Here is a 113,305-nt window from a genome sequence, read left to right as displayed (position 1 = left end):
TGGACGAGCAGACCGACCATCGACGCGTTGTCGTGGGTCGCGGCGATCATCAGCGGCGTCACGCCGTCACTCGTGGCGGCGTTGACGTCGGCGCCCTTGGCGATCAACTGGCGCGCGACGTCCATGGAGTTGGCGCTCTGCACCAGCCGCGCCGACGCGCTCTGCGGCGGCGGATCGCTCGCTGCGATCATCAGAGGCGTGATCTTCTTGGCGTGGACGCGCGCGTCCACCTTCGCGCCGTTCCTGATCAGCGCCGCGGCGGCGTCATATTTCCTTTCCTCGAGCGCGATGGAGAGCGGCGTGTAGCCGCCAGGAGCCGGCGTCTCGAGATTGGCGCCGCGCGCGGCGAGCAGGTCGATCGCGGGAATGTCGTTGCGCAACACCGCGTGCAGAAGCGGCGTCCATCCGTCGTGATCGGGGAGCTCGACCTTTGCGCCGCGATCGAGAAGGAAGCGGGTCATCTCGAGCGACCCCAGCCGCGCCGCGGAGGTGAGCGGCGTGTAGCCTTGCGGATCGCTGGCGTTGTCGACGTCGGCGCCCTTGCCGAGAAGATACGCGGCGCGGTCCGTGTCCGAGGCGATGACGGCGTCGTCGAACTCGCGGTTGACGTCCGCTCCGTCGGCGAGCCAGGCGTCGAGCCGCTCGCGCGTGACGCTCGGATGCTCGCGGCGGATCTTTTCGAGCTCCTCGGGCGAAATCTTCGGCCGCGTGTAGAGGCCATGCGCCTTCAGCGGGCCTGAGATCAGGCACTCGGCGCATTCGACGAGGGGAACGCCATATTCGTCGAGAATATTGCGGATTTCATCCTTGCTCGCGTTCATCGCGTTCTCGATCGCGTATTTCGTGACCGCGTCAGTCTTGCGCACGCCGACGCCGACATCGAACTCCATCGGAATTATGTCGTCCATCAGATTGGTCGGTTGCAGGACGATCGGCGCGCCTTTCGCCTTGAGCCATCCGGCGAAGGGGCCCCACACTCCGGCGACGTCGAGCTTGCCGTCGACGACGTCCTGCACCTGCCGCCACGGCTGGTGCTCCTCGACAAGGTCGCCGTCGTGGCTGGCCTCATGCACCTTGACGTTGGCGACTACGCCATGGTTCGCGAGGGATTCGCGGAGCGCCGAAAGCTCGTAGACGCCGACCTGCAGCCGCCTCAGGCGTGGATTGGAGAGGCTCTCGAAATCGTAGCCGCGGTCCTTGCGCGAGGCGAGCACATAGGTCGAGCGATAGAGCGGCGTCGTCAGGAGCGTCGGCTCATAGCCGACCGGCACGTCAATGAGGATGTCGCAATCATTGGTGTCGAACGTCTGGCGCGTCATGCCCCGCTCGATATAGGGCCGCCAGAAATAGCTGACCCGCGTCCCGAGCGCGCCGGCGATGACCTCGGCGATCTTGTTCTCGTAGCCCTCGCCTCTGATGTTCGACAGCGGCATGTTGCCGGGATCCACGCAGACCCGGAACGACGAGAAATGCGCCTTGCGCGCGGCCGCCTTCGCGGCGTCGCGCTCGATCTGCGTGTAATTCTCGAATTCCTTGTCGTTCGCGGCGCCCCTGGCGCAGAGCGGCGCGGCGGCGCATGCGACGACGGCCAGGGCGATGAGCGGCAGGCGGCGGACGCGTGTTTTCATGATGGCGCGATCCGGTTGTGCGAGCGCGGTTGCGGTGAACGCTACAGCGTTCTCCGTGCTCCGGGAAGGCGCGCTTGATGACCCATACCTCTTTGCCGGTCTTGGCGTCGAGGGCGATGAGGAAACCATCGAGCGTGTTGAAGAGAACCTTGCCGTCGGCGTAGTTGACGCCGCGGTTGACGACGTCGCAGCAGGCGCGCGGCGCCGCCGAAAGATCGCGATCCGTCCCCTTGTTGTAGGACCAGACCTGGACCGGGTTGTCAGGATCGGACAGGTCGAGCGCCTGCACGATGTTCGGCCAGGCGCTGACGAAGAACATCATCGGCTTGCCGTCGACCTCGACGACGACCGGCTGGCCCTCGTGGCCGTGCAACGCCCCGTCGACTGCGCCCAAGCGAGTTGCAGGCGGCCGACGTTCTCCTTGTTGATGTCCTTGAGGTCACTGTGACGCTGCAGGCCGAGCGTCCTGCCCATGCCCGGCCACAGATCTGGATTCTTCACGTTCTTCGCGAATTCCTCGTCCGAACCCGCCTGCGCGGCGACGACCGAAACTGACGCGACGGCCAGCGTAGCGAAAGCGGTTTGACACAAGAGACGCCAGCGCGAGTTCATGTCCGTTCTCCCTTTTGGCCGGGACATCGCGCGGAGCCCCTCGTGAGCGGCGGCTTTCCGTCGTCGCGCCTCGATCCCGTCCTTGAGGCAAGATATCGGATTGCAGCCAGCGCAGTAGGGCGGGATTTCCTGAAGAAAGCGGGAGGTTTTTCCCGATTTGCGGCCGCGCTCCGCTGTTCTCAATCCCGTCGTAAAGCCGAACTCGCCGGGCGAGGATCGTGGCCAAGATCAATCGATTTAAGCGTCTGGAATTATTCCTGATTGAATTGGGGTATTTTCTCTGCTTGCGCGCCGGCGGCTGAAGTGGAACTTTTGTCCGAAATCATCCCGTCGTTAGATCGTTTTCAATTTAATTCGGGTCGTATCCAGAAGTTTGCACATTGGGTTGGGTGAAGCGGTCGCTGATGCGGCCGATGGCGGTCCACAGGCCGTCCCGGGCCTTTCGGTCACGCCGCGCGCGGCGTCCGACTGCGCTCTCAACCGACGCGGACACGCTCGCCCGAGGACGGCTCGAGCGCTCACACCGCCATGCGCATTCTTTTTAGAACATCGCTCGCGTGGATAATCTACTCTGGATAGGTTTCAACGCCTTCCTGCGTCGCCTTGTTGAAAAGGATGAACGCCAAAGGGTCGCCAGGCTCGGCCATCGCATCGCTGCGCTGACCCGTTATCACTCCGGCCACTCCGCTTGTATACTCTGCGACCACTTCGCCGAAGCTGTTGCGCTGGACGGCCACCTTCTGTCCAGCTTCAATCTTGTCATTGAGCTTGACCAGATGCTCGACAAGGCCGCCCGCGGCGGCGAGGATCGGGAACGCGCTGTTGCCGACGAAGACGCTCACATCCTTGCCAGTGCGCCCCATTGGTCCGGCGACGACGCCATAATGTTTGAGGACGTTCATCGTGCCTTCCACGAACAGGTCGATCATCTTGACGTCTAGAACGCGCGCAGCGCCAATCTCGGGCGTAAAGGACGGGATGCCCACGTCCATGAACGCGTTATGCAAGACGCCAGGATACACATGATTGTCGAAGATCTGGCCGACCGGATAAAGCTCTGCCATCGCCTTGACCTCGGGCGCGTCCATGCCGGCGATATTGAATGCGGCGACCTCGAATCCGGTTGTCCCGGTGTGGAAGTCGATCGCGAAGTCAGCGTTCGGCCGCAGCAATCGGTTGAACAGAAGCGCGGCGTGTCGGCTGACCGCGGTGACGCCATTCTCGTTCCCGGGCCATTCCCGATTCATATCTATCAGATCAGCGCCTCTGCCCGCATTGGGCCATCTGCGTTGCATGCTTTCCATGGCTGGGCGAGACACGTCCGTCACCGCCGTCACCACGCCCGACATCTCCGCCGGATTGAGCTGGTTCATGACGGTCTGGACCGTATGAACGGAGCTCATTTCGTCGCCATGAACGCCGCTGACCAAGACGCCGCGCTTGCCGGGCTTCGCCCCCTTGACGACCGTCACGGAGACATACCAATGCTGTCCGGTAGGCGTCTCGACCCCCTGAAAATACAAAAGATGCCTCTGTCCGGGCGCGAGGTCGTCGACGTCGAGCCTGCTGACGACTTTCTTCCCGTCGACAACATCTCCAGTATAGAGCGTCCCGCGCGGCCCGCCTGACGCCGACGCATCCTGGGCTTTCGCAGGACCGGCGTTGCTGGCGAGAACGGCGGCCGCGCCGGCCGAAGCGATAGACGCCGTCATGAAACCGCGACGATCGAGACCCTCCATAGCTTTTTCCGGCATGACAGGCCCTCTGTCGTTGTGAGGCGCGGCGTTCGCGCCCCGGCGCGCGCGTCGGTCAAAAATCCCCTTCGACTTCGTCGCGGGGCATGCCGCCGAGGCTCGCAAGGCGTATGGCTGCAATAGCTATAACGACAATGGGAGAGTCGAGCCATTGCGCGTCGTTCGGCGAGTCCCGAAACGGCGCAGCCGCGACCTCCCGTCGCTGCGCCGCGCGAGGCGGCGCCTTGTGAGGTTGGCGGAGAAGCGTAAGGGGATGTGCGTATAGGCGCCCGACGAAGCGGTCACGCTGCGCGTCGTCGCCAGCGCCCTTCCCGTTCCGGCTGACGGGCGCGGCCAGGGCCTTCCGCGTCCGTCCGGCGCCGTTCGCGCCGTGTCAGACGCGAATGGTCAGGCCTGCGTCATGCGGGTCGATGAGATGGACAAGCTCGACGCCTTGCGCGCGGGCGACGACGCGGATTTTCTCCGGCTCCATGAAGCAAAAGGCGGTCGACAGCGCGTCGGCGACGGTCGCGCTGGAGGCGACGACGCTGACGCTCGCATAGCGCGCCGCGCAGGTGCCGGTCGAGGGCTGGAACAGATGGTTGAACCGGCCGGCGGGATCGAAGCGCAAGCCATAGGGGCCGGAGGTCGAAAGCGCCCGATCGACGAGCGGCAGAACCTTCGCCACGCCGCCGGAGACGATAGGGTCTTCGACCCCGGCGCGCCACGCCTCGCCGTCCGCGCGCCGTCCGATCGCGCGCACCTCGCCCATGTCGACGAGGCTGTTGACTACGCCGTGGGCGCGCAGCAGATCGACGATCTTGTCCGTGACGAAACCCTGCGCGACGCCGTTGAGCGTCACCGCCGCGCCGCGCGGCAGCGCCACGCGGTCGCGGCCGACGACGAGCTTTTCGAATCCGACGTGGGCCAGCGCTTCGCGCAGAAGAGCCGCGCTCGGCCCCTCGGGATCGGCGTCCGGTTGCGAGAAATGCGCTTCATAGAGCCGCCACAGCGGCTGAACGGTGACGTCGAAGGCGCCTTCGGTGGCCTGCGCGAAGCGCGTCGCGGCCTGCATCAGCTCGACGAATTCGGGCGGCGGCGCCTCGAGCGCGCCGCAGCGGTTGAGGCGGGTGAGCAGGGAGTTCTCGTCGTAGAGGCTGAACATGGCCTCGAGCCGGCGCGTCCGCGCGAGCGCTAGGCGGATCAGCTCCTGCGCCTGCTCAGGGTCATGGTGGTGGATCTGCAGCTCGCAGACTGCGCCGAGCGCCTGCCCGCGCCAGGAAACGAGCGAGGAGCCGTCCGGAACGCTCAAAGCCCTCCCGGGGCGCGCGAACGGCATGACTGCGAGACCGGCGGCTGCGGCGCTCACGCTCAGAAAACGACGGCGGCTCATGCTGCTCATGTCGGCGCCTCAGTTGGGTTCGCGGCTTGGGGGCTCTTCCCCCGACGCAGGCTCGGCGGCGAGCGCGGCGGACGGCGGCACCTCGTCGAACGCCATCACCGTCCCGCCCTTTTCAGCGGCGAAACGCTCCGCCGCGGCCTTTTCGCCGAAGGGCACGAGCTCCGCGACGCCCATGCCGCCGCGCGCCGAGCCGCCGACCACGAACCAGGCCTTGCGCGCCTCCACCCAATTGTCGGCGCCGGGCGCGTCCCAGCTCGGCGCGCGGCCCATGTCGGAGACGTAGATGGCGGCGATGTCCTTCGGCTCCTCCGGCAGCATGGTGAAGGCGAGCGCGTCGCGCGCCGACGAGAACCAGATGGGTTCGGGATTGCCGCGCAGGAGGATCTGACCTTTGGGGCCTGGATGCTCGAGCACGTTCATGCCGCAGTAGCGGCCGATCGCCTGCGCCGTGAGCGAGGTCGGCTTCGGCGCGTCTCCGGCGTTTCGATCGCCGCAGCCGGCGAGCGCAAGGGCGGCGAGCAGAAGCGCGGCGAACGGCTTCACAGCTCCCTCCGCATGAAGACCGCCGCGGCCGCGGCGAGCGGGAGGGCCGTCCACAGGATGAGCGCGGCGACGAGCGCGACAGGACTCAGCGTCGCGCTGGCGGTCAATCCCGCCATGCCCGAAAAGGCGCCGACGTCGGCGAAGGCGCCAAGGTTCAGCAGACGATAGGCGTCGGCGGGGTTGAGCAGCAGCAGCGCCTCGAGCGCGCGGCCCGTCACGAAGCGACCCTGATCGGCGACGAGCGTCGCGAGCAAGGCCATGTCGTAGACGAGCGCGAAGACGAGCCATACGCCGATCGCCGCGCCCGCCGCCATGCCCCGGCTCGAGGCGAGCGCGCTCGCCAGATAGCCGAGCGCCACGAAGGCCGCGCCGAGCGCGATCGAGGAGGCGATCATCGCCGCGAAGGCGAAAAGGCCCGCGCGGTCGATCGCCGCGCCAGACAGCCAGAGCGCCACGCCCGCCGCGCCGTAGCCGACGAGCGTGGCGAAGGCGAGGATCGCCACGTGGCCCGAGAATTTGCCGAGCACCACCTGCGCGCGGGAGACGGGATAGCTCAACAGCAGCAGCATCGAGCCGCGCTCGATCTCGCCGATGATCGCGTCGTGCGACAGCAGCAGCGCGATCAGCGGCGCGAGGAAGATGGTGAGGCTCGACAGGCTGACCACCACGACGTCGAGCGCGCTCGCGCCGACCGCGCCCGTCGGCGCGCTGCCGAGAAAGGTCAGCGCGAGGGCGAGCGAGGCCAGAAGCAGCGTCGAGGCCAGAACCCAGCGATTGCGCAGGCCCTCCTGCGCCTCCTTGGCGGCGATGGTCAGCACGGCGTTCATGGCGCGACCTCCCGCTGCGACAGGAAATGGGCGTAAAGCTCGTCGAGCGAGGGTGGAATCACCTCGACGTCGAGAAGGCCGCCCTGCCCGTCCAGCAGCGCGCGCAACGTCTCGATCTTGCGCGCTTCGGGGATCTTGAGCTCGAACAGGCCGGGGCCGCAGGCGCGCGGCGGGCCAAGGTCCTCGGGCAAGGCGGGCAAGGCGCCGTTCACGCGCGCCCGCACGCGCGTCGGCAGCCGCGCGAGGCCGCGCAGCGCGTCGAGCGAGCCCTCCGCCTTCTTCAAGCCGCGGTCGAGGATGATCACGCGGCCGACCTGATCCTCGAGCTCGTCGAGCGCGTGGGAGGACAAAAGCGCGACCGCGCCGCGCGCCGCGCATTCGCGCACGATCTCGTAGAAGGTCCTGCGCAGCGCCGGGTCGAGCCCGGTGGTCGGCTCGTCGAGCAGCAGGATGTCCGGCTCGCCGATCAACGCCTGGGCGAGGCCGAGACGCTGGCGCATGCCCTTCGAATAGGTCCCGACGCGAAGGTTTGCGGCGTCGGCGAGGCCGACGCGCTCGAGCAGCGGCGCGCAACGCTTGTCCGGGCAACCCTTGAGCCTCGCATAGAAGGCGAGCGTCTCGCGGCCGGTGAGCGCGCCGCTGAAGGCGATGGATTCCGGCAGGTAGCCGAGCCTGCGCCGCCCGGCGAATTCGCCGGCGGTCGGATTGTCGCCGAGCACCCGCACGGTTCCGGCGGTCGGCCGGACGAGCCCGAGCATCAGCTTCATGAGCGTCGTCTTGCCGGCGCCGTTGTGGCCGACGAGCGCGATCGCCCCGGGCTCCAGCGTAAAGCTCACGTCGCGCAGCGCGACGCGCGCGCCATAGGCCTTGGCGACGCCGCGCAGCTCGACCAGATGCGCCGCGTCGGATCTGGTCACGACGCGGGGCCTCGCGGCTTCGGTTTGGGCGGCGGCGCGATCAGCGGCTTCGAATCGATCACGCCGCCCGGAAGGAGAGCTGGAAACTGCGCCTGCGCCCATCTGATCGCCTGAATCGCCGGAGAGTTGAGGAGAATTTTGGCCGCCGGCGCCGTCCACAGCGCCTTGTCGACGATGTCGTTCGGCCGAAAGGCGGTGTCGGCGATCCCGTCGCCGTTGAGGTCGAAGCCCGGATTGTCGCTCCAGTAATTGCCGCGTCCGTCCTGCGACCAGTCGAGAAAGCGCGAGCCGACATATTTGACCTGGTTGCGGTTGCGCACGAAGGCGTTGCCGGACATGACGTTGCCTTCCGAGCCGGCCGTGAAATGGACGCCGATCTCGCAGCCCTCGAACCAGTTGTCGCGAAACCTGTTCTGGTTGGAGTTATAGATGAAGACGCATTTCTCCGGCCCGACGCGGGTCGCCGTCGACGCCTCCTCCGGGTCTGAAGCGGGGCCGACGCCGTGCTCGGAGTCGAGGCGCGCTCCGCGGGAGAGCCATCGCGCGATCGGCTGCGGACCGCCGACCGCCAGATTGCCGCTCACCTGCGAGCCGTTGGCGTAGTTGAAGACGAAACCCTGGTCGCGGTCGTGATCGGAGGCGTTGCCGCGCACGACAAGCCGGTTCGAGAACATCAACGCGTAGCCGACGGCGTTCCCCGTCGAGACGTTGTCGGAGATTTCGCTGTCGTTCGTGTACATGTAGTGCACGGCGAAGCGCAGATCATGAAAGCGGTTGCGGGCGAAGAGATTGCGGCTGCTGCTGATCGAGAAAATTCCGTCCCGGCCGAAGCTCATGTCATTGTCCGTGACCTCGGCGCCCGGCGCGTTCCACACCGAGACGCCGTTGCCGGCCTCGTTCATGCGTCCCGAGCGCAGCCCGACGATGACGTTATGCGCGACGACCGCGTTCTTCGCGCCGTGCACATAGACGCCGAACAGATTGCCTTCGAGGCGCGAGCCCTCGACGCGCGCGCCGATCGCCGTCCGTTCGATGAACACGCCGGAATCCATGGCCTCGAGGTCGGTCCCGGAGCCGCGCACGCCAAGGTTCCGCATGGAGGCGCCCGCCGCCTCGATCCGCACGACGCTGCCACGGCCAGGCCCCTCGATCCAGGCGCCGGGCTCGCCCTCCAGCGTCAGCCGTTTGCGCACCACGATCGGCCCGGCGTGCGTCCCCGGCGCGAGGACGAGCGCGTCGCCGTCCGCCGCCGCGTCCAGCGCGTCCTGCAAGGACGCCGCGCCGGATGAAACGGCGACACGCTCCGCTTCGGCTCGCGACGCGGCGAGGGCCGCGGCGCAGGCGGCGAGGGCGACGAGCGCCCGGCGCGCGCAGGGTCGTGCTTCGGCCATGGCCTCAGACGTGTTTCGGCTCGACGAACATGCGGCCTTTCATCTCCATGTGCATGGCGTGGCAGAACCATGAGCAATAGTACCAGTAGACGCCGGCCTGATCGGCCATGAAGGTGACCGACGCGGTGGCTTGCGGCGCGACCTCCATCTGCACGCCGTAGTTGGTGATGCAGAAGCCGTGGGTGAGGTCCTCGACCGCGTCGATGTTGGTGACGAAGACCGTGACCTCGTCGCCCTGCTTCACCGAGAAACTCTCGAGGCCGAACTGCGGCGCCGTCGACGTCATGTAGACGCGGACCTTGCCGCCGTCGCGGACGACCTTGCTCTCCTGCTCGAGGACGACGCCGTCGGCCTTCGCCTGCCTGACGGCGTCGGCGAAGAAGGGGTCGGCGCGGTCCCAGATCGAGACCGGGTTGATCTTGGAGCGATGCACGATCGTGGCGTCATGCGGCTCGGCGAAGCTCGGGCCGTCGTGCACCAGCACCATCTTGTCGCCCGAGATGTCGATCAGCTGGTCGTTCTCGGGCTTGAGCGGGCCGACGTTGAGGAAGCGGTCCTTGGAGAACTTGTTAAGCGAGATGAGCCACTTGCCGTCGGCCTCCTTGGTCTGGCCCATGGAGGTGTGGTTGTGGCCGGGCTGGTACTGGACGTCGATCTTCTGGATGATCGGATCGACCTTCTCGCCCTTGTAGGCGCGACGCGCCTTGTCGATGTTCCATTTCACGACCTGACTGTCGATGAAGACGGTCGTATAGGCGTTGCCGCGTCCATCGTAGGCGGTGTGCAGCGGCCCGAGGCCGAGCTCCGGCTCGGCGACGACGACGTCTCGCGGCTTGATCTTGTCGTCGAACAGATCGTCGAACAGGCGCACGTCCATCACCGTAGCCGTCGGCGACAGCTTGCCGTTGGCGACGACATGGATGCCGTCCGGCGCCGTGTTCATCCCGTGCGGGCTGTTGGAGACCGGCACGTAGCGGGTGAACGGCGAGCCGTGCCGCCCGTCGACCATCGGCACGCCGCCGACCATCTTGGCCTCGCCGCGCTTCACCGCCTCCTCGATGCGCTTGATGTTGAAGATCGTCACCCAGTCCTGCTCGTTGGCGGTCATCTCGGCGAGGGTGACGCCCTCCTCCGAGTTGTAGCAGGTGGCGAACGCGTATTTGCCCTGGTAGTCGGCGTCGACGTTGTCGAGATTGCCGTCGACCATCACCTGCCAGGCGACCTGCATGGTGTCGCCGTCGACCGCCGTGAAGACGGCGTGATATTTCTTGTTCTCGTCGAGCACCGAGCCGTCGTTGGGGATCGGAACGCGGTCCTCGCCGTTGCAGAACACATAGCCGGTGCGCGGATATTTCTGAACGCGCAAGCCGTGCACGGTGTACTGGTTGGGCAGCTGGATGATCTTGTCGCAGCGCATCACGTCGAGCCGGATGCGTCCGACGCGCGAGTTCGCCTTGTCGTTCACGAACAGGTAGCGGCCGTCATAGGTGCCGTCCGTGAACGAGAGATGGGGGTGGTGCAGGTCGCCGTTGAGATAGGAGCCGCCGCGCGTCTTGAGGAACTCCTTCGTCTGCGGCAGCAGTCCTTCGGTGAGAACCTTGCGGCTCTGGTCGGTCTGGCCCCAGCCGGTGGCGCTGCAGCGGTTGAAGACCGGAATGCGTATCAGCTCGCGCATGGACGGAAGCCCGACGATGCGAACCTCGCCTGTCTGGCCGCTGGAGAAGAAGACGTAATATTCGTCGAGTTCTCCAGGCTTCACCTCGAGCCTGTTCGGACCGCCGGCCGGGCGCGCCGTCGGTTGCGCGTCGGCCGCCGCGATCACGCCCTTCTGGCCGGCCGATCCTGCGACCGCTCCGACGGCGCCGGCGGCGGCGACCGCCGCCGTCGTCCCGAGCATGCGACGTCTGCTAAGCTTCTGGCTTTCTTCGTTCTCGGACATGTCGTGCTCCTTGGTCATGCGCGCTCCGCGGGCGAATCGGACGAGGCGGAAAGAGCGGCCTGACCTCCCATGCGGCGTCCGCCGGCGCCTGGCGACATGGACGGCGAGGAGAGGGCCTCGCGCTTCTCGCGCTTGAGCCTGATCTGAATCATATGAGGGCATCGCCTGTCGTCATGGTAGAGCTCCTGGCAATGCATGCAGTAGATGCACTCGTTGGGATTGATGTGGCCCTCGGGGTGGATCGACTGGACCGGGCATTCCTTGGCGCAGCGCTGGCAGGGCGAGCCGCACTCGGACCAGCGCTTCAGCCATTCGAAGGTGCGCATGCGTCCGGGAATGGCGAGCGCCGCGCCGAGCGGGCAGAGGTAGCGGCAGAAGAAGCGCTCCACGAACAGGCCCATCGCCAGAAGCGCGACGGCGTAGAGCGCGAAAGGCCAGCTGCGCATGAATTTCAGGATGATCGCGGTCTTGAACGGCTCGACCTCGGCCAGCGTCTCGGCCAGCGAGAGCGAATAGAGCGAGACGCCGAACAGGCCGAGGAAGATGATGTATTTCACCGGCCACAGGCGCTCGTGCAGGCCCCATGGAATCTTGAGCTGGGGAATCTTGAGCCATTGCGCGAAATTGTTGAGAAGCTCCTGCAGCGCGCCGAAGGGGCACAGCCAGCCGCAGAAGGGCCCACGGCCCCAGAACAGCAGCGCCGCCGCGACCGCCGCCCACAGGATGAATATGAGCGGCGCGGCGAGGAAGAACTCCCAGCGGAAGCCCGAGATGAGGGCGTTGGCGAAGGTGAGGACGTTGACCACTGAAAGCTGGGCGTTGGAGATCCATCCGAGCCAGACGAGCACGAAGGCGAGAAAGGCGCGGCGCGTCCAGACGTGGACGCGCGGCCGCTTCACCAGCATGTCCTGGAAGAAGAAGATCGCCGTCAGAACCAGCAACATCGCCGCGGTCACGGCGATCGAAACCGTGTTGGACTGCCAGATCTTCATCCACAGCGGTTCGGCGAGCGCGTCGGGCGGCGCGGCGCCGGGCTCGACCGCCGGGGTCGTCGCCGTCTGCGCCGGCGGCTTCGGCGCCGGGCGCAGATAGGCCTCGGGCAGGGAATAAGGAAGGTCGAAGGTCAGGAACGCCTTGTCGCGCGCGCCGATCGAGCGCTGCACGAGAAGCTGCAACGTCCAGGGCTCGGCCGGATCGAAGGCGAAATCGGCCGGAACGGAGAACAGCGCGATCTCGCGCAGCGACGGCGCCCCGGCTGCGGCGAGGTCGCCGAGGCGCGTGTGGTCGCGATCGCGAAAGCGCACGCCCGTCCCGTCCTGCAGGAGCTCGATGCGGTCGAAGATGCCGCCGCGGACGTAGCCCGAGCCCTTGAAGGAATAGAGTCCGTCGCCGGCGACGAGGATCGCCTGTCGGCCCGGCTTCAGCTGGGCCTTGAGGCGCGCGTAGCCGTCTTCTCCAAGCAGGCTGCGGCCGATGGTCGGCGCCGAGACCAGAGCGACGTAGAGATCGATGAACGTGTCGTCGTCCGCGCCGGGTTCGGGGTTCTGCGCCGCGCGGGGATCGTCCGATTTGGCGAAGGCCGCGTTGATGTCGGCCACGCTCAGGCGCAGGCGTCGGACCGAGCCGTCGCCGAGCAGGCTTTCCCAGTCCTTCGTCTCGACCTTGTCGAGGTCGACGCTTCGCAGCGCGGCGACGGCCGTCGCCGCGGTCGCGCCGGCGCCGAGGCGGCCGCTGCGGATCAGCTTGACGGCGGAGCGCACGACGCTGTCGCCGATCACGAGCGCCGTCACCGTCGCGCCGCTGACGATGTCGACCTGCGGCGGCGTCTCGGCGCCGCTCGCGACAGGACGCATGTCCTTGCCGATCAGCTTGTTCATAGCCGCGACGAGGCGCTGCTGCGGGATGCCGATGAGGACGATCGGCTCCTTGTGGTCGACGAGTTTCAGCCCGGTCACGCGCCCTTCGAGGTCGATCCCGACGAGGACGGCGATGGGCTTGCCGGAATAGCCGACGGCGGCGGCGAAATCCGTGTTGAGATAGACGTAGCCCTTGAGCGCGTCGCCGGCGAAGACGGGCGCGAGCGGCGGCTCGCCTTGCGGCGGGCCGAGGCGGTCGGCGCCCGGCGCAAGCTCGGAAAGCTCGGCCTTGGGTAGATAATCGGCGAGCGCGCCTTGAACGGCGGCGGCCGCCGCCGGCCCCGCCATGACGGCGACGACGGCCAGAAGCGCCATGAGCGCCGCGAACGGCCACGTCCTGCGCTTTCTCCCAAACGGTCCGCTTCCGCCCATCGTCCCCCGCTCCGCCCGGCGCCCGCGAAGACGGCACGAACAAGCGGCAGCGGGCGCAAGGCGTCTTTGCGCCTCCGCAAAGTGTTGGCCGATCAATGCGCCAATGGCCTCGACGGCGCCGGGGCGCGACGTCAGTATCAGCTCGAAAGGAGCGCTCCATGGGCGGCTTGACCGACGGGCCCGCGGGGGCCCTGCGCTCGGCGGAAGACGCCGTCGTGCTGGCGCGCGCCATGGCGCGGCGCGCGGCGCTGGCCTATCGGCGCTGCGCCGAAGCGACGCGCCGGCGCGGGCGCGCGGACGTCGCCGGCATCCTCGACGAGCTTGCGGAGGCCGAAAGCGCCCGCGACGACGCGCTCGCCGCCGGCGCGCCGCGCGAGAGCGGCGCGGCTTCGCGATCCCTCGCGACGCCGGAAACGCCCGCGCCGTTCTCGCCCGACGACGCCGAGGCGTTCGAGCGCTCGGGCCTGCTCACGCCGTACAAGGTCCGGGCGGCCGCCGTGCGGGCCGCCGAGCGCGCTTTCGCTTTCTGGTCCTATCAGGCGGCGCAGGCGCGCGGGGAGGCCGCCCGCGCCGCGGCCGAGGAGATGGCGCGGCGCGCTCTCCACGAGGCTGCTGCGCGGCGGCGCTCGCGCCGGGCGGCGTTCCATGCGCAACGGGGGAGCCTTGCGCGCCTCCCGGCGCAGGCGCTCGAGCGCCTGCTCGCGCAACGCCTGCGCGCGGCGTCCGGCCTCCTGCGCCCTGACGCCGCGGAGGCGCTCGCGAGGCTTTCGGACGAGCTCGCCGGGTTTTTGGGCGCGACGAAGGTCGGCCTCGACGCGCCCGCCGGAGCGTCCCCTCCGTCACTCGCCGAGGCGTTGCTCGACGGCTATCTCGCCGCGGCCGCGGCGACGCGCGACGAAGCCGCGCAGACGCTGCTGCAGGAGGCGGCGCGACGGGCGGTCGACCGCCTCGCGGCGCTACGCGAGGAGCTGGCTTCGGACCCCGCCGCTTTCGAACGTTGGACATGACTTAAGTCGTCGAGACAGGGCCGTAAGACGAAACGCGCCGCGGCGCCCGCAAGGTCTCGGACGGCGATTCCCCGTACGCCTCGCGATACCGGACCGAGAATCGACCGAGCTCCCAGAAGCCGTGAGCCAGGGCGATATTCGCGACGGTCGTTTCGCGCGCCTGCGCTTCGATCAATGAACGCCGGGCGAGAATGAGCCGGCGCAGCAGCAGATAGCGCTTCGGGCCCACGCCGAGAACTTCGTGACAGGCCCGCTCGAGGGACCGCTCCGGGATCTTCAGGGCGAGGCACAGCTCCGCCACATAGACCGGACGATGGGAGTTCGTCGCAAGATATTCGTCGACCGCTCCCACAATCGCCTTGCGGCGCTGCGAGGTCAGGGCGACCGACGGCGGACGGGCTTCTGTCACAGCTCGCACCATGGCCGAGATCATGGCGTTGTCAAATCCTCGAGCGACCTCGGGATGGTCGAGCGCGTCCGGCCTGGTCCGAGCGAGACGGATCGCGGCGTCATGCAGAAACTTCAGCCGGGCCAACGCGGCCGCGTGGGGCCGCAACGCCGAGGATCGCCTCGGCGAGGAAACGTCGCGCTCGGCGAGAAGGCTCGCCGCCGCCGCAAGATCGACGGGAGCCAGCGACATCGACGCCAGTCCGACTGCTCCGCCTGTGACCTGAGCATCGGTCGACCCCGCGCCCAGGAACAACAAAGTGTGGTCGTCGACCTCAAACCCGCCATGGCGAAGGGCGCCCCGGTCGGCGCCGGCGCGAAAGACGATGATGCTTCGCGAGGAATGGCCCGAGGTGCGGGCGAGGCGGGGAGCGGTGTCCCGGAACCGCTGCATCCAGACTTTTCCGACGTCGACGCGGGTGAGATCAGCCGCGAATTCCGCCCGCCGGACGCTCAGGATGTGAATGTCGGCGGCCCGGATCGCAGCTTCGTATGCGAACGGGTCGGAAAACGACCAGACAGCGCTGCGGCTGCTCACAATGGGAGACATCGCTCGGCCCAAGGCGCCCCGCTTTGTTTGCAGGCAGACTCGCGGGTGGCGGAAAATGCATAGACGATTTCGCCGGCCTGCGCGAGGAATACCAACGTCCCGGCGGGCAATTCGGGCATGACCGCTTCGTCTCAGTCGGCTCTCAATCGGACGAACTCTTTTCCCGGGAGGATCGCTTGGACGTCGATCGCCGCAGCTTCGTCGCCATCGTCCTCTCCGCCGCCGCATTCGCGCCCGCTCTCAATGCGGCCTCCGCGCAGACCGATCCCCTGCCCTCCTGGAGCGAGGGGCCGGCGAAGCAGGCGATCCTCGCCTTGGTCAAGGACGTCACCACCGAGGGCGGCGCCGGATTCGTCCCGCCGGCGGAGCGGATCGCGACCTTCGACCAGGACGGCACGCTCTGGGTCGAGCAGCCGATCTACAGCCAGATCGTCTATTGCTTCGACAAGGTCCCGGACGTGGCGAAGGCGAAGCCAGAGCTCGAACATGTCGAGCCGTTCAAAACCGTGCTCTCCGGCGATCGCAGGGAAATCGCGAAGCTGTCGATGGACGATCTCGTCAAGATCGTCGCCGCCACCCTGACCGGCATGGACGTCGAGGCCTTCCAGAAAGAAGTCTCGGACTGGATCGGCAAGGCGCGCGATCCGCGCTGGAGGCGGCCGTTCACCGACCTCGTCTATCAGCCGCAGATCGAACTGCTGGCCCATCTGCGCGCCAACGGCTTCCGGACCTGCATCGTCACCGGCGGAGGACAGGATTTCGTGCGCGTCTACTCGGACCGCGTCTATGGCGTGCCGGTCGAGCAGGTCGTGGGGTCGGCGGGCGAGGTCAAGTATCAGTATGACGCGCACGGCGAGCCGATCCTGATGAAGGAGCCAAAGCTCCTGCTCAACGACGATCACGCGGGAAAGCCGGAAGGCATTCATCTCGTCCTCGGCCGGCGCCCGATCTTCGCCTTCGGCAATTCCGTCGGCGACCGGGAGATGTGCGAATATGCGACGGCCGGCGACGGGGCCCGGCTCGCGATGCTGGTTCTCCATGACGACGCCGACCGCGAATACGCTTATGGCCCCGCTCAGGGGCTGCCGCCCTCGAAGGTCGGAACCTTCACCCAGGCCCTCTACGACGAGGCGAAAGCCAAGGGCTGGATCGTCGTCAGCATGAAGAAGGACTGGAGCCGCGTCTTCGCCTTCGCCAATTGAGGGACGGCGGCGGCTCAACCGCGGGGCGTCACGGCGCCAGGGTCAGCTTCGAGAGCTTCTTGCGCGCCGAGCCAAAACTGCCGAGTTGGTAGACCGACGCGCCGGCGGCCGAGAATGTGAACGCGTCGAAGGGCTCGGCCAGCATCTTGTTGAGATAGTCCTCCGTCGCGACGCCGATCGTGACGTGCGGATTGAAGCGCTCGCCCGCGGCGTCGGCGACGAAGTCGGCCACGTATTTGATCAGGGACGCCTGGATGTCGCGGCCGCCCTCCGTGCTGAAGAAGGCCGCGCGGGACCCGCTCTTCACGGTGAAGGGTTCGACGGCCTTGACGAGTTCGTCCTGCAGCCGGCGCAGATCTTTGGTCGGCCGGACGACGATCCCGGCGAGGCCGATCGGCGGGGCCGGGATATAGTAGTATTTGTACGCCGTCAGCGTCCACGTCTGTGGCTTCTCCTTGGCCAGAACCGCGTTCGCCGCCGTGAACGCCTTGCGGAGATCATCCGTGCGTACGAACTGCTGCAAGATCGAAATGTGCGGGCGATGCGTCTCGTCGAGCGTGAAGCCCTTCGGAAAGCTCTTGAGCAACCGCGCATTGGCGGCCGTCGCGCGCTGGATCATCGTCGCGTCGGGTTCGAGCGCGATGTCGATCGCCGTCACCGGATTCGGCTGGGCGGCGGCCGCGCCCTGAACAAGAGAGACGGCAAGGGCCGCCGCCACGCCAGCGGCTTTGACGGCCTCGAAACGCTTGCTCATGCGCCGCGCTCCTCCGCAATCATCGGCCTGGCCGGGCCTTCGCCGGGGCGCGGGACGCGGCGTCCAGGCGCCGACGGCCGGGGCCGCTCTCGAGTTCATCGGGCCTGGCGAGGCGTTCCTAAACCCCGCCAGGCCCTTGAACGTCTACTGCCCTTCGTGCGCCTTGATCGTTTCCTCGATCTGCCTCTTGACGGATTCGAGGTTGAACGTCGCCGGCGCCTGCATGGGCGGGAAATCGATCGCCGTCTGCGCCAGTTTCGCGACCGCCTGCTGGACCAGCACGAAGCGCCAGAATTCGCGGGCGTAGAACTCGTTCATGTAGCCGCCGCCCATATCGTTCAGCGTCTCGCCGCGGACCGATGGAGTCCGCTCGAACGGGTCCTGACGCAGGTTGACGATTCCCGGCATGTCCGTCGTGATCTTCTCTCCGGGCCAGCCATAGGGCTGCTGGATGAACTGGAACTTCATTTCGTCGTAACGCAGCGCGCCGAGCTGGGCTCCGCCGAAGTAGAAAAGCTCATGCCGCTTGGAGGGGCCGCGTCCGGTCAGCACGTCCATCTGGTCGTAGCCGTCGAGATGGTTCTTGTAGGCGCGTCCTTCGAGCGTCACGCCCTTCAGCAGCTGGTCGGCGATGTTCGGGTTGCCGGCCGCGTCAGCGAGAGTGGGCAGCCAGTCGAGACCCGAGAAGATGCCGTTCTCGATCACGCCCGGTTTGACGTGGCCCGGCCAGCGGATGATCGCCGGAACCCGGAAGCCGCCCTCGAAGGTCGTTCCCTTGGTGGCCTTGAAAGGCGTCATCCCGCCGTCCGGCCAGGTGAACACCTCGGCGCCGTTGTCGGTCGTGAAGATGACGATCGTGTTGTTCGCCTCGCCGATGTCGTCGAGATGCTTGAGCAGGTCGCCGACGCTGTCGTCCATCTGCGCCATGCCGGCTTCCTCGACGCCGTAATTGCTCGTCGGATTCATCAGCGCCTGATATTTCGGCGGGATGTAAGTGAAGACGTGCATGCGCGTCGTGTTGTGCCAGATAAAGAAGGGCTTTCCGGTCTTCTTGGCCTTGTCCATGAAGTCGTCGCTCGCTTTCACGAGCACGTCGTCGAAGGTCTCCATGTCGTATTTGGCCGGCCGCCCGGTCTGCCAGTTCTGCATGTTCTTCATGTCCGGGAACGGCGGCAGCGGACCTTCGTCGACGATGCGCTGCTTGCCGATCCTGCCCCAGCGCGGCTGTTCGGTCGGATCGTCGACGTCGGTCGCCCACGTATGGATCACGTCGCGAGGCCCGTATTTGTCGATCCAGTCCTGCGGATAGCTGTACCAGTAGGGGTCCGACATCGCGTCGAGATGGTAGAGGTAGCCGAAAAATTCATCGAAGCCGTGAACCGTCGGCAAATATTTGTTGAGATCGCCCAGATGGTTCTTTCCGAACTGCCCCGTCGCGTAGCCCTGCGCTTTAAGAACGGTCGCAAGCGTGACGGCCTGATCAGGCATGCCGACATCGGCGCCGGCCTGCCCGACCGTGGTCAGGCCGGTGCGGATCGGAAGCTCTCCGGTTATGAAATTGGCGCGGCCGGCGGTGCAGCTCGCTTCGGCGTAATAGTCCGTGAAGCGCATGCCTTCAGCGGCGAGCTTGTCGAGGTTCGGCGTTTTGCCGGACATGACGCCCTGATGATAGGCGCCGATGTTGAACCAGCCGACGTCGTCGCCCATGATGACGAGGATGTTCGGCGGCTTCTGCTGCGCCTGCGCCGGCGCGCCGGCGAACGCTGTGGAAAGCGCCGCGAGGCTGGCGGCCACACAAGTCCTGATGGCGTGTCGCATGTACAACCTCCCCCATGGCGGCGGGGTTGCGCCAATCCAGGCCGCCTGGCTTGCGGACCCCGAAATTCACAAATCTACGTCTCCACGTATGGCGCGGCCCAAAAACGCCGTCTATGCAATTTCCGCCAAACGCCGCCGGCTCGCCGGGAGGTGATTTCCCGCCTTCGGTCATTTTCCGGGCGCAAGGATGCAGCCCGCGATCGACGCTGGCGACGTCGCCGGCCTCCGGCCGAACGAACAGGGTTCCTGATCGAGACTGCGTCGGGCGGGGACCGGCCCGCCGAACTCGACCATCGTCGCCATGATGGACGCGCAGACGCGGCTCAAGGCTGGGGAAGCGGTCGCCAAGGGCTTCGCCGACGAGATCATGAGCAAGCGCGCGAAGGCGTCGCGGCCCTTACAGCGGCCTTTGAGGGCTACCTTACAGCGGCCACGCAGGCCTTGAGATCACCCCGCTGCGCCGCAGGCCGCACTAGCAGCCTCTAGCGCTGGCTTAAGGAAGCACCTGGGAAGGAGCTTTCCTTGGCACTTAAAATCCTTAGGTATTTAGCGTCTCGCAACTATCTAATTTTATTTGGAGAACGGTCTTTGGTGGAGCTGAGGGGAATCGAACCCCTGACCTCTGCAGTGCGATTGCAGCGCTCTCCCATCTGAGCTACAGCCCCGGCCGCCGCTCTTTACGCGACTGCGCGGCGGGGCGCAAGAGGAGCGGCGGCGTTATCGCCGCTTAGGCGGCGCTCCCACAGTTGCCACCGCAAGCCAAGCCGCGTAAAGCGAACGAGCCCTGAAAACACGGCCGTTCGGGCGAAAGTCGCCCGGCGCGGACGCGGAAGCGCGGCTGGCCTTCGCGTCCCGAACCGGCCACGGCGCGGCAGGGACTTTTGGCACGGCCGGGCCGCTTCGCGCGATCGGCCGAGCCGCCGGAGCCTTTGCGGAGTTCAAATGCGCGCGATACTCGACGTCGTTCTGCTTGTCCTCGACCTTTACGTCTATGTCGTCATCGCGGCGGTGATTCTGTCGTGGCTCATCGCCTTCAACGTGATCAACACGTACAATGACGTCGTGCGCGCCATCGTCAACGGCGTCAACGCGCTGACCGAGCCGGTGCTGCGGCCGATCCGTCAGGCGCTGCCCAGCTTCGGCGGCCTCGACATCTCCCCTATCGTGCTGTTCCTGATCATCTTCCTGATCCAGCGGATCATCGTCCAGTACATTTATCCCAACGTCTTTTGAGCCGGCGCCCTTCGCTCGCGCCGACCTCTCCGCCAACGTTCGGCGCCTGGGCGGCGCGTCCGGGCGCGGTGGCGATCCGTGTCCGCCTCACGCCCAAAGCCGCGCGCGACTCCCTCGAGGGCGTCGGCCTCGCGCCGGACGGGCGCCCCGCCCTTCTCGCCAGGGTGCGCGCCCCGCCGCAGGACGGCGAGGCCAATCTCGCCCTTGTCAGGACGCTGGCGAAAGCGTTGCGGCGGCCGGCTTCGTCCATCCGCGTCGAATCGGGAGCGGCGTCGCGGCTGAAGACGATCGTCGTCGACGGCGAGCCTGACGAGATCGCGGCGGCGCTCGCCGCGCTGTTCGCGCCGCCCGAGGGAAAAGCCTAGCGGGCGGCGCGGCGGAAGAAATCGAGAATCGTCTTCGAGCCGACGACGTCCGCCGCCTGCGCGCCGGCGCGCGGGGCTTCGCCCGGCTTCGGCTTGCCGGGCGCCGACTTGTCGACCTCGACGCGCGCGAGCTCGACGGGAACGGAGCAGCCGTCGAGCCTGTCGAGCCACGCGCGCAGCCCGTCGCGCGGATCGCGGTCGGGGATCGCCGTCGTCGCGCGTCCCGCGCCGCACGGCGCGGCCCGCGCGACGACGGCGACCACCGCCTCGGCCGGAGCGGTCTCAGGCGTCTCCGCGCCGGCGCCGGGCTCGGGCGGCGCGACGAGCATGAAGGGAAGCGGCCCCGGCGGCTTGCACGCCGCAGGCAGCGAGGACGGCGCAGAGCCCGCCGCCGCGACGGCGGCGAAGGGAGACGGATCGCCGCACGCGACGCGAAACGCCGGTCCGGCGCCGTCGGCGATTCCGAGCACGACGATCCTGCGCCGGTCGACCATGCCGTCGGCGACGATGCGCGCGACGAGGTCGCGGATGAAGGCCGCGTCCTGCTCCGCCTGCGCCCCGTCGGCGGCCCAGCGTCCGCCGGCCGGATCAGGATAGACGAGCGTCGCGCCGGCCCAGCGCCTCATCTCGTCGAGGCCGAACAGGCGGCGCTGGCGCGGCCCGCGCTCGCGCCCGCTCGCCCGCAGGATGACGACGAGCGGCCGCAGCGCCTGCTTGAGGCGCCGTTGCTGAATCAGGATGGCCGAGCGGCTGACGCCGCCCGAACGGACGACGACGCGGCCGGTCGCCGCCTGCGCGGAAGCGAGCGGCGCGAGGAGAAGCGCGGCGCAGGCGGCGATCGCGGTCGGCGCTTTCGACGCCCGACGCCGCAGGCGAGCCGGCCCGCCTTCCACTTCACGCGCCGTATCGCTCGCCTGCATCTCTGCCGCACCCGCCTGAAAGCGGACGCGATTCGCGCGAAAGCGCGGCGGCCGCAACGCATTCTTCGCCTTCGCAGGCGCTTTTGGCAATCGCGCCGGCGCAAGCTGGAAGACTTCTTGGAAACACGATTAAAAGCGCTCAGGACAATGCGTCGCCGCAGGCGCGTCGCCCGCCTTGGCAATTGCGAGCGGCGGCGCTTTGGGTTAAGGGGAGCAGTCAGCATCATGACGATCGGACGCTTCATTCATGACTGAAGTCGAGCTTAAATCCGGCCGTCCGGCGAGCCGGCCGCTGTCGCCGCATCTGCAGGTCTGGCGCCCGACGCTGACGATGACGATGTCGATCATGCATCGCATCACCGGCGCCGCGCTCTATTTCGGCGCGCTGCTGCTCGCCTGGTTCCTGATCGCCGCCGCCTCGGGACCCGAGTCCTTCTCCTACGCGTCCGCCTTCGCCAATTCGTTCATCGGCAAGCTGATCCTGTTCGGCTTCACCTGGGCGCTCTACCATCATCTTCTCGGCGGCGTGCGCCATCTCGTCTGGGACATGGGCTACGGGCTCGACCATCCGCAACGGGAATGGCTGGCCTGGGCTACGCTCATCGGCGGAATTGCGCTGACCCTGCTCACATGGATATGCGTCGCGCTGCGCGCCTGACGCGAACATCCGCTTCGCGCCAGCGACTTCTGGAGCCTGCCTCAAGATGGCGAACGATCCCACCTCCACCCGCCGCGCGGTCGGCCGCAGCTTCTTCGGCTCGGCGCGTTCGGGCGCCTCCGCCGCCTGGGCGACGCACCTGACCTCGGTCGCCCTGCTGATCCTGACCTTCTTCTTCGTGTCGGCCCTGCTCGCCTTCGTCGGACGCGACTACGCCGGGGTCCGGGCGACGATGAGCCATCCGCTGCCGGCGATCGCCCTGCTCCTCTTCGTCCTCGCGAGCGCCTGGCACATGAAGCTCGGGATGCAGTCGATCATCGACGACTACGTCCACGACCAGCATCTCAAGGAATGGGCGCTCGTGGGCAATTTCTGCTTCAGCGCGGCGATCGGCCTCGCGACGGCGTTCGCGATCGTCAAGCTCAGCCTGAGCTAGGCGCGGCCGTCCAGATCCAACCATCGCCAAATCCAACCATCGAAGGGCGACTATCATGGCGGCAGACGGCGTTGCGAACGGAGCGGCCGGACCGGGGCGGCTCGGCGCAGCCTATCCGATCATCGACCACACCTTCGACGTGATCGTCGTCGGCGCCGGCGGCGCCGGCCTGCGCGCCACCGTCGGCTGCTCGCAGGCGGGCCTGCGCACCGCCTGCGTCACGAAAGTCTTTCCGACCCGCTCGCACACGGTCGCGGCGCAGGGCGGCGTCGCCGCCTCGCTCGCCAACATGGGTCCCGACAACTGGAAATGGCACATGTACGACACCGTCAAGGGGTCGGACTGGCTGGGCGACCAGGACGCCATCGAATATCTCACCCGCAACGCGCCCGCCGCCGTCTATGAGCTCGAGCACTGGGGCGTGCCCTTCTCGCGCACGCAGGACGGCAAGATCTACCAGCGCCCCTTCGGCGGCATGACCACCGATTTCGGCAAGGGCCCGCCGGCGCAGCGCACCTGCGCCGCCGCCGACCGCACCGGCCACGCCATGCTGCACACGCTGTACGGACAGGCGCTGCGCTACAACACCGAATTCTTCATCGAATATTTCGCCATCGACCTCATCATGGAGGACGGCCGCTGCCGCGGCGTCGTCTGCCTGAAGCTCGACGACGGCACGATCCACCGCTTCCGCGCCCAACTGGTGATCCTGGCGACCGGAGGATACGGCCGCGCCTATTTCTCGGCGACCTCGGCGCACACCTGCACCGGCGACGGCAACGCCATGGTGCTGCGCGCCGGCCTGCCGCTGCAGGACATGGAGTTCGTGCAGTTCCACCCGACCGGCATCTACGGCGCGGGCTGCCTCATCACCGAGGGCGCGCGCGGCGAGGGCGGCTACCTCACCAACGGCGCCGGCGAGCGGTTCATGGAGCGCTACGCGCCCTCCGTGAAGGACCTCGCCCCGCGCGACATGGTCTCGCGCGCCATGACCATGGAGATCCGCGAGGGGCGCGGCGTCGGCAAGGGCAAGGACCACATTTTCCTGCACCTCGACCATCTCGACCCGAAGATCCTGCACGAGCGCCTGCCCGGCATCTCCGAGAGCGCCAAGATCTTCGCCGGCGTCGACGTCACCCGCCAGCCGATCCCGGTGCTGCCGACCGTCCATTACAATATGGGCGGCATCCCGACGAACTATCACGGCGAGGTCGTCATCAAGAAGGACGGCGACCCCGACGTCATCGTCCCCGGCCTGATGGCTCTGGGCGAAGCGGCCTGCGTCTCCGTGCACGGCGCGAACCGGCTGGGCTCGAACTCGCTGATCGACCTCGTGGTGTTCGGACGGGCCGCCGGCATCCGCGCCGCCGAGATCGTGACGGCCGGGGCGAAGCAGGCCGAGCTGCCGGCCGATTCCGCCGACCAGGCGCTGTCGCGGCTCGACGCGACGCGCAACGCCAAGGGTCCGATCCCGACCGCCGAGCTGCGCGGGCGCATGCAGCGCGTGATGCAGAACCATTGCGCCGTCTACCGCACCGGCGAGGTGCTGGATGAAGGCTCGAAGCTCATCCACGAGGTCTGGGACGTCAAGGACCAGGTCGGAATCGTCGACCGCTCGCTGATCTGGAACTCCGACCTCGTCGAGACGCTGGAGTTCGACAACCTCATCATCCAGGCGGTCGTCACCATGGACGGCGCGGTGAACCGCACCGAGTCGCGCGGCGCGCACGCCCGCGAGGACTATCCGAACCGCGACGACGTCAACTGGATGAAGCACACGCTGGCGAGCATCGACCAGGAGGCCCGCTCGGTCGCGATCGACTATCGCCCGGTGCACAGCTACACCATGACCAACGAGATGCAGTACATCGAGCCGAAGGCGCGCGTGTATTGAGGGCCGCCTCTCGCCTCTCAAGCCCCTTCGTCTGACAACGGGAACGCCCTCATGGTCGAATTCGCCCTGCCCAAGAACTCGCGCGTCACGGCCGGCAAGAGCTGGCCGAAGCCCGCCGGGGCGACCCGCCTGACGCAGTTCGACATCTACCGCTGGAACCCGGACGACGGGAAGAACCCGCGCGTCGACACCTATTACGTCGACCGCGACGACTGCGGCCCGATGATTCTCGACGCGATCATCTGGATCAAGTCCAAGATCGACTCGACGCTAACCTTCCGCCGCTCCTGCCGCGAAGGCATCTGCGGCTCCTGCGCCATGAACATCGACGGGTCCAACACGCTCGCCTGCACCAAGGCGATCGACGACGTGAAGGGCGTCGTCAAGATCTACCCGCTGCCGCACATGGAGGTGGTGAAGGACCTCGTGCCGGACCTCACCCGCTTCTACGCCCAGCACGCCTCGATCGAGCCCTGGCTGCACACGAAGTCGCCGACGCCTGAGAAGGAATGGCGCCAGTCGCCGGCCGACCGCGCCAAGCTCGACGGACTCTATGAATGCATCCTGTGCGCCTGCTGCTCGACCTCCTGCCCGAGCTACTGGTGGAACGGCGACCGCTACCTCGGCCCCGCCGCCCTCCTGCAGGCCTATCGCTGGCTGATCGATTCGCGCGACGAGGCGACCAACGAGCGCCTCGACAACGTCGAGGACCCATTCAAGCTCTACCGCTGCCATACGATCATGAACTGCGCCAAGACCTGCCCCAAGGGCCTCAATCCGGCCAAGGCGATCGCCAACATCAAGAACATGATGATCGAGCGGCAGATCTGAGGCTCCGCGCATCGCGCGCGTGTCTTCCAAAGCCGGCCCGTCGAGGCCGGCTTTTTTTTCGCCTGAGGAACAGCTTTCGCGACTCTTAACCGCGCTGCGTCCGAAGCGCATTCAGCAGCCTTGTGGCTAACTTGCCACAGCGCCCGCGGAACGACGGCGGCCCCGCGCGGCGCCACTTTCCCGCCATGTTCAGCCCCCAGCGTCCTCGCCACGAGGGGGACTTCGAATGCGTCGTATTTTTTTCGGATTGTCCGTCGCGGCCGTAGCCTGCGCGCCGTTCTGCGGCCAGGCGCTCGCCGCCGCAACTCATCCGGAAGGCTATGACGCCTTCATCGCCGAGCAGGCGAAGAAGCATGGGGTGCCGGAGCGCCTGATCCATCGGGTCGTCAAGCGCGAGAGCGGCTATAACCCCCGCGTCGTCAGCAAGGCCTGCTACGGGCTCATGCAGATCAAGCAAAATACGGCGCGCTCAATGGGCTACAAGGGCGACGCGCGCGGCCTGCTCGACCCTTACGTCAACATGACTTACGCCATTCCCTATCTCGCCAACGCCTATCGCGTCGCCGGCGGGAACGAGGACCGCGCAGTCGCTCTGTACGCCGCGGGCTTCTATTACAACGCCAAGCGCCAGGGGCTGCTCGAGGACATGCGCACCGCCGATTCGCCCGACGAGTCGCCCGCGCCGCCGCCGCCAGCTCCCGCCCCCGCTCCCGGCCTGCTCGCCTTCCTCGCCGGATCGCCGCCAAGGCCTGCGCCCGCCGCCGATTTCGCGCAACAAACCGCCCCGCAGCCGGCGGCCGTCGCCGCGCCCGCCGAACCCGCGCCGGCGCAGCAGATCGTCGTCGCCGAAACCGAGCCGGTCGAAGCCGACGTGCCGCTGCCGCCCGAGCGCCCCGCCTCTCTGCGCGCCGCGACCAAGGCCGCGCACGGCGAAGCGCGGACGCAGGTCGCCGCCAAGGCGAAGGACCGCGCCGCCGCAGCGGCCATCGCCGCCCTTCCCGAAGACCTCAGCTGGAGCGCCGCGAAAGCCCTCGAATCGAACTGAAGGCGCGTTGCGCCGCGTTGAAAACTCTATACGCTCCGGCGCAGCTTCGATTGCGTGGGAACAGGCTTTTGGGTCCAGTCTACAAGACGCGCGCAGGCGCCTCGCTCGCAGTCGCTTTCTTCGCGATCGGCGAAATCCTCGCATGCGGCGCCTTGGCGCAAGCCCCCGGCGGCCCGCCTCCGAGCGTGGGCGTGGCGCGCGTCGAGATGCAGCCGATCACTGAAACCTCGAACTTCATCGGCCGCGTCCAGGCGATCGACCGCGTCGACGCCGTCGCCCGCGTCACCGCCTTCCTCGACAAGGTCGAATTCGCCGACGGCGCCGAGGTGAAGCAGGGCGACGTGCTGTACCGGCTGGAGCGCGGCCCGTTCGAGGCCGACCTCGCCGCCAAGCAGGCGATCGTCCAGCAATATGAGGCGCAGCTCGAGAACGCCAACATCCAGCTCGAGCGCGCGCAGAAGCTCCTGCAGACCCAGTCCGGGGCGCAGGCGACGGTCGACACGGCGCAGGCGACGCAACGCAGCCTGCAGGCGCAGCTCGCGGGCGCCAAGGCGAACGTCCAGCAGTCGCAGATCAACCTCGACTATACGGTGATCTCCTCGCCGATCGCCGGCAAGCTCGGCCGCACCGCGGTGACGCCCGGCAACGTCGTGACGCCCTCGAGCGGCACGCTCGTCACGGTCGTCAGCCAGGACCCGATGTATGTGCTCTTTCCGGTCGCCGTGCGCACGTTGATCGCGTTGCGCGAGCGCTACGTGCCCCTCGGCGGCTTCAAAGCCATCGTCATCAGGCTCGGGCTTCCGGACGGGCGCATCTACGACCAGCCAGGCAAGCTCGATTTCGTCGACAATGCGGCGCAAGCCTCGACCGACACGGTGATGGTGCGGGCGGTCGTGCCCAATCCGCCGCTGAAGATCAGCGCCCCCGGCGGGCGCCCGGTGCGCGAGCTGATCGACACGCAGTTCGTCAGCGTGTTCCTCGAGGGCGCGAAGCCGGTCGAGTTCATGGCCGTGCCGCGCGCGGCGATCCTCGCCGACCAGCGCAGCGACTTCGTCTATGTCGTCGACGCGCAGAACAAGGTCGAGCGGCGCGACGTGAAGCTCGGCCAGTCGACGCCGACCATCGCCGCCGTCCAGCAGGGCCTCAAGGTCGGCGAGCTCGTCATCGTCGACGGGCTGCAGCGCGTGCGCCCTGGCGTCGTCGTGCAGGCGAGCCCGGCGACGCCGGCGCCGCCGACGCCGGAGCCCTCGCGCTAGCGCCGGCGCAGCCGACGCCGCAGCACTCACGCCGCATCCGCAAAAGCGCCGCCCGGGGCCCCGCATGATCTCCTCCGTCTTCGTCGACCGGCCGCGCCTCGCCATCGTCATCTCGATCGTCATCACGATCGCCGGCGCGCTCGCGCTGATGCGCATTCCGGTCTCGCAGTTTCCCGACATCGTGCCGCCGCAGGTGCAGGTGTCGGCGACCTATCCCGGCGCCTCGGCCTCCGTCGTCGAAGCCTCCGTCGCCCAGCCGCTCGAAGCGCAGATGGTCGGCGTCGACCGCGCGATCTACATGAAGTCGTCGAGCGGCAACGACGGCAGCTACAACCTGACGGTGAGCTTCGAGCTCGGGGTCAATCCCGACATCGCCACGGTCAACGTCAACAACCGCGTGCAGACCGCCCTCGCGCAGCTGCCCGACACGGTGACGGCGCAGGGCCTCACCGTGCAGAAGCGCTCCTCGGCGGTGCTGCAGTTCATGATGTTCTACAGCGAGACCGGCGAGCAGGATCCGCTGTACATCACCAATTTCGCGACCATCAACGTCCTCGACGAGATCGCCCGCACGCCGGGCGTCGGCCAGGCCTCGCTGTTCGGCAAGCTCAAATATTCGATGCGCATCTGGTTCGACGTCGAGCGTCTGACCAGCCTCAACCTCTCACCCTCCGACGTCATCGCCGCCGTGCAGTCGCAGAACCGGCAGGCGGCGATCGGGCGGCTCGGCGCGCGGCCGATCGAGAACGACCAGCAGTTCCAGATCAACCTTCAGACGCAGGGGCGCCTGACGACGCCCGAGGAGTTCGGCGCCATCGTGCTGCGCGCCAACCCCGACGGCTCGCTGGTGCGCATCCGCGACGTGGCGCGCGTCGAGCTCGGCGCGCAGAACATGGACAGCGAGAGCCGGCTCAACGGCAAGCCGGCGGTCGCCCTCGGCATCTATCTCTCGCCCGGCGCCAACGCGGTGGCGACCGCCGCCGCCGTGCAGAAGACGCTCGACAAGGTCGCGCCGCGTTTCCCGCACGGGCTGAAGACCAAGATCGTCTATGATTCGACGACCTTCGTCACCGACACGATCCACGAAGTGCTGAAGACGCTCGTCGAGGCCTTCGTGCTCGTCGTCGTCGTCGTCTTCTTCTTCCTCGGCTCGTTGCGCGCGACGATCATTCCGGCGATCGCCGTGCCGGTCAGCCTGATCGGCACCTTCGCCGTGCTGCTCGCGATCGGCTATTCCGCCAACACCGTCTCGCTGCTCGCGCTGGTGCTCGCCATCGGCATCGTCGTCGACGACGCCATCGTCGTCGTCGAGAACGTCGAACGCGTGATGGAGGAGGAGCCGGAGCTTTCGCCCAAGGACGCGACCAAGAAGGCGATGGGGCAGATCACCGCGCCGATCATCGCCATCACCCTCGTGCTGCTCTCCGTGTTCGTGCCGATCGCCTTCATCCCCGGCGTGTCCGGACAATTGTTCCGCCAGTTCGCCGTGACCATCAGCGTCTCGATGCTGATCTCCGCGCTCAACGCCCTGACGCTGTCGCCGGCGCTCTGCGGCGTGGTGCTGCGCCACGGGGGACACAGGCGCGGCGTGTTCGGCAAGATCATGGACAAGGTGCTCGGCGCGATCGACCGGACGCGCGACGGCTACGCCAACGTCGTCTCGCATCTCGTGCGGCGCGCGATGGTCTCGATCCTTCTCGTCCTCGCCATCGGCGCCGGCGTGTATTTCCTGTCGGGACGCACGCCCGTCGGCTTCCTGCCCGACGAGGACCAGGGCGCGTTCTTCGTCGTCGTCCAGCTTCCCGACAGCGCCTCCGTCGAGCGCACCAGCGTCGCGATGAAGGACGTCGAGGCGATGGCGCTGAAGATGCCGCAGGTCGACGCCACCTTCGCCGTCATCGGCTATTCGTTCATCGACGGCGTGGCGCAGTCGAACGCCGGCTTCATCGTCGTCAAGCTGAAGCCCTTCGAGGAGCGCCACGGCGCGGAGAATTCGGCGCAGGCGCTGATCGCCAAGCTGACGCGGGAGGCGGCGGCGGTGAAGACAGCCTCGACCATCGCCTTCAACCTGCCGCCGATCATCGGCCTTTCGACCACGGGCGGCTTCGAGTACCAGCTCGAGGCGCTCGAGGGACAGGACCCGGCGGCGATGGCGAGCGTCGCGCGCGGCCTCATCGCCGCGGCCAACGGCGATCCCGCCCTGTCGCGCGTGTTCTCGACCTTCAGCGCCACCAATCCGTCGATCTTCCTCGACATCGACCGCGAGAAGGCGCAGGCGCTCGGCGTCGAGATCGGCGACATCTTCACCGCGCTGCAGGCGACGCTCGGCGGCGCCTACATCAACGACTTCAACCTCTACGGGCGCACCTGGCAGGTCAATCTGCAGGCCGACGCCGCCGACCGGCGCGACTACTCCTCGATCTGGCGCATCTACATCCGCAACAAGCAGAACACCATGGTGCCGATGGCCGCGCTCGCCTCGCTGCGCACGGTCGTCGGGCCGCAGGTCATCACCCGCTACAACAACTATCGCGCGGTGACGATCAACGGCTCGCCGGCCCCGGGCGTCTCCTCGGGCGGGGCGCTGCAGGCGATGGCCGCGCTGTCGGCGAAGACGCTTCCGGCCGGCTATTCCTTCGAATGGACCGGCACCGCCTATCAGGAGGCGCAGGCCTCGGGCCAGACCGGGACGATCCTCGCTCTCGCCCTCCTGTTCGCGTTCCTGTTCCTCGTCGCGCTCTACGAAAGCTGGCTCATCCCGGTTCCGGTGCTGATGTCGGTGTCGGTCGCCGTGCTCGGCGCCTTCGCCGGCGTCATCGTGGCGAAGCTCTCGCTCGACCTCTACGCGCAGATCGGCCTCGTCGTGCTCATCGCGCTCGCGGCCAAGAACGGCATCCTGATCGTCGAATTCGCCAAGGAAGAGCGCGAGAAGGGCATGGACATCGAGGAGGCGGCGACGCTCGGCGCGCGCATGAGGTTCCGCGCCGTCATGATGACCTCGATCGCCTTCATCCTCGGCCTCGCGCCGCTGATCGTCGCCACCGGCGCGGCGCAGGTCAGCCGGCGCGGCGTCGGCACGCCGGTGTTCGCCGGCATGCTGGCGGCGAGCGCGATCGGCGTCTTCATGATCCCGATGCTCTATGTCGCCTTCGAGCGGATGCGCGAGGGCCAGTGGCGGCGCCGGCCGGCGCCCGCCGCGCCGCCGGACCACGCCGGATGAAGCCGCTTCCGCTGACCCGGCGCGGCTTCGTGCTGCTCGCCGCCGCCCTCGCCGGGACGGCGCGGGCGCAGGAGGCGGCAGAGACCGCCGCCTTTCTGGCCTTCCTGCGCGCGCTGCAGCCGCGCGCGCAGGCGGCCGGCGTGAGCGCCGCGACCTTCGAGGCGGCGCTCGCCGGGCTGACGCCCGATCCCGCCGCCCCGACCGCCGCCGCCGCGCAGCCGGAGTTCGACAAGCCTATCAAGGCCTATCTCGCACAGGCCGTCTCTTCCGCGCGCGTCAAGCGCGGGCAGGCCGCGCTGGCGCGCTGGCGCCCCGAGCTCGCGCAGATCGAGAAGCGTTTTGGCGTTCCGCCGTCGATCGTGCTCGCGGCTTACGGGCTGGAGACCGATTTCGGCGCGGCGGGCGGCGGGCGCGACATCGTGCGCGCGCTGGCCACCCTCGCCTTCAGGCGCCCCGACCGGCCGCTGTTCGTCGACGAATGGATCGCCGCGCTGGTCATTCTGGAGAGGGACCACGCCCCGCGCGAAAAGCTGAAGGGCTCATGGGCGGGGGCGATGGGCGGGCCGCAGTTCATCCCCTCCGCCTATCTCAAATATGCGGTCAGCTACGACGGCGCGGGCTATCCCGACATCTGGGACAAGACGCCGGACATCCTCGCCTCGATCGCCAATTTCCTGCGCCAGTCGGGCTGGACGCCGGGCCTGCCGTGGGGCATGGAGGTCGTCCTGCCGAAGGGCTATTCGCCGGCGGCGCTGCGCCAGAGTTTTTCCGCCTTCGCCGCGCAGGGACTGAAGAACGCCGACGGCGCGCCGCTGCGCGCGCAGGGCGAGGCGACGCTGTTCCTGCCCTCCGGCGCGGCGGGGCCGGCGTTCCTGCTCTCGGCCAATTACTGGGTGCTCAAGGCCTACAATAACTCCGACTCCTACGCGCTCTCGCTCGGCCTGCTCGCCGACCGGATCGACGGCGCGGGCGCGCTCAAGGGGCGCTGGCCGGAAGGCGAAGTCTTTTTGTCGCGCGCGCAAAAGGCCGACATCCAGCGCGGGCTGGAGCGGCGCGGCCTCTACAAGGGAACGATCGACGGGCGCTTCGGCCAGGCCTCGCGCGACGCGATCCACGCGTTTCAGCGCTCGAGCGGGATAGCGCCGGCCGACGGCTTCGCGACGCCCCAGATTCTTCGCGCGCTGGCGCAATGAGCGCTCAGAACGGATCGAGGTCGAGCGTCATGCGCAGCGGGGCGCGGCCGAATTTCGCCTCGAAGGCGAACAGCGAATAGCATTCGGCGATGCGCGGGCGCTGCGCGGGGCTGAGCTTGTCGATGAACGACTGCGCCGACGAGCGCCCCGGCGGGTCGTCGATCATCCCCGGCCCCTGCTCGTCGCCGACATAATGCGCCATCTCATGGATCAGCGTGTCGATCATCAGGTCTTCGGTCGCGAAGAAGAAGACCACCTGAAGGACGATCTTGTCGCTGCCGAGGGTGAAGCGCGTCCCGTTCTTCAGCGTGATGTTGTATGTCTGCCCCTTCATCCGGCTTCCACCCGAGAAGGTGAGCGCGAGCACGCCGCTGTGGGCGATGTCGGCGAGCGCATAGCTTCCCGGCGCGCCGATGAAGGTCTGCTCGGCGATGGCGGCGTTCCTCGCGAGCAGCGTCGAAATTTTCTGGAAGGTGCGCTTGATGAGGCCGAGGTCCGCGACGGCCGAAGGATTGGCGTCGAGCTGGAAATGCTTGTCGAGCAGCTTGCGCTGCGGGCTCAATGAGGGCGTCTTGCTCCTGATCCCGTCCTCAGCGGCGGCGATCGCCGCGAGCGCCGCGAAGACGCAGGAATGGGCGACGGGCACGAGGTCGAGATAGACCCGGCGCATGTTCTCATAGGTGACGGTGAAGCTCGGCCCGCCGCTCGCAGCGCCGCGGCCGGCCGGCGGCGTCGGCGCGAGCGCCTGCGCCATGTTCGGGCCGCAGCCGAGGCGGTTCAGCGCGGAGATCGTGCGCTTGCCCGGATCGACCCTCCCATCGGCGAAGCCGATCTGCCGCATCTGGAATTTCGAGATCGCCGCGTTGGTCTTGGGCCCGGCGATGGAGTCGGGCAGCAGCAGCGGGCCCGGGCCGCCGTCGGCCTCGCGCACGCGGTTCAGAGCCTGCTGGATCGCGCGCACGTCGGACGGCGCGTTGGCCCCGCCGTGCCCAACCGATTTCGCGATGGCGATCGGAAACACGAGATCGTCGGCGGCGCTCGGGACGGGAGGCGTCTCGCGGCAGCTGGAATCGAGGCACAGGCATCGGACATTCATGCCGCTCTCCGGATCATGACCTTTCGCTACCAGCGCCGACGCGCGCGGCGTGGAAGATCGCGCACAGCTGGGGCGGCGCTTCCGTCAATGCTGCTTAGACCAGCTTGCGCATTGCCCATTAGGCAAACGATAGCCCGGGCCACCTCGGGAGCCACAGCCATGTTTCGGACGGAACGTCGGGCGCTGACGCGGTGTGGTTGGTTCGCGTGAGTTCTGAACTACGGTGAACGCTGGCGGCGGTATGTCAATGGAACGCTGACGGCTTAAAAAAATTGGCCTCGTTTCTGTGGTCGGCCATCCAGGATCTTCAGCACTTGAAAACGCCGCGCCCGCCGCTGAAGATACTTCTTCTACCTTGGGCGATCGCATAACTTCATAGGACGATGAGAACAAAAATGCTGACATAAAAGCAAGTAAGAATATTCCACACACAAAAACAGTTTTGCGCGCAAAGCGACAATAAGTGTCCTTTTGAGCCCTTATGCGATCAATGCCATCTCGAATAAATACGTTTCGTCGTATCAATTCGCGAAGCATCTTAATTGCTGCGGGGAAAGCGATGATGGCAATTAGCCCGATCAGCGCGACAATTTCCGTGCCCGCGCCAGCGAACCGCACATCGCATCCTTTCGCTGGTGGCGTGACACAAGCTTAAGCAAGCTCTGGATAGCAGGGCTCCGATCGCGGTTCAATTCGACCGCGTCCGTCACAGGCGAAAGGCCGTCGCTCGCCAAAGGCCGCCGAATGCGGCTCAGCCGCCCCGCGCGAAACCCTCTTTCGTCGCCGCACGAAACTCGTCGAGCCGACCCGCCGCGATCGCCGCGCGCAGCCCTGCCGTCAATTCCTGATAATAGGCGAGGTTGATCTCGGTCAGCAGCATCATGCCCAGAATCTCGCCGGCCTTGACGAGGTGATGCAGATAGGCGCGCGAATAGGTCCGCGTCGTCTCGTTGGGAGATTCGGCGTCGACCGGCGCCGGGTCGTCGGCGTGGCGCGCGTTGCGCAGGTTGAGCTTGCCGAAGCGCCCATAAGCCAGCCCATGCCGGCCGGCGCGCGTCGGCATCACGCAGTCGAACATGTCGATCCCGCGCGAGGCGGCTTCGAGAATGTCGTCGGGCGTGCCGACGCCCATGAGATAGCGCGGCCTGTCGACGGGAAGCTCGGGAACGGTCGTCTCGATGGTCGAAAGCATCACCTCCTGCGGCTCGCCGACGGCGAGGCCGCCGAGCGCGTAGCCGGAAAAGCCCATCGCCACCAGCGCGCGCGCGCTTTCAAGGCGCAGGCCCGGCGAGGCGCCGCCCTGCACGATGCCGAACAGCGCGCGGCCGGGGACTTCGACGAAGGCGCGCTTCGAGCGCTCGGCCCAGCGCAGCGACAGCTCCATGGCGCGGCGCGCCTCGTCCTCCGGGCACGGCAGGCGCACGCATTCGTCGAACTGCATCTGGACGTCGGCGCCGAGGAGATGCTGGATCTCCATCGAGCGCTCAGGCGTCAGCATGTGGCGCGAGCCGTCTATATGCGACTGGAAGGCGACGCCCTCCTCGCTGAGCTTGCGCAGCCTGGCGAGCGACATGACCTGGAAGCCGCCCGAATCGGTCAGGATCGGCCGCGGCCAGTTCATGAAGCGATGCAGCCCGCCGAGCGCGGCGATCCGCTCGGCCCCGGGGCGCAGCATCAGATGGTAGGTGTTGGCGAGCACGACGTCGGCGCCGGTCGCGCGCACGCGTTCGGGATGCATGGCCTTCACCGTCGCCGCGGTGCCCACCGGCATGAACGCGGGCGTGCGGATTTCTCCGCGCGGCGTGGAGATTTCCCCGGTCCGCGCCGCGCCGTCCTGCGCGAGAAGCCGGAAGGAGAAATTTTGGCTCATGCGCGGTCCGGGAACAGCAGGCAGGCGTCGCCGTAAGAATAAAAGCGATAGTTGTCCGCAATCGCGTGGGCGTAGGCGGCGCGCATGGCGTCGAGACCGGAAAAGGCGCTGACCAGCATGAACAGGGTCGAGCGCGGCAGGTGGAAATTGGTCATCAGCACGTCGACCGCCCGGAAACGATAGCCCGGCGTGATGAAGATTTTCGTCTCGCCGGAGAAGGGCGCGATCGTCCCGTCTTCGCGCGCCGCGGATTCGAGGATGCGCAGCGAGGTCGTGCCGGCCGCGACGACGCGTCCGCCGGCGGCCCGGACGGCGTTGAGGCGCTGCGTCGTCGCGACGGAAATCTCGCCCCATTCGGCGTGCATCTCGTGGCCGCTGGTGTCTTCGGCCTTGACCGGCAGGAAGGTGCCCGCCCCGACATGCAGCGTGACGCGCTCGAGCGCGACGCCCCGCGCCTCCAGCGCCCCGACGAGCGCCGGCGTGAAATGAAGGCTCGCGGTCGGCGCCGCGACGGCGCCGGACCTTTGCGCGAAAATGGTCTGGTAGTCGGCGCGGTCGCGCTCGTCCTGCGCCCGGCGCGAGGCGATATAGGGCGGCAGCGGCATCTGGCCGACGTCCTCGAGCGCGCGGTCGAGCGCCGCGCCCGACGCGGAGAAGCGCAGCAGCAACTCGCCATCCTCGCCCTTTTCGACGATCTCGGCGTCGAGCCGCGCCGTTCCGCGCGAGAAGGCGATGGTCTCTCCCGCGCGCAGCCGCTTGGCCGGCCGCGCGAAGGCGCGCCAGAGGTTTTCGCCCTCGCGTCTGTGCAACGTCGCCTCGACGCGGGCGGCCGCCGCGCCGCGCCGGCGCTCGCCGATGAGGCGGGCGGGAACGACCTGCGTGTCGTTGACGACGAGAACGTCGCCGGGCCGCAGGAGGAACGGCAGGTCGCCGACGCGCCGGTCCTCGAGCGCCGGCGCGCCGGCCGGCCGCACGACGAGCAGCCGGGCGGATTCGCGCGGCTCCGCCGGCCGCAGCGCGATCAGGCGTTCGGGAAGCTCGAAATCAAAGAGGTCGACGCGCATCAGAAGCCCGCGCGCGCCGCGCGCAAAAACTCAGCTCAGGGTGGCGTGGAGGATCTTGTCGGGATCCTTGACCGGCTCGCCGCGCTTGATCTTGTCGACATTCTCCATGCCGGAGACGACCTTGCCCCACACCGTGTAGTTCTTGTCGAGGAAGCGCGCGTCGGTAAAGCAGATGAAGAACTGCGAATTGGCCGAGTTGGGGTCGGAGGCGCGCGCCATCGACACCGTGCCGCGCACATGCGGCTCGGCGTTGAACTCGGCCTTGATGTTCGGATATTTCGAGCCGCCCGTGCCGGTGCCGTGCGGGCAGCCGGTCTGCGCCATGAAGCCGTCGATCACGCGGTGGAAGACGATTCCGTCGTAGAACTTCTCCCCGACGAGCTTCTTGATGTGCGCGACATGGCCGGGGGCGAGGTCGGGCCGCATCTCGATGACGACGGGGCCTTGCGTGGTTTCGAGCGTGAGGGTGTCGCCGGGATTGGCCATGGGAGCTCCTGGTCGGGATTTTCGCCGCCGTGCGGCCGAAGAGGCGCCTCGTCAATGCCCTCGCCGAGATACGGTTCGGAAGGAGACGCGCTTTGACGCCGGCGATGGACATAGACGAAGCCGGCCGCCGCGTAAACCGCGGCCGGCGCCGGCGAAATCTACTTCTTGTCGGCGTCCGTCGCCATCTGCATCTTGACGATCTTGTCGGGATTGGCCGGCGGCTCGCCGCGCTTGATCTTGTCGACGACGTCCATCCCCGCCGTGACCTTGCCGACGATGGTGTACTTGCCGTCGAGGAAGCCGGCGTCGGCGAAGGTGATGAAGAACTGCGAATTGGCGGAATCGGGGCTCGCCGCGCGCGCCATGCCGACCGTGCCGCGGGCGAAATGCTCCTTCGAGAACTCTGCCTTGACGTCAGGAAGGTCGGAGCCGCCGCGCCCGGTGCCGGTCGGATCGCCGGTCTGGGCCATGAAGCCGTCGATCACCCGGTGGAAGACGATCCCGTTGTAAAATCCCTTTTTGATCAGGGTCTCGATCTGCGCGACATGCTTGGGCGCGATGTCGGGGCGCAGCTCTATGGTGACGCGGCCGTCCTTGGTGTCGAGATAGACGGTGTCCTTGTCGGCGGCGAGCGCCGGAAAGGCGGCGCACGCGAGCGCGAGCGCTCCGGCGAGGGTCAGGCGGGTCTTGTTCATGGCTTTTTCCTCTCCTTGCGGTCTCTTATGGCGCGCTCCGGCGCAGCTTCGCGCGCAGCGCCTCGACCACCGGCGCGGGCGCGAAGGGCGAGACGTCGCCGCCCATCGTCGCGATCTGCCGCACCAGCGTCGCCGTGACATGGCTGACGCCGGGCGAAGCGACAAAGAACAGGGTGACGATTTCAGGCGCCATCGCGGCGTTCATGCCGGCCATCGGCGCCTCGTAGTCGAGGTCGGCGCCATTGCGCAGCCCGCGGATCATCATCGAGGCGCCCGCCTCCCGCGCCGCGTCGACGGCGAGGCCCGAAAAGGGACGCACGTCGAGCGAGACGCCGCGGGCGGAAAGAAGGCCGGCGCAGCAGCGCGCGACGAGGGCGGCGCGCTCCTCGAAGCTGAACAGCGGCGTTTTCGAGGGATGGACGCCGACGCCGACGACGAGCGCATCGCACACGGACGCCGCCTTGACGACGACGTCGAGGTGGCCGTTGGTCAGGGGATCGAAGGAGCCGGCGTAGAAGCCGATGCGCGGCATGGGATAGCCCGTCGAGCTGCGTCCTGGCTGTTCAACCCGATGTTCAGCCCTGGCGCTCGGGCGTGCGCACGAGCAGCCCGTCGAGCTCGGGCGTCACGGCGATCTGGCAGGACAGCCGCGAGTTGGGCTTCACCTCATAGGCGAAGTCCAGCATGTCCTCCTCCTGATCGGAGGGTTCGGGCAGGCGCTTGATCCAGGCGTCGTCGACATAGACGTGGCAGGTCGCGCAGGCGCAGCCGCCGCCGCATTCGGCGGCGATCTGGGGAACCGCGTTGCGCACCGCCGCCTCCATCACGGTCGAACCCACCTCGGCCTCGACCTCGCGGGCTTCGCCGAAGGAATCGACGAACGTTATCTTCGGCATCGGGTCCCGCCGCTCCTTGCAACCTTGCCCGCCGCGGACGCCGGCGGCGGGGAGCGACGCGCGCCGCTTCATTCGGGCCGTTCATGGCCGAACTTCAGGCGATCCGCAAGCCTCGCCGCAAGGACCATCCGATGGAGCCGAGGCGCCGTTAACGATGATTCCACACGCGCGCCGACCTCGGGTTTTAATCGCTCCGGGGGGCATGTAAGGTAAGGATTGGTTAACTACCGCCTGCGTCTGCGCCGCGCCAGGGTCGTCCGCGCCCTCGCCCGCGGCGGCTGAAACGAGGAACCAGATGGCGAGCTCCCCCAAGATCCACGACGCGGCCGCCGAGGCGCTGCTCGCCATCGAGGAGGCGCTGAACCTGCGCGCCGGCCTCGACGAGGCCGAAGGAACGCCGGCGACGCGCGATTTCGAGGGATCGGAGGACGAGGGCGCGGCCCGCCGGGCGCAGGCGACCCGCCTGCCCTCGACCAGCGAGGATCCGGCGCTGACGCCGGCCGAGGCTTTCCTTGACGCCGGCGCGCGCCGGGGCGCGCCGGCCAACGACGACCGCTTCGCCGCCGGCGAGGCGTTGCGCCGCCGCCAGGCGCAGCCGAGCCGCGCGCCGACGCTCGTCGCCGCGCTCTGCGCCGCCGCCTGGACGGCGCTGACGGTCGGCTATCTTCTCCTCCACCGGGACGCGCTGTCCTCCGGCGCGGAAGGCTCGGCCGCTCCCGCCGCGGCGCTCTATTTCCTGGCCGTCGCCGGCCCCGTGGCGTTCTTCTTCGTGACGGCGATGCTGATCCGCCGCGCCCATGAGATGCGCGGCGCCGCGCGCGCGATGAGCGACGTCGCCCTGCGCCTCGCCGCGCCGGAGACGGCGGCGACCGAGCAGATGGTGACGCTGTCGCAGGCGATCCGCCGCGAGGTCGCCTCGATGGGCGACGGCATCGAGCGGGCCCTCGCCCGCGCCGGCGAGCTCGAGACGCTGGTGCGCTCGGAAGTCTCGAACCTCGAGCGCTCCTACGCCGACAACGAGCGGCGCGTGCGCGCCCTGATCGACGAGCTCGTCGCCGAGCGCGACGCCGTCGTCGCCAACGCCGAGCGGGCCCGCGCCGCGCTTACGCAGTCGCAGCACGAAGCCTCGCGCGACATGGACTCCGCCGCGAGCCGCTTCTCGGCCGAGCTCGGGGTCGCCTCCGCCGCCGTGGCCGCCGCCCTGTCGGCGCGCGGCGACGACATCCGCGTCAGCCTCGAGCGCGGCCGCGACGAGCTGAGCGAGCGCCTGACCGTTCAGGGCGGCGAGTTCGCCGAGCGGCTGTCGCAGCGCGGCGAGGCCGCGGCGGAGTCCGTCTCGCGCGCTGGGGCCGAGGCCGCGCGCCTCATCGACGAGCGCCTCGCCGCGCTCGAGACGCAGCTTTCGCAGGCGCAGGAGCAGATTTCGTCTTCGCTCGATTCGCGCGCCGCCGCCCTCGCCTCGCGCGTCGAGGCCGCGGGCGAGACGATCGCCCGCACGCTCGCCGAACGCGGCGACGGCGTCGCGTCGCGGATCGAGACCGCCAACGCGCGGCTCGAGGCCGCCTTCTCCGGCGACGGCGAGGCGCTCGCCGAGCGTCTGTCGCAGTCGGGCGAGCGCTTCGGCGCCCTCATCCGCGAGCAGGTCGGGACGACGCAGGAGCTCGTCGACCGGTCGACGCAGGCCGTCGCCGCCCTGTTCGAGGACGGCCGCGCGCGGCTCCAGGACGCCTTCGACCGCGACGGCGGCGCGCTGCGCGAACGCATCGAAGCCGCGACGCAGGCGAGCGCGGCCGCCCTGTCCGCGCATGGCGAGGACGTCGCCTCGCGCCTCGCGCATTCGCGCGAAGAGACTCTCACCCTGCTTTCCGCGCACGCCGATGTCGTCCGCGAGCGGTCCGCGCAGGCCGCGCAGGAGGCCGCCGCGGCCTTCGCCGGCCGCGCCGAGGACGTCGCCGCTCATCTCGCCGCGGCGCTCGACGGCACGCTGTCGGCGCTGAACGAGCACGCCGCGCTGATGGGCGAGCGGCTCGACGCCGCCGCCGAGCATTCGGCCGCCGATTTCGCCGGCCGCTCGGAGGCGCTGCACGAGCGCCTGACGGCGGCGATCGAGGACACGCTTGGCGCTCTCGCCGAGCGCTCCGAGCACGTAGCCGGCGAGCTCGAGGTCGCCTCGCAGCGCTCGACCGCCTTCCTCGGCGAGCACGCCGAAGGCCTTGGCCAGCAGATCGGCGCGATGCTCGCGCATCTCGAGCGTCACGCGGAAGAGCTCGGCTCGGCCCTTGCCGCGACAGGAACCCAGTCGCTCGGCGCCTTCGAGACGCAGGCCGCCGCGCTGCGCGAGCGGCTTTCCGCCGCCTTCGCCGCGATCGACGGCCACGCCGACGAGATCAGCCGGCGCCTCGCGCAGGGGGCGCAGGAGCAGGACGGCCTCCTCGCCGACCGGACGCGCACGCTCGAGGAGCGGCTCGCCGCCGTGGCGCGCCTCGTCGACGACCACGCCTCGGAGATCGGCGGCCGCCTCGCCGCGAGCGCGGAGGCGTCGGTCGGCGCGCTGTCGACGCGCGCGGGAGCGCTCGAGGCCCGCGTCGCCGAGGCGCAGCGGCTCGTCGACGCGCATAGCGAGGGCATGGGCGAGCGCGTCGTCGCGGCGGCGCGCCGCGCCGCGGCCGAGCTCGACGGCGAGGCCGGCGCCCTGCAGGAGCGGCTCGAGGCCGCCGTCGGCGCCGCCAACGCCCGCGCCGAGGAGCTCGGCGCGCGGCTGGCGGCGAGCGCGCAGGGCGCCGCGAACGTCCTCTCCGTCGAGGCCGTTTCGCTGCGCGAGCGGCTCGAGGCCGCGATGCGGCTCGTCAACGAACAGACTGCGCAGGCCGCCGCGCTTCTGGCGGCCTCCGCGCGCGAATCCGGCTCGGCGCTGACCGAGCGCACGCACGGCCTCGAGCAGCGCATCGACGCCGCCTTCGGCCTGCTCGACGAAAAGTCCGGCGCGCTCGGCGACCGGCTCGCCGGCGTCGCGCAGGACGCCGCCGCGGCCGTCGCCGGCCAGTCGGACGCGCTGCATGAGCGCCTTTCCGCCGCCGCCGCCGCCCTCGCCGACCGCAACGAGGAGATCGCCCGCCGCGTCGAGACGGCGGCCTCCGCCTCTTCCGCGGCGATCGAATCGCAGGCGAGCGGCCTCGCCGAGCGCGTCGCCGCCGCGGCGGCCGCGCTCGAACGGCGCGCCGGGGATGTCGCGGCGCGCCTCGCGGAGGCCGCGCAGAGCGGCGCCGGCGCGCTCGACGGGCAAGTCGAGACGCTGCGCGAGAAGCTGCGCGAGATCGTCGCCGCGGCCGCCGGAGAAGCCGACGCGCTCTCGCGGGCGATCTCCGCGGCGGCGGAAAGCGGCGCCGGCGCGCTCGCCGCGCAGGCGCGCGGTTTCGACGAGCGCATGACCGCGGCGCTGGCGGCGCTCGGCGCGCATGGCGAGGAGACCGCCGCGCGCGTCGAGACGGCGTCGCAGCGCTCGGCGGGCGCGCTCGCGGAGCAGACGCTCGCCCTGCGCGAACGGCTCGAGACCATCGTGGCGACCGTGGCCGACCAGGCCGAAATGGCCGCGCGGCGCATCGATTCCGCGGCGCAGGCCTCGACCGGCGCGATCGCCGGCCAGTCGGACGCGCTGCGCGAGCGTCTCGCCGACGCCGCCGAAGCGCTCCTTGCGCGCGGCGCGGATCTGCGCCAGCGGCTCGACGAGTCGATCGCCGGCTTCGCGCGCCAGGGCGAGGAGACGGCGGCGCGCGTCGAAGCCGCCGCGGCGCGCTCGGGCGACGCGCTCACGGGCCACGCGCAGACCTTCGACGACCGCCTCTGCGCCGCGAACGCGCGGTCGCAGGACATGGCGCAGCGCCTCGTCGAGGCGGCGACGCAGTCGGCCGACGCGCTCGCCGCGCCGAGCGAGGCGCTCGGCGAACGGCTCGGCGCGATCGTCGCGGCGTTCGACGAACATTCCGAGGCGCTGGCGCAGCGGCTCGCGGGCGAGGCCGAGCGCTCGGCGACCGCTCTCGCCGAGCGCGCCGAGGCGCTCGACGCCAGCCTCGCGGCGGTCGTCGGCTCGCTCGACGCGCACGCCGCCGAGATGAGCGAGCGGCTGGAGGCGACGGCCCATTACTCGATCGGCGCCTTCGCCGAACACATCGAGGCGTTGCACCTGCGCCTCGACGAGGCGCTGTCCGGGACCGCGACCGCCCTCGACCAGCACGCCGACGGCATGGCCGCGCGCCTCGGGTCGAGCGCCGAGGCGGCGGCGGGCGCCTTCGGCGAGCAGGCCGAAGGCCTCAGGGCGCATCTCGACGCCGCCCTGTCGGGCGCGGCCGGGAGCCTCTCCGCCAAGGCCGAGGAGATCGCCGCCCGCCTCGAGGATACGGCGCGCCGCTCGGCCGAAGGGCTCGACGCGCCGCTCGCGGCCCTGCTCGAGCGCCTCTCCGGCGCGGTCGGAACGACGCTCGAGGCCCTCGACGCGCGGACCGGCGAAATCGGCGAACGCCTCGCCGCGGCCGCCGACGGTTCGTCGCAGACGCTGACGACGCAGACCGGCGCGTTGCGCGAAAGGCTCGACGCGGCGCTCGCCGGGCAGGTCGCCGCGCTCGAACGCCACGCGACCGAGACCGGCGAGCGGCTGAAGGCCGAGGCCGAGGCCGTCGCCGCCCTCGTCGCCGAGCGCGCGCAGGCCCTCGAGGCGCGTCTGTCGAGCCTGCGCGAGGACACGCTCGGCGCCCTCGCCCGCCACGCCGACGACGTCGGCCGCACGCTCGCCCTCACCGTCGGCGACGCGGTGACGAATCTCGACGCCCAGACGAGCCGGCTCAACGAGGAAGTCGAACGCAGCGCGGCGCGCTCGAGCGGCGCGCTCGCGAGCCATACGCAGGCGCTGCAGGCGAAGCTCGCCGAAACGCTGGGCGAGACGCTCGGCGCGCTGACGAGCTATTCCGACGACATGCGCGAGCGGCTCGACGGCGTCGGCCGCGCCTCCCTCGCCGCCTTCGGCGAGCAGTCTTCGAGCCTCGAGCAGCGCCTTTCGGCGATGCTCGGCGAAGCCTTCGGCGCGCTGAACGGCCGCGCCGAGGATCTCGCCGAACAGCTCGCCGCGCGCAGCCAGGACGCGGCGCTCGCCTTCGCCGGCCAGGCGGAGGCTCTGCAGGAAAGCTTCGACGCCACCGCGCAGCAGGCGGCGGCGGCGATCGGCTATCACGCGAGCGACCTCAACGAACGCTTCGCCGAGACGGCGGCGCAGGCGATCGACGCCATCGCCGTCCATGGCGATCGCGTCAATGAATCGCTCGCCATGCGGCTCGCCGCCTTCGAGGAGACCTTCGTCGGCCAGGGCGGCGCGACGGCGCAGCGCATCAACGACCAGGCCGAGCGTTTCACCGCGACGCTCGCCGACCGGCTCGGCGCCATCGAGGCGACGCTCGGCGAGCGCGGCGGCGACCTCAACGAGCGGCTCGCCTCGCGCGCCGACGAGACGCGCCGCGCCCTTGAAGGCCAGATCGGCGACTTCGAGGCGCGCGCCGCGGCCCGCGCCGACGCGCTCGCGAACCTCGTCGCCGGCCTCGCCGCGCGCGTCGACGGCGCCCTGTCCGAGCGCGCCGGCGAGCTCGACGCGGCGCTCGGCGCGCGGGCGCAGGAGATCGCGCGGATGCTGAACGAGGGCGGCGCGGCGGTGGTCGCGGCGCTCGACGGCAAGGCGCGCGAGATCGAGGAGATCCTCGGAGCCCGCGCCGCCACGGTCGCCCAGGCCCTCGCCGACAAGGCGTCCGAGATCGACGTCGCGATCGGCGGCCGCGCGCAGTCCGTCGCCGCCGCGCTCGAAGCGCGCGTCGCGGACTTCGAGACGCGGATCGCGCAGCGGCTCGAGACGGCCGCGGGCGAGATCGACCGCAGCGGCCGCTCGATCGCGGAAACCATCTCGGCGCGCGTCGCGGACATCGACGGCGCCCTCGAGCGCCATGCGGGCGACATCAACGCCGCGCTCGACGTCGAGAGCGGCCGCATCGCCGCGTCGCTCAGCGGGCGCGCCGAGGAGATCCGCGAACTCGTCGGCCAGGCGGCCGAGGACCTCGACGCGACCCTCGCCGGCCGCGCCGGCGAGATCGGCGACGTCCTGGGCCATCGCGTCAACGAGATCAGCCAGACGCTTGCGAGCCGCCTCGCCGAGATCGACGCGGCGCTCGGCGGACCCGGCGCGAGCCTGCAGAAGGAGCTCGCCGAGCGCTCGGACGCCCTGCGCGAACTCATCGAGGGACGCGGCGCGGCGATCGCGCAGGATCTCGCCGGCGTCGGCGAGGCGATCGTGGGCGAGCTCGACCGCAGCGGCGCCGAGCTGGCGCGCGGCCTCGAGGAGCGGCGCGCGCAGCTCGCCGCCACGGTCGAAGGCTCCGCGCGCACGCTGCGCGAGGTCATGCAGGACGGCGCGGCCGAATCGCTCGCCGCGCTCGTCGAGGCCAACGACAAGCTCGGCGCGCAGATGCGGGAGCTGTCGCAGCGCCTCGCCGACGGCGGCGGCGCCCTTCGCGAACAGATCGAGGCGGCGGGCGCCGATTTCCTCGCGGTCGACGACGCGCTCGCACAGCGGGTCGACGAGATCAAGAACGTGCTCGCGGTCGTTTCGGGAGAGGTCGCCGAACTCAACGAATCCGCCGGCCGGACCGTGCGCGAGGCCGGCGGCCTCGCCGCCGAGCTCGCCGCGCACAAGGAGAAGATCGCCCAGTCCGCCGAAGGGCTCGTGCGCTCGCAGCGCGATCTCGACTGCTCGCTCGAGGCGCGGCGCGAGGCGCTCGAAAGCCTGGTCGACGCGCTCGAGCGCCGCCGCCAGGACTTCGAGAGTTCGATCGGCGCCTTCGCCGGCGTGATGCAGGACGCCTTCGAGACGGCCGAGGCGCGCGGGCGCGAGTTCGGCGCCTTCATGGCGGAAAGCGCCGAGACGGCGGCGGGAACGGTCGACCGGCAGTTCTCGGAGCTGCGCGCGAATGTCGCCGAACAGCGCGAGCGCGCGACGCTCGCGGTGCGCGTCGCCTGCGAGGACGCGGCCACGGACCTCGAAGCCTATTTCGTCCAGACCTCCGACCGCTACCGCAGCGCCGTCGGGGAGCTTCGCGAGATGGCCCGCGCCGTCCAGGACGAGCTCGCCGCGACGCGCGAGGCGCTGCGCGCCGGGGTCGCCGACCTGCCGCACGAGACGGCGCAGCAGGCGGCCGCCGTCCGCAAGATCGTCGGCGACGAGATCAAGGCGCTGAAGGAGCTCTCGGACATCGTCGGCCGGTCGGGGCGCGCGCTCGACGTCTCGGCGCCGAGCGAGCCGCGCAGCACGGCCGCGCCCCGCCGCCCCGCCGCGCCGGCCGAGCGCGCGGTCGATCCGGCGCACGCGGCGGAGCGGGCGCGGCCGTCGACGCAGCAGGAACGAGGCTGGCTGTCCGATCTGCTCGCCCGCGCCTCGCATGAGGACGCCTTGCGTCCGCAGCGCGAGGAGCGGCCGCGGACGACGTTCGGGACGTCAGGGGCGAGGCCGCTGGAGGCGATCTCGCTCGACATCGCGGCGATGATCGATCCGAACGTCTTCGCGGAGGCGTGGGAGCGGCGCCGGCGCGGCGAGAAGATGTTCTTCGACGACATCTACGTCGGACGCGGCCGCCAGACCTTCGAGGAGGTGCGTCGGCGCTACCGCCTCAATCCGGAGTTCCGCGCCACCATCGACCGCTACGTTCATGAGTTCGAGCGCCTGCTCGGCGACCTCGAGCGCGACGGCGCGGACGAAAGCGCCGCGCGGACCTATCTCAACTCGGAGACGGGGATGGTCTACACGCTGCTCGCCCACGCCTCCGGGCGGCTCGGCTGAGACGTTTCGGCCCGGAGCGCCTGAGGGCGCGCCCGGGCCGGAGACTTCTGTGAAAAGATGGAGCCAGCCGGCCTGTAAGCCGGGTTCTGTAGGGCGCCGCATCGCTGCGGCGCGTGACGGCCATTCCTCTGGGGCGGCCGTCGCCGGCCGCCTCTAGCAACCAACCCGGGCGACGATCCAGAGAAGATCCGGGAAAATCCCTTGTCGCCCCTATTCGGTCTTGCTCCCGGCGGGGCTTGCCATGCCGCCCATGTCGCCATGGACGCGGTGCGCTCTTGCCGCACCCTTTCACCCTTGCCGTCCGGCGCGCCGGACGGCGGTCTGCTTTCTGTGGCGCTTTCCCTGGGGTCGCCCCCGCCGGACGTTATCCGGCGCCGTTTCTCTGTGGAGCCCGGACTTTCCTCCGCGCTGACGCGGCGGCCGTCCGGCCGACTGGCGCGCCGGAGATAGGCGCAAAGCCGCGCCCCGTCAACGCAGGCCGGACTCGTCCATGTGTCAAAAAAAGCGCAGGACGATAGCGAATCCTTAATTCTCCCGGGTTGTAACTTGACCCCTTCCCCGACCTTGGGAGAGTTGCGAAAGTCCACGCAACTCAAGGATCATTGATGAGCAAGCTCGTTCATATCGCCGTCGCCGCCGCGGCGGCGCTCGCCCTCGCCGGCTGCGGCTACACGCCCGAGCAGCGGGCGCTCAGCGGCGCCGGCCTCGGCGGCGCCACGGGCGCGGCCATCGGCGGGCTCGCCGGACGCAACGTCGGCACCGCGATCGCCGGCGGCGTCATCGGCGCAGCGGCCGGGGCGGCCGTCGGCGCGAACACGCGCGGACCGCAATAGCCGCCGCCCAGTTCCTCAAGCGCCAGAGCCCGCCATGAAGAAAAAGGCAACTCCCTTCATCGTCGTCCTGACGGCGACGGTCGCCCTCGCCGGCTGCGGCTACACGCCCGAGCAGCGGGCGCTCAGCGGCGCCGGCCTCGGCGGCGCCACGGGCGCCGCGATCGGCGCGCTCGCCGGCCGCAACGTCGGCACCGCGATCGCCGGCGGCGTCATCGGCGCCGCGGCGGGCGCCGTCGTCGGCGCCAACACGAGGCCGCCGAACCCGCCCCCGCCGCCGCCCGGCTACTATCCGCCGCCTCCGCCGCCGCCGCGCTGCGGCCGCGTCGTCTGGGATCAATATGGCAATCCATTCTGCGCTGGCTATTGAGTCGACCGCCCTCCCGCCAAGGCGTTCCTTCTCCTCCCCGAACCATGGGGAGCGCAAGAACGGCAAGACGCCGAACGCCCTGATCCTGCATTACACGGGGATCGCCACTGTCGAAGCGGCGGTCGCCCTGCTGTGCGATCCGGCGAGCGAAGTCTCGGCGCATTACGTCGTCACGCCGCAGGGGGAGATCCTCTCCCTCGTCGCCGAGGAGCGGCGCGCCTGGCACGCCGGGCGCGGCTCCTGGGCCGGCGAGACCGACATGAACGACGTCTCGATCGGCGTCGAGATCGCCCACGCCGGCCACAGGGACGGGCGCGCCGCCTATCCCTATCCGGGCGCGCAGATCGAGGCGGTCGTCGCCCTGTGCAAGGAGATCGCGGGCCGCTGGCCGATCCCGCCGCAGCGCGTGCTCGCCCATTCCGACGCCGCGCCCGACCGCAAGATCGATCCCGGCGAATTCTTTCCCTGGGCGCGCCTCGCGCAGGCGGGCGTCGGCCATTACGTCGCGCCCTGCCCGATCGTCGAGGGCCCGCGCCTTTCGCGCGGCGACGAAGGCCCGCAGGTGGCGGCGCTGCAGGCGGCGCTCGCGAACTACGGCTATGGCGCGCCGCAAAGCGGCGTCTATGACGCCATGACGGAATTCGTGACGCGCGCCTTCCAGCGCCATTTCCGGCCCGAGCTCGTCGACGGCGTCGCCGATTTCTCGACGATCGCCACCTTGCGGAAGCTGCTGGCGGCGCTGCCGCCGGCGTAGGCGCAAACGCGGCGTCGCGCCGACCGGCTATTCCGCCGCATCCGCGCGGCGTCCCGCCGGATCGTAGTTCAGGATCGGCGCAAGCCAGCGCTCGACCTCGGCGGCGCTCATGCCCTTGCGCCTGGCGTAGTCCTCGACCTGGTCGCGCTCGATCTTGGCGACGCCGAAATAATGCGCCAGCGGATGCGCGAAATAGAGGCCCGACACCGAGGAGCCCGGCTGCATGGCGAAGCTTTCCGTCAGCGTCACGCCGATACGCGAAGGCGCCGAGAGCAGCGAGAACAGCGTCGCCTTCTCGGTGTGGTCGGGCTGCGCCGGATAGCCCGGCGCCGGCCTGATTCCGCGATAGGCCTCCCGCACGCGCTCCTCGTTGGTCAGCGCCTCATCCGGCGCGTAAGCCCAGAACTCCTTGCGCACGCGCTCATGCATGCGCTCGGCGAAGGCCTCGGCGATGCGGTCGGCGAGCGCCTTGACGAGAATGGACTGATAATCGTCATTCGATCGCGCGAAGCGGTCGGCGATCCTGTTCTCCTGCGCTCCCGCCGTGACGACGAAGGCGCCGATATAATCGCGCTCGCCGCTCGACGCCGGCGCGATGAAATCGGCGAGCGCGGTGTTGAACTTGCCGGCGCGCTTGACGAGCTGCTGGCGCAGCGTGTGGAACGTCGCCAGACGCTCGGTCCGCGACTCGCCCGTGTAGAGCGCGATGTCGTCGCCTTCGGCGTTGGCCGGCCAGAAGCCGATCACCGCCTTGGGATCGAACCAGCGCTCCTCGACGACCCGGCGCAGCATGGCCTGCGCGTCGTCATACAGGGCGCGCGCCGCCTCGCCGTATTTCTCGTCGTCGAGGATCTGCGGAAAGCGTCCGCGCAGCTCCCAGGTCTGGAAGAACGGCGTCCAGTCGATATAGGGGATGAGCTCGCCGACGTCGTAGCTGCGGAACATGCGCGAGCCTGAGAATGTCGGCTTCGGCGGCTCATAGGCGTCCCAGTCGATCGAGAAGGCGTTGGCGCGCGCTTTCGCGATCGGCAGGCGCTGCTTGTCGGCCTCGGCGCGCCGGTGCGCCTCGGCGAGCTTCTCGTATTCGACGCCGACGGCGGCCGCGGCCTCCTTCGCGTTCTCGCCGAGCAGCGACTGCACGACGCCGACGGCGCGGCTCGCGTCGGTCACATAGACGGCCTGGCCCCGCGCATAGTTGGGATGGATCTTCACCGCCGTATGCACGCGGCTCGTCGTCGCGCCGCCGATCAGCAGCGGCAGCGAGAAGCCCTCGCGCTCCATCTCGGCGGCGACGAAGCACATCTCGTCGAGCGAGGGGGTGATGAGGCCCGACAGGCCGATGGCGTCCACCCCGTGCTCCTTGGCCGCGGCGAGGATCTTCGCGGCGGGGACCATGACGCCGAGGTCGATGATCTCGTAATTGTTGCAGGCGAGCACGACGCCGACGATGTTCTTGCCGATGTCGTGCACGTCGCCCTTGACGGTCGCCATCAGGATCTTGCCGGCGTTCGCGCGCTCGGCCCCGCCCGCGCGCTTCTCCTTCTCCATGTAGGGCAGGAGGCGGGCGACGGCCTGCTTCATCACACGCGCCGACTTGACGACCTGCGGCAGGAACATCTTGCCGGACCCGAAGAGGTCGCCGACGACGTTCATGCCGGCCATCAGCGGCCCCTCGATCACGTCGAGCGGGCGCGCCGTCGAGAGGCGCGCCTCCTCGACGTCCTCGTCGATGAATTCGGCGACGCCGTTGACGAGCGCGTGCTCGAGCCGTTTCTCGACGGGCAGCTCGCGCCAGGCGAGGTCCTTTTCGGTCTTCTCGCGTCCCTTGCCCTTGAAGCCCTCGGCGATCTCGAGCAGCCGCTCGGTCGCGTCGGGGCGGCGGTTGAGCACGACGTCCTCGCAGGCCTCGCGCAGCGCAGGCTCGATCTCCTCATAGACCGCGAGCTGGCCGGCGTTGACGATGCCCATGTCCATGCCGGCCTGAATGGCGTGGTACAGAAACACCGCGTGCATCGCCTCGCGCACCGGCTCGTTGCCGCGGAACGAGAAGGAGAGGTTCGAGACGCCGCCGGAGATGTGGACAAGCGGGAAGCGCCGGCGGATCTCGCGCGCCGCCTCGATGAAGTCGACGCCGTAATTGTTGTGCTCCTCGATGCCCGTCGCCACCGCGAAGATGTTGGGATCGAAGATGATGTCCTGCGGCTCGAAGCCCGCCTGCGTCGTCAGCGCCTCATAGGCGCGCGCGCAGATCTCGACCTTGCGCGCGAAGGTGTCGGCCTGGCCCTTCTCGTCGAAGGCCATGACGACGACGGCCGCGCCATAGAAGCGCACGGTCCGCGCGTCGGCGACGAACTTCTCGACGCCCTCCTTCATCGAGATCGAATTGACGATCGCCTTGCCCTGCACGCATTTGAGGCCGGCCTCGATCACCGAAAACTTCGAGGAGTCGATCATCACCGGCACACGGGCGATGTCCGGCTCGGAGGCGACGAGGTTGAGGAAATCGACCATCGCCTTTTCGGAATCGAGCAGGCCCTCGTCCATGTTGACGTCGATGACCTGCGCGCCCATGCTCACCTGGTCGCGCGCGACGTCGAGCGCGGCGGCGTAGTCGCCGTCCTTGACGAGCCGGCGGAACCTGGCCGAGCCCGTGACGTTGGTGCGCTCGCCGACGTTGACGAAGCGGATCTCCGGCGAGAGCGTGAAGGGCTCGAGGCCGGACAGGCGCAGCAGCGGCGCGACTTCAGGGATCGCGCGCGGCGCGACGCCCTTCACCCGCTGCGCTATGGCGTGGATGTGCGCCGGCGTCGTGCCGCAACAGCCGCCCACCACATTGACGAGCCCCGAGTCGGCGAACTCGCCGACGAGTCCCGCCATGAATTCCGGGCTCTCGTCATACAATCCGAATTCATTGGGCAGGCCGGCGTTCGGATAGGCGCACACGAGCGCATCGGCGACGCGGGAGATCTCGGCGAGATGGGCGCGCATCTCGCGCGCGCCGAGCGCGCAGTTGAGCCCGATGGTGATCGGATCGGCGTGGCGCAGCGAATGCCAGAAGGCGGTCGGCGTCTGGCCCGACAGCGTGCGGCCGGAAAGGTCGGTGATGGTGCCCGAGATCATGATCGGCGTCTCGACGCCGAGCGCGGCGAAGGCGTCGCGCACGCCGCAGACCGCCGCCTTGGCGTTCAGCGTGTCGAAGATGGTCTCGATGAGGAGGAGTTCGACGCCGCCTTCAATCAGCGCGCGCGCCGCCTCGTCATAGCACGCGCGAAGCTCGTCGAAGGAGACGGCGCGGAAGCCCGGATCGTTGACGTCGGGCGAGATCGAGGCGGTGCGGCTCGTCGGCCCCAGCGCGCCGGCGACGAAGCGGCGACGTCCGTCCTTCGCCTGCGCCGCGTCGGCGGCGCGGCGGGCGAGCCGCGCGGATTCGCGGTTGAGCTCGACGACGAGCTCCTGCATGCCGTAATCGGCCTGCGAAATGCGCGTCGAGTTGAAGGTGTTGGTGGCGATGACGTCGGCGCCGGCGTCGACGTAGGCGCGATGGATCGCCTCGATGGCCTCGGGCTGCGTCAGGCTCAGCAGGTCGTTGTTGCCGCGAAGGTCGCTCGGCCAGTCGGCGAAGCGCTCGCCGCGGAACTGCGCCTCGTCGAACTTGCGCTGCTGGATCATCGTGCCCATGGCGCCGTCGAGCACCAGGATTCTTTCGCGCGCGAGATCGAGGAAAGCCTGGCGCGTCTCGTCGCCGGAAAAATGATGGGTCATCACGCCGCCTTCTGCTGCTCGCCCTTCGGCCGCAGCCCGAGGAGGCGGCAGATCGCATAGACGAGGTCGGCTCGGTTGTTGGTGTAGAAATGAAAGTCGCGCACGCCGTGGTCGACGAGGCCGAGCACCTGCTCGGCGGCGACGGTGGCGGCGATGAGGCGGCGCGTGTCGACGTCGTCGTCGAGCCCGTCGAAACGGTCGGCGAGCCAGCCCGGCACGCTGGCCCCGGCCTTCCTGGCGAAGCCCGCGGTCTGCTTGAAGTTCTGCATCGGCATGATTCCGGGCACGATCGGAATGGTCACGCCGGCCGCGCGCGCGCGCTCCACGAAGCGCAGGTAGATCTCGTTCTCGAAGAAGAACTGGGTGATGGCTCTCGTCGCCCCCGCCTCCTGCTTGGCGCGCAGGAAGGCGACGTCGGCCTCGATCGAGACGCTTTCGGGATGGCGCTCGGGATAGGCCGAGACGGAGACCTCGAAATCGCCGATGCGCCGGACGCCGGCGACGAGGTCGCAGGAGCTCTTGTAGCCCTGCGGATGCGGCTCGAAGGCCGCGCCGAGGCCGGCCGCCGGATCGCCGCGCAGCGCCACGACATGGCGCACGCCGGCGTCCCAGTAGCCCTGCACGATCGCGTCGATCTCGGCGCGCGAGGCGCCGACGCAGGTCAGGTGCGCGGCGGGACGCACCATTCCCTCCCGGGCGAGGCGGGCGACGGTGTTGTGGGTGCGCTCGCGCGTCGAGCCGCCGGCGCCGTAGGTCACCGACATGAAGCTCGGACCGAGCGGGGCGAGCCGGTTGATCGACTCCCACAGCATCGCCTCCATCGCCACGGTCTTCGGCGGGAAGAACTCGAAGGAGACGCGGATGTCGGGAAGCTGGCCGCGGCTCGCGCGCGGCAGTTCGCAGGTCTGATGCTCGTTCATGCGACGTCTCGCGCGGCGTTGGATTGGGCAAGGGACTGGGCGTGCGGAACGGGATCGGACTGGACTCGCCGGTCGCGCCCGAGCCAGATCGACACGGTGAGCTTGCCGCCGCGAGGCTCGTCCGGCGCAAGGTCGAGCGGCGGCCCCGCCTCGAGCCCCGCAGCCTCGAGGCAGCCGACGATTTCCTCGGCCGAAAAGCCGAGGCGGCGATGCGCGTGGACGGCGCGCAGATGCTCTTCGGCGTGCGGCGCGAAATCGACGATGATCATGCGGCCGCCCGGGGCGAGCGCGCGCCGCGCCTCGCGGATGGCGCGGGCGGGGTCGTCGAGATAGTGCAGCACCTGATGGATCACGACGAGGTCGTAGAGGTCGCGCTCGACGGGCAGGGCGTAGATGTCGCCCTGCCGCAGCTGGACGTTGCGCAGCCCGGCGCGCTCGAGCCGCGCCCGCGCGAGCGCGAGCATCTGCGGCGACTGGTCGACGCCGACCGCGCGCGCGGCCTGCGGCGCGAGCACTTCGAGCATGCGGCCGGTCCCGGCGCCGAGGTCGAGCAGGGCCTCGACCGGATCGGCGCCGACGATCTCGCGCACGGCCGCCTCGACCCGCTCCTCGGGCAGATGCATCGCCCGGATCGCGTCCCAGTTGGCGGCCTGCGCGGCGAAATAGCGCGCGGCCTGCTCGGCGCGCTGGCTGCGCACCTCGGCGAGCCTCGCCCGGTCGGCGGCGAGCAGCGGGTCGCCGGGATCGAGCCTCGCCACGACGTCGCGCGCCAGCGCCGCGGCGGGACCGCTCTGGCTCATGAGGAAGAAGGCCCAGGAGCCCTCGCGATGGCGATCGACGAGCCCCGCCTCGACGAGGAGCTTGAGGTGGCGCGACACGCGCGGCTGCGACTGGCCGAGAATGGCGACGATCTCGCTCACCGCGAGTTCGGCTTCCGAGAGCAGGGCGAGGAGGCGAAGGCGCGTCGCCTCCCCGGCCGCGGCCAGCGCGGAGAGGATGGGCTCGAACGGCGCATGCGCGTCGGGGGCTAGGATCTGCGACATGCGAAGAGCATATATGCAGATATCTTTATATGTAAAGCGCAAAGAGCGGCGCCCACGCAAAACGGCGCGCCCTTCGCCCTTGGCGCGCCGCCTTGGTTTTGACGCCGCGGCGCGGTTTAAGGCTGTCCCGTCGTTTCGCCGGATTCGGGCGCCCGCTTTATGCGGCGGTCCGGAATCGCCATATCAATCCCGGCGCGCCGGCGGTCTTCGTCCGGGCGCGCGCCAAGCTTGCGGCCCCATGATTGTTCTTCGCTCGATCGTCTTCAACATCTTGTTCTACGCCAACATGACGGCGCTCGCCCTCGCCGGCCTGCCTACCCTGGCGTTCGGACGGCGCGCGGTGCAGGGCCTCGCCCGGCTCTGGGCGCGCAGCTCGCTGCGCCTGCTAAGCCTTGTCTGCGGCCAGAGGGTCGAGTTTCGCGGCCTCGAGAACCTGCCGTCGGGAGGCTGCCTGATCGCGGCCAAGCACCAGTCGGCGCTCGAAACCTTCGCCATGACGACGCAGCTCGGCGACTTCACCTTCGTGCTCAAGCGCGAGCTGACGTCGATCCCGTTCTTCGGCTGGTATCTTAAGGGAGCGGACCAGATCGCCATCGAGCGCGCCCGCCGCGGCCAGGCGCTCGCGGACATGGCGCGGGCGGTGAGCGCCGCCCTCGGCGAGGGACGCCAGGTGCTCATCTTTCCGGAGGGCACGCGGACGGCGCCGGGCGCGGCGCCCGCTTATAAGGCCGGCGTCTCGCATCTTTATGTGGAGACCGGCGCCGTCTGCGTTCCGGTCGCGCTCAACACCGGCCTGTTCTGGCCGCGCCGCGGTTTGATCCGGCGTCCGGGCGTCGCGGTGATCGAGTTCCTGCCGCCGATCCCGCCCGGCCTCGACAAGCAGAAATTCATGACGCAGCTTCAGGCGCGCGTCGAACAGGCGTCGGATCGTCTCGCCGACGAGGCGTTCAAGGCCGATCCGGCGCTGGCGGACGCCCCCGCCGTCCGTTCTCCGTAACGCCGCGCCGCGTTAATCCCCTGTTGACCATGCTCCACATTTGTTCCATATTTGTTCTGGACAAACGGGAGCCGGGCCGATGGTCGTCCTCGTCACATTCTCCTCGCCCTGCGCAGCAGAGCGCGCGCGCCCGGTTCTGACGCGGATCCGTCTTTCCGGTCCGCCCGAGCCCGCCAGCGCTCCCGCGCTTCCAGCCGCGGCGCGCGGGGCGCCGCTGCGCTGCCTCGCCGGCGAAGAGTTCGCCGAGCATTTCCACAAGTGGCGCGCCTCGTCCGGACGCCGCTGCGTCTTCTCCGTGTTTCCCGTGCGGCGGGACGCGGCGTGGTTCGGCCTGCCCGAGTTCGAAAGCGCCGTCGCTCTCGGCGTCGCCGTCGAGGCGAATGGAGAGAGACGGCGCGTCGCCGCCTTCGAGCTGCGCTGGCGCGACGGGCGTTTTTGCGGCGATCGCGGCGCGCCGGAGCGCGCGCTCGCGGCGGGCGCAGTCGAGTGGCACGTCCACCTTCTCGCGCGCGAGCCTGCGGCGCGCCGGGCGCTCCTCGCCGATTTCCAGTCGGGAGCTTGAGCCGTGACCGCGGCCTGCGGGCGCGGCCTAAACTTGCAGCAGCAGCGCGACGAGTTCGCCCTGCCGGTGGGTGGCGGTCTTGGCGAAGATGGACTTCAGCTGGTTGCGCGCGGTTTCGCGCGAGATGTTGAGTTCGAGAGCCGCGGCGTCCGGGCCGGCGCCGCGCGCGATGATGCTGGCGAGCTTCGATTCCGAGGGCGTCAGCGAGAAGATGCGCGCGAGCGAGGCCGGCGGCGGTCCCGGGCGTGGCCCGAGCGGCGCGAGCGTCAGCAGCGCGCGCACGTCCGGCGAGGGCCAGCGGCAGTTCGCCTCGAGCGGCCAGACGCGGATGAGGACCGGCAACCGCTCCTGGCGCGTGACGACGATCGGATCGTCCGAAGACGGCGGCCGCGCGGGTCCGTGCTCGAGCTGCTCCACATAGGCCCGCAGCCGCGCGCGCGCCTCGGCGTCGCGCACGCACAGGCGGCGCTGGCGCACGCTGACGTCGTCGTCGAAGAGCGCCTCCGCCGCCGCGTTGACGCGCACGACGGCGCCGTAGAGGTCGAGCAGGACGGCGGGCAGGCGCACGGCGTCGAGTGGATCCGTCGTCTGGCCGCAGGCGGGCGCGCGCGCCATGACGGCGATCTCCGCGGCGCGACGCGCGAACGTGGCTCGCGTCCTGTTTTCGACGTGATCGCGATCGAAGTCGTCGGGATAAAAGGCGAAAGAAGTCATAGGCGTTTCTTCAAATTCGAAATTCGGCGCCGGTTGCGCCTCAGGTTCGAGGATCGGGCCGCTGACGCTTCGCCCATGAAAAGAACGCAGTTAAAAGTCGAGCTTTCTTCCGAAATAGGCGCGACGGCGCGTTGAAGCCTGATCATTCCGTCTAGCAGCTCCGCGTTCTCATGCTAGCGGCTTAATCTGCGCGCCGCCAGACCGATGTGCGTCATCGCACATCGGTCTGGCGGCCAAAGCGACGGCGAGGGTTGAGCCCGGCGCGTAAAAAGCCTATGTCGGCGCCGTGCGCCGCCCCGCCGCCAGGCGCATGCGACCTGAATATTATTCATCCGGACGGCTTCGCCGTCCCTGCCCGGCGCTTACGCCAATTGGTCGTGGCGAGTGAGAGCCGCGGAGCCTACGCCATGATCGACGTCTCCTTCCCCGACGGCGCGCGACGCGCCTTTCCCGCCGGCTCCACCGGCGCCGAAGTCGCGCGCGCCATTTCGCCTTCGCTCGCCAAGAAGACGGTGGCGATGATCGTCGACGGGGTCCTTTCCGATCTCGCCGATCCCGTGCGCGACGGCGCGCGCCTCGAATTCATCGGCCGCGACCATCCGCGCGCGCTGGAGCTGATCCGGCACGACGCCGCGCATGTGCTCGCCGAAGCGGTGCAGACTCTCTATCCGGGCACGCAGGTGACGATCGGCCCGGTGATCGAGAACGGCTTCTATTATGATTTCTATCGCGACGAGCCGTTCACGCCCGACGACTTCGCGGCCATCGAGAAAAAGATGCGCGAGATCATCGCGCGCGACCGGCCGTTCGCCAAGGAGGTGTGGACGCGCGACGAGGCGAAGTCCTACTTCGAGACGCGCGGCGAGGCCTTCAAGGTCGAGCTCGTCGATTCGATTCCCGGCGGCGAGGACCTGAAGATCTATCGCCAGGGCGACTGGCTCGACCTGTGCCGCGGGCCGCACATGACCTCGACCGGCAAGGTCGGCGACGCCTTCAGGCTCATGAAGGTCGCCGGCGCCTACTGGCGCGGCGATTCGAACCGCCCGATGCTCCAGCGCGTCTACGCGACCGCCTTCGCGACGAGAGCCGAGCTCGACGCCTACCTCAAGCGGCTCGAGGAGGCGGAGAAGCGCGACCATCGGCGGCTCGGCCGCGAGATGGACCTCTTCCATTTCCAGGAGGAGGGGCCGGGCGCGGTATTCTGGCACCCCAAAGGCTGGACGCTGTTCCAGACGCTCATCGGCTACATGCGCCGGCGCATGCAGGCGGCGGGCTACGTCGAAGTGAACACCCCTCAGGTGCTCGACCGCGCCTTGTGGGAGACTTCAGGCCACTGGCAGACCTATCGCGAGAACATGTATGTCACGCAGACCGAGGACGACCGCGTCTTCGCGCTGAAGCCGATGAATTGCCCGGGTCATGTGCAGATCTTCAAGAACGGCCTCAAGTCCTATCGCGACCTGCCGCTGAAGATCGCCGAGTTCGGCGTCGTCCACCGCTACGAGCCCTCGGGCGCCCTGCACGGCGTCATGCGCGTGCGCGCCTTCACTCAGGACGACGCGCATATCTTCTGTACCGAGGAGCAGATCTTCGACGAGACGCTCAAGATCAACGAGTTTCTTCTCTCGATCTACAAGGCGTTCGGCTTCGAGGACGTGGTCGTCAAGCTGTCGACGCGGCCCGAAAAGCGCGTCGGCGGCGACGAGGCCTGGGACAAGGCCGAGGCGGCGCTCGGGCGCGTGCTCGAGCGCCTCGCCGAGCAGGGGCTGCAGACCGAAGTCAATCCGGGCGAAGGCGCCTTCTACGGCCCCAAGCTCGAATACACGCTGCGCGACGCCATCGGCCGCGAATGGCAGTGCGGCACGACCCAGGTCGACTTCAATCTGCCGGGCCGCTTCGGCGCCTTCTACATCGGCGCGGACAGCGAGAAGAAGACGCCGGTGATGATCCACCGCGCCATCTTCGGCTCGCTCGAGCGCTTCGCCGGCATATTGATCGAGCATTTCGCCGGCCACCTGCCGCTCTGGCTCGCGCCGACGCAGATCGTCGTCGCCACCATCACGCAGGAGGCCGACGACTATGCGCTGGAGGTGGCGGCGCTCGCCAGGAAGCGCGGCCTGCGGGTCGAGCTCGACCTGCGCAACGAGAAGATCTCCTACAAGGTCCGCGAGCATTCGCTCGCCAAGACGCCCGTTCTGATGGCGCTCGGCAAGCGCGAGGCGCAGGAGCGCGCAGTTTCGATCCGTCGCCTCGGCGCCAATGAAACGAGCGTCGTGGCGCTTGACGAGGCGCTTGACCGCCTCGTCGCCGAGGCCGCGCCGCCGGACGCGCGCGCCTGCTGAAGGGAACTGCTGCGCCGCCGTAGGACGGCGGCGCAGCATGAATTTTGCCAGATGGAAGCTGCTCGTTCAGCTTCGATTCATGACGCGAATTTGACTGTCGGCTGTAAGCCGCGCGCCCGAGACGCCCTTTCGACGTGTCGCAGCGCACAGACCGCGCCTGGAGCATCGACTTAAGACGGCTCACGGTGGTTTTAAGTTGATTTTTCGGGGTTTTCGTAGCCTAATGCTGACGCCGTCGGCGCACTTGCGGGTCTCGGATATGTATTTCAACAGACTGAGCCACATCGCCGAACCGGAAATCGACAGCGCCCCGACCTCGCGCGTCGCGAAACTGAAATTGTCTTATAAAAATATTGAAACTCTTGTCTGCCTCGCCGACATTTTAATGATAACGCTTTCGAGCGTATTGGGCGTCCAGCTCTACCAATACTTGTGGTCCGGAGAGACCATCTCCCTGGTGACGAGCCTCGGCGTCGGCCTGTCACAAGCGCTGCTATACACTTATGTATCGAGTTCCCGCGGCCTCTACCGGCTGCCGGTCCTGCTCTCGCCGTCGCGCTACCTGGCGCGCATCCTCACGACCTGGGCGATCGTCGTCCTGTTCGTCGTCGTCTTCCTCGTGTTCCTGCGCGGCGGAGCCGTGGTGCCGCGCGGCTCGATGGTCACCGCCGCGACGCTTCAGATCTCGTTTCTCCTCGTCGCCCGCTGGCTCGCCGAAAAGGCGTCGCGTTCGCTGATGGCGCGCGGCGCGCTCGCCGGCCGCAAGGTCGTCACCGTCGGCGAGCAGTCCGAGCTGATGCGGCTATCCACGGCGGTGCTGTTCCGCTATTTCGGCTTCAACGAACTGACCCGCGTGTCGCTGTCGACCGCCGGGGGCCCCGCCTCGAACGACGTGCTCGTCGACCTCGACCGCGCCATCCACGAGGCGCGCGAGCGCGGAGCCGACGAGCTCATCCTCGCCTTGCGCTGGAACAGCCGCGAGCTGCTCGAGACCGCGCGCGAGCGGCTGCGCGCCTCGCCCCTGCCCGTCCGCCTCCTGCCCGACTACACCATCCGCTCCGTCCTCGGCCGGCGGCTGCTCTCCACCAACGGCCCCGGCCTCGCGCTCGAGGTCCAGCGCGCGCCTCTGACGCAGATGGAGCAGGCCGCCAAGCGCACGCTCGACGTCGTATGCTCGGCCGTCGGGGTCGTCCTGCTGTCCCCGCTGCTCCTCATCATCGCCGCGCTGATCAAGCTCGACAGCAAGGGGCCGGTCATCTTCAAGCAGCGGCGCAACGGCTTCAACGCGAAACAGTTCTATATCTACAAGTTCCGCTCGATGACGGTGCAGGAGGACGGAGACAAGATCGTCCAGGCCAAGCGCAACGACAAGCGGGTGACGCGCGTCGGCCAGTTCCTGCGCAGCTCCAGCATGGACGAGCTGCCGCAGCTCTTCAACGTCCTCAAGGGCGACATGTCGCTGGTCGGGCCGCGTCCGCACGCCCTCGCGCACGACAATGAATACAAGGTTCTGATCGCCAAATACGCCTTCCGCCACCACGTCAAGCCGGGCATCACCGGCTGGGCGCAGGTAAATGGGCTGCGCGGCGAGACGGGACGGCTCGAGCAGATGATCGAGCGCGTCAAGCTCGACCTCTGGTACGTGAACCACTGGTCCTTCGCGCTCGACGTCAACATCATCATTCGCACCTGTTTCGAGGTGCTGCGCCACAAGGCCTATTGACCGCCCGCTCGGCGAGGTCCGCGCCGGCGTCGCGCGCCTCAATAAAGCGGCGGCAACCGCAACGAAGGCAGGCGAAGCGGGCCGACCGACACGACGCCGTCGGCGAGGCGCACGGGCAGCCGGATGGTCTTGGTCCGGTCCTCGCGTCCGGGCGAACCCGTCAGGAAGCTCGTCAGCAGCGAGCCGCCCGCGATCAGCGCCGGGCTCACGCCGAACCGGCGCAGCGTCGCCTCAAGCCCTGAAAGGCGCGCGTCGAACTCGCCGCGCGGGCGTCGCGCTTCGTCGAGGTCGAAGCCGCCCTTCGCCTCGAGCAGCGCCTCGCCGCTGACGATCCTCACCTGAGAAAAATCGACGCGCCCGCCGGCAAGCCGCCACCGCTCGAGGCGCTCGAGCAGGCTCCCGCCCTTCGCAAGGTCGAGGCCGACGATCGCGCCGGAGACGTTCGCGTCGACCGGCGCCTTGAGCGCCAGAAGGGCGGCGAGCGTCGGCGCGCCGGCGCCGGCGACCTTCGCCTCGAACTCATAGGACGGCGGCGCCTCGCCCGGCGCGCCGGGGCCCGGCCGCAGCGAGGCCTGCGCGGAGGCGGCCGAAAAATCGAGCGGCGCGCCGGACGCGTCGGCGCCCGACAGCGAGAAGCCCTCCCCGCTCACGGCGACGGCGCGAAAGCCCTGCGCCGCGCCGTCCAGGACGAGGTCGAGCCTGCGCCAGTCGAGCGTGAAATGGTCGCCCTCCGGCGTCGCCGCGCTGAACGGAGCGGCGAGCTGCGCTTCGACCGTCTGCGGCCGCCACAGGCTCGCATGCGCCGTGAAGCCGCCGACCGAGCCCGCGAAAGGCCGGTCCAGCACCGCGCCCTCGAAGCCGAGCTTCGGACAGACGATCTCGAGGCGGGTTGGAAAACCCTGCGTGCGGCGGTCCGGGCAGCTCCAGACGCGCCCCGCCGCCGCCTCCTGCGCGATCCACGAGGAGATCGCCGCGTTCGCGCGGCCGGCGGCGAAGCTCCAGCCTCCTCCTGCGACGGCGGCGGCGAGCGCGAGGCCGACGAAGGCCGCCCCCGCGATGCGGGCCGGTCCAGCCGAAGCGATGGTCATGCCGTGCTCCCGAAATGTCGGAACCCCTCTTGCGCGACGCGCGGAAAGAGGCTCTATCCTGTTGTTCTAGCGACGCAAACTCTTCGGCCCGAACGATCGGCGGCGCCGCGCGCCGGCCTTTCCTATCGCGCGCGCCGGCGTCGGGCAAACCGAAGGGGCGAAGCCGCGCGGGATCTGGCATGACGCAGGACATGTGGGTGTTCGGCTACGGCTCGCTGATGTGGCGGCCCGACTTCGAATTCGTGGAGCGCCGGCCCGCGCTGGTGCGCGGCTACCATCGCGCGCTGTGCGTCTACTCCCACGTCCATCGCGGCACCGTCGAGCGTCCCGGCCTCGTGCTCGGCCTCGACCGCGGCGGCTCCTGCCGCGGCGTCGCCTTTCGCGTCGAGGCCGCGCGCGCGCCGGCGACGCTCGCCTGTCTGCGCGCCCGCGAGCAGGTCACGGCCGTCTATCGCGAGCTCGTCCTGCCGGCGCTGCTTCCCGGCGGCGAGAGCGTCGGGGCGGTCGCTTATGTCGCCGACCGGCGCCATCTTCAATACGCCGGCGGGCTCGGGCGCGAGGATCTGCTGCGGCTGATTCGCCAGGGCGTCGGCCTTTCCGGGCGCAACGTCGACTATGTGCTCAACACCTGCGGCCACCTCGCCGAGCTCGCCATCCGCGACGAGACGCTCGAATGGCTCGCCCGCGCCGTCGCCGGGGACGCCGCGCGCGGCTGAGCCGGACGCGATCCGCGCATCGCCTGCGCGCCCCGCGCGTGCTAGGCTCGACTCATGAGCGAGACGGAACTCAAGCTGACCGCGCTCGACGGCGTGGCGCCGCCGCTCGACGCGTTCGAAGCGCTGCGGCCGGGCGCGGCCTCCATGCGCAAGCAGCGGCTGCGGAGCTGGGTTTTCGACACGCCCGACGGCACCTTGCGCCGCGCAGGGTTCGTGCTGCGCCTGCGTCAGGCCGGCGACGCGTTGCTGCAGACCGTCAAGACGCCGGGCGACGGCGCCTTCGAGCGCGGCGAATGGGAGGCGCCCGTCGCCTCCCCGCCGCCGGCGGACGGAAGCGTCGACGCCGGCGCGCTCGATTTCGCGATGATCGCGCAAACGCCGCTCGGCCCGCTCGTCGAAGAGGCGCGCGGCGAGCTCGTCGAGGTTTTCCGCGTCGACGTCGAGCGCGCGACGCTGCTCGTCGAAACCGGAGGGGCCGTGGTCGAGGCCGCCGCCGATCAGGGCGAGATCGTCGCGAAGGCCTCCGGCGCGCGCGCGGCCGTCGCGGAAATCGAGCTCGAGCTGAAGGGCGGCGACAAGCGCATCCTGTTCAAGCTCGCGCGCGAGCTCGCCGCCGCGGCGCCGCTGTCGCTCAGCCTGATCAGCAAGGCCGAGCGCGGCTTTCGCCTCGCCGACGGACGCGCCGGGCAGGCGCAGAAGGCGAGCGCGCCGCGGATCGGCGACGACGCGAGCGCGGCCGACGCCTTCGCCGCGATCTGCCACGCGTGCCTGCGCGACTTCATGCTCAACGCCGCCATGCTGGGACGCGGGGCTCGGGCGAGCCCGGACGCCGTGCATCAGGGCCGGATCGCGCTGCGCCGCCTGCGCGCCGCCTTCGCCCTGTTCAAGCCCATCGTCCGCGACGACGCGTTTGACGGCGCGGCCGCCGAGGTGAAGCGGCTCGCGCGGCTCTTTGGCGTGGCGCGCGACCGCGATGTCATGACGCAGGCGGCGCTCGAAAAAGGCGAGGGCGGAGAGGCTTTCCGCCGCTGGCTCGCCGACGAGAGCGCGCGCCTGCATGATGAAATCTCGCAAGAGCTCGCGGCCCCGCGCTGGCGCCTGTTCCTGATCGACTTCTGCCTCTGGCTGGACGACGGCGCGTGGCGCGCCGCGGCCGCCCGGCGCCCGAAAAGGATCGCCAAATTCGCGCGCAGGCGGCTGCGCCGGCGCCTCAAGGCTCTGGCGCGGCGAGGGGCCGCGCTCGAGGCTCTGAGCCCGGACGATCGCCATGAGCTGCGCATCGACGCCAAGACCCTGCGCTACATGGGCGAGTTCTTCGCCGGCGCGCGCGCCGTCGCGCCGCATAAATCAATGAGCAAGTTCCTGAAGCGGCTCGAAATCGTCCAGTCGGCGCTTGGCGAGATGCATGACGAGGAGGCGAAGACGGAGGGCGGAGCGGCTGACCTCGCGCGCTGGCGCGCCGAGGCCGGCGAGGTCGCCCCCGAGGAGGCGGCCGCCGCCGAGCGTTTCTTCGAGCCCGCGCAGGACGACGGAGCGCGCCTCGCCGCAGCGGCGAAAGCCCTGGGCAAGCTTGCGCGCGACGACCCGTTCTGAACGCGGGCCGCGCCACGCTCTCTCTTTATCTCCTTGTTAAGACGCGCATAGGCTTGGCGTCTCCACGCTTCGACGCTCTATCGCGGCGCGACGAAATGCTCTAACTCTGCCGTGCGACCTGCGCCGCCCGCGCGGGAGCTCCAGGGCCGCGGCCGCCGCGGCGGACATACATGTGGAAGCCCCGTCCATTCGCGAACGCCGCGCCGGCGGCGCCGACGCTTCCGCCCGGCGTGCGGATCTACGCCACGGGCGACGTTCACGGCCGCGACGACCTGCTCGAACCGCTGCTCGAGCGCATCGACGAAGACATCGCGCGGCATCCCGTCGAACGGCCGATTTCGGTGTTCCTCGGCGACTACATCGACCGCGGACCGAAATCCGCCGAAGTCGTCAGCCGGCTGATCGAGCGCTGCGCGCAGGGGCGCACGATCTGCCTGCGCGGCAACCACGAACTCTACGTTCCCGAATTCCTGCGCAATCCGCCCATCCTGCGCTCATGGGGACAATATGGCGGCCTCTCGACGCTCCTGTCCTACGGGCTCTCGCCGAGCCTTTCGCCGGCGCCCGAGGAGGAGGAGGAGCTCGCGGCCGAGCTCGACCATGTCCTGCCGGACAGCCATCGCCGCTTTTACGAAACGCTGCCGCTGTCCTTCTCCTGCGGCGACTATTTCTTCGTCCATGCGGGCGTGCGGCCCGGCGCCGCGCTCGCCCGGCAGCGCGACGAGGATCTTCTGTGGATCCGCGACGACTTCCTGACCTGCGAGGAGCCGTTCGAAAAGATCATCGTCCACGGCCATACGCCGGTCATGGAGCCGGACGTGCGGCGCAACCGCATCAACGTCGATACGGGAGCCTATGCGACCGGGCGGCTCACCTGCCTGCGCCTCGAAGGCCGCGACGTCGCCTTCCTTTAGGGCGTAGCCCGAGAGTGGAATATGCGCTGGATTTTTTCAGGCGCAGCCTATTCAATCGCGCCGCGAAGGAAAGAATCTCCGCGCGGAGGGAGGCGCCAATGAGCCTGGAGACGTCTCGAGCGAGCTTTCCGCCCCCGGGCGCCGAGCCTTCCAGGGAGCTCGCGGCGCCTGTCGTCCCGCGCCTCGGCCTTCTCGCCCTCTCCGCCGCCCTCGCCCTCGCCGGCCTTTGGGGACTGACGTCGGCGATCCTCGCTCCCGCGCCCCTGCCCCTGCCGCTCGACCGGGAGAGCGCGGCGGCCTCCGCCGCGTGGCGCCAGAGCGCGCAATGGGCCGCCTGGCTCGGCGTGCTGCGCGGCGACCTCTATGCGCGCGCCGCCTTCGCCGGCGGCGAGGCGGCCTTCCTCGAAAAGCCGGCGTCGTCGGACCCTGAAGCCGCGGCGCGAATCGCCCGCACGCGCGCGAACGCGCTGTCGGCCGTCTCGCTCGCGCCGATCAACGGCGCGGTCTGGCTTCTGCTCGCCGAATTGCCCGCCGGCCCCGACCGCAAGGTCGAGGACGCGGAGCGGGCCAACGCCGTGCTGACCTCCTATTTCACCGCCCCAAACGACCCGCGGCTCGCGTCCGCGCGGCTCCAGCGCGCGCTCACCCTCCCGCCCGGCGCGAACGGCGACCTCATCGAATTCATCAAGGCCGACCTGCGGCAGGTCCTCGGCGACGGCGCGCCCGCCAAAGCCGCGCTCGCCGCCGCCCTGAAGACGGCGCCGCAGGCTTCGAAGGACGCGTTCCTCGCCGCCATCGCCGAGATCGACCCGAATTTCGCGCGTCAGCTGCGGGGCGAGCCCGCCAGATGAGCGAAGCAAGCGCGCCGCGTCCGCCTTTCATCCCGCGCCGCCGCGCCGCGTCGCGCGCCCGCCAGATGAGCGAAGCAAGCGCGCCGCGTCCGCCTTTCATCCCGCGCCGCCGCGCCGCGTCGCGCGCCCGCGATTTCCGCACTCGAAGTGAATAAGGCTGGGCAATGAGCAAGATCAAGGTCGCAAATCCCATCGTCGAGCTCGACGGCGACGAGATGACGCGGATAATCTGGAAGCACATCCGCGAGAAGCTTGTCCTCGCCTATCTTGATCTTGATATCGACTATTACGACCTTTCCGTCGAGAATCGCGACGCCACCAACGATCAGGTGACTGTCGACGCCGCCAACGCCATCAAGAAGCACGGCGTCGGCGTCAAATGCGCGACGATCACGCCCGACGAGGCGCGCGTCAAGGAATTCAACCTGAAGCAGATGTGGCGGTCGCCCAACGGCACGATCCGCAACATCCTCGGCGGCGTGATCTTCCGCGAGCCGATCATCTGCCGCAACGTGCCGCGCCTCGTGCCGGGCTGGACGCAGCCGATCGTCATCGGCCGCCACGCCTTCGGCGACCAGTATGCGGCGACTGACTTCCGCGTGCCCGGCAAGGGCAAGCTGACCATCAGGTTCGAGGGCGAGGACGGAACGGTCATCGAGAGGGACGTCTACAACTATCCCGGCGCCGGCGTCTCGCTTTCGATGTACAATCTCGACGACTCGATCAGGGACTTCGCGCGCGCCTCGCTCAACTACGGCCTCGCGTCGAAGTATCCCGTCTATCTCTCGACCAAGAACACTATCCTCAAGGCCTACGACGGCCGCTTCAAGGACATCTTCCAGGAGGTGTACGACAACGAATTCAAGGAGAAGTTCGAAGCCGCCGGCCTCGTCTACCAGCATCGCCTGATCGACGACATGGTCGCCTCGGCGCTGAAATGGTCGGGCGGCTACGTCTGGGCCTGCAAGAACTATGACGGCGACGTGCAGTCCGACACGGTGGCGCAGGGCTTCGGCTCGCTTGGCCTCATGACCTCCGTGCTGCTCAGCCCCGACGGCAAGACGGTGGAGGCGGAGGCCGCGCATGGCACGGTGACGCGCCACTACCGCGAATATCAGAAGGGCAAGGAGACCTCGACCAACTCGATCGCCTCGATCTTCGCCTGGACGCGCGGCCTCACCCATCGCGCCAAGCTCGACGACAATCCCGAGCTCGCCGCCTTCGCCGCGACGCTCGAGAAGGTGTGCGTGAAGACGGTCGAATCCGGCTTCATGACGAAAGATCTCGCCCTCCTCGTCGGCGCCGACCAGCGCTGGCTCTCGACCACCGGCTTCCTCGACAAGGTGGACGAGAACCTGCGCAAGGCGATGGCGTCCGCAGCTTAGGATCATCTCGGCGGCGGCGTCGATCGATGCCGCCGGACGACGTCTCATCGGCGAGCCCGCGCCGCCGGCGCGGCGCCGGCCTTTCGCAGGGAGCGGATATCAGGCGAACAACTATCGGCGGCGGCGCGAGTTGGATTGAACGGCCGCGGCGCAATATGTATAAGGGCGGCGCCCGGTTCGAGGACACGGAGACTTCCCGTTGGCTGCCGATACGCTTGAGGACGGCTACTCCCCTTCCGAAGACGAACCGTTCATGAACGAGCGTCAGCGTGAGTATTTCCGCCGAAAGTTGCTTGACTGGAAAGAAGATATTCTCCGGGAAAGCCGCGAGACGCTGCTCGCGCTGCAAAGCGAGAACGAGAACCATTCCGACGTCGCCGACCGCGCGTCGTCGGAGACCGACCGCGCGATCGAATTACGCGCCAGGGACAGGCAGCGCAAGCTGATCTCGAAGATCGAGGCGGCCCTCGGGCGCCTCGACGACGGCACCTACGGCTATTGCGAGGAGACGGGCGAGCCGATCGGCCTCAAGCGGCTCGACGCGCGTCCCATCGCGACCCTGTCCGTCGAGGCGCAGGAGCGGCACGAGAAGCGCGAGCGTGTCTACCGCGACGGCTGAGAGCGTTTTCAGCAAAAGTTGCAGACTTTTGCGTTGAGAAAACGCGTTTAAACAAATAGCTAGAGCCGCCTGCGGCTCGGCTGCGCCGGTCCCGCCTTCCCGTCGCCTGCGAACGAACGACGCGCGGCGTCAGCGAGGCTCCCCGGCGCGCGCTCCAGCGGGGGCTCAGGCCGGACCCGCCCCCCGCCCCAGCAGCCGGGCCATCTCCTCCTCGAGCGAATCTTCATCCAGCTCGTCGCCCGCCTGAGCTTGCGCAGGCTCGGCCGCCTGCGCGGGCGGCGAAGGCGCGGGCGGCGGCGCGCTGACCGCGAGCGCCTCTTCGAGCGCCGCGGCGATGTCGAGCGCCGGCCTCGCCGAAAGCTCGGCGGCCGCCTGCTCCGCCGTCTCCGGCGCGGCCGCGGCGGGCGGCGGACTCGCCATCGGACCTGCCGCATCCTCCCCGCTCGAATCGATCGCAGCCGTCGGTTCGTTCTTCGGCGCCGCCTCCTTCGCCTCCCTCTCCTCCATCGCCTCCTGCAGGGGCGCCGCCGGCGGCTGGGCGGGACGCGGCTCGGGCCGCTTCGCCAGCGTTTCCGCGAGCTGGCGCGGCGCGCTCAGCGGGCGCAGGAAGGGCGTCGCCAGAGGCGCGCGGGGGAACGGGCTCGCCGGCGGACCGGCCTCGGGCCGCGGCGCGGGCTCCGGCCGCAGGAAGGATTCGCGCGGCGGGCGCGGCGTGAACGCGCCGATCGGACGGCGCGGCGGCGTCGGAAAGCCCGGCGCCGCAGCGGGCGCCTCGTCGACGCTCGCGGCCGCTTCGCCCGCCTCGTCCCGCGTCCGCTCGCGCGCGAGGCGCGCCGCCGGCTGCGGCTCCGGAACGGGGGTTGGCGCGGGAACGGGGACAGGAACAGGCGCGGGAATGGCCTCGGGCGCATGCGCCGGAGCGTGCTGCGGCGCGGCCTGGGCGGACGTCGGCGCCGGCTCCTTGTCGCGCAGCCGCTCGCGTCCTTCGGCGCGCACGATCTCCGATTCGATGAGCACGTCGTTGGGGCCGCCGATCATCACGAGATGCTCGACGTTGTCGCGCCGGACGAGAACGAGCTGGCGCGTGCGGTCGACGTCGAAGACGTCGACGACGCCGAGCCGCGGCGCCCGCGTTCGTCCGTTGGGCGCCTTGACGCGGCGTCCGACGAAGGCGCGGAACGCGAACAGGGCGACGGCGGCCGTCGCCAACAAGGCGACGGCGACGGCGAGAGCGGTCAGGCCTTTGCTATCCAACATGCTGCCGACGAGACCTTGCCGTGAGGCCGGCCACGAGGCCGAGCCATGAAACCTGCGATGAGACCTTGCGTCGGGCGCCGCCCGCGCCGGAAATCGGCGGCGCCGACCGCAGCTTTCTCGCGGCGGCGCCGACGCCCGGCGAACGCCGAGTCTTGATAAAGAGACGGCGCACCTTAAAAAATGCCGCTGCGCCGATCAAGGCTCGCAGGACGGCGCGAAGCATCGGGGAAGACGCGAACATGTCCGATCGCCGAAACGACGACGCGCCGGGCGCGGCCTCGCGCCGCTTGCGCGTCGCCTCCGCGCTCGCGGCCGCCGTCCTCGCCGGCGCGGGTTTGCTGGCGCTCGCCGCGCCCGACACGGCCTCGCTCGCGCTGCTCGCCGTCCTGTCCGCCTTCGGCGTCTTCTGCGGCCTCGCCTTCGCCGCCGGATGGCTCCGCTTCGGCGCAGGCGCAAGCCCCGACGACCTTCGCGCCGCCGCCTTCGAGCGCAGCCCGCACGCCATGGCCGCGCAGGGCGAGAACGGCGAGATCCTGCGCGCCAACGCCGCCTATCGGGCGCTATGCGGAGCGCGCGGCCTGCGCCGCGTCGAGCGCCTGCTCGAGGACGCCGGCGGCGACGCGGCGCAGGCGTACCGGCTGGCCCAGAACGCGCGGAGCGGCGGCGCGCCGGCGTGCGACATGCCGGCGCCGCCGACCGACGGCGCCCCGTCGACGCGGCTGCGGGTCGAGGCGCGCGCCCTGCCGCCCGACGGGCGCACGATCCTGTGGACGCTCGCCGCCCTCGCGCCGACGGACGCCGCGCGCGCGGACGGCGCGGAAATCTTGCTCGACGACCTGCCGGTCGCAGCGTTCCGGCTCGACGCGCGCGGCGCCGTCGAGGTCAACGCCCTGCTCGCCGCCCTGACCGGGCGGGAGCGGAACGCGCCGGCGCGTCTCGACGACCTGTTCGGGCCGGACGGAGCGAAGGCCCTCGGCGCGGCCGGCGAAAACCGGACGGAGACTCTCGATCTCGACCTCGATCTCTTGCGCGGCGACGAACGCCAGCCCGTGCGCGTCGTCCGCCGCCTCGCTTTCGACGCGGACGGCGCGGCGCGCGCCGCGCCCTGCCTCGTGCTGGAGCGGGCCGCGGAGCAGCGCGTCGGCGAGGCCCGCTCCGTCGCCGTGCGCTTCGCGCGCATGTTCGAGGCGACGCCGATCGCCATAGCGAGCCTCGACGCCGGGGGCGCGATCCTGCGCGCCAACGCCGCCTTCGGGCGAATCGCGCCCGAAGCCCTGAAGCCTGCGCCGGGCTCGATCCTGCGCGCCGTCGCCGACCGCGACCGGCCGGCGCTGCAGGCCGCGCTCGCGGCCGCGGCGCGCAACGAAGCCGAAATCGGCGCGCTCGACGTCGCCCTCGCGGGGGAAGGCGAGCGCTCGGCCCGCTTCTTCCTCTCCTCCGCCGGACCTGGCGAAAGCCCAGGGGCGACGCTGTTCGCCCTCGACGCCACCGAGCAGCGCGCGCTGCAGAACAATTTCGCCCAGTCGCAGAAGATGCAGGCGGTCGGCCAGCTCGCCGGCGGCGTCGCCCATGATTTCAACAACGTGCTGACCGCGATCATCGGCTTCTCCGACCTGCTGCTCGCCAACCACCGGCCGACCGACCCCTCGTTCCGCGACATCATGCAGATCAAGCAGAACGCCCTGCGCGCGGCGGGCCTCGTGCGCCAGCTGCTCGCCTTCTCGCGCCGCCAGACGCTGCGCCCGCAGGTGCTGCAGCTCGGCGACGTGCTGAACGACCTGCAGATGATGATGCGCCGCCTCGTCGGCGAGAAGATCCACCTCGAGCTGCGCCATGGGCGCGACCTGTGGCCGGTCAGGGCGGACCTCAACCAGCTGGAGCAGGTCATCGTCAATCTGATCGTCAACGCCCGCGACGCCATGCCGGACGGCGGCGACATCGTGCTGAAGACGCGCAACGTCACGACGCAGGAGGCGGCCTCCTTCGAGGAGGCCTCGCTCGCCGGCGCCGATTATGTCGCGGTCGAGGTCGAGGACCACGGCCATGGCGTTCCGGCGGAGGTGCGCGAGAAGATCTTCGAGCCCTTCTTCACCACCAAGGAGGTGGGCAAGGGCACGGGCCTTGGCCTCTCGATGGTCTATGGCATCGTCAAGCAGACCGGCGGCGCGGTGTTCTGCTCGAGCCCGCCGGGGGGCGGGGCGACCTTCACCGTGCTTCTGCCGCGCGACGTCGCGGCGGCCGAGCATGCGCCGGCCGCGCCGGAGAAGGCGAAGCCGGCCGCCGACCTCACCGGCCGCGGCGTCATTCTGCTCGTCGAGGACGAGGAGGCGGTGCGCGCCTTCGGGGCGCGGGCGCTCGCCTCGCGCGGCTACAGCGTGCTGCAGGCGGCTTCGGGGCTCGAGGCGCTCGAGGTCGCCGACGAGAACAGGGGCCGCATCGACCTCGTGGTGTCGGACGTGGTGATGCCGGAGATGGACGGGCCGACCATGCTCGGCGAATTGCGCAAGCGCGGCGTGTCGGCGAAAGTGATTTTCGTCTCGGGCTACGCCGAGGAGGCTTTCGCCCGCAACCTGCCCGAGGGCGAGGATTTCGGCTTCCTGCCGAAGCCCTTCTCGCTGAAGCAGCTCATCGAGGCGGTCAAGCAGGCCGCCGCATGAGGCTTCGGCGCGGCGCTTTCGCGTTAACCCTGAAATTTATTTTCGCCGGGTCGGCGGCGCGACCGCAGGTCGGCCGTTTTCACGTCGCGCGCGCCCGCTCCGCGCGCGATGCGCGAACCTTCCCCGAAAATGCGCCTCGAACCGGCCGACCACTGCGCGCAGGACGGGAAAACGTGAACATAAATAGAACTTGCTTATGAGAACAAAACAAATACATTCGAGGTCAGCGACAGCCGGCGCATTGCCTCCCGGCCACCCTCATGTCAGATGAGTCGATCCGATGAGCCAGACCAATCTTCGCCTCGTTGAAGGAACGTCCGTGGACAAGACCAAGGCCCTCGACGCCGCCCTGTCTCAGATCGAACGCGCCTTCGGCAAGGGCTCGATCATGCGGCTCGGCAAGAACCCCAAGGCCATAGAGGTGGAGACCGTGCCGACCGGCTCGCTCGGCCTCGACATCGCGCTCGGCGTCGGCGGCCTGCCGCGCGGCCGCGTCATCGAGATCTACGGGCCTGAATCCTCCGGCAAGACGACGCTGACCTTGCACGTCATCGCCGAGGCGCAGAAGCGCGGCGGCGTCTGCGCCTTCGTCGACGCCGAGCACGCCCTCGACACGGTCTACGCCCGCAAGCTCGGCGTCAATCTCGACGACCTCCTCGTCTCGCAGCCCGACACCGGCGAGCAGGCGCTCGAGATCACCGACACGCTGGTGCGCTCGGGCGCGGTCGACGTCCTCGTGATCGACTCGGTCGCCGCCCTGACGCCGCGCGCGGAGATCGAGGGCGAGATGGGCGACAGCCAGCCGGGCCTGCAGGCGCGCCTCATGAGCCAGGCCCTGCGCAAGCTCACGGCCTCGATCTCGCGCTCCAACACAATGGTGATCTTCATCAACCAGATCCGGATGAAGATCGGCGTGATGTACGGCAGCCCGGAGACCACGACCGGCGGCAACGCGCTGAAGTTCTACGCCTCCGTCCGGCTCGACATCCGCCGCATCGGCTCGATCAAGGACCATGACGAGGTGATCGGCAACCAGACCCGCGTCAAGGTGGTCAAGAACAAGGTCGCCCCGCCGTTCAAGCAGGTCGAGTTCGACATCATGTACGGCGAGGGCGTCTCGAAGATCGGCGAACTGATCGACCTCGGCGTCAAGGCCGGCGTCGTCGAGAAGTCGGGCGCATGGTTCTCCTACGACAGCCAGCGCCTTGGCCAGGGGCGCGAGAACGCTAAAGCCTTCCTGCGCGCCAACCCCGAGATCGCCGACAGGATCGAACGCGCCATCCGCGAGAATTCGGGCATGATCGTCGACAAGATCCTCGAGGCCGCCTCCGACGTCGACGAGGGTTGAGCGCGCCCATCGGGCCGTCGGCCGCAGCCGTGCGCCAGGAAGACCTTCCGGGCGCGCCGCTTGCGTTTTGACCTTGCGCCGCTCATTTTGCGCATAGCCTCGTCAAGGGCCGGCCGGAGCGCCAAAGGGCGTTCCGGCGAGGGTGACGAGCGCAGCCTCAAAAACGGAACGGCAGATGAACGGCGTCAACGAAATTCGGGCGTGCTTTCTCGATTTCTTCAAGAAGAACGGCCACGAGATCGTTCCGTCGTCGCCGCTCGTCCCGCGCAACGACCCGACGCTGATGTTCACGAACGCCGGCATGGTGCAGTTCAAGAACGTCTTCACCGGCCTCGAGAAGCGTCCGTATGCGCGCGCCGCGACGGCCCAGAAATGCGTGCGCGCCGGCGGCAAGCACAACGACCTCGACAATGTCGGCTACACCGCGCGCCATCACACCTTCTTCGAGATGCTCGGCAATTTCTCGTTCGGCGACTATTTCAAGCCGCTCGCAATCGAGCTCGCCTGGAAGCTGATCACGCAGGAGTTTCAGCTTCCGAAGGACCGCCTGCTCGTCACCGTCTACCACACCGACGACGAAGCCTTCGATCTGTGGCGCAAGATCGCCGGCTTGCCGGAGTCGAAGATCATCCGCATCCCGACGTCCGACAATTTCTGGGCGATGGGAGACACAGGCCCGTGCGGCCCCTGCTCCGAGATCTTCTTTGACCAAGGCGACAGGCTGCAAGGGGGGCCGCCCGGGAGCCCCGACGAGAACGGCGACCGCTTCCTCGAGTTCTGGAACCTCGTCTTCATGCAGTTCGAGCAGCTCGCCCCGGGCGAGCGCGCCGACCTGCCGCGTCCCTCGATCGACACCGGCATGGGTCTTGAGCGCATCGCCGCCCTTCTGCAGGGCGCGCCGTCGAACTACGACATCGACCTGATGCGCGCCCTGATCCTGGCCGTCGCCGGCCTCGTCGACGTCGACCCGGACGGGCCGCAGAAGGCGAGCTGCCGCGTCGTCGCCGACCATTTGCGCGCCTGCGCCTTCCTCATCGCCGACGGCGTGACCCCGTCGAACGAAGGCCGCGGCTACGTCCTGCGCCGCATCATGCGCCGCGCCATGCGCCATGCGCAGCTTCTCGGCGCGCGCGAGCCGGTGATGTGGCGCCTCGTGCCGACGCTGACGCATGAGATGGGACAGGCCTATCCAGAGCTCGTCCGCGCCGAGCCGTTGATCGTAGAGACGCTGCGCCTCGAGGAAGGGCGCTTCATCGACACGCTCGCCCGCGGCCTGTCGATCCTGGACGACGCCGTGCGCGACCTGCCCGAGGGTGCGGCATTGCCCGGCGAGACCGCCTTCCGGCTCTACGACACCTATGGCTTTCCGCTCGACCTGACGCAGGACGCCCTGCGCGCGCGCGGGCGCGCCGTTGACGTCCCCGGCTTCGACGCCGCCATGGAGCGCCAGCGCGCCGAGGCGCGCAAGGCTTGGGCGGGCTCCGGCGAGGCGGCGACCGACGCCCTTTGGTACGCCCTGCGGGAAAAGACCGGCGCGACCGAATTTCTCGGCTACGAGGCCGAGGAGGCGGAAGGCGTCGTCGCGGCGCTGATCCACGAAGGGCGCGTCGTCGACGTCCTGCGCGTCGGCGAGGCGGGGGCGGTCATCCTCAACCAGACGCCATTCTACGGAGAATCCGGCGGTCAGGTCGGCGATATTGGAGTCATGACCGCGCCGGGCGTGAAATTCCGCGTGACCGACGTTCAGAAGAAGCTCGGCGACCTGTTCGTCCATGAAGGCGTCGTCGAGGAAGGCGAGATCCGTGAGGGGCAGGCGCTCGAGCTCGTCGTCGACCACGCCCGCCGCTCCGCCGTGCGCGCCAATCATTCGGCGACCCATCTCCTGCACGAGGCGCTGCGCATCGTCCTTGGCGACCACGTCGCGCAGAAAGGCTCCCTCGTCGCGCCCGACCGGCTGCGCTTCGACTTCGCCCATCCAAAGCCCATCGCGCGCGAGGAGCTCGCCCGCGTCGCCGACATCGCCAATCGCGCGGTCCTCGAGAACGCGTCCGTCGTCACCCGGCTTATGGCTGTCGACGAGGCGATCGAGTCGGGCGCGCGAGCGTTGTTCGGAGAAAAATACGGCGACGAAGTGCGCGTCGTCTCGATGGGCTATCCGCAGGAGGCTTCGGCCGGAGCGGGCGCGAACCGCGCCTTTTCGGTCGAGCTGTGCGGCGGCACCCATGTTTCGCGCACCGGCGACATCGGCCTCATCGCGATCACCGGCGAGTCGGCGGTCGCCGCGGGCGTGCGGCGCATCGAGGCGAAGACCGCCGACGAGGCGCGGCGCTGGCTCGGCGCGCGCTCGGAGCGGCTCGACACGCTCGCCGCGCTGCTCAAGTCGCCGGAAGGCGAGGCGGAGCGTCGCCTCGCCGCGCTCGTCGAAGAGCGGCGCCGTCTCGAGCGCGAGCTCGCCGACGCGCGCAAGAAGCTCGCGATGGGCGCGGGCGCCGCGGCGAGCGAAGGTCCACAGGAGATCGCCGGCATAAAGTTCCTCGCCCGCGAGGTCGCCGGAGTCGAGCTCAAGGAGCTGAAATCCCTCGCCGACGAGACGAAGCAAGGTCTGGGTTCGGGCGTCGTGGCCATCGCCGGCGTCGACGGCGACGGCAAAGCGGGCGTCGTCGTCGCGGTCACGCCCGATCTCGTCGACCGTTTCGACGCGGTCGCTCTGGTGCGCCTCGCGGCGCCGGCGCTCGGCGGCAAGGGCGGCGGCGGCCGGCGCGACATGGCGCAGGCCGGCGGCCCAAACGGCGCCGGCGCGACCCAGGCGCTCGCCGCCGTCGCCGACGCTCTGCGCGGCGCGCGGATGGTCGGCGACGACGCGGCCTGACGCCGCTTAATCGTCGGCGGCGAAGATAATTCGCCACCGGCCGCAACGTGCGGTATGTTCCAAGGTTCCTACTAGGTTTATTTGTGCGGAAGGAACCCGCATCATGACCGACGTGAACCTGCAATCCGCCGAGCGCGCGATAGAACGGTCCGGCGAGGCGATGTCGACGGCGACGCAAGGCTTCCAGGCGTTCGCCGCCGAATGCGCCGAGATGTCGCGCCAATCGCTCGAGCACGCCACCGAGACGCTCGAGAAGCTGCGCCAGGCGCGCAGCCCGTCCGATATGCTGGCGATCCAGACCCTCTACCTGCGCGAATGCTTCGAGAACTTCGCCGCACATTCGCGCCACTTCGCCGAGCTGCTCGCCACCATGCCCATCGAGGCGAGCAAGAGCTACGCGGACCTCTGGACAAAGAACGTGAACTGCGCGGTGGACACCGCTCGCTCCGTAGGGGAACGAGCGGCCGGCGAGGTCGAGAAGCTCGGCAAAGCTCCGTGAAGACGCCGTGAACGCGCCTTTGCGGGCGAGACGCGACGCGTGATCCATGTCATAAGCTCAGGGGCCGCCGCGCCGCGTTCTGTTTCGACCCGTGAGCACTCGACCGCATGCTTCGGCTTCTCCTTCTTCGCCACGCCGAGGCCACGCCGGCCGCCTGCGGAGGCGACCTCAATCGAGAGCTCACCCCTGCGGGAGAGGAGGCGGCGCGGCGGACCGGCGTCTTTATGAACACGTCGCCGTTTTTTCCCGAACTCGCCCTTGTCTCGCCGGCGAAGAGGGCGACGCGGACCTTCGAGCTTCTGTGCGAAGGCGCCGGGCGCGCCGCGCCGCGCGTGATCGCGCCCGCCCTGTACGACGCCAGCGCCTCGACGGCGCTCGCCCTGCTGCAGACCGTTCCCTCGCTCGTCAAGCGCCTGCTCGTCGTCGGCCACAATCCCTCGCTCGCCGAGGCGGCGGTGACGCTCGCGCGTTTTGGCGCCGCCGCCGACCTGACGCTGCTGCGCAAGCAGTTTCCAGCGCCCGCGCTCGCGGCCATCGACATCGAGGCCGACGACTGGCGGGCGGTCGGGCAAGCCCCCAGCCGGCTCGAATTCTTCCTCACCCTCGTCTCGAAGGAGCTGCAGGGCGGCCCGTGAGGGCAGGCGAACGGAGCGTGCATGATCGTCGAGCTTGCAGCCTTCGTCGCGCTGGCGCTCTCGCCGGGCGACGCGCCGCTTCGGGATTTCGGCGATCTCGTCGCAAGAGCGCGCGCCGCGACGCCCGATCCGGTCTTTCTCGAAAAGCCGCGCGCGGTCTCCAACTGGCGGCTTGAGGCGGCGCGCCATCTCGACGCGCCGGCGCCCGAGCTCGCGCGACGTCTGGACGAGGCGGCGCAGCCGCCGCGCTGCGTCAAGCTCAACAATTACTGGTGCGTCAAGCGCGCCGGCTGGGACGGCGAGATCGCGTCGGACGGCGAAGGCCATGTCGCCTTCGCCTCGGCCCCCGAAGGCGCGCTCGTCGCCATCGCCCTGCTGCGGCGCTATGCGCTCTCCTACAATCTGCGCTCGGCGCAGGCGATCCTGGCGCGCTGGGCGCCGGCGCAATGCGGCCTCGCCGCCTCGCGCGGACGCGTCGCGCCGCCCCCCGTTCGCCTCGCCGCCCTCGCGCCGCGCGGGATCGGCTCGACGCTGCGCGCGCGCTGGCTCGCCGGGCATCGGCCGGGCGGCGCGCCGAAATCCGCCGCCGCCGCGCGTCCCCGCGTGTCGATCGTCATCGACCGCCGCACGCGGATGATCGAGGCTCCCGAGATCGCCGTCGGCATGGGCGAGCGCTCCGCCTCCGAGCCGCCGCGCGGCGCCGTCAGGCTCGTCTCGCTCGACGGCGCGGGGCTCGGCGCCCTCGCCCCGTCCGCGCCCGCCGCCGGCGTGAGCTGCGCATCCGAGGCCGCGCGCGTGCGCGCCTACGCCGCGCGCGCCGTCGAAGGGCTCGGGATCGGCCCCGACGACGACCTGCTGTTGTTCTCGCCCGACGGCGCCGCCGGTCCGCGGCTCGCTCCCTTCCTGCGCAACATGGCGCGGGTCGAGATCGGCCCGCTCGGCGCGCGCGAGGATCTCATCCGCGACGCGATCGCCGCCGACGCGGCCCGGCGCGCCGAACGCCCGCCGCCGGCGCCGCAGCCGCGCCCGAACTTGTGACGCGACGCTTGCGGGCGCGGCCAAGGGCGCCTATTCCCTGTGGCGCGCCCTCGTCCCGCCGCCCTCCCCTCCGGAACCCGCCTTGGCCCTTTTCTCCGATCTGCTGTTCGAAGCCAAAGCCGTCGCCAAGAGCCTCGTCGACCTCACCGCCGGCGCTCACGTGCGCCTTGGCGTCACCGGCCTGTCGCGCGCCGGCAAGACGGTGTTCATCACGGCCCTCATCGAGCACCTGACCAAGGCCGCCTCCCCTTCCCTGCGCGGGCGCAAGAACACCCTGCCGGTCTTCCGCGTGCACGCCGACGGGCGGCTGATCTCGGGCGACCTCGAGCCGCAGCCCGACGACAACGTCCCGCGCTTCGCCTACGAGGAGCACCTCGAGGCGCTTTCAGGACCGGACGGGGATTCGCAGGCGCGCATCTGGCCGCAGTCGACGCGGCGCATCTCGGAGCTTCGCCTGCGCCTGCAGTTCCAGCAGAAGGCGGGGCTCAATCCGGGCCGGCGCGCGCTCACCCTCGACATCGTCGACTATCCCGGCGAATGGCTGCTCGACCTGCCGCTGCTCGAGAAATCCTATGCGCAATGGTCGCAGGAGTCGCTCGAGGCGGCCTCGAGCGCGGCGCGCGCGCCGCTCGCCGCGCAGTTCCGCGGCTTTTGCGCGCAAAAGGACGCCAAGGCGAAATTTCGCGAGGAGGACGCGCGGCGCGCGGCCGAGCTGTTCACCGCCTATCTGCGCGCCTGCCGCGGCGAGGCCTTCAGCTTCTCGAGCCTGCCGCCCGGCCGTTTCCTGATGCCGGGCGACCTCGCCGGCTCGCCGGCGCTGACCTTCGCGCCGCTGGCGCTCGACCCTTCCGGCCTCTATCCGCCGGATTCGCTGGCGGCGATGATGGAGCGGCGCTACGAGGCCTACAAGGCGCATGTGGTGAAGCCGTTCTTCCGCGACCATTTCTCCCGCCTCGACCGGCAGATCGTGCTCGTCGACGCGCTCGCCGCGCTGAACGCCGGCCCCGCCTCGATGCGCGACCTCGAGCAGGCGCTCGGCGACGTGCTCGGCGCCTTCCGCGCCGGGCGCAGCAACGCGCTCTCGGCGATCTTCCGTCCCAAGATCGACCGCATCCTGTTCGCCGCCACCAAGGCCGACCACCTCCACCACACGAGCCACGACCGGCTCGAGGCGATCCTGCGGCTTTTGACGGCGCGCGCGATCGCCCGCGTGCAGGGCGTCGGCGCCGAGATCGACGTGATCGCCATGGCCGCCGTGCGCGCGACGCGGGAGGCGCGCGTCGAAAGCCACGGCGGTCCGGCGCTCGACGCGGTGGTCGGCACGCCGCTCGACGGCGAGCGGATCGGCGACGAGGTGTTCGACGGCAAGACGGAGGCGGCGATTTTTCCCGGCGAGCTGCCCGAAGATCCGAAGGCCGTATTCCGCGACGCCGTCACGGCGCCAGCGCCCGACGAGGCCGACTATCGCTTCGTGCGCTTCCGTCCGCCCATGCCGACGCGCGCCAGGGACGGAACGCTCGCGCCCCCGCCCCATATCCGCCTCGACCGCGCCTTCCAGTTCCTGCTCGGCGACAAGACGGCCTGACCCATGGCGAACGATCCGAAGAAGCCGCGCGCCTTCCGCCTCTCCGACATCGCCGCCGAGGAGACGGGGACGCGCGAGGCGCCGCGCGCGCCGGTGCTGATCGAGCCGGCCAAGGATCCTTATGAGGCGGAGGCCGAGGCGCTGCTCGAGCCGGCGCCGGCGGAAGCCGAGGAGGCGGCGATCGAGATCGCCCAGAAGAAGGGCCTCGGCCGGCGCTGGCTGCTCTCCTGGGCCGGCGTGTTCTGGTCGGCGCTGTCCGGCCTCGTCCTGCTCGGCGTCGGCGTCTGGGTCAACGCGCTGATCGACGATCTTTTCGCCCGCGCCCCGGCGCTCGGCGTCGTCGGCCTCGTCCTCGCCGGCCTCTGCGTCCTCGCGCTTCTGGTCATGGGCGCGCGCGAGTTCGCCGGCGTCGCGCGCCAGCGGCGCATCGCCGAGCTGCACGCCGGCTTCGCGCAGGCGCGCGAGGCGGACGACTACGCCAGGGCGCGCAGCCTCGTCGCCGAGCTCGGCGCGCTCTACGTCGCGCGGCCCGAGACGGCGCAGGCGCGCGACCATCTGCGCGAGCTGTCGCACGACATCGTCGACGGGCGCGACCTCATCGACATCGCCGAGCGCACCCTCGTCCAGCCGCTCGACCTCGTGGCGCGGCGCGAGATCGCGGAGGCGGCCAAGCGCGTCTCGGTGGTCACGGCGATCGCGCCGCGCGCGATCATCGACGTGATCTTCGTCGCCGCGCAGGCGGTCCGTCTGATCCGCCTCATCTCGACGATCTACGGCGGCCGCCCGGGCATGATCGGCTTTCTGAAGGTTTTGCGCTCGATCGGCGCGCATATCGCCATCACCGGCGGCATGGCGGCGGGCGACACGCTGGTGCAGCAGGTGCTGGGCCATGGCATCGCCGCGCGGCTCTCCGCCAAGCTCGGCGAGGGCGTGCTGAACGGCATGCTGACGACGCGCGTCGGCCTCTCGGCGATGGCGGTGTGCCGGCCGATGCCCTATGCGGCAGGCAAGGCGCCCGGCGTCAAGGACGTCGCGCCGTTTTTGTTTTCGAAGGGCGAGCCGAAGGGCTGACGCTTCGGCCTACAAACGGCCGGCCGACACATAGCCGTAAAAATTCCCGGACAGATCGTCGCGCGACATTTTCTTGCCCAAAGGCGGAACCGGGCGAATGGAGCCCCACGTATAGACCGAAAATCTGATGTCGTCGTCGGCGTAGCTCGTCAGTTGCTGCAACACCACCCAATGATTGCAGAACATCGAGCTTTCCTGATAGTCGTTCAACATGTTGTCGTTCACGAGCAGGCAAACATGGCCGCCGGCGAACGCCTGCAGGTTTCCAGTCAATAGGGTCGGCAACCCCTTGCTGAAATAGGCGTTGGTTTCGTTGACGACCCCGGGAAAGCCGGCCTTCTCAAACCATTTCGCCAGCACATAGGGGGCGGTCGCGCCGCTCGCCGTGTCATTGGGCGAAGAATACTGGAACCAGATGTTCTCCGAATCGCGCAGGCTGGCCAGCGCCACCCAGTCGACGTCGGCGATCTTTGACGGATTTGAATGAAAGGAAAGACAGCCGGTGCTCGGCGTGATCGTCAGATCGCCGATCCGCCCCTCGCCCGTCAGGTAAAGATCGATGACATAGGTCGCAAACAGATCGGGGCGACAGTTCAGCAGGCAGTAAAGGAAGGCCGCGGGTCCGCACAGGCTCGCCTGATTCTGGTCGAGGGACTTCGGATTGGTCACCCGCTCGCGCAGACCCCTGGCGATCGAGGCGCGGGGAAGGGCGTAAAACATCCCAACCGAGCCGCCCTGTTCAAACAGGGCGATGTCGCGCAAGGCCTTGTCGATGAACTCCTTCTTCGCGGTCAGGAACATGGAGCGGCGTCCTCTCGAGCCGGCGATCGGACGGCGATCGCGCCTGGCCCGACCATGCTCCTTCCGGCGCCCGCGGGGCCGTGCGACGGAGCACGGCTACGCCCAGAGTCGGCCTCTCGGCCATGGCGGCGCGCCGCCTGACGCCCTACGCGGCGGGCAAGGCCCCGGGCGTCAGGGACGTCGCGCCGCTCTATTCCGCAAGACCGAGATGAAAGACTGAAACAAAAGCCCGCTCCGGCTTGACAGCCTTTCATGCGCGCGGAACCAAAGACACATAGCTGATGCGCGACCACCGCACAGCCCGACGATCAGATCGGGCGGCGCATCGCCAGGGAGAACGACGAGATGTGCGCCAACTGCTCCGATACGGCCTTGAATCGCCGCAGCCTGATGCTGGCCGGAGCGTCAGCTCTGGCGGCGGCTCCTTTTGGCGCCGCGGCGATGGCGCAATCGGCGGGCGCCGCCGTCGAGACGCCGGATGCTGCGCTGAAGCTTTTGATCGAAGGCAATGAACGCTATGTCGCGAACCAGCCGCGGCAGCAGGATTTTTCCGCGGGACGCGCGAGCCGGGCGCAAGGCCAGGCCCCCTTCGCCGCCATCCTTGGCTGCGCCGATTCCCGCATTGCGCCGGAGCTGGCGTTCGATCAGGGTCTTGGCGATCTCTTCGTCGTCCGCGTCGCCGGCAATTTCGTCACGACGGAGGGGCTCGGAAGCCTCGAGTTCGGCGCGGCGGTCCTCGGCGTGAAGGCGATTCTCGTGCTCGGCCACAGCAGTTGCGGCGCGGTCAACGCCACAGTCGCGGCGCTTCAGAAGGGCAATGACCTGCCTGGCCATATCGCAGATCTCGTCGCGGCGATGAAGCCCGGAGTCGAGCCCGCGCTCGCGCAGCCGGGCGACGATTTTGAGGCGCGCGCGGTAATCGCCAACGTGCGCCATAACGTCGAGCGTCTGAAGCAGGCGCCCCCTATTCTGGCCAAGCTCGTCGCCGAAAAGAAGCTTCTCGTGGCGGGCGGCGTCTATGAGCTCGCGACGGGAAAAGTCGCGCTGGTCGCGTGACGCCAAACGACGCGCCGCGCGGAACTTCCGCCGTTCCGCGCGGATTACCAGCGCTTTATGGATCTATGGAGCGCGCCGATGTCCAAACTCACCGCCGAGCAGCGCAAGAACCTGCCCGACAGCGCCTTCGCGGGGCCGGGCCGAACCTATCCGGTCGAGGACAAGGCGCATGCGCGCAACGCCAAGGCGCGCGCGGCGCAGGCTGAGCATTCAGGGCGAATTAGCGCCAAAACGGCCAAAAACATCGACGAAAAGGCCGATCGCGTGCTGAAAAAGGACTGAAACGCGCCGATTTCGGCTGAAATTCGCGATTTTTGAGCCCAGATCGACTCGGACGTGGAACTCACGTCCGGATGAAATCATTTGTCCGGCCCAAGGTTGAGGAGACCGGATATGATGAAAATAGCCGAACGCGGGGCGCTCCCGCCGGGCAGCATTCCCGAAGATCGCGCCTACCCGATCAAATATCGCGCGAGCGCGCGCGACCCGATGGCGCTCGACGCGCAGGCTGTGAGGGCCCCGGGAGCGCGAAGGCCGGCGACGCCACGGTCGAGGCGAAGCTCGCGCGCGGCCGCGGCAGGTCGGCGTAACAGGAGGCGGCTTAAGCCGCCGCCCGCTTCGGCGCGATCAGCTTGCGGTTGATCAGCGTCTCGGCGATCTGCACGGCGTTCAGCGCCGCCCCCTTGCGCAGATTGTCGGAGACGCACCAGAGCTGAAGACCGTTCTCGACGGTCGGATCCTCGCGGATGCGCGAGATATAGGTCGCATCCTCGCCCGCCGCCTCGTGCGGCGTGACGTAGCCGCCAGGCTCGCGCTTGTCGATCACGAGACAGCCAGGCGCCTCGCGCAGGATGTCGCGCGCCTCGTCCGCGGTGATCGGCTTCTCGAACTCGATGTTGACGGCCTCCGAATGGCCGATGAAGACCGGCACGCGCACGCAGGTGGCCGACAGCCTGATCTTGGGGTCGAGGATCTTCTTCACCTCGACCATCATCTTCCATTCCTCCTTGGTCGAGCCGTCCTCCATGAAGACGTCGATGTGCGGAATGACGTTGAAGGCCATGCGCTTGGGGAATTTCTTCGACTCGACGGGATCGGACACGAACACCGCGCGCGTCTGCGCGAACAATTCGTCCATCGCCTCCTTGCCCGCGCCGGACACCGACTGATAGGTCGAGACCACGACGCGCCGGATCGTCGCCGCGTCGTGCAGCGGTTTCAGCGCGACGACGAGCTGCGCCGTCGAGCAGTTCGGATTGGCGATGATGTTCTTCTTGCCGAAGCCCGCGACCGCCTCCGGGTTCACCTCGGGCACCACCAGCGGCACGTCGGCGTCGTAGCGCCAGGCCGAGGAGTTGTCGATCACGACGCAGTTCTGGGCGCCGATGCGCGGCGAATATTGCTTCGAGACCTCGCCGCCGGCCGACATCAGGCAGATGTCGACGCCGGAGAAGTCGTAATTCTCCAGGGCCTTGCATTTCAGGGTCTTGTCGCCGAAGGAGACCTCCGTCCCGATCGAGCGCGTGGAGGCGAGCGCGATCACCTCGTCGGCGGGAAAGCGGCGCTCGGCGAGAATGTCGAGCATCTCCCGGCCGACGTTCCCCGTCGCGCCGACGACTGCAACCCTGAAACCCATATTTTTCTCCCTGCGGCCCGGCGGCGCCGTGTCGACCGCGCGGCCTCGCCATTTACCAATGGCTTACTTCACGCGCACGCGAAAATAAACGCCGGCGCGTCGCGGCCGGCCGCGCAAGCCTTTCTCAACCTCCGTGCGCGAAGGAAGCCTGAGCCGACCCCTGCGAGCTTTCGCAGAGGCTCGTGCGGGAAAACGCGACGAGGAAGAGATGGGGCTTTCATCCAGCGGCCGCAACGCCTACGCCGGCGGCTTCCATCAGCCGGGGCGCGGCCCGCGGCCGGGCGGCGGGCCGACGCCGCTCCCCGCCGCCGACGGCGCCGACCTCGCCGCGTTCCGCGCGCCGCCAAGGCGGCCTGCGCGGCGGCTTCAAGGGCGGCTCGCGCTCGCCGCCCTTCTCTGCCTCGGCGCCCTCGCGCTCGCCTGGCGCGCCGGCGACGCCGAACGGCCGGCGCCTGAGGAGCCGGCGCCCGCGCCGAAGTCCGAATGGATCGAACGGGCCGACGCGCCGCGGCTCGTCGACCTCGACTACGCCGACGCCGTCGGGCTGGCGCAGGCTCATCGCGTGCTGACGCGCGCGGCCGACGGGGCGCGCCGGGACGTGTTCGCCCTCGGCGAGGCCGACGGGCCGCTCCTGCGCCTTTCGACGCAGCGCGGCGGCGCCGACGCCCCCTCGCCCTTTTACGTCGAGATGGCCCGCGCAGCCGCCGAGACCGGCCGCGCCGTCGCCTTCGCGACGCAGCCCTCGCCGCTCGCGACGCGGCTCGGAACCTTCGAGGCCGCCGACTTCGCCCTCTCGCGCGAGGGCGGTCGGACGCTGTGCGTCGGCTTCCGCAACGCCGCTACGGGGGAGGCGGCGCTGCGCGTCTCCGGCTTCGCCTGCGCCGAGCCCGACGTCGGCGAGGGACGCGGCCTGCGGCGCTCGGCCGCCTGCCTCGTCGACTCGCTCGAGCTCGCGCCGAGCGTCAGCGACGCCGGGCTCGAGCGGCTGTTCGCGGCGCGCGAGCTCGCCTCGCGGACGGATTGCGTGGAGAACGACGACGACGCCCCGCCCATGCCCGAAAAACTCTTGCGTTCGGCCGCCTCGCGCGGTTTTTCTGCGCCTTGAGCTGAACCAAAGCGCGGCCGCGGCGTTGACCTGCGAGCGCCGCGTCGGTCGGCGATCCGCACAGGCTGAAGGAATTTCCCTATGTCCACCGGGACCGGATTGAGGCCCGCCCTGCTCCTCCTCGCCGCCGCCGCGCTCACGGCGAGCGCCGTCTCGGCGGGCGCGCAGACCAAGCATCGCCGCCAGACCTCGCCTGTCGTCGCCGTCGCCAACGAGGCGCCCCCGCTGACCGTCAACAAGCGCAGCTTCCTCGACCCCGGCCCGGTCGCGCCGGTCGGCAGCATGTCCCGCTACATGACCTCGCAGACGACCCTCAACCAGCTTCCCAATCAGGTCGCGCAGCGCTCGAAATACGGCAACGAGACCCTTCCGCGCCGCTTCGAAACGCCCGGCCGCCCGTCGCCGATCTTCGAGTTCGACACTCCCGCCGCCGACTGAAGCCGCCGCCTTCGTCGCCCCCAAAAAAAGCCCCCGCCTGCGGCGGGGGCTTTGCGTCGCCGGCGGCTCGAAGGGCGGCGCGTCCCTGACGCGCCGCGCCGTCACCAGCCGAGCCGCGCGTCGAAGCTGCTTCGATTCAGGTGAACTCGCGAATCGACATGGTCGACCCAGGCCATCGGGACGAAGTGATGCCGATCGTCGGGGGAAGCTTCCCGCGTCAGCTGGATCATCCGCTCTCCCTCGAGGTGGTCGACTTCGCCGATCTTGATCCCGTCGGCGCCCAAGACCTCCATATGCGCTGCGATCCCGCGCGACGGCGCCCTGGCGGGCCGGACGGCTCCCGCCGTTTCGTCGGGCAGCCGGATGCTCGCGTCCCCGACGCCGACCGGCGGAGCGCTCGATCGCGCGGCGGCTGCGGCCGCGGTCGGCGACATCTGCGGCGCGGGAGCGCCAGCGCTCGCGGCGGCCGTCGAGGACGCCGCTATCGGGTTCATCGACGCGGCGCCGGCGACGGCGGCTGCGCCGGTCCAGGTCGCGCGTCGCCATTCGGCCGCGCGCTCGCCAAAGCCCGTCGCGCCGGCCCGGGCGAGAATATCGCGCACGCTGTCGAACTCATGCTCGAACGGCTTGACCATGACGACATAGCCGTGGCGCCGCTCGGCCTCCTCGCCGGCGCGACGCTCTTCTTCCGGCATGAAGAGGTGCTTCAGGGATTCCCACAAGCTTTTCTCCGGCTCCGGATCGGCCGGATCGTCGCCGCCCTTCACAGTGATCCGGCTCGGCGCGACGCCGGCCGCGACGAGATCGGCGGTCGCGGCGTCGGCAGCGGCGTGCGTGTCGAAAAAGGCGGCGACGGCGCTGCTGCGCCCGCTCTCATAGTCGACCATGCTTCCTCTCCGTTCCACGAGGGATTTAGCGGACCGGAACCTGCGCGGCCCGCCGCTGCGCCGGCGTTCGTGCGACGCGGCGCCCGCTGAACGGCCCCCTGTCCGGCATGGTTCCCGGAGCGGAGATCAAACGGCGGCGATTCGCCCGTGGCCGCGAAAGGCGAGGCTACGGGCGAAACGCCGGAAGGCCGCCGCGCCGCTCCTGCGGACGGCGGCGGCCATGCGGTCAACGGACCTCGATCTTGAGCTCTTCGAGAATCGCGTCGCCCATCGCGCCCGTCGAGATCGACGGCCCGCCGGCGGCGATGTCGGCGGTGCGCAGCCCCCTGGCGAGGACGGCGGCGATCGAGCGGTCGAGCCGGTCGGCGAGATCGTTCATGTTGAAGGAGTAGCGCAGCGCCATCACCAGCGAGGAGATCATGGCGATGGGATTGGCGAGCCCCTTGCCGGCGATGTCCGGCGCCGAGCCGTGCACCGGCTCGTAAAGGGCCTTTCGCGCGCCGGTCGCGACGTTGCGTTCGCCGAGCGAGGCCGAGGGCAGCATGCCGAGCGAGCCGGTCAGCATGGCGGCGACGTCGGAGAGCATGTCGCCGAACAGATTGTCGGTGACGATGACGTCGAACTGCTTGGGGCGGCGCACGAGCTGCATGCCGAGCGCGTCGGCGAGCTGGTGCTCGAGCTCGACGTCGGGGAACTCGCGGACGTGCATCGCCGAAATCAGCTCATGCCACAGCACGCCCGACTTCATGACGTTGCGCTTCTCGGACGAGGTCACCTTGTTGCGGCGCTTGCGCGCGAGCTCGAAGGCGATGCGGCCGATGCGCTCGATCTCGTAGGTGTCGTAGACCTGCGTGTCGATGGCGCGGCGCTGGCCGTCGCCGAGGTCGACGATCTGCTTCGGCTCGCCGAAATAGACGCCGCCGGTCAGCTCGCGCACGATCAGGATGTCGAGGCCGTCGACGATCTCGCGCTTCAGCGAAGAGGCGTCGGCGAGCGCCGGGTAGCAGATCGCCGGACGCAGGTTGGCGAAAAGCTGCAGATCCTTGCGCAGCCGCAAGAGTCCCGCCTCCGGGCGCACGTCATAGGGAACCGCGTCCCATTTGGGGCCGCCGACGGCGGCGAGCAGCACGGCGTCGGCGCCCTGCGCGCGCGCCATGTCCTGCTCGCTGATCGCGACGCCATGGACGTCATAGGCCGAGCCGCCGACGAGGCCCCTCTCGATCTCGAACTTGACGAGGCCTTCGGCGCCGAGGAAGGCGGCGATCTTCTCGACCTCGGCCATCACCTCGGGGCCGATGCCGTCGCCGGGGAGAACGAGAAGCTTGTACGTGGTCATGGGGCGGGTCCGCTTGTTTGATTGGACGTCTCGCGGGCCCGTCGGACGGCCCCGCGGCGCGGTCCAGAAACGTTTACGCCGCCCTTGCGGGGCGGCGAAGCTTTTTTGCGCGAAGGCGGCCGCTTCGGCGGCCGCCGTTCTCGATGACGACGCGGGCGCCGCAGCGCCCGCGAAACGTCACGCGGCCGCGAGCTGGCGCAGGACGTAGGGCAGGATGCCGCCGTTCTTGAAGTAGTCGAGCTCGTCGAGCGTCGCGATGCGGCAGAGCAGCGGAACCTTCTTTTTCTTGCCGCCGGAAAAGACGATCTCCATCTCCATCATCTGGCGCGGCTGCAGCCCTTCGCCGAGGCCGTGGATGGTGATCTCCTCGTCGCCCTTGAGGCCGAGGCTCCTCCAGCTCGTTCCCGGCTCGAAGGTCAGCGGCAGCACGCCCATGCCGACGAGGTTCGAGCGATGGATGCGCTCGAACGATTCGGCGATGACCGCGCGCACGCCGAGGAGGCGCGTGCCCTTCGCCGCCCAGTCGCGCGAGGAGCCGTTGCCGTATTCGGCGCCGGCGAAGATGACGAGCGGCACGCCGTCCGCCTGGTACTTCATCGAGGCGTCGTAGATCGACATCTCCTCGCCGTCGGGCCAGTGCTTGGTGTAGCCGCCCTCCGGCACGACGCCGTCCGTCTCGCGGATGAAGTTCTTGATGCGGATGTTGGCGAAGGTGCCGCGCATCATGATCTCATGATTGCCGCGCCGTGTGCCGTACTGGTTGAAGTCCTGTTGCGCGACCTGCCGCTCGAGCAGGTAGCTGCCGGCCGGCGAGGCGGCCTTGATCGAACCGGCCGGCGAGATGTGGTCGGTGGTGATCTTGTCGCCGAACAGCGCCAGGATGCGGGCGTTGACGATGTCCTCGACCGGGCGCGGCTCGGGCGTCAGGCCGACGAAATAGGGCGGGTTCTGCACATAGGTCGAGCCCATGTCCCATTTGTAGGTTTCGCCCTCCGGCGCCTTGACCTTGCGCCAGTTGACGTCGCCGGCGAACACGTCGGCGTAGCGCGACTTGAACACCTTCTTGGTGACGAACTCGGAGGTGTACGCTTCGATCTCCTCGTCCGACGGCCAGATCTCGTGGAGATAGACCGGCGTCCCCTTCTTGTCGTAGGCGAGCGGCTCGCTCGTGAAGTCGCGGGCGACCGTGCCGGCGATCGCATGGGCGACGACGAGCGGCGGCGAGGCGAGGTAATTCGCCTGCACGTCGGGGCTGATGCGGCCCTCGAAGTTGCGGTTGCCGGACAGCACGGCGGCGGCGACGAGGCCGTTGTCGTTGATCGTCTTGGAGATTTCCGGCGCGAGCGGGCCGGAGTTGCCGATGCAGGTGGTGCAGCCGAAGCCGACGAGGTTGAAGCCGACCTTGTCGAGATATTTCTGCAGGCCGGACGCCGACAGATACTCGGCGACGACCTGGCTCCCCGGCGCGAGCGAGGCCTTGACCCAGGGCTTGGCGGTCAGGCCCCTCTCGACCGCGTTGCGGGCGAGCAGGCCCGCGCCGATCAGCACGCTCGGATTGGAGGTGTTGGTGCAGGAGGTGATGGCGGCGATGACCACGTCGCCGTGGCCGATGTCGAAGCCCTTGCCCTCCACCGGGAAGCGCGGGCCGAGCTCCTTGCCTTTTTTGTATTCGCTTTCAAGCGCGCCCACGAAGCCGGAGCCGACGCCTTCGAGCGGAATGCGCCCTTCGGGACGCTTCGGACCGGCCATCGAGGGAACGACGGTCGAAAGGTCGAGCTCCAGCGTGTCGGTGAACACCGGCTCGGGCGTGCGGCTGGTGCGGAACAGCCCCTGGGCCCTGGCGTAGTCCTCGACGAGGGCGACGCGCGCCGTGGAGCGCGCCGACACCGTCAGATAGTTGATCGTCTCGGCGTCGATGGGGAAGAAGCCGCAGGTCGCGCCATATTCGGGGCCCATGTTGGCGATCGTCGCGCGGTCGGCGAGCGAGAGGTGGTTCAGCCCGGCGCCGTAGAACTCGACGAACTTGCCGACGACGCCCTTCTTGCGCAGCATCTGCGTGACGGTCAGCACGAGGTCGGTCGCGGTGACGCCCTCCTTGAGGTCGCCGTAGAGCTTGAAGCCGATCACCTCCGGCAGCAGCATCGACAGCGGCTGGCCGAGCATGCAGGCCTCGGCCTCGATGCCGCCGACGCCCCAGCCGAGCACCGAAAGCCCGTTGACCATGGTGGTGTGCGAATCGGTGCCGACGAGCGAATCGGGATAGGCGACCTCGACCGTCTCGGTCTTGCCCTTGGCCTTGACCCTCTCCTTCTTCGTCCAGACGGTCTGGGCGAGATATTCGAGATTGACCTGGTGGCAGATGCCGGTGCCGGGCGGCACGACGCGGAAATTGTCGAACGAGCCCTGGCCCCACTTGAGGAAGCGGTAGCGCTCGCCGTTGCGCTGGTATTCGAGGTCGACGTTGGCCTTGAGCGCCTTGTTGGTGCCGGCGACGTCGACGATGACCGAATGGTCGATGACGAGGTCGACCGGGACCAGCGGATTGATCTTCTGCGGATCGCCGCCGAGCGAGGTCATGGCGTCGCGCATGGCGGCGAGGTCGACGACGGCGGGCACGCCGGTGAAGTCCTGCATCAGCACGCGGGTGGGGCGGAAGGCGATCTCGCGCTCGGTCTTGCCCTTGTTGTCGAGCCAGGCGGCGACCGCCTCGATGTCCTCCTTGGTGACCGAGCGCCCGTCCTCGAACCGCAGCAGATTCTCAAGCAGGATCTTCATCGAGAACGGCAGTCGCGAAATGCCGGCGAGACCGTTCTTCTCCGCGGCCTTGAGCGAATAATAATGATAGGTCTTGCGGCCGACGGTGAGCTTCTTGCGGCATTTGAAACTGTCGAGCGACGCCATGGATTTTCTCCGCGCGGACCGGTGGTCAGAGGAAAAGTTTGGAGCGCTTATAAATAATTTGTCGCGCGAGAGCCATACGCGATAGGAAGGCCGCGGCGGCAATTTGCGCGAGCTCGGGGAGCCCTGATTTCATGCGGTTCGGCGATGCGTCTTGAGGCCGCAGGACTCTGCGTCGAACGCGGCGGCCGCAGCGTCCTCAAGGACTTGTCCTTCGTCGTCGAACCGGGCGAAGCCCTCGTCGTGACGGGGCGCAACGGCGCCGGCAAGTCGACGCTCCTGCGCGTCCTCGCGGGGCTGCTCCCGCTCGTTTCCGGGGCGGCCTCGCTGGTCCCCAAGGGCGAGGAGACGCTCGCCGAGCAGGCGCATTACGTCGGTCATGCGGACGCCCTCAAAGGCGCGCTCACGGCGCGCGAGAACCTCGAATTCTTCGCCGCCATGCTGGATGCGGGCCAGGGCGGCGCCAGCGCGGCGCAAGCGCTCGAAGCCTTCGGCCTGCCGCATGTCGCCGACCTTCCCGCGAGCTATCTTTCGGCCGGCCAGAAGCGTCGGGTGGCGCTGGCGCGGCTCCTTGTCGCGCGCCGCCCGCTCTGGCTCCTCGACGAGCCGACGACCGCGCTCGACGCCGCCTCGCAGCGCCTCGTCGCCGGGCTGATCCGGGGCCATCTCGCCGAGGGCGGCCTCGTCGTCGCCTCGACGCACGCGGCGCTCGACGTTCCCGCGCGCGAGTTGCCGCTTGGAGCCGCAGTCCGATGAAAGACGACGCGACGCCGCGCCTGCGGCGCGGGCGCCCCCGTCCGCTGCGCGCGCTGTTCGCGCGCGAATTGCGCATCGGCCGGCGCATCGGCGGGGCGGCGAGCCTTGGCGTCGCCTTCTTCCTGGCGCTCGTCGCGCTGACCCCCTTCGCGGTCGGCCCCGACCTCGCGCTTCTGTCGCGCATCGCGCCGGCGATTCTATGGATTTCCGCCCTGCTCGCGACGCTGATCGGCCTCGACCGCCTGTTCCAGTCCGACCATGAGGACGGCTCGCTCGACCTCATGATGGCGAGCCGCGCGCCGCTCGAGCTGATCGTGCTGGTCAAATGCGCGGCGCACTGGCTCCTGACCGGACTGCCGCTCGTGCTCGCCGCCCCCGTCTTCGCCGTGATGCTCGGCGCGCCTGCGGGCCAGTTGTGGAGCGTCGCGCTCTCGCTGCTCGTCGGCACGCCGGCGCTGACCCTGATCGGGGCGATCGGCGCGGCGCTCACCGTCAGCCTGCGGCGCGGCGGGCTGCTGCTGCCCGTGCTGATCCTGCCGTTCTGCGCGCCGGCGCTGATCTTCGGCGTCGCGGCGGCGAGCGCGGGCTCGGGGCTCGCGCCCGCTCCCGCCGCGCCGCCGTTCCTGATCCTTGGCGCGTGCACCCTGCTCGCGCTCGTCGGCGCGCCCGTCGCGGCGGCGGCGGCGCTGCGTCACATGAGCGAATAGGGCAGCCCGGCGCAAGGCGCAGGGGCGAGGATCGCGCCATGTCGAGCCGCGCCCATCTTCTCCTCCCCGCCCTGCTTGCGTCCTTCATGCTCGCGCCGCTTCATGGCGCTGGCGCCTTCGAGGCGCGCGGCGCAGGCTCGCGCGGCGGCTGGCCCGGCCCCGCGCCGCGCCCGCCAGGCCCGTTTCCGCCGTCTCCCTCGCCGCCTGGCCCGCGTCCTCCGGGCCCCTTCCCGCCTGGCCCCCGTCCGCCCGGCGCATGGGGATGGGACGCAGGCGCCGCCGCCGCCGGCGCGATGGTCGGCGCCGCGGCCGTCCAGAACGGCGGCTGGAACTCCGGCCCGGCGAGCGTAGGCGCGCCGACCCGCGCCTATCCGCCCGCTCCCGGCGAAGGGCGGGACGGCGCCTGGGGCGCGGGCGCCTACGCGCCGCAAGGCCCCGGCGCCTCGCAGGGGGGCGGCTGGGGTCCGGGCGGGTGGACGTCCGATTCCCGCTGACGCCGCCCGTTCGGCTCCGGGGGAAGCGCCCGCTACCTCAGCTTGCTCGCCAGCCACCTCTCGTAAAAGGCGGCGATCGTCAGATTGTTCATCTCCAGCATCTCCATATGGCCGTTGCCGAGGATGCCCACGGAGGCCAGCGGCACATAGTCGTGCTTGACCCCGGCCTGCGTCAGAAACTTCGACGTGCAGTAATCATAGGTCGCGTGATAGGAGGCCTGGCCGGTCGCGACCAGAATCGGCACGCCGGCGAGGCCGGTCAGCTGGTGCGGGACGCCGCCCTGAAGCCAGCAGCTCTTCTTGTCGGGGCTCGGCGGCGCGACCTTCACGAGATTGAGGTCGGCCGGCCCGCTCACCGGCGGGCTGAATTTGAGGCAGACGTTGCTCAATCCGCATAGCGCGCCGGGCGCGGCGCGGACGACGCATCGGCGGTTGCGCAGGCCATGACGCGCCGTCGCGGCGTCGCCGCAGCTGAACCCGACGCCTTGAACGTCTCCGGCCGCGCGGACGCGACGGCGGCGGCGATCCTGCCGCCGTCCTCGCGCGCCGGTCTTCCATGAACTTCCGGCCGCTATAACAAACCGGCCGCAAAACGCCGCCGCGACCCGCCCGCGACGCCTTGAGCGACGAAAAGCCTCGCCATCTCTTAAGCTTGCGCCACGCCGTCCAACGTCGTCCCGCGCCGCGCGATTGCGTTCCAAGGGACGAGAGAATAAAACTCCAGCGCCGAGGGCGCGCCCGAGGCCGTCCAGGGAGAGCCATGCGCAATTACGCCAATCCGTCGAATTTTCTGCGGCTCGTAGGCGCGCTCGTCCCCGGCCTCGCCGCGCTGACCGGCGCCCTCTTCTGCCTCGGCCTCTATCTCGCGCTGTTCGTCGCCCCGCCCGATTACCAGCAGGGCGAGAGCGTGCGCATCATGTATCTGCACGTGCCCGCCGCCTGGATGTCGATGTTCGTCTACGCGACGATGACCTCGGCGGCGATCGGCAGCCTCGTCTGGCGCCATCCGCTCGCCGACGCGGCGCAGAAGGCCGCCGCGCCGCTCGGCGCCGGCTTCACCTTCCTGTGCCTCGTCACCGGCTCGCTGTGGGGCAAGCCGATGTGGGGCGCGTGGTGGGTCTGGGACGCGCGGCTGACCTCGGTGCTCGTGCTGTTCCTCATCTATCTGGCGCTGATCGCGCTCTGGCGCACGATAGAGGACCCCGGCAAGGCGGCGCGGGGCGCTGCGATCTTCACCCTGGTCGGCGCCGTGAACATCCCGATCATCAAGTTCTCGGTCGACTGGTGGAACACGCTGCACCAGCCGGCCTCGGTGATGCGCATGGGCGGGTCGGCCATCGCGCCCTCGATGCTGTGGCCGCTCGTCGCGATGGCGCTCGCCTTCGCCGCGCTGTTCCTCACCCTGCATCTGGCGGCGATCCGCAACGAGATCCTGCGCCGCCGCCTGCGCCGCCTCGCCATCCTGACCGCCGATTCCGAGCGCGGCGAGGCCGCGCCCGCCGGCGCCTTCCTCGGAGGCGCGCGGTGAGCGTCGACCACAATTTCGGCTACGTCCTCGCCGCCTATATCGCCGGCGCGCTGATCCTTGGCGCCATGATCCTCGCGACGATGCTCGACTACGCCGCCCTGAAGCGCGCGCTGAAGCGTTTCCCGCAGCGCGGCGCCGACGCCGGGCGGCTGGAGCCATGAGCGGACCGATGAGGGCGGCGCGATGAGCTCCGCCAACGAGGCCGGCGCGCGCGCAAAGCGCCGGCCGCTGCTCGTCTTCCTGCCGCTCGTCCTGTTCGCGGCGCTCGCGGCGCTGTTCTTCGTGCGCCTTTTCGCCGGCGACGCCTCGCGCCTGCCCTCCGCGCTCATCGGCCGTCAGGTCCCGGCCTTCACGCTGCCGGGCGTCGAGGGCCTCGCCGGCGCGGACGGGCTCTCCGACGCCGACCTGCGCCAGGGCCATGTGACGATCCTCAACGTCTTCGCGTCGTGGTGCGTCCCTTGCCGCGAGGAGCATCCCGTGCTGTCCGCGCTCGCCGCCGATCCGGCGCTGAAGGCCTCGGGCGCCCGCCTCGTCGGCCTCGCCTACAAGGACGCTCCGGCGAACGTCAAAAGCTTCCTCGGCCGGCTTGGCTCCCCGTATGCGATGATCGGCGCCGACGAGAAAGGCCGCGCGGCGATCGACCTCGGCGTCTACGGCGTGCCCGAAACCTTCGTGATCCGCGGCGACGGGACCATCGCCTATCGCTTCGTCGGCCCGCTGACGGAGGAGGCGCTGCGCCAGACCCTGCTGCCGCAGGTGGAGAAGGCGCGCTGAGCGCCGTGTGGTCTGGACGTCTCTTGGCGAGCGACGGACGCCACGCCAGCGCATTGTGACGCCCCAGCGCCTGCCGCGCAGTCTCCGTAGTGCGACGCAGCGGTCCATTTGCCGCGTCGCAGAAATTTATGTTATCTATGCAAGAGAATAATCAGCTTCGCGTGACAGCGCGGGAAGACGAGTTCCGTGTGGCGGGAACGATCGAGCGTCGGCTATGGCCGGCGGCATGTCGAGCGGCGCGCTCCCGAAAGCAGAGATCCTCATGTTCGCAAATGACGCCCCGACCTTGAGACCAGGAACCCATGTGACCGGCCTGGACCTCGTTCGGTTCCTAGCGGCCTTCATAGTGATGATTTATCATCTCTATTTTTGGAAGAATGGCGACATTTCCGAAGCGGCCGGGGATTTTTCGCATGTCTGGTGGTTTGGCTGGATCGGCGTCGAGATTTTTTTCGTCCTGTCCGGCTTCGTCATCGTCTTCAGCGCGCAGAACGGATCCGCTTGGACTTTCTGCCGTCGGCGCGTTCTTCGACTGGCTCCGACCGTCTGGCTGGCGGCGACGACATCCTTTGCCGCCATGATCATACTCGCCAACGGCGCGCAAGAGAGCGACATTCTGCCGCGCTATTTCACGACCCTCGGGCTCCTGCCCATCGGAAGGCCGATCGACGTCGTCTACTGGACCCTGCAAGTCGAGGTGGCGTTCTACATTCTGATCTTCGTCCTGCTGCACTCTTTCGGCTTGCGCGCTCTCACGCCGGCGATGATCGCCCTCGGCCTGATCTCGTCCGTCTTCGTCCTGTTCGTCGCCGCCGCAAATCTCTATCCTCAATATTTGCCGTCGCGCTTCGTCGTCCTCGCGCATTCGCTCGGCGCGATGCGGACGACCCGTTTGCTGCTGTTGCAGCACGGATGCTTCTTCGCGCTGGGCGCCACGCTTTGGGCGTTATCCGACGACAGGAAAAACCGTCTGCTTCTCGTCGCCACGGCGCTTTTTACAGTCGTTTGCACGCTTTCCGTCGCCGCGAGCGCACGGATGTATATCGTCGAGCACCATCCGAACGGCGTCATCCTGCTGTCGCCCATGCTGATCTGGCTCGTCGCGCTCGCGGCGATGGCCGCGTTCATCTTTGCCGGCTCCGGTCCGCTCGCTTCGCCGCGCATCGCGCCGACCATCAGATTGCTGGGATTGCTGTCCTTTCCGATCTATCTGCTCCACAATAATTGCGGCCTGCTGATCAGCCGCTCCTTCGCACGTCTTGGATGTCCCGTTGAGATTGCGACGCCCTTCGCCATCGCGATCGTGCTTGCGCTCTCCCTGCTGTTCGTCAAATTGCTCGACCCCTTCGTTCGGGACAGGCTCGCGCTCGTCATGGAACGGGCGTCGCGCGGTGTCCGCAGCGTCCAGCGACGCCAGACAGCGGATTGAGCGCAGGCGCGCTGGCCGAGCCTTTCCGGCGTTCCGGCGCAGCGTCCATCACGCTGGCGCCCTTCGATGGCCAGCGTGATGGCGGCGCCGGTCAGGCCGAGTGCGGCGCCGAGCTGGCCGACACAGGCTGTCCGGTTCCCCATCCTTGTAATAGATCGGCGTTCCTTTGCGGTGATCGTGGGCTTGGTGATCGTATCCTCGCGCGATGACGGCTGGCTCGCCGCCAATCCGCGCGGTCGCCGAAGTTGCGGCGCGTCGCCGACGGCGCCCGCTCAGAGCGCCGGGTTGAGGAAGCGATGGATGTCGTGGACCACCACCGAGCCCTCGCCGACGCTCGCGGCGACGCGCTTGATCGAGCCCGAGCGCACGTCGCCGATCGCGAAGACGCCCGGCCTCGACGCAGCGAACGGAGAGCCGCTCCATCCCTCCTTGCAGGCGAAGCCGGTGCGCACGAAGCCCTGCCGGTCGAGATCGAGGCAGCCGTCGAGCCAGCCGGTGTTGGGCTCGGCGCCGATCATCACGAACAGCGCGCCGACGCGCCGCGTCTCGCTTTGTCCGGTCGCACGGTTCGTCCATGTGACGGCGCGCAAATGCTCGTCGCCATGCAACTCGGCGATCTCGGTATCGGCGCGCACGGTGACGCGCGGCGAGGCGCCGATGCGCCGCACGAGATAATCCGACATGGTGTCGGAGAGGCTCGGGCCACGCACGAGAATATGGACATGGGCGGCCGTGCGGGCGAGGAACGTCGCCGCCTGCCCCGCCGAATTGCCGCCGCCGACCACGACGACCTCGGCGTCGGCGCACAGCTGCGCCTCCACCGCGGTCGCGGCGTATTGGATCCCCTGCCCCTCGTATTTGTCGTAGTCGGGCAGGTCGAGCCGGCGGTAGCGCGCGCCCGTCGCCACCACCACCGCGCGGGCGCGCACGCTCTGGCCGTCGTCGAGCGTCAGGCGCAGCGGCGTCGTCGAGCAGTCGAGCGAGGCGACGGCGCGGGCGACGGCGAGCCTCGCGCCGAATTTCTGCGCCTGGATCTGCGCCCGTCCGGCGAGCGCCTGGCCCGACACGCCGGTCGGAAAGCCGAGATAGTTCTCGATCTTCGACGACTGGCCGGCTTGCCCGCCCGGCGCGAGCTCCTCGATCACCAGCGTGTCGAGACCTTCGGAGGCCGCGTAGACCGCCGCCGCGAGCCCCGCCGGCCCCGCCCCCGCCACGACGACGTCATAGACGGCGGCTGGATCGAGCGTCTCGGTCAGGCCGAGCCGCCGGGCGAGCTCGAGGTTCGAAGGATTGCGCAGGATCTCGCGGTTCGGCGCGATCACGACCGGCAGGTCGCCGTCCGCGACGTCGAGCCCGGCGAAAAGGGCGTCCTCTCCGGCGAGATCGGCGTCGAGCGCCTCGTGCGGGTAGCCGTTGCGCGCGAGGAAGCGCCTGACGCGCAGGAAATCGCCGTTCTGCGGGCTGCCGAGCAGCGCGACGCCGCCCTGGGCGTGGCGGATGAAGCCGACGCGGCGCAGGATGTAGGCGCGCATGACGATCTCGCCGATGTCGGGCTCGGCGGAGACCAGGCGGCGGAAGTCCGCGTGCTTTATGCGAAGCAGGCGGGCGCCTTCGCGCGCGCGCCCGGCGACGAGGATCTGACGGGAGTTGTAGAGGTTCAGCTCGCCGGTGAACTGGCCCGGCCCGTAGGTCGCGAGCGTGACCGGGCCGCCGCGCAAATCGTCGGCGAGGATGTCGATCGCGCCGTCGAGGACGAGAAAGAAATCGGCGTCGCGGTCGCCGCGCTCGAACAGCCGCGTGTCCCGCGCGAAAACCTCCTCGCGTCCATAGGCGCCGGCGCGCGCGGCCATCTCGGCGGAAAGGACGGGAAAGGTCTGCGCCTCGCGAAGCCACGGGTCGGTCGGGTCGGCGACGTCATCGATCGACACTGGGCGAGCCTCCGAATCGGGCGCCGCCATCTTTATGGCCTCGCCTGCGGGCCGCAAGCGCGCCAAGGACGCCCTCACGACGGATCCCCCCTGCCTTCCGCGACCGGCTCGAGCGGCAGTCCCGAAACTGCCGAAGCGCGAGAGCTTCATGACCCCGGCCCGCTCCGGCGGACCGGGATAGGCTCGCCTCAGAGGCCGAGATCGGAGAGGCCCGGATGATCGTCGGGCCGCCTTCCGAGCGGCCAGCGGAACTTGCGCTCCTCCTCCTTGATCGGCAGGTCGTTGATCGAGGAGAAGCGCCGGCGCATCAGGCCGCTTTCGTCGAACTCCCAGTTCTCGTTGCCGTAGGAGCGGAACCAGCCGCCGCTGTCGTCACGCCATTCATAGGCGTAGCGCACGGCGATGCGCGCCCCGGCGCAGGCCCACAGCTCCTTGATGAGGCGATAGTCGAGCTCCTTCGCCCATTTGCGCCTGAGAAAGGCGACGATCTCCGCGCGCCCCTCGATGAATTCGGCGCGGTTGCGCCAGCGGCTGTCCGGCGTATAGGCGAGCGCGACCTTTTCCGGGTCGCGGCCGTTCCAGCCGTCCTCGGCGAGGCGGACTTTCTTCGCCGCGCTCTCGGCGGTGAAGGGCGGCGCGATGACGGACATTTTCCTCGTCTCCCCCGTCTCCTGCGGCTCGACGCCGTCCAGAGGGAGGATAGGCGTTCGCGGCGCGACGTTCAACGCCGCGCGGCTTCTATGCGCCTCGCCCCGCGAGCTCCAGCCACTCCTCCTCGCTCACCGTCTCGATCCCGAGCTCCCTGGCCTTCGCCAGCTTCGAGCCCGCGCCTTCGCCGGCGACGACGAGATCGGTCTTCTTCGACACCGAGGCGGCGACCTTCGCGCCGAGCCGGTCGGCCATCGCCTTCGCCTCGTCCCGCGTCATGCGCGCGAGCGCGCCGGTGAAGACGATTGTCTTGCCAGCGACGGGGCTCGACGCGACGATCGCCTCCATCGGGGTCGGCTCCACCTGAGCCAGCAGCGCGTCGAGCGCGGCCTCGTTGCGCGGCTCCATGAAGAAATCGGCGACCGCCTCGGCGACGACCGGGCCGACCCCGTCGATATTGTTGATCTCGGCGCGCGCCTCGCTCTCGGGCGCGGCGGCGCGCGCCGTCTCGCGCAGCGCCGCGAAGGAGCCGAAATGGCGCGCGAGGCGGCGCGCGTTGGTCTCGCCCACGTGGCGGATCCCGAGCGCGTAGATGAAGCGATTCAGCGGCGGCGCGCGGCGCGCCTCGATCGCGCCGAAGAGATTGCGCGCCGAGACCTCGCCATAGCCTTCGCGGTCCTTGAGCTTTTTGAGCTGCGTCCTGTCGCGCTCGGACAGCGTGAAGATGTCGGCCGCAGTGCGGATCGTCCCGTCGTTGAAGAACTGCTCGATCTGCTTCTCGCCGAGCCCCTCGATGTCCATCGCGTCGCGCGAGGCGAAATGCTTCAGCCGCTCGATCGCCTGCGCCGGGCACACGAGGACGCCGGTGCAGCGGCGCACGACGTCGGCTTCGCCCGTCTTCGCGTCGATCTCGCGCAGCGCCGCCGAGCCGCAGACCGGGCAATGATCGGGGAAAACGTAGGGCGCGGCGTCCGCCGGGCGCTTCTCGAGCACCGGGCCGAGCACCTGCGGGATCACGTCGCCGGCGCGGCGCAGGCGCACCGTGTCGCCGACGCGGACGTCCTTGCGCGCGATCTCGTCCTCATTGTGCAGCGTGGCGTTGGCGACGACGACGCCGCCGACGGTGACCGGATCGAGCCGCGCCACCGGCGTCAGCGCGCCGGTGCGCCCGACCTGGATCTCGATTCCGCGCAGGACCGTCGTCGCCTCCTGCGCCGGGAACTTGTGCGCGACCGCCCAGCGCGGCGCGCGCGAGACGAAGCCGAGCCGCTCCTGCAGGGCGATCTCGTCGACCTTGTAGACGACGCCGTCGATGTCATAGGGCAGGCTCGCGCGCATCTCCTCGACGCGCCGGTAATGGTCGACGAGCTCCTGCGCCGTATGGCGGAGGCGCGTCAGCGGATTGACCGGCAGCCCATACGCCGCGAACGCCTCGATCACGCCATGCTGGGTGCGCGCCGGAAGCTGCGGCGCGACCTCGCCCCAGGCGTAGGCGAAGAAATGCAGCGGCCGCGACGCCGTGATCGCCGCGTCGAGCTGGCGCAGCGAGCCGGCCGCCGCGTTGCGCGGATTGGCGAAGAGGGTTTTGCCCGCCTCCTCCTGGCGCGCGTTGAGCGCGAAGAAGTCGGCGTGGGTCATGTAGACCTCGCCGCGGACCTCGAGAACGTCGGGAGGCGATCCCTCGAGCCGCGCGGGGATTTCGCGCATCGTGCGCACGTTGGCGGTGACGTCCTCGCCCTCATAGCCATCGCCGCGCGTCGCCGCCGTGACGAGCTCGCCCTTCTCGTAGCGCAGCGAGCAGGAGAGCCCGTCGATCTTCGGCTCGGCGGTCATGGCGAGCGGGGCGTCCTCGGACAGCCCGAGGAAGCGGCGCACGCGGGCGACGAATTCGACGACCTCCTCGTCGGAGAAGACGTTGCCGAGCGAGAGCATCGGGACGGCGTGACGAACTTTCGCGAATTTCTCGGAGGGCTTGGCGCCGACCGTCTTCGTCAGCGATTCAGAGCTCGAGAGCTGCGGAAATTTCTCCTCGATCTCGCCGTAGCGCCGGCGCAGCGCGTCATATTCGGCGTCGGAGACGGTCGGCGCGTCCTCCTGGTAATAGCGCGCGTCATGCGCGGCGATCTCCTCGCCGAGGCGGCGATGCTCGCGCCTCGCCTGCGCGAGCGTCATTTCGGCGACCGGCTTGTCGCCATGGGCCTTCGGCTTTTTCATCGCGCGACATCCATCGGCGCGAGGATTGGCGCATCACGGTTAAAGCCGCGTTCAAACGCCGCACGACCAATGGCGGGATCTAGCGAATGGTGGCGATCGTCGCCTGCAGGCCGCCAAGCACGCCGAACGACAGGCGGACCTGCGCCGGGTTGGCGATCTGTGGCAGCGGCGCGTACCGCAGCAGAAGATGCGCGGTGTACTTATAGTTTCCTAGAGGCCTCACATAGGCGTTGTAGACGACGCCGTCGACCCACGCGTTGTAGACGTGGGAGCCATCGGACGCCTTCTTGAATTTGCCTGACGGGATCGTCGTTTTGAAGGCGCCGACCTCCACTGTCATGCCCCTGACATCAGGTCGGAACGTATCGAATGAGGCGTAAGTCGTGACCTCGCCGTAGAAATTGAATAGGTCTTCGCCCGCCGTGGCCCGATGGGCGATGTCGAGATAGGCGATCGCCAATTTTTCGAATGGCGCGCCGAGTTGCGGCTCGACGATCGCGACGTCCGAGATCGACGTGAAGGGGATGACGGCCCCGTCTTTATACATTGGTTGCGCCCAGATCATTTCGAGGCCCGTTCGCCCCGGCTGATCGCTGCTTATCGGGACAAAGAGATATCTGTTGTCGGGCGTGAGCGCCGATTGGCCCGGGCGGCCGGCGAAATTCACGCCGCCAAAAAGGTCGTAGTTGAAACGTTCGGCGACAGCGCCAGGAGCTAATTGAAACATGGGATTGCCGTAAGGAGAAAATACTATGGACAGCGTCCCCCAAAGTCCGTCCGACTCATACATCGGAGGCAAGTCCGCTTGCGGATAGGTCCATCCTGCCGCGGGAAAATAAATCGTCGCCGCCGAATTGTATCGGGAGGGGACCGGCGCGACGACGGCGCCGCCGTTTCCAATCGGATCGACCTTAACGACGCCGAATGGCGCTTTGTCCAGATCGAAATTGGTTTCTATATTGCCGAACAACGTCGCGTCGGGAATATTGACCACTACGATGTCCGCCACGCCGTCGTCGCGACGCCGCAGAACGAACGCCTGCAGCCCGTCCGGCCTGACGTCGAACGCCCGCGCGAGGCCACCGAGCGGGATCGTAGCGACGACGGCGTTGGTCTTTGCGTTGATCGTGACCAGCGTTCCGGCGCTTTTGTTCAGGACCGCAAGCCAATCGCCGTCGCTTGGCGCGCGGACGTCGAAATCGCCTCGCCCGAGCGCGATGTCGGCGACGAGCGCGTTGGTCGCGACGTCGATCACCGCGACGCCGGTCCGCTCGGCGCCCGCCGCGCCGCTCTTGTGAACGATGTAGACCGAATTGCGCCTGGCGTTGGTGAAGATCGCCGTCGGCGCTCCCGACACCCGGATGCGCGCCTTGACGACGTTGGAGCCGGCGTCGATCGCGGCGACGGCCGCCGCGGTCCCTTTCCTGTAGCCGGCGTAGATCGAGGTCCCGTCCCGCGTCACGGCGATCGGGCCGCTCCAATCGCCGAGCGGGATCGACGCCGTCTTGGTCTGGGCGGCGATGTCGACAACGGCGACGCCGCCGTCGGCGGTGGCGTAGGCGAAGGGCCCGAACTATCGCGGCCACGCCGCCGCCGGGTGTGCGCCGAGGCACGATACGACGGCCAGGACGGCGGCGAACGACGCAAGGCGCGGGAAAAGCGCGGTTTTCCGCCGCGTTTCGCTGTCATGATTTGATCTGGCGCGCCAAAGCCGCATGAACGCCTCCGTTCGAGAAACAAATTTCCCGCGGGCGACAAAGCGCGTCGCCGCTTCGCCGATTGCGGCCGTTCCGAATGACGCGGCACAAAAAATTGCTGCGATACGGCCTTAGAAACGCACGTCGGCGACGCCGTTTCAAGTTCCCGTGCACGCGCCGCTGCGCCTATTGCGCGCCCTGCAGCAGGCGCGCCGCCGCCGCGCGCGCCTCCTCCGTCACGCTGGCGCCGGCGAGCATGCGGGCGATCTCCTCGCGCCGCGCCTTCGGCTCCAGCTCGAACACCTGCGTCGCCACGCGGCCGGGCTCGCTCGGCGCCTTCAGGATGCGCAGATGGCTCTGCGCCTTGGCGGCGACCTGCGGCGCATGGGTCACGGCGAGCACCTGCGCCCGGCGTCCGAGCCGGGCCAGCCGCTCGCCGATGGCGTCGGCCACCGCGCCGCCGACGCCGGTGTCGATCTCGTCGAAGACGAGGGTCGGGGCGGAGCCGCGCTCGGCGAGGGAGACTTTCAGCGCCAGCATGAAGCGCGCGAGCTCGCCGCCCGAGGCGATCTTCATCAGCGGGCCGGGACGCGCGCCGGGGTTGGTGCGCACCCAGAACTCGACCTGGTCGATCCCGTCCGCGCCGCAGGGCTCGTCGCGGATCATGGTCGAGAACTGCGCCCCTTCGAGCTTCAACGGGGCGAGCTCGGCGTTCACGGCGGCGTCGAGCGCCTGCGCCGCCTCGCGCCGAGCCTGAGACAGGATTTTAGCCGCCGCCTCGTAGCCCGCCTGCGCCTCGGCCGCCTCGCCGGTCAGCGCGACGAGCCGCGCCTCGCCGGCGTCGAGCGCTTCGAGCGAGGCGGCGAAATTCTCCGCCAGCGCCGGCAGGCCCTCGACGGGGACGGAATATTTGCGGCTCGCCCCGCGCAGCGAAAACAGGCGCTCCTCGACCGCCTCCAGCTCGCGCGGATCGTAGTCGGCGGCGCGCAGCGCCTCCTGCAGGGCGGAGGCGGCGGCGTCGAGCGCGGTGATCGCCTCGTCGAGCGCTTTCGCCGGCGGCTCGATCAGATGCGGCGCCTGCGCCTCGCGCCGCTGCAGCCGGCGCAGCGCGGCCGCGAGCGCGGCGACGGGGGAATGATCGCCGCCGACCGACTCATAGGCGTCGCGCAGGTCGGCCGCGACCTTCTCGGCCTGCATCATGTCGGCGCGCCGTCCGGCGAGCTCTTCCTCCTCGCCGGGCTCGGGCGCGAGCTTGTCGAGCTCTTCATGCGCGGCGCGCAGATAGTCGGCCTCGGCCCGCGCCGCGACGACGCGCGCCTCCTCGCGCGCGCGCTCGGCGACGAGCGCCCGCCAGCGCGCATGGGTCTCGCGGGTTTGCGCAAGCTGCGGCTCGAGGCCGCCATAGGCGTCGATGAGCGCGCGATGCGTCGCGGGGTCGATCAGCGCCCGGTCGTCGTGCTGGCCGTGGATCTCGACGAGGGCTTTCGTCACCGCGCGCAGCGCCTCGTTGGTGACGCGCTGGTCGTTGACGAAGGCGCGCGTGCGCCCGTCGGCGAGCTGGACGCGGCGCAGGATCAGCCCGCCGTCGGTCTCGATGTCCTGCGCCTCGGCCGCCCCGAGCGCCGGGTGGCCGGGGGCGAGGTCGAACACGGCGCTGACCTGCCCCTGCGCCTCGCCGGCGCGCACGAGCGAGCCGTCGCCGCGCGCGCCGAGCGCCAGCGAGAAGGAGTCGAGAAGGATGGATTTGCCGGCGCCGGTCTCGCCGGTCAGCACGGTGAGGCCGTGCGAAAAGGAGACGTCCAGCCGGTCGATCAGGACGATGTTGCGGATGGAGAGCTGGACGAGCATGGCGCGGTCATAGCATTTTCCGCCCGCGCCGGCGCGCCGTTTTCACGCCCGCGCCCGCCGCAAGAAGCCCGGCCGCTCAGCCGAGGCCGAGCTTATTGAACGCCTTCGAGATCCATGAGCCCTTGTCCTCGTTGGGCTCGAGCCCGCCGTTCTTGAGGAGCGCGTAGGCGTCCTTGTACCAGACCGAGTCGGGGAAGTTGTGGCCGAGCACCGCGGCGGCCGTCTGCGCCTCGTTGGGCAGGCCGAGCGCGAGATAGGCTTCGGTGAGCCGCATCAGCGCCTCTTCGGCGTGGCGGGTCGTCTGGTACTTGGCGAGCACCTCGCGGAAGCGGCCGACGGCGGCGACGTAATTGCGCTGGTTCAGGTAGTAGCGCCCGATCATCATCTCCTTGCCGGCGAGCTGGTCGCGGCAGACCTGGAGCTTGTAGCGGGCGTCGTCGACATATTCCGACTTCGGATATTTCTCGACGATCGTCGCGAACAGCTCGGCGGCCTTGGCCGAGCGGTCCTGGTCGCGGCTGACGTCGGGGATCTGGTTATAGTAGGACATCGCCTGCAGATAATAGGCGTAGGCGACGTCGTCGGCGTTGGGGAACAGCCCGATGTAGCGCTTGGCCGAGCCGATCGCGTCCTCATAGGCGCCCGACTGGAACTGGGCGAAGGTCGCCATCAGCAGCCCTTTGCGCTGCCACTGCGAATAGGGATACTGCTTGTCGAGCTGGTTGAAGGACTTGGCCGCGCCCTCATAGTCGCGCGCCTTCAGCCGCACGAGGCCCTGGTTGTAGAGCTCGTCGGCCGGCGTGTCCTTCAGGACCTCGGGCTTGTAGCTGTCGCCCTTGAACCAGTTCATCGGGTTCAGCGAGTCGAGCACGTCCGCGCGGGCCGGCGCGCCGGCGAGGGCCAGGGCGGCGACGACGGCCGCGCCATGGAGGGCGCCGGCCTGACGCCGCGCCTTCTTGGAAAATTGATGCGCCTTCAATGCCTGCGTCATGCGGATCGCCCGATCGTCGTCCGTTGAAATCCGCGCGGACGGTTCCGCGCGGATAAGCATCTGCGGCGTCACGATGGCGTTAGTATGGCGGGGCCGCCGCCCGCGCGGGAGACGGCTCGCCATGCGGGCGGCGCGCCCGCGGTCAGCTCGACTGCCGGCGCAGGAAGGCCGGAATCTCGAGCTGGTCCTCCTCCGCGCCGCGCGACTGGTAGACCCGCGCCTGATGGTCATGCTGGGGCGCGCGCTCGCGCGGCGGCTCGCGCCGTTTGGCGTAGTCGCCGACCGCCTGCGCCGGCGCCTGCGGACGCGGCTGCGGCAGGCGGAGCTGGGCCGCCTCGGGCGCCTCATCCTGCTTGCTCGCGCCGAAGGAGGCGAGGCGCTCGAGCAGGGAGCGGCGCTTGGCCTCGGGATGGGCGCCCGCCGGAGCTTCGCCGCGCTGCGCGCGCAGCTGGTTCTGCGCCGGCAGCGGCAGGTCGTCGATCTGCGGCATGCGCTGCGGACGCACCACCGGCGACTCGGGAGCGGCCGGGATGAAGGGCGCGTCGAACTGGTCCTGCGCCAGCGCATGCGCCTGCGGATAGGCGCGCGCGGGCTGCGGCGCCGGCTCGGCGTAGCCGCGCGGCTCCTCGGCGTAGGAGGGGACCTCGGCGTAGCGCTGCGGCGGCCGCGCCTGCGGAGCGCGCTCCTCATAGACCGGGGCGAAGGCCTCCGGCGCGGGGGCGGGCTCGTAGGCCTGCGGCGCCGGGACGGCCTCGATCGGGCGCGCGCCGGTCTGGGCGCGCAGCCGGTTGGCGACCTCGGCGATGCGGGTTTCCGCCGCGTTCATCTCATAGGCGCCCGAGCCCGCCGGCTGGTCGATGCCGGTGGCGACGACCGAGACGCGCACAATGCCGTCGAGCGAGGAGTCGAAGGTCGCGCCGAGGATGATGTTGGCGTCTTCATCCACCTCCTGGCGGATGCGGCCGGCGGCCTCGTCGACCTCGTAGAGCGTGAGGTCGTTGCCGCCGGTGATCGAGATGAGCAGGCCGCGCGCGCCCTTCATCGAGACTTCGTCGAGCAGCGGATTGGCGATCGCGGCCTCGGCGGCGAGGATGGCGCGGCGGTCGCCCGAGGCTTCGCCGGTGCCCATCATCGCCTTGCCCATCTCGCGCATGATGGCGCGCACGTCGGCGAAGTCGAGGTTGATGAGGCCTTCCTTGACCATGAGGTCGGTGATGCAGGCGACGCCCGAATAGAGCACCTGGTCGGCCATCGCGAAGGCGTCGGCGAAGGTCGTCTTCTCCGTGGCGATGCGGAACAGGTTCTGGTTCGGGATGATGATGAGCGTGTCGACCGCCTTCTGCAGCTCGGTGATGCCGGACTCGGCGAGCCGCATCCGGCGCGAGCCCTCGAACTGGAACGGCTTGGTGACCACGCCGACGGTGAGGATGCCCATGTCGCGGGCGGCGCGCGCGATGACCGGCGCCGCGCCCGTGCCGGTGCCGCCGCCCATGCCGGCGGTGACGAAGCACATGTGCGCGCCGGACAGATGGTCGCGGATCTCCTCGATCGCCTCCTCGGCGGCGGCGCGGCCGACTTCCGGCTGCGAGCCGGCGCCGAGGCCTTCGGTGACCTGCAGGCCCATCTGGATGATGCGCTCGGCGCGCGAGGAGGTGAGCGCCTGGGCGTCTGTGTTGGCGACGATGAAATCGACCCCGATCAGTCCCGACACGATCATGTTGTTGACGGCGTTGCCGCCGGCGCCGCCGACGCCGCACACCATGATGCGGGGCTTCAGCTCCCTGAGCTCGGGCGCTTTGAGATTGATGGTCATCCGTCTGGCCTCTCGACGTTGGAGCGCCGGTCAAGGTCGCCCAAGATTGTTGCTTCGCTGGACGCAACCCGAGGCCGCCACCTCGCGCTCCGCCGTTCCTTCTTCCGAAGCCGCCCCGGCGGCTCCTTCCTTCCAGACCTTGCGCCCGCGGCGTCCCCCGCCTCCGGCCCGCCTGATCAGAAACTGCTCTTGAGCCACCGGCCGACGCGGCCGATGTAACCCTGCGCCTCCGGCGCCGGCGCCGGAATGCGCGAGGGCCGGAAATGCTCGTTGCCGCTCACCTGCGGGTAGACGAGCAGGCCGACCGCCGCCGAAAAGGCCGGGTTCCTGGCCGATTCCGGCATTCCCTGCGCGCCGACCGGGCGTCCGACCCGGATCTGGCCGCTCATGATGCGCTTGGCCGCCTCCGGCAGCCCGGCGAGCTGGCTCGCGCCGCCGGTCAGCACGATGCGCCGCCCGGCGTGCGGGGCGAAGCCCGCGCCCTTCAGCCGGTCGCGCACCACCTCGAGGATCTCGTCGACGCGCGGCTTGATGATCTGGATGAGCTGCGCCTTGGGCAGATGCGCCGGGTGCTCGCCGTCCTCGCCGACCTGCGTCACGCTGACCGTCTCGCGCTCGTCGGAGGCGGTGGCGAGGCACGCGCCGTAGAGCGTCTTGAGCCGCTCGGCGTCGGCGAGGCGGATGGAGAGGCCGCGCGCGACGTCGGTCGTCACGTGATTGCCGCCGAGGGCGATGCCGTCGACGTAGGTCAGCGCGCCGCCGGAGAAGACGCTGACCGTGGTCGCGCCGCCGCCCATGTCGATCAGCGTCGCGCCGAGCTCGGCCTCGTCGTCGGCGAGCACGGACAGGCCCGCCGCGTAGGGCGTCGCGACCATCGCGTCGACGCGCAGGTGGCAGCGCTCGACGGCGAGCATCAGGTTGCGCGCCGCCGCCGCGTCGCAGGAGAGCACGTGCATCTGCGCGCCGAGCTCGTCGCCGATCATGCCGCGCGGGTCTTCGATCTGCCGCGTCTCGCCGATCGAGAAGCCGATCGGCAGCGAGTGCAGCACGGCGCGCCCGGCGCCGCCGCCGCGCGTCGTGCAGGCCTCCAGCACGCGATGGATGTCGGCCTGCGACACGGCGCGTCCCGCGATCGGGACCTGCGCCTCGAACAGCTGCGAGCCGAGCCTTCCGCCGGTGCCGTTGATGATGACGCTCTCGACCTGCACGCCGGCCATGCGCTCGGCGGCGTCGACCGCGCGGCGGATGGCGTCCTCGACGGCGTCCATGTCGACGACGGCGCCGCCCTTGACGCCGCGCGCGCGCTGGTGGCCGATGCCGAGGATGCGGCAGCGGTGGGTGCGTCCGCGCCCCGCCTCGCCGCCCGCCGGCGCGAGCCGCGCGATGAGGCACACGATCTTCGAGGTGCCGATGTCGAGCGCCGACAGGATCGCGCTCTTGCGTTCGGACAGCGGCCGCAGGCGCGGCGTCATGACATGCGTGCTCATTGCTGGGCGCCTTTCGCCTTGGGCTTGCGGGCCGCCTCGAGCGCGGCGCGGTCGGCGGCGGCCTCTTCGGTCAGACGCGCGACGACGCGCCCGCTCTGGCGCAGGTCGAGCGACAGCACGGCCTTGTCGAGCGGATGCGCCTCGGCCTCGAGCCGCGCGAGCGTCGCCGCCGCGCCGGCCGGATCGGCCTCCGGCAGCATCACCTCGACGCCGTCGGCCATCTTCAGATTCCAGCGCCGGCCGGAGACGTAGATTCCCGCGCGCACCCTGGCCGCGAGCGGTCCCGCCGCCTCGAGGATCGCGCGATATTCGCCGATGCGCCGGTCGGCGCCCTCGCCGACGACGAGCGGCAGCGCGGTGAAGCGCTTGTCGCGCAGCTGGTCGAGCGGCGCGCCGTCCTTGGCGACGAGATGGACGACGCCGTCCTTCTGCCACAGCGCGGCGGGCTCGCGCTCCTCGATCTCGACGAGGAGGCGGTTGGGATAGAGCTTGGCGACGCTCGCCTCCCGGACGAGCGGCAATGCGACGAGCCGCTGGCGCACCTTGGCGACGTCGAGAAAGGGAAGGGAGTTGCGCGGGCCGACGTCGGCCGCGGCGAGGATCTCCTGCTCGGTCAGCTCGTTGCGGCCGACGACGGTAACCTGGTCGACGCCGAAGCCGAGCGCCCGCGCGGCGATGTCGGACGGCTGGCCGTAGGCCGCCACCATCGCGTCGTAATGGCCGCCGCGCGCCGCGCCATAGGCGCCGACCGCGCCGAACAGCACGGCGGCGAAGGCGAGCCCCGCGCCCGGCCGCGACAGGACGGCGGCGAGCCTTGCGGCGGCGCCCCGGCGGGGACGGCGCGGACGCGGCCGCCCGGCCTCCCGCGCGGGCCGCGACCAGGCGAAGCCGGCTGAAGCCGAAAGCGGCGCGACGAGCCGCGCCGACGCTCCGAAGACGCGCCGGCCCTCCCCTAACGATCGCAGGAAGCGTCCTCGACCATCCATCGAACAAGCTCACCAAAAGACAGGCCGGCGTGGGCCGCGATCTCCGGCGCGAGCGAGGTCTCGGTCATCCCGGGCTGCGTATTGACCTCCAGCACGACGAGCCGGTCCCCTGCCGAGGGCGCATCGTCGTAGCGAAAGTCCGTCCGGCTCACCCCGCGACAGCCGAGCGCCCTGTGCGCCACAAGAGCTAACCTTTGTACATTTTGGTAAACAAACTCTTTAAGATTGGCCGGAAGGATGTGGACGGAGCCGCCGGGCGCATATTTCGCGTCGTAGTCGTACCAGCCGCCGCCGGCGGCGCGGATTTCGGTCACGCCATAGGCCTTGTCGCCGATCACCGCGCAGGTGAGCTCGCGCCCGGGCGCGTAGCGCTCGACCAGCACGAGGTCGCCATAGGCCCAGTCGGCGGCGCAAAGCTCCTGCGGCGGATGCGCCTGGTCCGCCCGAACGATCATCACGCCGAACGAGGAGCCTTCGCCGAGCGGCTTCACCACATAGGGCGGCGCCATCGCATGGGCCTTCGCCGCCTCGAGGCGGTGAAGCGTGACGCCCTCGGCGACCGGGACGCCGGCCGCCTCGAGGACGTCCTTGGCGCGGTCCTTCTTCATGGCGAGCGCGGAGGCGAGCACGCCCGAGTGGGTGTAGGGAATGCGTAGAATTTCGAGCACGCCCTGGATCGCGCCGTCCTCGCCGTAGCGCCCGTGCAACGCGTTGAAGGCGACGTCGGGCTTGAGCTCGGCGAGGCGTTGCGCCACGTCGCGGCCGACGTCGAGCCGGCTCACGCGAAAACCCTGCGCTTCGAGGGCCTTCGCGCAGGCCTCGCCCGAGCGCAGCGAAACCTCGCGCTCGGCGGCGAGCCCGCCCATCAGCACGGCGACATGTTGCGTCATTTTGGGAAATCCGTCGGTGTTCTGGATAGCGGAAACGGACGCGGCCGCCTCGCAGGCGGCCGTTGCGAAACGGACGGCGACGCGGCGGCGTCAGCGCTCGCCGAGGCGCAGAATCTCCCATTCGAGCTCGACGCCGCTCGTCTTCCTGACGCGGGCGCGCACCTCCTCGCCGAGCGCCTCGAGGTCGGCGGCGCTGGCGTTCCCGACGTTGACGAGGAAGTTGCAGTGAAGCTCGCTGACCTGCGCGTCGCCGACGCGCAAGCCGCGGCAGCCGGCGGCGTCGATCAGCTCCCAGGCTTTATGGCCGGGCGGATTCTTGAAGGTCGAGCCGCCGGTGCGGCTCGAGACCGGCTGGGTTTTCGCGCGCTGCGCGCTGATCTCGGCCATCTGCGCGGCGAGCGTCTCCGGGTCGCCCGGGGTTCCCTCGAACACGGCGCTGGTGAAGACGATCGACGGGTCGAGGCCGCAATGGCGGTAGGCATAGCCCATCTCGGCGTTCGTGAACTCGACGATCCGGCCGGCGCGGTCGACGCCGCGGCACGAGACGAGCCGGTCCTTGACCTCCGCCCCGTAGGCGCCGGCGTTCATGCGCAGCGCGCCGCCGACCGAGCCCGGCACGCCGCGCAGGAAGGAGAAGCCGGAGACGCCCGCCTTGCCGGCGCGCAGCGCGAGCTTCATGTCGCGCGCGCCCGCCCCGGCGCTGACGCGCGTTCCCTCGACCGCGATCTCCTCGAAAGCCGGCCCGAGCCGCACGACGACGCCTTCAAAGCCGCCGTCGCGCAGGATGAGGTTCGAGCCCGCGCCGAGCGCGAGGACCGGAATTTCGGGCGGCAGCTCCCGCAGGAAACAGGCGAGGTCGGCCTCGTCGGCCGGCTCGTAGAGGACGGCGGCCGGGCCGCCGGCGCGGAAGAAGGTCAGCGGCGCGAGCGGCGCGTCGGCGACGAGCTTTCCGCGCAGCCCATGCAGGGCGGAAAGCTGCGCGGCGAGCCCGTTTTCGGGCGCGCGGCCGACCCTCGCGGCGGCGCTCATCCTAGGCGGCGTTCTCGGCGAGCTCGCCCGGCAGGGCGTAGGCCCATTGCGTGATGTTGCCGGCGCCGAGGAAGACGATGTAGTCGCCCGGCCGCGCGAGGCCGCGGATGAGGCGCGCGAGGTCGGCCGGGCGCGCGAGCGGGATCGCCTGCCGGTGGCCGCGCGCCCTGATCGCCGAAACGAGGCTGTCGCGGTCGGCGCCCTCGATCGGCGCCTCGCCGGCCGCATAGACGTCGGCGACGATCACCGCGTCGGCGTCGTTGAAGCAGCTCGCGAAGTCGTTGAACAGCGAATGCAGCCTCGTGTAGCGGTGCGGCTGGGCGATGGCGATCACCCTGCCCCGGGTCGAGGCGCGCGCCGCCTTCAGCACCGCGGCGATCTCGACCGGATGATGCGCGTAATCGTCGAAGACGATGGCCCCGTTCCATTCGCCGGTGCGGGTGAAGCGGCGCTTGACGCCGCCAAAGCCCGCGAGCGCGGCGCGGATCTGGTCGGCGCTCATGCCGAGCTGATGCGCGACGGTCGCCGCCGCCGCCGCGTTGAGCGCGTTGTGGTGGCCCGGCATCGGCATCAGCACGCGGTCGATCACGCTCTCCTCGCCGCTCTTGCGGTCGCGGATGACGAGCGAGAAGCGCGACATGCCGCCGTCGAGGTCGACGTCGACGAGGCGCACGTCGGCGTGCGGATTCTCGCCATAGGTGTAGACGCGCCGGTCGACGATCTCGCCGACGAGCTCCTGCACGGTCGGATGGTCGAGGCACATCACGGCGAAGCCGTAGAAGGGGATGTTCTCGACGAAGGCGGCGAAGGCCTTCTTCACTTCCTCGAAGGAGCCGAAATGGTCGAGATGCTCGGGGTCGACGTTGGTGACCACCGCGACGTCGGCCGGCAGCTTCAGGAAGGTGCCGTCGCTCTCGTCGGCCTCGACGACCATCCAGTCGCCGGCGCCGAGGCGCGAATTGGTGCCGTAGGCGTTGATGATGCCGCCGTTGATGACGGTAGGGTCGAAGCCGCCGGCTTCCAGCAGCGTCGCGACGAGCGAGGTCGTCGTGGTCTTGCCGTGCGTGCCGGCGATGGCGACGCATTGCTTGAGGCGCATCAGCTCGGCGAGCATCTCGGCGCGGCGCACGACGGGAAGGCGCAGCTCGCGCGCCTTGGCGAGCTCGGGATTGTCGCGTCTGATGGCGGTCGAGACGACCACCACCTCGGCGTCGCCAAGATTGTTCGCGCTGTGGCCGACATGCACGAGCGCGCCCTTGCGGCGCAGGCGCAGGACATTGGCGTTCTCGGCGGCGTCCGAGCCCTGCACCGTGTAGCCGAGGTTGAGGAGCACCTCGGCGATGCCCGACATGCCGATGCCGCCGATGCCGATGAAATGGATCGGCCCCAGTTCGTGCGGAAGCTTCATCGCGGCGAGGTCTCCTTTTGCGCGGCCGTGGCGAGGACGAGCTCGGCGAGGCGGTCGGCGGCGTCCGGAACGCCCGCGGCCTTCGCGGCCCGCGCGCGCGCCGCCAGCGCGGAAGGATCGCGTTTCGCCTCGCTTAAGGCATTGGCGAGCCATTGCGGCGAAAATGCGCTTTGGGCGACGACGAGGCCGGCGCCGCAGGCCTCGAACTGCCGGGCGTTGGCCGACTGGTCCTGGTCGAGCGCATGCGGCAGCGGCACGAGGATCGCCGGGCGCCCGATCACGCAAAGCTCCGAGACGGT

The 113,305-nt window shown here is 69.4% G+C and carries 92 protein-coding genes, 1 tRNA gene, 1 other RNA gene and 1 pseudogene (2 of these 95 only partly in view); 45 read left to right on the top strand and 50 right to left on the bottom strand.

Going from position 1 to position 113,305, the window contains the following annotated elements; translation table 11 throughout:
• The 11 genes and pseudogenes from ACE3OG_RS02135 to ACE3OG_RS02085 all read right to left on the bottom strand — a co-directional run.
• Positions 1-1,628 carry the 5' portion of a quinoprotein dehydrogenase-associated putative ABC transporter substrate-binding protein gene (locus ACE3OG_RS02135; protein WP_374305613.1) on the bottom strand. It extends 124 nt beyond the left edge of the window, so 1,628 of the gene's 1,752 nt are visible here — the first part of the coding sequence; it begins with the start codon at positions 1,626-1,628; the stop codon falls past the left edge of the window.
• Between the two features lie 112 nt (positions 1,629-1,740).
• A pseudogene (locus ACE3OG_RS02130) lies at positions 1,741-1,947 on the bottom strand (PQQ-dependent dehydrogenase, methanol/ethanol family); the annotation flags it as partial.
• Positions 1,947-2,240 carry a hypothetical protein gene (locus ACE3OG_RS02125; RefSeq protein WP_374305611.1) on the bottom strand — a complete coding sequence of 98 codons (294 nt, stop codon included), beginning with the start codon at positions 2,238-2,240 and terminating at the stop codon, positions 1,947-1,949. The pseudogene ACE3OG_RS02130 and the gene ACE3OG_RS02125, both read right to left, overlap by 1 nt.
• 566 nt (positions 2,241-2,806) lie before the next feature.
• Positions 2,807-3,994, bottom strand: a complete 1,188-nt coding sequence (locus ACE3OG_RS02120) for a succinylglutamate desuccinylase/aspartoacylase family protein (RefSeq protein WP_374305610.1) — start codon at positions 3,992-3,994, stop codon at positions 2,807-2,809.
• 373 nt (positions 3,995-4,367) lie between these two features.
• The gene (locus ACE3OG_RS02115; RefSeq protein WP_374305608.1) at positions 4,368-5,375 is read right to left on the bottom strand and encodes an FAD:protein FMN transferase; all 1,008 of its coding nucleotides are present in this window, start codon (positions 5,373-5,375) and stop codon (positions 4,368-4,370) included.
• Positions 5,376-5,384: 9 nt separating this feature from the next.
• Positions 5,385-5,918 (bottom strand): nitrous oxide reductase accessory protein NosL, encoded by a 534-nt coding sequence (locus ACE3OG_RS02110; protein WP_374305606.1) that lies wholly within the window; start codon positions 5,916-5,918, stop codon positions 5,385-5,387.
• Positions 5,915-6,745 carry an ABC transporter permease subunit gene (locus tag ACE3OG_RS02105; protein WP_374305604.1) on the bottom strand — a complete coding sequence of 277 codons (831 nt, stop codon included), beginning with the start codon at positions 6,743-6,745 and terminating at the stop codon, positions 5,915-5,917. The genes ACE3OG_RS02110 and ACE3OG_RS02105 overlap by 4 nt, the downstream gene beginning before the upstream one ends.
• Positions 6,742-7,662, bottom strand: coding sequence for an ABC transporter ATP-binding protein (locus tag ACE3OG_RS02100; protein ID WP_374305602.1), 921 nt, complete (start codon positions 7,660-7,662; stop codon positions 6,742-6,744). Before ACE3OG_RS02100 ends, ACE3OG_RS02105 begins: the two co-directional genes overlap by 4 nt.
• Entirely contained in the window at positions 7,659-9,053 is a 1,395-nt protein-coding gene (locus ACE3OG_RS02095) for a nitrous oxide reductase family maturation protein NosD (RefSeq protein ID WP_374305600.1), read from the bottom strand. Before ACE3OG_RS02095 ends, ACE3OG_RS02100 begins: the two co-directional genes overlap by 4 nt.
• A gap of 4 nt (positions 9,054-9,057) precedes the next feature.
• Complete coding sequence (nosZ, locus tag ACE3OG_RS02090; RefSeq protein WP_374305652.1) at positions 9,058-10,992, bottom strand: TAT-dependent nitrous-oxide reductase; 1,935 nt, start codon at positions 10,990-10,992, stop codon at positions 9,058-9,060.
• Positions 10,993-11,006: 14 nt separating this feature from the next.
• Positions 11,007-13,223, bottom strand: a complete 2,217-nt coding sequence (locus ACE3OG_RS02085; RefSeq protein ID WP_374305598.1) for a 4Fe-4S binding protein — start codon at positions 13,221-13,223, stop codon at positions 11,007-11,009.
• A gap of 215 nt (positions 13,224-13,438) precedes the next feature.
• Between ACE3OG_RS02085 and ACE3OG_RS02080 the strand changes: the two genes are divergently transcribed.
• Complete coding sequence (locus ACE3OG_RS02080; protein ID WP_374305596.1) at positions 13,439-14,287, top strand: hypothetical protein; 849 nt, start codon at positions 13,439-13,441, stop codon at positions 14,285-14,287.
• A 1-nt stretch (position 14,288) separates the two neighbouring features.
• On the opposite strand, the gene ACE3OG_RS02075 is transcribed toward ACE3OG_RS02080, so the two are convergent.
• A complete protein-coding gene (locus tag ACE3OG_RS02075; RefSeq protein WP_374305594.1) occupies positions 14,289-15,272 on the bottom strand; it encodes a helix-turn-helix domain-containing protein in 984 nt (327 codons plus the stop codon).
• Between the two features lie 188 nt (positions 15,273-15,460).
• Here ACE3OG_RS02075 and ACE3OG_RS02070 point away from each other — a divergent pair, with 188 nt between their 5' ends.
• Positions 15,461-16,486: an HAD family hydrolase gene (locus tag ACE3OG_RS02070; RefSeq protein ID WP_374305592.1), complete on the top strand. Its 1,026-nt coding sequence runs from the start codon at positions 15,461-15,463 to the stop codon at positions 16,484-16,486.
• 28 nt (positions 16,487-16,514) lie between these two features.
• Here ACE3OG_RS02070 and ACE3OG_RS02065 read toward each other — a convergent pair whose 3' ends face one another.
• From ACE3OG_RS02065 to ACE3OG_RS02055, 3 genes are all read right to left on the bottom strand, one after another.
• Positions 16,515-17,240 carry a 2'-5' RNA ligase family protein gene (locus tag ACE3OG_RS02065; protein WP_374305590.1) on the bottom strand — a complete coding sequence of 242 codons (726 nt, stop codon included), beginning with the start codon at positions 17,238-17,240 and terminating at the stop codon, positions 16,515-16,517.
• Positions 17,241-17,384: 144 nt separating this feature from the next.
• Entirely contained in the window at positions 17,385-19,058 is a 1,674-nt protein-coding gene (locus ACE3OG_RS02060) for an arylsulfatase (RefSeq protein ID WP_374305588.1), read from the bottom strand.
• Between the two features lie 589 nt (positions 19,059-19,647).
• Positions 19,648-19,723: transfer RNA gene (locus tag ACE3OG_RS02055), tRNA-Ala, on the bottom strand.
• A gap of 277 nt (positions 19,724-20,000) precedes the next feature.
• Between ACE3OG_RS02055 and ACE3OG_RS02050 the strand changes: the two genes are divergently transcribed.
• Both ACE3OG_RS02050 and ACE3OG_RS02045 read left to right on the top strand, forming a co-directional pair.
• On the top strand, positions 20,001-20,291 hold the full coding sequence (locus tag ACE3OG_RS02050; RefSeq protein ID WP_374305586.1) for a YggT family protein: 291 nt from the start codon (positions 20,001-20,003) through the stop codon (positions 20,289-20,291).
• 68 nt (positions 20,292-20,359) lie between these two features.
• Positions 20,360-20,656, top strand: a complete 297-nt coding sequence (locus ACE3OG_RS02045) for a DUF167 family protein (RefSeq protein WP_374305584.1) — start codon at positions 20,360-20,362, stop codon at positions 20,654-20,656.
• Here the strand turns inward: ACE3OG_RS02045 and ACE3OG_RS02040 are convergent.
• Positions 20,653-21,576, bottom strand: a complete 924-nt coding sequence (locus ACE3OG_RS02040) for a phospholipase (protein WP_374305582.1) — start codon at positions 21,574-21,576, stop codon at positions 20,653-20,655. The genes ACE3OG_RS02045 and ACE3OG_RS02040 overlap by 4 nt on opposite strands.
• A gap of 247 nt (positions 21,577-21,823) precedes the next feature.
• On the opposite strand from ACE3OG_RS02040, the gene sdhC reads away from it, so the two are divergent.
• The 8 genes from sdhC (at position 21,824) to ACE3OG_RS02000 (ending at position 32,109) form a co-directional block, all read left to right on the top strand.
• Positions 21,824-22,234 (top strand): succinate dehydrogenase, cytochrome b556 subunit, encoded by a 411-nt coding sequence (sdhC, locus tag ACE3OG_RS02035; RefSeq protein WP_374305580.1) that lies wholly within the window; start codon positions 21,824-21,826, stop codon positions 22,232-22,234.
• 46 nt (positions 22,235-22,280) lie between these two features.
• On the top strand, positions 22,281-22,670 hold the full coding sequence (gene sdhD / locus ACE3OG_RS02030) for a succinate dehydrogenase, hydrophobic membrane anchor protein (protein WP_374305578.1): 390 nt from the start codon (positions 22,281-22,283) through the stop codon (positions 22,668-22,670).
• 55 nt (positions 22,671-22,725) lie between these two features.
• Positions 22,726-24,564, top strand: a complete 1,839-nt coding sequence (gene sdhA / locus ACE3OG_RS02025; protein WP_374305576.1) for a succinate dehydrogenase flavoprotein subunit — start codon at positions 22,726-22,728, stop codon at positions 24,562-24,564.
• A 51-nt stretch (positions 24,565-24,615) separates the two neighbouring features.
• Positions 24,616-25,395, top strand: a complete 780-nt coding sequence (locus ACE3OG_RS02020) for a succinate dehydrogenase iron-sulfur subunit (RefSeq protein ID WP_374305574.1) — start codon at positions 24,616-24,618, stop codon at positions 25,393-25,395.
• Positions 25,396-25,621: 226 nt separating this feature from the next.
• Positions 25,622-26,440 carry a lytic transglycosylase domain-containing protein gene (locus ACE3OG_RS02015; protein ID WP_374305572.1) on the top strand — a complete coding sequence of 273 codons (819 nt, stop codon included), beginning with the start codon at positions 25,622-25,624 and terminating at the stop codon, positions 26,438-26,440.
• Between the two features lie 191 nt (positions 26,441-26,631).
• Entirely contained in the window at positions 26,632-27,696 is a 1,065-nt protein-coding gene (locus tag ACE3OG_RS02010) for an efflux RND transporter periplasmic adaptor subunit (protein WP_374305570.1), read from the top strand.
• A gap of 64 nt (positions 27,697-27,760) precedes the next feature.
• Positions 27,761-30,916, top strand: coding sequence for an efflux RND transporter permease subunit (locus tag ACE3OG_RS02005; protein ID WP_374305568.1), 3,156 nt, complete (start codon positions 27,761-27,763; stop codon positions 30,914-30,916).
• Positions 30,913-32,109, top strand: coding sequence for a lytic murein transglycosylase (locus ACE3OG_RS02000; RefSeq protein WP_374305566.1), 1,197 nt, complete (start codon positions 30,913-30,915; stop codon positions 32,107-32,109). The genes ACE3OG_RS02005 and ACE3OG_RS02000 overlap by 4 nt, the downstream gene beginning before the upstream one ends.
• Before the next feature lie 4 nt (positions 32,110-32,113).
• On the opposite strand, the gene ACE3OG_RS01995 is transcribed toward ACE3OG_RS02000, so the two are convergent.
• The 8 genes from ACE3OG_RS01995 to ACE3OG_RS01960 form a co-directional block, all read right to left on the bottom strand.
• The gene (locus ACE3OG_RS01995; RefSeq protein WP_374305564.1) at positions 32,114-33,205 is read right to left on the bottom strand and encodes a peptidoglycan-binding protein; all 1,092 of its coding nucleotides are present in this window, start codon (positions 33,203-33,205) and stop codon (positions 32,114-32,116) included.
• Between the two features lie 84 nt (positions 33,206-33,289).
• Entirely contained in the window at positions 33,290-33,823 is a 534-nt protein-coding gene (locus tag ACE3OG_RS01990; RefSeq protein ID WP_374305562.1) for a hypothetical protein, read from the bottom strand.
• A 133-nt stretch (positions 33,824-33,956) separates the two neighbouring features.
• Positions 33,957-35,075, bottom strand: coding sequence for a tRNA guanosine(34) transglycosylase Tgt (gene tgt / locus ACE3OG_RS01985; protein ID WP_374305560.1), 1,119 nt, complete (start codon positions 35,073-35,075; stop codon positions 33,957-33,959).
• Positions 35,072-36,139: a tRNA preQ1(34) S-adenosylmethionine ribosyltransferase-isomerase QueA gene (queA, locus tag ACE3OG_RS01980; RefSeq protein ID WP_374305558.1), complete on the bottom strand. Its 1,068-nt coding sequence runs from the start codon at positions 36,137-36,139 to the stop codon at positions 35,072-35,074. Before queA ends, tgt begins: the two co-directional genes overlap by 4 nt.
• Positions 36,140-36,169: 30 nt before the next feature.
• On the bottom strand, positions 36,170-36,625 hold the full coding sequence (locus ACE3OG_RS01975) for a peptidylprolyl isomerase (RefSeq protein ID WP_374305556.1): 456 nt from the start codon (positions 36,623-36,625) through the stop codon (positions 36,170-36,172).
• A gap of 158 nt (positions 36,626-36,783) precedes the next feature.
• Entirely contained in the window at positions 36,784-37,320 is a 537-nt protein-coding gene (locus ACE3OG_RS01970; RefSeq protein WP_374305554.1) for a peptidylprolyl isomerase, read from the bottom strand.
• A 25-nt stretch (positions 37,321-37,345) separates the two neighbouring features.
• Entirely contained in the window at positions 37,346-37,852 is a 507-nt protein-coding gene (gene coaD / locus ACE3OG_RS01965; protein WP_374305552.1) for a pantetheine-phosphate adenylyltransferase, read from the bottom strand.
• 43 nt (positions 37,853-37,895) lie between these two features.
• A complete protein-coding gene (locus tag ACE3OG_RS01960) occupies positions 37,896-38,216 on the bottom strand; it encodes a 2Fe-2S iron-sulfur cluster-binding protein (protein ID WP_374305550.1) in 321 nt (106 codons plus the stop codon).
• A 295-nt stretch (positions 38,217-38,511) separates the two neighbouring features.
• Here ACE3OG_RS01960 and ACE3OG_RS01955 point away from each other — a divergent pair, with 295 nt between their 5' ends.
• Entirely contained in the window at positions 38,512-46,080 is a 7,569-nt protein-coding gene (locus ACE3OG_RS01955; protein ID WP_374305548.1) for a hypothetical protein, read from the top strand.
• Between the two features lie 59 nt (positions 46,081-46,139).
• On the opposite strand, the gene rnpB is transcribed toward ACE3OG_RS01955, so the two are convergent.
• An RNA gene (rnpB, locus tag ACE3OG_RS01950) (RNase P RNA component class A) lies at positions 46,140-46,516 on the bottom strand.
• Between the two features lie 169 nt (positions 46,517-46,685).
• On the opposite strand from rnpB, the gene ACE3OG_RS01945 reads away from it, so the two are divergent.
• The 3 genes from ACE3OG_RS01945 to ACE3OG_RS01935 are packed head-to-tail and all read left to right on the top strand — an operon-like array spanning position 46,686 to position 48,034.
• Positions 46,686-46,913 carry a hypothetical protein gene (locus tag ACE3OG_RS01945; protein WP_374305546.1) on the top strand — a complete coding sequence of 76 codons (228 nt, stop codon included), beginning with the start codon at positions 46,686-46,688 and terminating at the stop codon, positions 46,911-46,913.
• A gap of 34 nt (positions 46,914-46,947) precedes the next feature.
• Positions 46,948-47,280, top strand: a complete 333-nt coding sequence (locus ACE3OG_RS01940) for a hypothetical protein (protein ID WP_374305544.1) — start codon at positions 46,948-46,950, stop codon at positions 47,278-47,280.
• A complete protein-coding gene (locus ACE3OG_RS01935; protein ID WP_374305542.1) occupies positions 47,252-48,034 on the top strand; it encodes an N-acetylmuramoyl-L-alanine amidase in 783 nt (260 codons plus the stop codon). Before ACE3OG_RS01940 ends, ACE3OG_RS01935 begins: the two co-directional genes overlap by 29 nt.
• A 27-nt stretch (positions 48,035-48,061) precedes the next feature.
• Here ACE3OG_RS01935 and metH read toward each other — a convergent pair whose 3' ends face one another.
• The 3 genes from metH to ACE3OG_RS01920 are packed head-to-tail and all read right to left on the bottom strand — an operon-like array spanning position 48,062 to position 53,759.
• A complete protein-coding gene (gene metH, locus ACE3OG_RS01930) occupies positions 48,062-51,796 on the bottom strand; it encodes a methionine synthase (RefSeq protein WP_374305540.1) in 3,735 nt (1,244 codons plus the stop codon).
• Entirely contained in the window at positions 51,796-52,716 is a 921-nt protein-coding gene (gene metF / locus ACE3OG_RS01925; protein WP_374305538.1) for a methylenetetrahydrofolate reductase [NAD(P)H], read from the bottom strand. Before metF ends, metH begins: the two co-directional genes overlap by 1 nt.
• Complete coding sequence (locus tag ACE3OG_RS01920) at positions 52,713-53,759, bottom strand: metalloregulator ArsR/SmtB family transcription factor (protein WP_374305536.1); 1,047 nt, start codon at positions 53,757-53,759, stop codon at positions 52,713-52,715. The genes metF and ACE3OG_RS01920 overlap by 4 nt, the downstream gene beginning before the upstream one ends.
• Before the next feature lie 238 nt (positions 53,760-53,997).
• Between ACE3OG_RS01920 and ACE3OG_RS01915 the strand changes: the two genes are divergently transcribed.
• Together ACE3OG_RS01915 and ACE3OG_RS01910 are read left to right on the top strand one after the other, a co-directional pair.
• Positions 53,998-54,756, top strand: a complete 759-nt coding sequence (locus ACE3OG_RS01915; RefSeq protein WP_374305534.1) for a lysophospholipid acyltransferase family protein — start codon at positions 53,998-54,000, stop codon at positions 54,754-54,756.
• Between the two features lie 79 nt (positions 54,757-54,835).
• The gene (locus tag ACE3OG_RS01910; RefSeq protein ID WP_374305532.1) at positions 54,836-55,318 is read left to right on the top strand and encodes a hypothetical protein; all 483 of its coding nucleotides are present in this window, start codon (positions 54,836-54,838) and stop codon (positions 55,316-55,318) included.
• 27 nt (positions 55,319-55,345) lie between these two features.
• On the opposite strand, the gene ACE3OG_RS01905 is transcribed toward ACE3OG_RS01910, so the two are convergent.
• On the bottom strand, positions 55,346-55,933 hold the full coding sequence (locus ACE3OG_RS01905; RefSeq protein WP_374305530.1) for a helix-turn-helix transcriptional regulator: 588 nt from the start codon (positions 55,931-55,933) through the stop codon (positions 55,346-55,348).
• 506 nt (positions 55,934-56,439) lie between these two features.
• On the opposite strand from ACE3OG_RS01905, the gene thrS reads away from it, so the two are divergent.
• Positions 56,440-58,374 carry a threonine--tRNA ligase gene (gene thrS / locus ACE3OG_RS01900; protein WP_374305528.1) on the top strand — a complete coding sequence of 645 codons (1,935 nt, stop codon included), beginning with the start codon at positions 56,440-56,442 and terminating at the stop codon, positions 58,372-58,374.
• A gap of 223 nt (positions 58,375-58,597) precedes the next feature.
• Complete coding sequence (locus ACE3OG_RS01895) at positions 58,598-60,097, top strand: undecaprenyl-phosphate glucose phosphotransferase (protein WP_374305527.1); 1,500 nt, start codon at positions 58,598-58,600, stop codon at positions 60,095-60,097.
• Between the two features lie 38 nt (positions 60,098-60,135).
• Here the strand turns inward: ACE3OG_RS01895 and ACE3OG_RS01890 are convergent, their stop codons facing one another.
• The gene (locus tag ACE3OG_RS01890) at positions 60,136-61,185 is read right to left on the bottom strand and encodes a DUF2125 domain-containing protein (RefSeq protein ID WP_374305525.1); all 1,050 of its coding nucleotides are present in this window, start codon (positions 61,183-61,185) and stop codon (positions 60,136-60,138) included.
• Between the two features lie 179 nt (positions 61,186-61,364).
• Here ACE3OG_RS01890 and ACE3OG_RS01885 point away from each other — a divergent pair, with 179 nt between their 5' ends.
• The 6 genes from ACE3OG_RS01885 (at position 61,365) to dksA (ending at position 67,263) form a co-directional block, all read left to right on the top strand.
• The gene (locus tag ACE3OG_RS01885) at positions 61,365-61,901 is read left to right on the top strand and encodes a gamma-glutamylcyclotransferase (protein ID WP_374305523.1); all 537 of its coding nucleotides are present in this window, start codon (positions 61,365-61,367) and stop codon (positions 61,899-61,901) included.
• Positions 61,902-61,955: 54 nt separating this feature from the next.
• Positions 61,956-63,494 carry a CHAD domain-containing protein gene (locus tag ACE3OG_RS01880; RefSeq protein WP_374305521.1) on the top strand — a complete coding sequence of 513 codons (1,539 nt, stop codon included), beginning with the start codon at positions 61,956-61,958 and terminating at the stop codon, positions 63,492-63,494.
• A 170-nt stretch (positions 63,495-63,664) separates the two neighbouring features.
• Positions 63,665-64,408: a metallophosphoesterase family protein gene (locus ACE3OG_RS01875; protein ID WP_374305519.1), complete on the top strand. Its 744-nt coding sequence runs from the start codon at positions 63,665-63,667 to the stop codon at positions 64,406-64,408.
• Between the two features lie 98 nt (positions 64,409-64,506).
• Positions 64,507-65,259, top strand: coding sequence for a hypothetical protein (locus tag ACE3OG_RS01870; RefSeq protein WP_374305517.1), 753 nt, complete (start codon positions 64,507-64,509; stop codon positions 65,257-65,259).
• A gap of 164 nt (positions 65,260-65,423) precedes the next feature.
• Complete coding sequence (locus ACE3OG_RS01865) at positions 65,424-66,644, top strand: NADP-dependent isocitrate dehydrogenase (protein ID WP_374305515.1); 1,221 nt, start codon at positions 65,424-65,426, stop codon at positions 66,642-66,644.
• Between the two features lie 253 nt (positions 66,645-66,897).
• On the top strand, positions 66,898-67,263 hold the full coding sequence (gene dksA / locus ACE3OG_RS01860) for an RNA polymerase-binding protein DksA (RefSeq protein ID WP_374305650.1): 366 nt from the start codon (positions 66,898-66,900) through the stop codon (positions 67,261-67,263).
• A 165-nt stretch (positions 67,264-67,428) separates the two neighbouring features.
• On the opposite strand, the gene ACE3OG_RS01855 is transcribed toward dksA, so the two are convergent.
• The gene (locus ACE3OG_RS01855) at positions 67,429-68,520 is read right to left on the bottom strand and encodes a flagellar biosynthesis protein FliO (RefSeq protein ID WP_374305513.1); all 1,092 of its coding nucleotides are present in this window, start codon (positions 68,518-68,520) and stop codon (positions 67,429-67,431) included.
• Between the two features lie 239 nt (positions 68,521-68,759).
• On the opposite strand from ACE3OG_RS01855, the gene ACE3OG_RS01850 reads away from it, so the two are divergent.
• The 8 genes from ACE3OG_RS01850 (at position 68,760) to ACE3OG_RS01815 (ending at position 80,222) form a co-directional block, all read left to right on the top strand.
• Complete coding sequence (locus ACE3OG_RS01850; protein ID WP_374305511.1) at positions 68,760-71,177, top strand: ATP-binding protein; 2,418 nt, start codon at positions 68,760-68,762, stop codon at positions 71,175-71,177.
• A gap of 280 nt (positions 71,178-71,457) precedes the next feature.
• On the top strand, positions 71,458-72,525 hold the full coding sequence (gene recA, locus ACE3OG_RS01845; protein ID WP_374305509.1) for a recombinase RecA: 1,068 nt from the start codon (positions 71,458-71,460) through the stop codon (positions 72,523-72,525).
• A gap of 175 nt (positions 72,526-72,700) precedes the next feature.
• Positions 72,701-75,394, top strand: a complete 2,694-nt coding sequence (gene alaS, locus ACE3OG_RS01840; RefSeq protein WP_374305507.1) for an alanine--tRNA ligase — start codon at positions 72,701-72,703, stop codon at positions 75,392-75,394.
• Positions 75,395-75,497: 103 nt separating this feature from the next.
• Positions 75,498-75,893 (top strand): phasin family protein, encoded by a 396-nt coding sequence (locus tag ACE3OG_RS01835; RefSeq protein ID WP_374305505.1) that lies wholly within the window; start codon positions 75,498-75,500, stop codon positions 75,891-75,893.
• A gap of 107 nt (positions 75,894-76,000) precedes the next feature.
• A complete protein-coding gene (locus ACE3OG_RS01830) occupies positions 76,001-76,528 on the top strand; it encodes a histidine phosphatase family protein (RefSeq protein ID WP_374305503.1) in 528 nt (175 codons plus the stop codon).
• Between the two features lie 21 nt (positions 76,529-76,549).
• On the top strand, positions 76,550-77,566 hold the full coding sequence (locus ACE3OG_RS01825) for a hypothetical protein (protein ID WP_374305501.1): 1,017 nt from the start codon (positions 76,550-76,552) through the stop codon (positions 77,564-77,566).
• 82 nt (positions 77,567-77,648) lie between these two features.
• Positions 77,649-79,151 carry a YcjX family protein gene (locus tag ACE3OG_RS01820; protein WP_374305499.1) on the top strand — a complete coding sequence of 501 codons (1,503 nt, stop codon included), beginning with the start codon at positions 77,649-77,651 and terminating at the stop codon, positions 79,149-79,151.
• A 3-nt stretch (positions 79,152-79,154) separates the two neighbouring features.
• On the top strand, positions 79,155-80,222 hold the full coding sequence (locus ACE3OG_RS01815) for a YcjF family protein (RefSeq protein WP_374305497.1): 1,068 nt from the start codon (positions 79,155-79,157) through the stop codon (positions 80,220-80,222).
• A 9-nt stretch (positions 80,223-80,231) separates the two neighbouring features.
• On the opposite strand, the gene ACE3OG_RS01810 is transcribed toward ACE3OG_RS01815, so the two are convergent.
• Positions 80,232-81,023: a hypothetical protein gene (locus ACE3OG_RS01810; RefSeq protein WP_374305495.1), complete on the bottom strand. Its 792-nt coding sequence runs from the start codon at positions 81,021-81,023 to the stop codon at positions 80,232-80,234.
• Positions 81,024-81,368: 345 nt separating this feature from the next.
• Here ACE3OG_RS01810 and ACE3OG_RS01805 point away from each other — a divergent pair, with 345 nt between their 5' ends.
• Together ACE3OG_RS01805 and ACE3OG_RS01800 are read left to right on the top strand one after the other, a co-directional pair.
• Entirely contained in the window at positions 81,369-82,079 is a 711-nt protein-coding gene (locus ACE3OG_RS01805; RefSeq protein ID WP_374305493.1) for a carbonic anhydrase, read from the top strand.
• A 78-nt stretch (positions 82,080-82,157) separates the two neighbouring features.
• Positions 82,158-82,361 (top strand): hypothetical protein, encoded by a 204-nt coding sequence (locus ACE3OG_RS01800; RefSeq protein ID WP_374305491.1) that lies wholly within the window; start codon positions 82,158-82,160, stop codon positions 82,359-82,361.
• Between the two features lie 319 nt (positions 82,362-82,680).
• Here ACE3OG_RS01800 and ACE3OG_RS01795 read toward each other — a convergent pair whose 3' ends face one another.
• Positions 82,681-83,715 (bottom strand): aspartate-semialdehyde dehydrogenase, encoded by a 1,035-nt coding sequence (locus tag ACE3OG_RS01795; protein WP_374305489.1) that lies wholly within the window; start codon positions 83,713-83,715, stop codon positions 82,681-82,683.
• A 208-nt stretch (positions 83,716-83,923) separates the two neighbouring features.
• On the opposite strand from ACE3OG_RS01795, the gene ACE3OG_RS01790 reads away from it, so the two are divergent.
• Positions 83,924-84,820 carry a hypothetical protein gene (locus tag ACE3OG_RS01790; protein ID WP_374305487.1) on the top strand — a complete coding sequence of 299 codons (897 nt, stop codon included), beginning with the start codon at positions 83,924-83,926 and terminating at the stop codon, positions 84,818-84,820.
• Positions 84,821-84,901: 81 nt separating this feature from the next.
• On the top strand, positions 84,902-85,258 hold the full coding sequence (locus ACE3OG_RS01785) for a hypothetical protein (protein WP_374305485.1): 357 nt from the start codon (positions 84,902-84,904) through the stop codon (positions 85,256-85,258).
• Positions 85,259-85,359: 101 nt separating this feature from the next.
• Here the strand turns inward: ACE3OG_RS01785 and ACE3OG_RS01780 are convergent, their stop codons facing one another.
• The 3 genes from ACE3OG_RS01780 to acnA all read right to left on the bottom strand — a co-directional run bounded on the left by ACE3OG_RS01780 (position 85,360) and on the right by acnA (position 90,382).
• On the bottom strand, positions 85,360-86,145 hold the full coding sequence (locus tag ACE3OG_RS01780; RefSeq protein ID WP_374305483.1) for a DUF2171 domain-containing protein: 786 nt from the start codon (positions 86,143-86,145) through the stop codon (positions 85,360-85,362).
• Positions 86,146-86,371: 226 nt separating this feature from the next.
• Entirely contained in the window at positions 86,372-87,481 is a 1,110-nt protein-coding gene (gene leuB / locus ACE3OG_RS01775) for a 3-isopropylmalate dehydrogenase (RefSeq protein WP_374305481.1), read from the bottom strand.
• 177 nt (positions 87,482-87,658) lie between these two features.
• Positions 87,659-90,382, bottom strand: coding sequence for an aconitate hydratase AcnA (gene acnA / locus ACE3OG_RS01770; RefSeq protein WP_374305479.1), 2,724 nt, complete (start codon positions 90,380-90,382; stop codon positions 87,659-87,661).
• 144 nt (positions 90,383-90,526) lie between these two features.
• Between acnA and ccmA the strand changes: the two genes are divergently transcribed.
• From ccmA to ACE3OG_RS01755, 3 genes are read left to right on the top strand one after another with little or no spacing between them, the layout of a single operon-like run.
• Complete coding sequence (gene ccmA, locus ACE3OG_RS01765) at positions 90,527-91,135, top strand: heme ABC exporter ATP-binding protein CcmA (RefSeq protein WP_374305477.1); 609 nt, start codon at positions 90,527-90,529, stop codon at positions 91,133-91,135.
• Positions 91,132-91,842 carry a heme exporter protein CcmB gene (gene ccmB, locus ACE3OG_RS01760; protein WP_374305476.1) on the top strand — a complete coding sequence of 237 codons (711 nt, stop codon included), beginning with the start codon at positions 91,132-91,134 and terminating at the stop codon, positions 91,840-91,842. The genes ccmA and ccmB overlap by 4 nt, the downstream gene beginning before the upstream one ends.
• 38 nt (positions 91,843-91,880) lie before the next feature.
• On the top strand, positions 91,881-92,336 hold the full coding sequence (locus tag ACE3OG_RS01755; RefSeq protein WP_374305474.1) for a hypothetical protein: 456 nt from the start codon (positions 91,881-91,883) through the stop codon (positions 92,334-92,336).
• 32 nt (positions 92,337-92,368) lie between these two features.
• Here the strand turns inward: ACE3OG_RS01755 and ACE3OG_RS01750 are convergent, their stop codons facing one another.
• On the bottom strand, positions 92,369-92,725 hold the full coding sequence (locus ACE3OG_RS01750) for a hypothetical protein (RefSeq protein WP_374305472.1): 357 nt from the start codon (positions 92,723-92,725) through the stop codon (positions 92,369-92,371).
• A gap of 371 nt (positions 92,726-93,096) precedes the next feature.
• On the opposite strand from ACE3OG_RS01750, the gene ACE3OG_RS01745 reads away from it, so the two are divergent.
• The 4 genes from ACE3OG_RS01745 to ACE3OG_RS01730 all read left to right on the top strand — a co-directional run bounded on the left by ACE3OG_RS01745 (position 93,097) and on the right by ACE3OG_RS01730 (position 96,067).
• Positions 93,097-93,864 (top strand): heme ABC transporter permease, encoded by a 768-nt coding sequence (locus ACE3OG_RS01745; RefSeq protein ID WP_374305470.1) that lies wholly within the window; start codon positions 93,097-93,099, stop codon positions 93,862-93,864.
• Entirely contained in the window at positions 93,861-94,025 is a 165-nt protein-coding gene (gene ccmD / locus ACE3OG_RS01740; protein ID WP_374305469.1) for a heme exporter protein CcmD, read from the top strand. The genes ACE3OG_RS01745 and ccmD overlap by 4 nt, the downstream gene beginning before the upstream one ends.
• Before the next feature lie 22 nt (positions 94,026-94,047).
• Positions 94,048-94,638 (top strand): DsbE family thiol:disulfide interchange protein, encoded by a 591-nt coding sequence (locus tag ACE3OG_RS01735; protein ID WP_374305467.1) that lies wholly within the window; start codon positions 94,048-94,050, stop codon positions 94,636-94,638.
• 214 nt (positions 94,639-94,852) lie between these two features.
• On the top strand, positions 94,853-96,067 hold the full coding sequence (locus tag ACE3OG_RS01730) for an acyltransferase family protein (RefSeq protein WP_374305465.1): 1,215 nt from the start codon (positions 94,853-94,855) through the stop codon (positions 96,065-96,067).
• 272 nt (positions 96,068-96,339) lie between these two features.
• Here ACE3OG_RS01730 and ACE3OG_RS01725 read toward each other — a convergent pair whose 3' ends face one another.
• The 13 genes from ACE3OG_RS01725 to murG form a co-directional block, all read right to left on the bottom strand.
• Entirely contained in the window at positions 96,340-97,995 is a 1,656-nt protein-coding gene (locus tag ACE3OG_RS01725; protein WP_374305463.1) for an FAD-dependent oxidoreductase, read from the bottom strand.
• A 188-nt stretch (positions 97,996-98,183) separates the two neighbouring features.
• Entirely contained in the window at positions 98,184-98,645 is a 462-nt protein-coding gene (locus tag ACE3OG_RS01720) for a DUF1348 family protein (RefSeq protein WP_374305461.1), read from the bottom strand.
• 88 nt (positions 98,646-98,733) lie between these two features.
• On the bottom strand, positions 98,734-100,857 hold the full coding sequence (gene ligA / locus ACE3OG_RS01715) for an NAD-dependent DNA ligase LigA (RefSeq protein ID WP_374305459.1): 2,124 nt from the start codon (positions 100,855-100,857) through the stop codon (positions 98,734-98,736).
• Between the two features lie 79 nt (positions 100,858-100,936).
• Entirely contained in the window at positions 100,937-102,214 is a 1,278-nt protein-coding gene (locus ACE3OG_RS01710) for a YncE family protein (RefSeq protein ID WP_374305457.1), read from the bottom strand.
• A gap of 526 nt (positions 102,215-102,740) precedes the next feature.
• Positions 102,741-104,402, bottom strand: a complete 1,662-nt coding sequence (gene recN, locus ACE3OG_RS01705; RefSeq protein WP_374305455.1) for a DNA repair protein RecN — start codon at positions 104,400-104,402, stop codon at positions 102,741-102,743.
• A 76-nt stretch (positions 104,403-104,478) separates the two neighbouring features.
• A complete protein-coding gene (locus tag ACE3OG_RS01700; RefSeq protein WP_374305454.1) occupies positions 104,479-105,393 on the bottom strand; it encodes an outer membrane protein assembly factor BamD in 915 nt (304 codons plus the stop codon).
• A 142-nt stretch (positions 105,394-105,535) separates the two neighbouring features.
• Complete coding sequence (ftsZ, locus tag ACE3OG_RS01695; protein ID WP_374305452.1) at positions 105,536-107,206, bottom strand: cell division protein FtsZ; 1,671 nt, start codon at positions 107,204-107,206, stop codon at positions 105,536-105,538.
• A gap of 176 nt (positions 107,207-107,382) precedes the next feature.
• Positions 107,383-108,693: a cell division protein FtsA gene (ftsA, locus tag ACE3OG_RS01690; RefSeq protein ID WP_374305450.1), complete on the bottom strand. Its 1,311-nt coding sequence runs from the start codon at positions 108,691-108,693 to the stop codon at positions 107,383-107,385.
• Complete coding sequence (locus ACE3OG_RS01685; RefSeq protein WP_374305449.1) at positions 108,690-109,679, bottom strand: cell division protein FtsQ/DivIB; 990 nt, start codon at positions 109,677-109,679, stop codon at positions 108,690-108,692. The genes ftsA and ACE3OG_RS01685 overlap by 4 nt, the downstream gene beginning before the upstream one ends.
• On the bottom strand, positions 109,646-110,569 hold the full coding sequence (locus ACE3OG_RS01680) for a D-alanine--D-alanine ligase (protein WP_374305448.1): 924 nt from the start codon (positions 110,567-110,569) through the stop codon (positions 109,646-109,648). The genes ACE3OG_RS01685 and ACE3OG_RS01680 overlap by 34 nt, the downstream gene beginning before the upstream one ends.
• A gap of 90 nt (positions 110,570-110,659) precedes the next feature.
• Positions 110,660-111,598, bottom strand: a complete 939-nt coding sequence (gene murB / locus ACE3OG_RS01675; protein ID WP_374305447.1) for a UDP-N-acetylmuramate dehydrogenase — start codon at positions 111,596-111,598, stop codon at positions 110,660-110,662.
• Between the two features lies 1 nt (position 111,599).
• Positions 111,600-113,006, bottom strand: a complete 1,407-nt coding sequence (gene murC, locus ACE3OG_RS01670) for a UDP-N-acetylmuramate--L-alanine ligase (RefSeq protein ID WP_374305445.1) — start codon at positions 113,004-113,006, stop codon at positions 111,600-111,602.
• A protein-coding gene (gene murG, locus ACE3OG_RS01665) for an undecaprenyldiphospho-muramoylpentapeptide beta-N-acetylglucosaminyltransferase (protein WP_374305443.1) crosses the window boundary here: on the bottom strand, positions 113,003-113,305 show its final stretch. Its footprint extends 822 nt past the window's final position; the window shows 303 of its 1,125 coding nt (coding positions 823-1,125); its start codon lies off the right edge, out of view; its stop codon occupies positions 113,003-113,005. Before murG ends, murC begins: the two co-directional genes overlap by 4 nt.

This window comes from Methylocella sp., from assembly GCF_041905455.1.
Classification (GTDB): domain Bacteria; phylum Pseudomonadota; class Alphaproteobacteria; order Rhizobiales; family Beijerinckiaceae; genus Methylocapsa.
This window is presented reverse-complemented; position numbering and strand designations above follow the sequence as displayed.

Excerpts from the sequence above, each read along its gene's own strand:
- ACE3OG_RS02125 (WP_374305611.1), bottom strand. The coding sequence starts at position 2,240 with ATGAACTCGCGCTGGCGTCTCTTGTGTCAAACCGCTTTCGCTACGCTG.
- ACE3OG_RS02120 (WP_374305610.1), bottom strand. The coding sequence starts at position 3,994 with ATGCCGGAAAAAGCTATGGAGGGTCTCGATCGTCGCGGTTTCATGACG.
- ACE3OG_RS02115 (WP_374305608.1), bottom strand. The coding sequence starts at position 5,375 with ATGAGCAGCATGAGCCGCCGTCGTTTTCTGAGCGTGAGCGCCGCAGCC.
- ACE3OG_RS02105 (WP_374305604.1), bottom strand. The coding sequence starts at position 6,745 with ATGAACGCCGTGCTGACCATCGCCGCCAAGGAGGCGCAGGAGGGCCTG.
- ACE3OG_RS02095 (WP_374305600.1), bottom strand. The coding sequence starts at position 9,053 with ATGGCCGAAGCACGACCCTGCGCGCGCCGGGCGCTCGTCGCCCTCGCC.
- nosZ (WP_374305652.1), bottom strand. The coding sequence starts at position 10,992 with ATGTCCGAGAACGAAGAAAGCCAGAAGCTTAGCAGACGTCGCATGCTC.
- ACE3OG_RS02085 (WP_374305598.1), bottom strand. The coding sequence starts at position 13,223 with ATGGCGCTTCTGGCCGTCGTCGCCGTCATGGCGGGGCCGGCGGCGGCC.
- ACE3OG_RS02080 (WP_374305596.1), top strand. The coding sequence starts at position 13,439 with ATGGGCGGCTTGACCGACGGGCCCGCGGGGGCCCTGCGCTCGGCGGAA.
- ACE3OG_RS02065 (WP_374305590.1), bottom strand. The coding sequence starts at position 17,240 with ATGAGCAAGCGTTTCGAGGCCGTCAAAGCCGCTGGCGTGGCGGCGGCC.
- ACE3OG_RS02060 (WP_374305588.1), bottom strand. The coding sequence starts at position 19,058 with ATGCGACACGCCATCAGGACTTGTGTGGCCGCCAGCCTCGCGGCGCTT.
- ACE3OG_RS02050 (WP_374305586.1), top strand. The coding sequence starts at position 20,001 with ATGCGCGCGATACTCGACGTCGTTCTGCTTGTCCTCGACCTTTACGTC.
- ACE3OG_RS02040 (WP_374305582.1), bottom strand. The coding sequence starts at position 21,576 with ATGCAGGCGAGCGATACGGCGCGTGAAGTGGAAGGCGGGCCGGCTCGC.
- sdhC (WP_374305580.1), top strand. The coding sequence starts at position 21,824 with ATGACTGAAGTCGAGCTTAAATCCGGCCGTCCGGCGAGCCGGCCGCTG.
- sdhD (WP_374305578.1), top strand. The coding sequence starts at position 22,281 with ATGGCGAACGATCCCACCTCCACCCGCCGCGCGGTCGGCCGCAGCTTC.
- sdhA (WP_374305576.1), top strand. The coding sequence starts at position 22,726 with ATGGCGGCAGACGGCGTTGCGAACGGAGCGGCCGGACCGGGGCGGCTC.
- ACE3OG_RS02020 (WP_374305574.1), top strand. The coding sequence starts at position 24,616 with ATGGTCGAATTCGCCCTGCCCAAGAACTCGCGCGTCACGGCCGGCAAG.
- ACE3OG_RS02015 (WP_374305572.1), top strand. The coding sequence starts at position 25,622 with ATGCGTCGTATTTTTTTCGGATTGTCCGTCGCGGCCGTAGCCTGCGCG.
- ACE3OG_RS02005 (WP_374305568.1), top strand. The coding sequence starts at position 27,761 with ATGATCTCCTCCGTCTTCGTCGACCGGCCGCGCCTCGCCATCGTCATC.
- ACE3OG_RS02000 (WP_374305566.1), top strand. The coding sequence starts at position 30,913 with ATGAAGCCGCTTCCGCTGACCCGGCGCGGCTTCGTGCTGCTCGCCGCC.
- ACE3OG_RS01995 (WP_374305564.1), bottom strand. The coding sequence starts at position 33,205 with ATGAATGTCCGATGCCTGTGCCTCGATTCCAGCTGCCGCGAGACGCCT.
- tgt (WP_374305560.1), bottom strand. The coding sequence starts at position 35,075 with ATGAGCCAAAATTTCTCCTTCCGGCTTCTCGCGCAGGACGGCGCGGCG.
- queA (WP_374305558.1), bottom strand. The coding sequence starts at position 36,139 with ATGCGCGTCGACCTCTTTGATTTCGAGCTTCCCGAACGCCTGATCGCG.
- ACE3OG_RS01975 (WP_374305556.1), bottom strand. The coding sequence starts at position 36,625 with ATGGCCAATCCCGGCGACACCCTCACGCTCGAAACCACGCAAGGCCCC.
- ACE3OG_RS01970 (WP_374305554.1), bottom strand. The coding sequence starts at position 37,320 with ATGAACAAGACCCGCCTGACCCTCGCCGGAGCGCTCGCGCTCGCGTGC.
- coaD (WP_374305552.1), bottom strand. The coding sequence starts at position 37,852 with ATGCCGCGCATCGGCTTCTACGCCGGCTCCTTCGATCCCCTGACCAAC.
- ACE3OG_RS01960 (WP_374305550.1), bottom strand. The coding sequence starts at position 38,216 with ATGCCGAAGATAACGTTCGTCGATTCCTTCGGCGAAGCCCGCGAGGTC.
- ACE3OG_RS01955 (WP_374305548.1), top strand. The coding sequence starts at position 38,512 with ATGGCGAGCTCCCCCAAGATCCACGACGCGGCCGCCGAGGCGCTGCTC.
- ACE3OG_RS01945 (WP_374305546.1), top strand. The coding sequence starts at position 46,686 with ATGAGCAAGCTCGTTCATATCGCCGTCGCCGCCGCGGCGGCGCTCGCC.
- ACE3OG_RS01940 (WP_374305544.1), top strand. The coding sequence starts at position 46,948 with ATGAAGAAAAAGGCAACTCCCTTCATCGTCGTCCTGACGGCGACGGTC.
- ACE3OG_RS01935 (WP_374305542.1), top strand. The coding sequence starts at position 47,252 with ATGGCAATCCATTCTGCGCTGGCTATTGAGTCGACCGCCCTCCCGCCA.
- metH (WP_374305540.1), bottom strand. The coding sequence starts at position 51,796 with ATGACCCATCATTTTTCCGGCGACGAGACGCGCCAGGCTTTCCTCGAT.
- metF (WP_374305538.1), bottom strand. The coding sequence starts at position 52,716 with ATGAACGAGCATCAGACCTGCGAACTGCCGCGCGCGAGCCGCGGCCAG.
- ACE3OG_RS01920 (WP_374305536.1), bottom strand. The coding sequence starts at position 53,759 with ATGTCGCAGATCCTAGCCCCCGACGCGCATGCGCCGTTCGAGCCCATC.
- ACE3OG_RS01915 (WP_374305534.1), top strand. The coding sequence starts at position 53,998 with ATGATTGTTCTTCGCTCGATCGTCTTCAACATCTTGTTCTACGCCAAC.
- ACE3OG_RS01910 (WP_374305532.1), top strand. The coding sequence starts at position 54,836 with ATGGTCGTCCTCGTCACATTCTCCTCGCCCTGCGCAGCAGAGCGCGCG.
- ACE3OG_RS01905 (WP_374305530.1), bottom strand. The coding sequence starts at position 55,933 with ATGGCGCGCGCGCCCGCCTGCGGCCAGACGACGGATCCACTCGACGCC.
- thrS (WP_374305528.1), top strand. The coding sequence starts at position 56,440 with ATGATCGACGTCTCCTTCCCCGACGGCGCGCGACGCGCCTTTCCCGCC.
- ACE3OG_RS01895 (WP_374305527.1), top strand. The coding sequence starts at position 58,598 with ATGCTGACGCCGTCGGCGCACTTGCGGGTCTCGGATATGTATTTCAAC.
- ACE3OG_RS01890 (WP_374305525.1), bottom strand. The coding sequence starts at position 61,185 with ATGACCATCGCTTCGGCTGGACCGGCCCGCATCGCGGGGGCGGCCTTC.
- ACE3OG_RS01885 (WP_374305523.1), top strand. The coding sequence starts at position 61,365 with ATGACGCAGGACATGTGGGTGTTCGGCTACGGCTCGCTGATGTGGCGG.
- ACE3OG_RS01880 (WP_374305521.1), top strand. The coding sequence starts at position 61,956 with ATGAGCGAGACGGAACTCAAGCTGACCGCGCTCGACGGCGTGGCGCCG.
- ACE3OG_RS01875 (WP_374305519.1), top strand. The coding sequence starts at position 63,665 with ATGTGGAAGCCCCGTCCATTCGCGAACGCCGCGCCGGCGGCGCCGACG.
- ACE3OG_RS01870 (WP_374305517.1), top strand. The coding sequence starts at position 64,507 with ATGAGCCTGGAGACGTCTCGAGCGAGCTTTCCGCCCCCGGGCGCCGAG.
- ACE3OG_RS01865 (WP_374305515.1), top strand. The coding sequence starts at position 65,424 with ATGAGCAAGATCAAGGTCGCAAATCCCATCGTCGAGCTCGACGGCGAC.
- dksA (WP_374305650.1), top strand. The coding sequence starts at position 66,898 with ATGAACGAGCGTCAGCGTGAGTATTTCCGCCGAAAGTTGCTTGACTGG.
- ACE3OG_RS01855 (WP_374305513.1), bottom strand. The coding sequence starts at position 68,520 with ATGTTGGATAGCAAAGGCCTGACCGCTCTCGCCGTCGCCGTCGCCTTG.
- ACE3OG_RS01850 (WP_374305511.1), top strand. The coding sequence starts at position 68,760 with ATGTCCGATCGCCGAAACGACGACGCGCCGGGCGCGGCCTCGCGCCGC.
- recA (WP_374305509.1), top strand. The coding sequence starts at position 71,458 with ATGAGCCAGACCAATCTTCGCCTCGTTGAAGGAACGTCCGTGGACAAG.
- alaS (WP_374305507.1), top strand. The coding sequence starts at position 72,701 with ATGAACGGCGTCAACGAAATTCGGGCGTGCTTTCTCGATTTCTTCAAG.
- ACE3OG_RS01835 (WP_374305505.1), top strand. The coding sequence starts at position 75,498 with ATGACCGACGTGAACCTGCAATCCGCCGAGCGCGCGATAGAACGGTCC.
- ACE3OG_RS01830 (WP_374305503.1), top strand. The coding sequence starts at position 76,001 with ATGCTTCGGCTTCTCCTTCTTCGCCACGCCGAGGCCACGCCGGCCGCC.
- ACE3OG_RS01825 (WP_374305501.1), top strand. The coding sequence starts at position 76,550 with ATGATCGTCGAGCTTGCAGCCTTCGTCGCGCTGGCGCTCTCGCCGGGC.
- ACE3OG_RS01815 (WP_374305497.1), top strand. The coding sequence starts at position 79,155 with ATGGCGAACGATCCGAAGAAGCCGCGCGCCTTCCGCCTCTCCGACATC.
- ACE3OG_RS01810 (WP_374305495.1), bottom strand. The coding sequence starts at position 81,023 with ATGTTCCTGACCGCGAAGAAGGAGTTCATCGACAAGGCCTTGCGCGAC.
- ACE3OG_RS01805 (WP_374305493.1), top strand. The coding sequence starts at position 81,369 with ATGTGCGCCAACTGCTCCGATACGGCCTTGAATCGCCGCAGCCTGATG.
- ACE3OG_RS01800 (WP_374305491.1), top strand. The coding sequence starts at position 82,158 with ATGTCCAAACTCACCGCCGAGCAGCGCAAGAACCTGCCCGACAGCGCC.
- ACE3OG_RS01795 (WP_374305489.1), bottom strand. The coding sequence starts at position 83,715 with ATGGGTTTCAGGGTTGCAGTCGTCGGCGCGACGGGGAACGTCGGCCGG.
- ACE3OG_RS01790 (WP_374305487.1), top strand. The coding sequence starts at position 83,924 with ATGGGGCTTTCATCCAGCGGCCGCAACGCCTACGCCGGCGGCTTCCAT.
- ACE3OG_RS01785 (WP_374305485.1), top strand. The coding sequence starts at position 84,902 with ATGTCCACCGGGACCGGATTGAGGCCCGCCCTGCTCCTCCTCGCCGCC.
- ACE3OG_RS01780 (WP_374305483.1), bottom strand. The coding sequence starts at position 86,145 with ATGGTCGACTATGAGAGCGGGCGCAGCAGCGCCGTCGCCGCCTTTTTC.
- leuB (WP_374305481.1), bottom strand. The coding sequence starts at position 87,481 with ATGACCACGTACAAGCTTCTCGTTCTCCCCGGCGACGGCATCGGCCCC.
- acnA (WP_374305479.1), bottom strand. The coding sequence starts at position 90,382 with ATGGCGTCGCTCGACAGTTTCAAATGCCGCAAGAAGCTCACCGTCGGC.
- ccmA (WP_374305477.1), top strand. The coding sequence starts at position 90,527 with ATGCGTCTTGAGGCCGCAGGACTCTGCGTCGAACGCGGCGGCCGCAGC.
- ccmB (WP_374305476.1), top strand. The coding sequence starts at position 91,132 with ATGAAAGACGACGCGACGCCGCGCCTGCGGCGCGGGCGCCCCCGTCCG.
- ACE3OG_RS01755 (WP_374305474.1), top strand. The coding sequence starts at position 91,881 with ATGTCGAGCCGCGCCCATCTTCTCCTCCCCGCCCTGCTTGCGTCCTTC.
- ACE3OG_RS01745 (WP_374305470.1), top strand. The coding sequence starts at position 93,097 with ATGCGCAATTACGCCAATCCGTCGAATTTTCTGCGGCTCGTAGGCGCG.
- ACE3OG_RS01735 (WP_374305467.1), top strand. The coding sequence starts at position 94,048 with ATGAGCTCCGCCAACGAGGCCGGCGCGCGCGCAAAGCGCCGGCCGCTG.
- ACE3OG_RS01730 (WP_374305465.1), top strand. The coding sequence starts at position 94,853 with ATGGCCGGCGGCATGTCGAGCGGCGCGCTCCCGAAAGCAGAGATCCTC.
- ACE3OG_RS01720 (WP_374305461.1), bottom strand. The coding sequence starts at position 98,645 with ATGTCCGTCATCGCGCCGCCCTTCACCGCCGAGAGCGCGGCGAAGAAA.
- ligA (WP_374305459.1), bottom strand. The coding sequence starts at position 100,857 with ATGAAAAAGCCGAAGGCCCATGGCGACAAGCCGGTCGCCGAAATGACG.
- recN (WP_374305455.1), bottom strand. The coding sequence starts at position 104,402 with ATGCTCGTCCAGCTCTCCATCCGCAACATCGTCCTGATCGACCGGCTG.
- ACE3OG_RS01700 (WP_374305454.1), bottom strand. The coding sequence starts at position 105,393 with ATGACGCAGGCATTGAAGGCGCATCAATTTTCCAAGAAGGCGCGGCGT.
- ftsZ (WP_374305452.1), bottom strand. The coding sequence starts at position 107,206 with ATGACCATCAATCTCAAAGCGCCCGAGCTCAGGGAGCTGAAGCCCCGC.
- ftsA (WP_374305450.1), bottom strand. The coding sequence starts at position 108,693 with ATGAGCACGCATGTCATGACGCCGCGCCTGCGGCCGCTGTCCGAACGC.
- ACE3OG_RS01685 (WP_374305449.1), bottom strand. The coding sequence starts at position 109,679 with ATGGATGGTCGAGGACGCTTCCTGCGATCGTTAGGGGAGGGCCGGCGC.
- ACE3OG_RS01680 (WP_374305448.1), bottom strand. The coding sequence starts at position 110,569 with ATGACGCAACATGTCGCCGTGCTGATGGGCGGGCTCGCCGCCGAGCGC.
- murB (WP_374305447.1), bottom strand. The coding sequence starts at position 111,598 with ATGAGCGCCGCCGCGAGGGTCGGCCGCGCGCCCGAAAACGGGCTCGCC.
- murC (WP_374305445.1), bottom strand. The coding sequence starts at position 113,006 with ATGAAGCTTCCGCACGAACTGGGGCCGATCCATTTCATCGGCATCGGC.